Here is a 115,343-nt window from a genome sequence, read left to right as displayed (position 1 = left end):
GTCATGTCGGCGCCATTGCCGTTGGTGGTGATCGACGAGCCGGTGAATTCGGCTCCGACCACCGGGGATTCGGGGTGGTCGAAATCACTGCGGAGGTTGCCCGCGCAATGCTCGTGCTTGTCGCCGGTCAGGACGACGAGATTGCCGACGTGCCGCTCGGCGGCCGCGCCGAGCACGGTGTTGCGGTCGGCGACGTAGCCGTCCCAGGCGTCGGTGGAGACCCGGACCTCGGGGCCGGGATCGGTGTCGACCTCGCTCATGGCCACCTGATTCCCCAAAATCTGCCAGCGTGCGGGCGATTCGGTGAATCCGTCGATCAGCCACTCGCGCTGCGCCGCCCCGAGAATGGTGCGGTCGGTATCGAAACGCTCATCGCAGCCGATGACCGGGTTCTGGCTGCAGGGGATCTGGGAGCGGTACTGGCGGGTGTCGAGCATGGTGACGTCGGCGAGGTCGCCGAAACGGTAGCGGCGGTGCAGGCGCATATCCGGGCCCGATGGGATCTGTGCCAGGCGCAGCGGCTGATGCTCGTACATGGCCTGGAAAGCGTCCGCCCGGCGACGCTGGAAAAGCGTTGGGAGCAAAGCGATGTCGAAGCCGAGGCCGGGATTGTCGCCCGCCCAGTTGTTGTCGATCTCGTGATCGTCCATGGTGACCAGCCAGGGAAATGCGGCATGCGCGGCTTGTAGCGGCAGCTCGGCCTTGGCCTGGGCGTAGCGCAAGCGGTAGCCGCGCAGGTCGACGGCTTCCCCGCGCGAAAACGTCTGCGGTGCGGCGCCTTCCCGCCGGTGATTCCACGCGCGCTCGTAGATGTAGTCGCCCAGATGCAGCACCAGGTCGACGTCCTCGCGACTCAGATGCTCATAGGCGGTGTAGTACCCCGACGCCCAGGACTGGCAGGACGCGACCGCCAAACGTATTCGCGCCGTGGCGGTTCCGGCGGCCGGAGCGGTGCGGGTGCGCCCGATCGGCGAGATCGCCGAGCCCGCTCGAAAGCGATAGAAGTACCAGCGATCCGGTTCCAGCCCGCGGACTTCCGGATGCACGCTGTGCCCGAGGTCACGGGTCGCGACCGCGGCGCCGCGGGTGACGACCTGCCGGAAGTCCTCGTCGTGCGCGACCTCGTACTCCACGGTCACCGGATGTCGCGGCATCCCGCCGAGCCCGTCCGGCGCGAGCGGATCCGGGGCCAGCCGCGTCCACAGCACCACCCCGTCGGGCAGCGGATCCCCGGAGGCCACGCCGAGTGCGAACGGATACGTTCCGCGCCAGCGCGGCGCCGGGAACAGCCCACTACTGGCGGTCGCCGCACCGGCCAGACCGGCGATGCCGAACGCCAGCAGTGCGCGCCGTGACAAGGACATACATCAGGGTACGTTCGGCAGCCCTGGGTAAGCTGACGGCTCACTATCAACCTCGGGAAAGAGATCATGGCGCAGTTCGAGAACGTCAGTGTGGCCAAGAAGGCCAATGTGTACTTCGACGGAAAGTGCGTCAGCCACGCCCTGACCCTGGCCGACGGCACCAGCAAGTCGGTCGGCGTCATCCTGCCCGCCACCCTGACCTTCACCACCGGCGCGCCGGAGATCATGGAGCTCATCGAGGGCGAGTGCAAGGTGACCCTGGCGGGCGAAACCGAGCCGGTCACCTACCGCGGCGGCGAGTCCTTCAAGGTGCCGGGCGACAGCTCCTTCCAGATCGAGGTCCTCGACACCGTCCACTACGTCTGCCACTTCGGCTAGGCCGCACACCGGCCCGGGCAGGTTTAACCTCCGCCGATCGCGGCATGCTCGAAGAGTCTTCTCCGCAATCGGAAGGGAGCTGCTCATGTCGGGTCGGCTGGAGGGCGTCCGGGTACTGATCGTCACCTCGAACACCGGGGTGGAACGCGATGAGCTGGTGGTGCCGCTCGGGCAGCTGCGGGCGCTGGGCGCTCAGGTGATCCACGCGGCGCCGAAGAACGAGGGCGTGCAGACGTTCCGGCACGATGTGCACCCCGATGACGTGTTGCAGCCCGATACCTCCCTCGATGACGTGCGGGCCGAGAATTTCGAGGTGCTGCTGGTGCCCGGCGGGACCGTGAACGCGGACAAGCTGCGGCTCGAGGACCGGGCGGTGGCGCTGGCCAAGGGCTTCGCCGAAGCGGGCAAGCCGATCGCGGCGATCTGCCACGGGCCCTGGCTGCTGGTGGAGGCGGGACTGGTGGCGGGGAAGACGTTGACCTCGTATCAGTCCGTGCGCACCGACATCACCAATGCCGGGGGCAAGTGGGTGGACGAGTCGGTGGTGCGTTCGCCGGAGGACGGTTGGACGCTCATCACCTCCCGCAACCCCGGTGACCTGGGTGATTTCCTGGAGGGGATCTCCGAAGAAGCGGAGTCGAAGAAGTAGGGTTCGAGGCCCGGTCCGGAATCCGGGCCTCTCTCCTGGCGGTCAGCCGACTTTCGTGGAGAGCGTCACGGCCTTGCCGACCAGCTCCGCGTTGTCGACAGCATGGGCGTTGAACCGGCCGACGCTGGCGCGAGACACCGTGTGCAGCACCGGCTTCGCGGCATCCGACGGCATACCGTCGTGCGGTTCATCGGTGAGATTGACCGGTCGCACCAGCACCCAGTCCAGTCCGCTCGACCGCACCAGCGCTTCCTGGCGCTCGGTGTCGTCGATCTGCGGCGCCAGAATCAACTTGTAGAACAGGCGATTGGTGCGGGTCAGCCCGGGCTTGGACTCGCCGACGCCGAATGCGGTCTGCACCACCAGTTTCCGCACGCCATGGTTGCGCATGGCCTCGATGACGTTGCCGGTGCCCTGCGACCGCACGTCCTTCGGGGTGTGACTCGGCCCGAGAAGCCGTACCCGCATGGGATTTTCGCTGATGCCGAGGATCACGACCACCGCGTCGTGATCGGCGACGGCGCGATCGAGATCGGCCGGTTTCATGGCATCGCCGATCGCGTAGCTCAGTCGCGGCTGTTTCGTGCCGCCCGGGCTACGGGTGAACGCGGTGACCTCATGGCCGGCGGACAGCAGATGGTCGACGGTGGCGCGGCCGGATCCACCGGTCGCACCGACTACCAAAACCTTCATCAGGGAGCTCCTCGGAGTTGAGAGTGATTGCCTGACATCCAGTGTTGGTCCTGAAAACTGGACGCACCATGGCTGTTCGTCGGCATTTCATGCCCGATCGTCCGGGCTCATGGACGTTCGCTATCCCCGGCTCACATACTGGGAGCATGCAAGTCGAACCGGTATGGCGGTCTGCGGATTCGCTGGGGCAAGCCCTGCACCTGCTGCGGATGAGCGGTGTCTTCTACGGGCGCTCGGATTTCACCGAGCCCTGGGGAGTGGCCCTGCCGGTCTGGCCGGAATGCGTGATGTTCCATTTCGTGGCCGAGGGCACCTGCTGGCTGGAGGTGGAACCCGCTGGCGGCCAATGGCTTTCCGCCGGTGACCTGGCTCTGGTCCCGCACGGCGCGGGCCACCTGCTGGCCAGCGCACCGGGCGTGCACGGGACCGCATTGGACGCGTTGCCAAGGGAATTGGTGAGTGAGCGCTACGAGATCCTGCGCCACGGCGGTGGTGGCACACCCGCGACGGTGATCTGCGGTGCGGTGCGTTTCGACGATCCGGCCGCCCGGCATCTGCTCGAGCTGCTACCCGAGGTGATCCGCGTCCGCCGCACCGACTCACCGCAGGGCGCGTGGATCGACGCGACCCTGAGATTCATTGCGGCAGAGGCGAAACAGCTTCGCCCCGGCGGCGAGACGGTGATCACCCGGCTTGCCGACATCCTGGTCATCCAGGCCATCCGCTCCTGGATCGAGGAGGATCCGGCCGCCCGAACCGGCTGGCTCGGCGCGCTACAGGATCCGCGCATCGGCCCGGCCATCGCGATGATCCACCGCGACCCGGCCCGCGCCTGGACGCTGTCGGCGCTGGCATCGGAGGCGGCGATGTCCCGCTCGGCCTTCGCCGCCCGCTTCACCGAACTCGTCGGCGAACCCGCCATGCAGTACCTGACCCGCTGGCGCATGCACGTCGCGCAAACCAGCCTGGAACGCGAGGACATCGGGCTCGGCGAACTCGCACACCGCCTCGGCTACCAGTCCGAGGCGGCCTTCAGCCGCGCCTTCAAACGGGTGGTCGGATGCTCCCCGGGCGCGGTGCGCCGCAACCCTATCGGGTCCCGTGCTGCAGCCCCAATAGCGCGTTGAGCACCTGCGATCCGCTGTCGAGCATGGCGGCGAAGATGTCCTGCGGCAGGATTTTTCCGTTGCACCACAGCACGTTGCAGTTCGACGGCGCGTACGGTCCGGCACCGAACAGGATCGACAGCAGGTGCTCCGGGTCGGTCCAGAACGCCAGATCGTCCAGGCTGCCGAGCACCGGGCCGAAGCTGTCGGGATAGTTGTAGGGCGAGTCGAAGGGTGCGGCCGGAACATCGGTGACGGCCGCGGCGACCCGGCGGATGAATTCCTTGTTGTCCGGGTTGGATTCGGCCGCCAGCGAGGTCTGCACATTGTTCAGATCGATACCGCCGGGCACGCCTAGCCGCACGATCACGAGATCCCGGCTCGGAATCACCACGGTGAACTGACCGAGTGCGCCGACGAAGGCGTACAGGTCGCGAGGCGCGCCGGGGAACATCGGATGCTGGAAGGTCTTCGCGGTGGGCACCGTCGCCGTCTTGTACGAGTCACCGGCGTTGAGCCAGAACAGGAATCCGTAGCCGCCGTTGGCCTCGGTCGGCCGCACCGCCTGCTGGATATAACCGGGGTCGACCAATTGCCGCTCACCCCAACGGCCTTCGCGCAACATCAGCAGCCCGAAGCGGGCCAGATCGTCGGCGCGCATGGCCAAGCCGCCGTTGACGGCGGTGTGGCCGCTGCGATCCCGCAGCCAGACCCACTGGTCCCGGGCAATACCCAAGGGGGCCATGACTTCCCGCTGCACGAAGTCCTGGAAGTCCAGTCCGGTGGTGAGTTCGATGATGCGTGGCAGCAGCACCAGCACCGCCTGGCCGTACTGGAAGGTGCTGCCGGGTTCGAAGGCGAACGGTGTGTTCAGGGTCTGGGAGATCTCGTCGGTGGCGATGCCGGCGATATCTGCGGCCCAGCTGAACCGCAGTCCGGTGGTTTGATTCAGCACCTGCCGCACGGTCAGCGCCGCGTGCGCGGCGTCGGCCTGCGGGAAGAACTTGCCCAGCGGATCGTCGAGCCCGAAGTGGCCCAGGGTGATCGCGCGCCCGACCGCGACCGAGGTCACGCCCTTGGTCGCGCTGGCCAGCGGCACCGGCAGGTTGCCCGTACCGGTCCGGTCGCCGACCAAGCACCCGTGCCGGTACACCTGGATCGCGTAGGCGCCCTTGCTCGCACCGAACCCGATCGCGTCGTCCAGGGCGGCCGGATCGAAACCGGCGGACGCCGGATCCAGGCGCGAAACCGGCTGATCCGCAGCCGGAACGGCGCACGCCGCGGGGTCGGCGGCGCTGGGTACGGCGATCCCGGCAGTGATCAGCACCGCGCCGAGCGCAGCCGCCCCCGCGTGACGGAACTTCATCAGGGAGAACCCTTTTCGTCGTAGTCGATCAGGACAGCGCGTCGGCCTGGGCATTGCGGTGTACAGAGAAGTACGTCTTGTCGTGGGGCAGTAGCCAATTCGGACCCACGAAGAACTGTTCGGCGGTCTCCTCACCGAAGGCGAGGTAACGCAGATAGGCCACCGCGGTACCGCTGGACAGATAGGCGTCGAGCCCGTCGACCGGCGAGAAGTGACTGACCCCACGGGCATTCGCGATCCAGGCCGGTGCGGCGAAGGTCAGGTTGTACTGCCACCAACGCACCCAGGCGAAGTCGGGGACTACGAAATCGTTGTAGCCGGTGAGGAACAGCGTCGGTACGCCTATCAGCGAACCGACCGCCAGCGGTCCGGGTTCGATGGCCAGCACGCCCGCCACCCGGAGCGCCGGATCGATGGCCGCGGCGACGCGTGGAAACAGCGTCCCGGCTTGCAGCGCCGCCTGGCCGCCGGCGGAATGTCCGCCGAACACGGTGCGACCCAGGTCGATCTTGTTGTACAGCGGGGATTTCGGATCCTGGTTGGCGACCATCGCTGTCGCGACGCCGAGTGCGGGCACGTAAGCGAGCGAGTTGATGTAGTCGTAGGGGAGCGTCACGACGAAACCGTGGCTGACCCACTGGCGCGCCAGCGCGTCGTACATACCCGGATTGGAATTGATCCCGCCGGTGAACACCAGCAGCGGTGCGTTCGTCAGGTCGGCGATGTCGGCCGGGTAGTAGGTGTTCACCCCGATCGGCGACTCCAGCCCGTTCGGGAACGCCTGGGTACAGGTCAGGTCGTCGCGATTGCCGAACAGGTGCACCACGACGTGCTGCACCATCCCGAACACCGATTCCTGGCAGGGGTTGGTCCGCACGGTGGTCGCGACCGGATGCGGTCCGGTGTTGTTGAACAGGCTCTGGGCGGTGGTGCCGGGGGCGATGTCCTCGGCGTCGGCGGTTCCGGCCGAGGCGCAGACCGCCACCGCGGTCAACGCGACCGCCGTCGCTGTGCGCAGACGTGCGCGAAAGCTCATACCCAGGACCACCTTGTCCATTGCGCCCGGCCGGGCTCCTCGTATTGTGAAACCATTCGGTCTCGAATTATGGAAGATACCTGGGAGTGGCCTGCGACACAATGTGTGCGCGCCCAAACCGGTTCGGCGACACGCCACAAGAATGGTTAGCCGTGAATTTGCTTCTGACTCACGGGTATTCGGCACCGGGGCCGATGCGGGGACGAAGCTGGGGTGGTTGCGGGGGCACCGCCGAGGCCCCTGCCGGACATTCGTCCAGTTCAATGCCGGTTCCGGCTCGGCGACGCGGCACGCGGGCGAACGCTACCTGTCGGTCCGTGTTGATAGCATGGCCTTTCTAGCCGACCGGATGCGGGCAGCGAACCGGAATGCCACCGCGAGAGAGTCCTTTCCATGCAGTTTGAAATCGTCGAGCGGGACGAGACGTGGGTCGCCGGTCTGCCGGTCCGCAGCCCCAAGCGCGCGCTCGGAGAACTGCGCGACCATGATCTCGAAGCGGCCTGGGCAGCGGTGCTGCACCAGGATCTCGGCGGTCCGCTCGCCAGTGCCTTCACCGACTACACCGGTGAGCTCGGCACCTACAACACCCAGATCGTCGGGTATCAGTGCAGCTCCTTCGACGAGGTCACCCGCGGTCACCTGGTGGCCCGGCTGCCGCGCGGCACCTACGCCCGCTTCTCCTCGGTCGGCAACTTCCCCCAGGTGATGACCGACCTGTGGACCCAGATCGCCTACGCCGAGGAACACAAGCGAATCAGGCGCACCTACACCGGCGATTTCGAGTGCTACCCGCACGCGTACAAGATCGAGCTCTACCTCGCGGTCGAGGCATCATGACGTACACCATCGCGGTGCGGAACGCGGCGATCTACGGCGGCCTGGTGGTGCCCCGGGTGCGCCCCAGCTTCAAGGTCAGCAACAGCGACCTGATCGAGTTCCTCAAGGACCGGCTGCGCGAACGTTCCGGCGACAAGCAGCCGATGTACACGGTGTACGTGCCGGATCCGGCAGGCAACTACAACGCCATCGTGAGCTTCGAATACCGTGCGCCGGAAGAGATTCCGGTCGGCGACCTGCTCGTGCAGGTGCCCAAGGGCGTCTACGCGCGGTTCGAGCCGAACGGCGATTACCACGATCCGGTGGAAGACGTCTGGGCCCAGGTCGACGACGCGACGGCGTCCGCCGAGATCACCCGCGCCTACCGGGAAGAGATCGAGATCTGGCGCGGCCCGCAGTCGGTCGAGCTTTTCATCTCGATCCTGATCTAGTTGCGGAAAGTTAACCCAATCGGAACCGACTGGTCGCTAAATTCCGCACTTTGCTCCTTCATCATCGTCTGACCTGCGGGAATTTCCGATCACCCGATTAGTTTTCGGAAGATTAGCCAGACGCCTGGTCAATTCCTGTTGTATGACGGATACTGCCCTAGGCAAACTTGTGCTGACCTCGGCAGCCATGGATCGGAGGACGTGCGCACGCATGAACGGTGACCCTGGTCCCGGTGTGGACTATCGGCCGCTGACCCTCGACGAGTCGGCACCCCACGATGCACCGATGCTCGCGCAGCTGCGCAAGTCGCCCCGGATCCGCATTCTCGATCTGCGTGATGTGCTGCGCGTGGAACTCGGCAAGATCACGAACCCGGTCGCCGAGGAGCCCTCGGACCGCTGGGTGTACTACCCGTGGCGGCGCACGGTGGTCGGCCTGCTCGACGAGGTGTCCTACCGCGCCATCCGCCTCGACCGCAACCGCAACAAGCTCACCCGCGAGGAACAGCAGCGGCTGAGCGAGCAGCGGATCGGCGTCGTCGGGCAGAGCGTCGGCCATGCCTGCGCCTACACCATCGCCCTCGAAGGCGCCTGCGGCATGCTGCGACTGGCCGATTTCGACGAGATCGAACTGTCCAACCTGAATCGGGTGCCGGGCAACATCTTCGACATCGGCGTCAACAAATCGATCGTGACCGCGCGCCGCATCGCCGAACTCGATCCGTACCTGCCGGTGGAGGTCCGCACCTCCGGCGTCACCGAGGACTCGGTGGACGAATTCCTCACCGGGCTGTCCATCGTCATCGAGGAATGCGATTCCCTCGACATCAAATTCGCGGTCCGCGAAGGCGCGCGCCGGCACCGCATCCCGTTGCTCATGGAGACCAGCGACCGCGGCCTCTTCGATGTCGAGCGCTACGACCTGGAACCCGGACGGCTCCCGTTCCACGGCCTGCTCGGGGCGACCACCGGCGCGGATCTGCGCGGCCTGACCACCAAGGACAAGGCGCCGCACGTCATGCGGATCCTCGATCCCGGCGAGTTGTCCGCGCGGATGGCGGCGAGCCTGGTCGAGATCGACGAAACCGTCACCACCTGGCCGCAGCTCGGCAGCGAAGTGCAGTTGGGCGCGGCCATCGTGGCGGCGGCGGTACGGCGAATCGGGTTGGGGCTCAAGCTTTCCTCCGGCCGCGTGCGCGTCGATCTGGAGCACGGGCTGGACGCGCTGGCCGAGCCGGAACCGGTCGAGGAGACGGCGCTCGACGGCGGCGGGCCGGTCCCGGACGCCACGGCGGCCACGCCGGTCGCGCGGGTGCTGGAATGCGCGCAACGCGCCCCGTCCGGCGGCAATACCCAGCCGTGGGTGCTGCGTGACGACGACGCCGGACTCCGGATGGATCTGGTGCGAACCCGCTCGTCGGCCCTGGATATCGGCTATCGCGGCAGCGCCGTCGCGATCGGCGCCGCCCTGCACAATGCTCGCGCCGCGGCCGCCGCGCACGGCATGCTGGGACCGCACCGAATCCTCGAAGACGATGCCAGCGCACTTACGGCACTGCTCGAGTTCGGCTCCGGCGACGATGCCCTGCTGGCCCGCGACTACCCAGCCGCCCTCTCCCGGGCGACGAACCGGCGCCTGGGCAACGGTGCGGCAATCTCCGATCAGGTGCTTGCGAGCCTGGCCGCGGCTGCCGCCGCCGAGGGCGGGACCGTCCGCCACGTCACCGGCCGCGCCGATATCGACCTGGCCGCCGATCTGCTCGGCAACTCCGACCGCATCCGCTATCTCACCCCGCGCCTGCACGAGGAACTGTTCGCCGAACTGCGCTGGCCGGGCGAAGATCCGCTTACCGGCATAGACGTCCGCAGCCTCGAACTCACCCCCGTCGAACAGGCCAAGATGCGGATGGCCCGGCGCTCGGACGTGATGGCGCGACTGCGCGAATGGTCGGCGGGCACCGCCCTCGGCGAATACACCCGGGACCGGGTGGTCTCCAGCTCCGCGGTGCTCGCGGTGACCCTGCCCTGCCCCGAGCACACACCCGGCCTCACCGACTACGCACGGGCCGGTGCGGCCGCCCAGCGGGTCTGGTTCGAGGCCGAACGCCGGGGCCTCGCCGTGCAACCTGTCTCGCCGGTGTTCCTCTACGCACGGCAGCATGCGGAGTTGATCGCGATTTCCCCCGATTTCGCGGATACACTGACTTCACTTCAGGGCCGTTTCCTGGACCTGCTGGGAGTGCCTGAGCATGAGATCATGGCATTGGTGCTTCGCCTGAGCTACGCGGCAGCAGCCACGGTCCGCAGCAGGCGGCTCCCCTTCGGGGCGGGCCTCCGGCGGGGACCGGAAGCCTCGGGCGCGGGCGACCGCAGCTAGCACGATCGGAGACAGGGTGCCTCGCCGAACGCTCGACTCGTTGGTGACCGAAGTCGCCGCCGAGTTGATGGGCGTCGACGCCACGACCATGGTGGCGGCGAGCGAACGCGTGCTGGCCAAACTGGTCGAGCATTTCGACGTCGACTTCAGCTATCTGCGTCATACCGAACGGCAGCGCCGGGCCACCGTGCTGATCGCGGAATGGCCGCACCGCGCCGAGGTTCCCGACCCCGACCCGCTGAAGGTCGTCTTCTTCGAGAACGCCGACTCGGTGTTCCGCGAACTCGAGCACGCCGTCGAGCCGATCATCGTGCGCCCCGACGTGCACAGCGCCGACTATCAGGAGACGATCCGGCGCTCCTCCGGAATTCCGACCGTCGCGATGGCCGCCGTGCCGCTGATCTCGCGCGGTGAATCCACCGGCGTGCTCGGCTTCATCAAACAGGGCGACCGGGACTGGAGCACGCGAGAACTCAACGTGCTCAAGGCGATTGCCGCGCTGTTCGCGCAGGTGCAGGCGCGGGTGGTGGCCGAGGAACGGTTGCGCTACATCGCGCTGCACGACGATCTGACCGGGCTGGCGAACCGGCGGGCGCTGCTCGAGCACATGGAGGAGCGCCTGCGGTCCGGCGCGCCCGGGCCGGTGGCGGCGCTGTTCCTGGACCTGGACCGGTTGAAGGCGTTGAACGACTTCCTCGGCCACACCGCCGGGGACAATTTCATTCGCACCCTGTCCTCGCGGCTGCGCGAGAACCTCGACGGGCAGGACATGATCGCCCGGCTGGGCGGCGACGAGTTCGTCATCGTGCCCGCGAAACCGATGGACGCCGTCGCCGCCGAGCTGGAGGCGACGCGGATTCAGCAGTTGATCGGGCGGCGGGTGACCGTCGGCGGCGAGTCCGTCAGCCGCGGCGCGAGCGTCGGTGTGGCCGTGGGGATTCCCGGCGAGACCACCGTCGCGGATGTGCTGCGCCGTGCCGACCATGCCCTCCTGTCCGCGAAATCCGGTGGGGGCAACGGGGTCGCGGTGTTCACCGACGCCATGCGCGCCCAGTTCGAACTGCAGGACGACGTGGAGTTGAACCTGCGGGGCGCGGTCTCCGACGGGTCCCTGCTGCTGCACTACCAGCCCGAGGTCGACCTGCGGACCGGGCGGATCGTGGCGCTGGAAGCGCTGGTCCGATGGATGCACCCGACCCGCGGCCTGCTTCCGCCCGCCGCCTTCGTCACCGTCGCCGAAGCCACGAATCTCGCTGGGGAACTGGGCCGCTGGGTGATTCGCTCGGCGTGCGCGCAGTTCGCGGAATGGCGCAGACGCGGTCTCGCCTCCAATGTCGTCATGCGCATCAACGTTTCTCCGGTCCAGCTGGTCAGCCTGGATTTCGTCGAGCGCATCGAAGACATCCTGCGCCTGTTCGGCATCGACGGCAGTTCGGTCTGCCTGGAAATCACCGAACACGTTGTGGTGCAAGACCTCGCCCGCACCCAGGTCACGCTGCGCGGCCTCAAGCGCATGGGCGTGCAGATCGCGATCGACGACTTCGGCACCGGGTACAGCTCGCTGTCGCACCTGAAAGCGCTGCCGGTGGACGCGGTGAAGATCGACCGCGGCTTCGTCCAGCGCCTCGGCGCCAGCACCGACGATCTCGCCATCGTGAAATCGATTATCGGCCTGGCCGGTTCCTTCGGTCTCGGCGTCGTCGGCGAGGGCGTGGAAACCGCCGTTGCCGCCCGAACACTGGTCGGCCTGGGTTGCTATCGCGCGCAAGGCTTCCTGATCGCCCGTCCCATGCCTGCCGACGAAGTCGAAGAGCATCTCGCGATCGGCCGGATCCCGCTGGACCTGGAACTCCCGCGGGCCGGGCGCGGCACCGTCCGCTGACCCCAGCTCGGCAGCTTCAACCACCGAGCCCGGACCATTGCGAACGGCTCTTTTTCTCCTGTTCACTCTCCGTTGCGCGGTACAGCCCCCGCGAACCCCACATCCGTTGAACGATCGTGGAGTGCGCATAGTGCAGCTGGCGAACTTCTACGGACCACGCTCGGGCGGACTGCGCACCGCACTGCATCATCTCGGCGAGGGCTATACCGCGGCTGGTCACGAGGTGGTGCTGATCGTCCCCGGCTCGCGTCGCACCGAGGAGATCCTGCCGAGCGGGGTTCTGCGGATTACCTTGCCCGCCTTGCCGATTCCCTGGACCGGGGGCTATCGCGCCGCTGATCCACGCCGGGTCGCGGACGTGCTGTCCGGGCTCCGGCCGGACGTCCTGGAAGTCTCGGACCGCCTGACGCTGCGTGGCTTCGGCCGCTGGGCACGCAAGCGTGACGTGACCGGCGTGATGATCTCGCATGAGCGCCTCGACCGCCTGCTCGGTCAGATCATGCCCCGCTCCGCCGCCCGCCGTCTCGCCGACCTGGCCAACCGCCGGACCGCCGACGACTACGAAATCGTGGTGTGCACAACCGATTTCGCCCGCGCCGAATTCGAACGTATCGGCGCGCCCAACGTCGAACTGGTCCCGCTCGGGGTGGACCTGGAGCTGTTCAACCCGCACCGCCGCGACCGCCGACTACGCGCCGACCTCGGCGTCCCCGGGCACCCCCTGCTGGTGCACTGCGGCCGCCTCTCAGTGGAGAAACGGGTGGACCGCAGCATCGAGGCCATCAGCGAACTCCGCAGGTCCGGCTCCGAGGCCCGCCTGATCATTGCCGGCGACGGCCCCCGCCGCGAAGCCCTGGAGCGCCGCGCCCGCTCGATCCCCACCCTCACCTGCGGCCTCCCCGCCATCCACTTCACCGGCTTCATCACCGACCGCTCCATGGTCGCGAAACTCCTCGCCACCGCCGACATCTCCCTCGCCCCCGGCCCCCACGAAACCTTCGGCCTCGCCGCCCTCGAAGCCCTCGCCGCCGGCACCCCGGTCATAGCCAGCCGCTCCTCCGCCCTCGCCGACATCGTCACCCCCGCCTGCGGCGCCGTCGCCGCCGACGACCCCTCAGCTTTCGCCCACGCCGTCACCGAAGTCCTGGCCCTCCCACCCGCCCAACGCCGAAAAGCCGCCCGCACCAGAGCAGAACAATTCACCTGGCCCCGCGCCGTCAACGGCATGCTCGCGGTCCTGGGGCGGTAGCGACCCCAATATTGGGGGGTGTGGCTGGTGGGGAATTCGGCGTTGGGGGAGGTGTGGGGCAGTAGCCTCCGGGGAAAGTGAAACGGCTATGAGAATGGAGTCGCGGTGCGCGGGTTGGGGCAGCGGCGGGGTGGGCGGACCGGGGTGCGGGGGGCGAAGACTTTGGTGACCGGGGCGGCGAGTGGGATCGGGCGGGCGACCGCGGTGGCCGCTGCTGAGGCGGGGGCCGAGTTGGTGCTCACCGATATCAATGGGGTGGGGCTGGAGGAGACCGTTGCGTTGATTCGGGGTGCGGGTGGGGTGGTATTGGCCAGTCGCGCAATGGATATCACCGATTACGAGGCTGTGAAAGCGTTTGCCGACGAGGTGCATTCCGGGCCGGGCAGTCTCGATATCGTCATGAATGTCGCCGGTCATTCCATTTGGGGGACTGTGGAGAATCTGGAGCATCAGCATTGGCGGCGGATGGTCGAGGTGAATCTGATGGGGCCGATTCACGTGATCGAGAGCTTCATTCCGGAGATGGTGCGGGCGGGTAAGGGTGGCGCGCTGGTGAACGTGTCGTCGGCGGCGGGGTTGATCGCGTTGCCGTGGCACGCGGCCTACAGCGCAGGCAAGTTCGGGATCCGCGGTGTTTCCGAGGTGCTCCGATTCGACCTGGAGCCGCACGGGATTTCGGTGCACCTGGTGGCGCCGGGGGCCGTGAACACGCCGCTGGTGCGCACCTTCGAACTGGTCGGCATCGACAAGGACGAGCCCCGAGTCGCCCGGCTCACAAAGGAATTCACCAAGCACGCGGTGGAACCGGAGCGGGTGGCGCAGGCGATTCTCAAAGGCATCGAACGCAATCGGTTCATCGTCTACACCTCGCCGGATATCCGCTTCGGCTACTGGTGGGCCCGGAAATTCGCGCTCCCATACGAATTCGTGATCCGCCGGATGAGCGCGCGGTTCAGCCGGTTGCTGGCTGCGTCCCGGGCTGGCAGTTGACGGCGGGTTTCCCGGGCGGGCAATTGATGTGGGTGTCGAGGACGACGGCGCCCGGTCCCTGCGCGCCGAGCTGATCGCGTTCGTTCACCAGTTTGCAGCTGCCCAGCGACAAGCAACCGCAGCCGATGCAGCCGGTCAGGTTGTCGCGCAAGCGAGTCAGCTGCGTGATGCGGTCGTCGAGGTCGCTGCGCCAAGTGGTGGACAGCGTCTCCCAGTCGCGGCGGGTGGGGGTGCGGCCTTCGGGGAGTTTGTCCAGGGCTGCGCGAATTTCGCTGAGCGGTATGCCGACTCGCTGCGAGATGCGGATGAAGGCAACGCGCCGCAACGTTTCTCGCGCGTAGCGGCGCTGGTTGCCGCTGGTCCGGCGGCTGGTGATCAGGCCCTCGCGTTCATAGAAGTGCAACGCGGATACCGCGACTCCGCTACGCTCGGACAGCTGCCCGGGGGTCAGCTCCTTTGTTCGCCAATCGGCTGTCGTCATGCACGCTCCTCCATTCACCTAAACAATACTTCAGGTTAGGGTGGGCTGGGGCCGGAATCGGCGGAGCCGCCGTGAACCGCACGACATCCGCGCGAATTCCGTGCTCAGCGGCCTCCGGCGAACTACGGTCGGACCATGGGAGCAGACGCACAACCCCGCGGAGCCGAATCTCGGCTCGGCGTGACCTCCGAGGTCGGAACCTTGCGCACGGTGCTGCTGCATCGGCCGGGCGACGAACTGCGGCGGTTGACACCACGCAACAACGACCAACTGCTGTTCGACGGCATCCCCTGGGTGGAGCGCGCGCAGCAGGAACACGACACGTTCGCTGGAGTGTTGCGTGACCGTGGGGTCGAGGTGTTGCTGCTGTCGGATCTGCTCGCCGAAACCCTCGAGGTCAGCGGCGCGGCGCGGATCCAGGGCATCTCCTCGGCCGTAGACGCCCGCAAGCTCGGCCACCAGCTCGCCGACGAGCTCGCGGCCTACCTGCGCGGAGTCCCGGCCAAGGATCTGGCCGACCTGCTGATGGCGGGCATGACCTTCGACGAGCTACCCTTCGGCCCGGACGCCGCCTCGCTGGTCCGCCGGATGCACCACGGCGGCGACTTCGTCATCAGCCCGCTCCCGAACCTGCTGTTCACCCGGGACTCCTCGTTCTGGGTCGGGCCGCGAGTGGCGATCACCTCGCTCGCGCTGCCCGCCCGGATGCGCGAAACCTCGCTCACCGACCTCATCTACGCCTTCCACCCCCGCTTCCTGGGTGTGCGCCGGGCCTACGAATCGCACACCGCCCCCATCGAAGGCGGTGACGTGCTGCTGCTCGCCCCGGGCGTGGTGGCCGTCGGCGTCGGCGAACGCACCTCGCCGGCGGGCGCGGAAGCGTTGGCGCGCAGCCTGTTCGACGACGATCTCGCGCACACCGTGCTGGTGGTGCCGATCGAGCAGAACCGCGCCACCATGCACCTGGACACCGTCTGCACCATGGTCGACACCGATGCCGTGGTGATGTATCCGGCGGTGCGGGACACCTTGCAGGCCTTCACCATTCATCGCGAAGACGACGGCGCGGTGAGTATGCGCGGGCCTGACCCGTTCCTGCCCGCGGCCGCGGAGGCGATGGGCATCGGGAAGCTGCGGGTCATCGACACCGGGCTCGACGGCGTCACCGCCGAACGCGAGCAATGGGACGACGGCAACAACACCCTCGCCGTCGCGCCGGGCGTCGTCATCGCCTACGAACGCAACGAAATGACCAATGTGCGGCTCGCCGACGCCGGGATCGAGGTGCTCCAGATCCCCGGATCGGAGCTCGGGTCCGGGCGGGGCGGTCCCCGCTGTATGTCCTGTCCATTATCTAGAGATGCCGTGTGAGCGTGCCATGTCCACTCTTTCGATCGACCACGATTCTTCGGTTCCCCCGTACGAGCAGCTGCGACTCGGGGTCTTGGCCCAGGTCCGTTCGGGGGAGTTGACCGCGGGCACCAAGATCCCGACGGTGCGGGCGCTGGCGGCGCAGCTCGGCCTGGCGCCGAACACGGTGGCCCGCGCGTACCGCGAACTCGAAGCGGACGGGGTGCTGGAAACCCGGGGCAGGCAGGGCTCGTTCATCGCCTCCTCGGGCGATCCGACCCGCGACGCCGCCGGACGTGCGGCGACCGATTACGTGGCGGCTATCCGCCGGCTCGGCGTCGATGACGAAACCGCTTTGCGCTACATCAAATCCGCGCTCGAGGCCTGATCTCAGCGCCAGCTGGGCAGCCACAAGTGGTCGTGCCAGTTGGTCGTGGTGATCGGCAGCGCCGTCAGGATCGGCCACAGCCAAATGAAGTTCGCGATCACCACGCCCAGATACAAACAGATCGTGAGCAGCCCGAGACTGCGCCGCTCGTTCGGCAGGAACGTGCCCGCCGGGGAACGCGGAATCGCCGACCGCGATCTGGGCAGGACGAAATCGCGGGCCGGACCGAGGATGTCGCCGAGAACCAGCGCCACGCCCATCATCAGGAACGGCGCCAGCGCGACCGCGTAGAAGTAGTACATCTGCCGGTCGAGGGTGAGGAACCAGGGCAGCAGCGCCGCACCGTAACCGGTGAGCACCGCGGCGTAGCGCCAGTCCCGCTTCACGAGGGTGCGCCACGCCATCCAGCCGAGCACCGGGAACGCGATCCACCAGATGGCGGGCGTGCCGATCAGCATCACGGCCTTCACGCACTGCGATGCCCCGCAGCCGGTGACGTTGGTGTCGGCGTAGTAGTAGAGCATCGGCCGCAACCCCATCGGCCAGGTCCACGGCTTGGATTCCCACGGGTGATGGTTGCCTGCCGAATTGGTCAGTCCGTCATGGAAATTCAGCGATTCACCGCTGTAGAACCACAGCGAGCGCAGCGCGTCGGGCAGGAACGACCAGGGCCCGCCGGTGCCGATCTGGTTGCCGACCGCGTACCGGTACACCCCGTCCTCGCTGGCGAACCAGCCCCAGTAGGTGGCGAGATACACGCCGATCGGGATCAGCACGATCGCGTAGAGCGCGGGCCCGACATCGCGCACGATCGTGCCGATCCAGGGCCGCCGCACCCCGTAGGCCCGCCGCGCCGCCACATCGAAGAACACAGTCAACAGGCCGAACGCGACGATGAAGTAGATGCCCGACCACTTGGTGCCGCAAGCCAATCCGAGCAGCACGCCCGCACCGAAACGCCACCAGCGCACACCTAGTCGCGGACCCCATTCGGTCGCGGAGATGCGACCCTGCATGTCCACCAGCGCCATGCGTCTGCGCACGTCGTCGCGGTCGACTATCAGGCAGCCGAACGCCGCGGTCACGAACAGCGCCATGAAGATGTCGAGCATGCCGATCCGCGAGGACACGAACAACAGTCCGTCGGCGATCGCCAGAATGCCCGCGATCGCGCCGATCAGCGTGGACCGGGCCATCCTGCGCACGATCCGAATCAGCAACAGCACCAGGATCGTTCCCGCCAGCGCCGCGGTGAACCGCCAGCCCCACCCGTTGTACCCGAACATCCACTCGCCGATGGCGATCATCTGTTTGCCGACCGGCGGATGCACCACCAGCCCGTACCCGGGGTTGTCCTCCACCCCGCCCCCGGTCAGCATCTGCCACGCCTGCGGCGCGTAATGCTTCTCGTCGAAGACCGGCGTCCCCGCATCGGTCGGATAGTTCAGCATGGTGAACCGCGTAACCGCGGCGATCACCGTCAAGAACGCCGTAACCAGCCAGCCCCGCACGGTATCGGTCGGCCCGAAATCCGGAGACGGTCGCAGCGGCGCGGGACTCGACCACGAAGGCACGATCCCGAACGGTGCGGTCGCGCGGGAGGTCACCTGGGTCACGCTCCGATGTTATGCGGTCCGGCGGACAAGGTCGCGCACCGGCAACCGCGCCGCCGCCCACAATCCCCACCACCTGGCAGTTCCGCAACCCCACCCCAACCCCACCAAGATCAACAGGACTCCACGGCGGATGCCTCTCACGAAATGCCGCCCGCAATCCCTGATGATCTTGGCAACGCGCCGCCCTACCGAATTGCCCCCAGCCTCAAGATCATCAGGCCCTGGTGGCGGGCAGCACTCGCGAAACGCCGCCACAGAAGCCTGGTGATCTTGATCGGAGGCAGGGTGCTGGGTTCGGGGCGTTGGGGTGTGGGGGTGGGCAACTAGGCTCGGGGCTGGTTCGGTGTGTGCCGGAGGTGATGGTTCAGACGGGAGAGTGGTGGCGGAGGACTCGGTTGCGGTGGGTCGGCTGGTGCTGGCGGCGACGCCGATGGGGGACGTCGGGGATGCGTCGCAGCGGCTGAAGGATGCGCTGGGGGCGGCTGATGTTGTCGCGGCTGAGGACACTCGGCGGACCAAGTCGCTGGCGAAGGCGCTCGCGGTGGAGATCACCGGGCGGGTGGTGAGCTTCTATGACCATGTGGAGGCGGCGCGGATTCCGGCGCTGCTCGCCGATATCGAGGCCGGGCGCACGGTGTTGCTGGTGACCGATGCGGGGATGCCGTCGGTGAGTGATCCCGGGTATCGGCTGGTCGCGGCTTGTGTGGAGTTGGATCTGCCGGTGACCTGTCTGCCCGGGCCGTCGGCGGTGACCACCGCGCTGGCGCTGTCCGGTCTGCCGGTGGAGCGGTTCTGCTTCGACGGATTCTCGCCCCGCAAGGGTGGGCAGCGCCGGGAGTGGTTGCGCACCTTGGCCACCGAGTCCCGTGCCTGTGTCTTCTTCGAGGCTCCGCACCGCCTCGCCGACTGTCTTGCCGATGCGGTCGAGGTGCTCGGTCCCGATCGTCGCGCCGCCGTATGCCGCGAACTCACCAAAACCTATGAAGAGGTCAAACGCGGCACCCTCGCCGAACTCGCCGCCTGGGCTGTCGACGGTGTGCGCGGCGAAATCACCGTCGTTCTCGAAGGCGCCCAGCCGAAATCGGCCGACCCCGCGGATCTTGTCGAAGCGGTGGAATCGCTGAGTGCGAAAGGCCTTCGGCTCAAGGACGCCTGCGCCCAGATCGCCGGCGAGCACAACGTCTCCCGCCGCGAACTGTACGACGCGGTGCTGGCGGCTCGCCGCGACAACGAGGACTGATCCCGGCTTCCAGATCTGTTGTCCGGCACCGGTGCAGCGGTCACGGCGTCGGGTGTTGGTCGCTCGTTCGCGGCCTGGTCCGGCTCCAGATTTGCCAGATCGGCTCCGTCTGCCGGGGCGCCTCCGGGCTGGACCGGCCCGCCCGGACCATGATCACAACACCTTCGGCGATCTTGCCCAGGATCATGCCGAGCAGCACTGTCACGACGGTCACCCACACTCCGTCGAGACCGAGCCCGAACGTCAGGAGCGCGGCGACCGCCAGCACAAATGGGAGCGCGTACCCGATATCGATGACAATCCGGCGGAGTGCCCGCATTGATCCCCCTAATTGCTGATCTCACTCCAGGGTAGCGGCCCGGTGCGGTGCCCCTCGGTCATTCGACATGGCACTGGCGGCGACCCGTTGCGGCCATGGATGATCGGGGGATGACTTCTCTCGAGAGCAAGGCCAAGGCATTTCTCGCGCTGCATCGTCCCGGTGATCCGGCGGTGCTGCCGACCGTGTGGGATGCGTGGTCGGCGGAACTCGCTGTCGCCGCCGGGTTTTCGGCGTTGACGATCGGTAGTCATCCGCTGGCGGAGTCGATCGGCCGCAAGGACGCCGAGGATATGACTTTCGCGGAGTCGCTCACTCGGGTCCGGCAGATCACCGAGGCGGTGGACGTCCCGATCTCGCTCGACATCGAATCTGGTTACGGCCTCGAGCCCGCGCAACTCATCGAAGGGCTGCTCGGAGCGGGCGCGATCGGGCTGAACATCGAGGACACGGTGCACAGCGAGGGTGGCCGCCTGCGCGGCGCCGAGGAGCACGCGACCTTCGTCAACGAGCTGCGCCGCTACGCCGACGCCGCGAGCGTGCACGTGGTCGTCAACGCCCGCACGGATCTGTTCGTTCGCCAGGACGGCGACGAAACCGACCGAGTCGACCGCGCCATCGCCCGCCTGAAGCTCGCCGCCGAGGCCGGCGCCGACGTCCTCTACCCGGTCGGCCGCCACTCCAGCGAAGACCTCCGCCGCCTCACCACCGAACTCCCGTTGCCCGTCAACGCAATCGGCATCCCCGGCAAGCCTGCGAAAGAATACTTCGCCGAACACGGTGTAGCTCGCGTCAGCTTCGGTCCCTACCTCCAGTCCGCGCTCGCGGAGGAAGCCAACCGACTCCTCGACGCCTGGAAGTAGCAGTCAACTGCTGCCTGCGGTTGTCCCAGATGCGATAGCCACCTGGGACACCGCGGGCTACGTAGTGTCGTCTGGCGATGATCCCCCCAAGTGCCGCTTACTCTTTCGGCTCCACGTATCGCGGGTAGACCGGCTCCGGGGTGGGCAGCGGGACGCCGGCGACCAGCGGGGTGCTGATGTCGGCGAAGGTGCGGCCTTGCTGCGCGAGCAGGTCGAGGATCTTGGCGGAGGAGCCGGGCAGCACCGGCTGCACCAGGATCGCGGCGATGCGGACCACCTCGATCGTCACATACAGCACGGTGGCCATGCGCGCGAGGTCCTCGTCGGTGCCGGACTTCTTCAGCGCCCAGGGGGCATGTGCGGAGAAGTACCGGTTGGTCTCGGCGAGCACCTTCCAGATGGTGTCCAGCGCCAGATGCATTTGCTGGGCGTCGAATTCGGCGCGCACCTTGTCCAGGAGGGCACCGGCCTGGTCCAGCAAAGCGCGATCCTCGGCGGTGAATTCATCCGGGGTCGGCACCACAGCCCCGCAGTACCTGTTCACCATGGTGAGGCTGCGCTGCACCAGATTGCCGAATTCGTTGGCGAGGTCGGCGTTGATGCGCGAGACGATGGCCTCGTGGCTGTAGCTGCCGTCCTGGCCGTAGGAGATTTCCCGCAGCAGGAAGTAGCGCACCGCGTCGAGGCCGTACTCGGCGACCAGCTCGAGCGGGTCGACGACATTGCCGACCGACTTCGACATCTTCTCGCCCTTGTTGTACAGAAACCCGTGCACGAACACGCGTTTCGGCAGTTCGATGCCCGCCGACATCAGGAACGCCGGCCAGTACACGGTGTGAAAGCGGGTGATGTCCTTGCCGATGATGTGCAGGTCGGCGGGCCAGAACCGCTGGAACGCAGCCGAATCCGTGTCGGGGAAGCCGACGCCGGTGATGTAGTTGGTGAGTGCGTCCACCCACACGTACATCACGTGATCGGGGTGCCCGGGCACCGGCACACCCCAGTCGAAGGTGGTGCGCGAGATCGACAGATCCTTCAGGCCCGCCTTCACATAGCTCGTCATTTCGTTGCGAGCCGTTGCGGGCGCGATGAATTCGGGATGCTCCTCGTAGAGCGCGAGCAGCTTGTCCTGGTAGGCCGAGAGCCGGAAGAAGAAGTTCGACTCCTCGGTCCATTCGACCGGCGTCTTGGTTTCGGTGGAGACGCGGCTGCCGTCTTCGAGCAGCGTGGTCTCCTCGTCGGTGTAGAACGCTTCGTCGCGCACCGAATACCAGCCGGAGTAATTGCCCAGGTAGATATCGCCGTTGGCGAGCATCCGATTCCAGATTTCCACCGACGCGACCTGGTGGTCCTCGTCTGTCGTCCGGATGAATCGGTCCAGGGAGACGTCGAGCGTCTTGTCCATCGCTTCGAACACGTCGGAGTTGCGCGTCGCCAGTTCTTCGACGGGCACGCCCTCGGCGACCGCGGCCTGCTGCATTTTCTGGCCGTGCTCGTCGGTACCCGTCATGAAGAAGACGTCGTACCCGTCGAGCCGCTTGAATCGGGCGATGGCGTCCGCGGAGATGTACTCGTAGGCGTGCCCGATATGCGGCGCACCGTTCGGGTAGGCGATGGCCGTAGTGACATAGAAGGCGGGGCGGTCAGCTGGACTCATGGTGTGTCTACTGTAATGCGCGTGCTATTCGACCTTCACGTGAATATCCCCGTAGCCGAGGTGCAGGCATGAGTAGCAAACGGCCCGCACCGGATTTGCCGGAACCGCTCGCGCCGCTCGTCGACGCGCACACCCACCTCGACGCGTGCGGCGCGACCGACGCCGAGTCGACGAAAGTGATCGTCGACCGTGCCGCGTCGGTGGGCGTCGGCACCATCGTGACCGTCGCCGACGACCTGAAGGCCGCGCAGTGGGCGGTGCAGGCCGCGAACTGGGATCATCGCGTCTACGCCGCTGTCGCGTTGCACCCGACGCGCGCCAACGCGCTCGACGATGCCGCGAAAGCGGAACTGGAACGCCTGGCCGCCGACCCGCGCGTGGTCGCCGTCGGTGAAACCGGCCTGGACTACTACTGGCCGGGCAAGCTCGACGGTTGCGCCGATATCGAAACCCAGGTCGAGGGTTTCCGCTGGCACATCGATCTCGCCAAGCGCCTGCGCAAGCCTTTGATGATCCACAATCGTGAGGCCGATCATGATTTGCTGGCAGTCCTGCTGGACGAGGGTGCGCCGGAAAAGGTGATCTTCCACTGCTTCTCGTCCGACACCAATATGGCGCTGTCCTGTGTGGCCGAGGGCTACGTGCTGAGCTTCTCGGGCACGGTCAGTTTCAAGAATGCTCATGAATTGCGGGAAGCCGCCAAGGTGGTGCCGGACGAGGCGATCCTGGTGGAAACCGATGCCCCGTATCTGACGCCGCATCCGTTCCGCGGGGCGCCGAACGAGTCCTACTGCCTGCCCTACACCGTGCGCGCCCTCGCCGAACTGCGCGAACAGGATCCGATGGAGCTGGCGAAGATCAGCACGGCCAACGCCCGGCGGATTTACGGGATCTAGACCATCGGCGGAATGCCGAATGGTGTTCCCCCGTAAGGGGACTTGATTCGCGGATTGTGGTATAGATCACTATCCTGGCCATGTTTCGTGATTTACCTGCGGCTGCGAGATTTGATCGTGATATCAAAAGCCGCAGTTACACGCCCTGCGGTTGTCCACCCCCACTCCCCTCGTTATCGTCCTGTGACCATGTATCACTTAACGCGGATCAACCAGTCACGCTCGCCGCTGCTCTACGCAGCGGTCGCAGCGTTGCTGATGACGTTGATCGTCGGTTCCGCGATGGCGATCATGAACCGGAAGCACGTCACGGTCATCGTCGACGGCGCCCAGTCCACTCAGGCGACCATGTCCCGCAATGTCGCGGGCGTGCTGCGCGCCGCCGGGTTCGACGTCACCGACCGCGACCTGGTCCGCCCCGGGCTGGCCGCCACCGTCGCCGACGGCGCCACCATCGTGTTCAACCGGGCCCGCGAGATCACGCTGACCATCGACGGCAAGCCGCAGAAGGTGTGGACCACCGGCCTCACCGCGGGCGAAGCGCTGGAGCAGCTGCAGATCCCGGGCGACCGCTTCGTGGCGCCGGCCCGCACCGCGCCGCTGCCGCTGGCGGGCGCGACGCTGCAGGTTGCCAGCCCGCGTCCGGTGTCGCTGCTGGACGGCATCGGCAATTTCGTAGACGTCCGGATCGCCGGGCGCACCATCGGGGAAGCGCTTGCCACGGCGGGTGTTCCGCTGATCGAGCAGGACAGCGTCGAACCCGCCGCCGACACTCCGCTCAGCGACGGCCTGCGCATCACGGTCACCCGCAAGCGGGTGGAGAACCTGACCGAGACGCTGCCGCTGGATCCGCCGGAGAACGTCATCGAAGACGTCACCATGAACATGAGCCGCACCGTCGTGGAGAACAAGGGCGTCGCCGGCGTGCACGACGTCACCTTCGCGGTCACCAAGGTCAACGGCCAGGAGGTCGATCGGAAGCCGATCGCCTCCAATGTCACCGTGCCCGCGCAGCCGAAGACGGTGCGCAAGGGTGCCAAGCCGGGCACCGAGGTGCCGCCGGTGAAGGACGGTTCGGTCTGGGACGCGCTGGCGCGCTGTGAGGCGACCGGTAACTGGTCGATCAACACCGGCAACGGGTACTACGGCGGGTTGCAGTTCGATCAGAGCACCTGGGAGCGCCAGGGCGGATTGAAGTACGCGCCGCGCGCCGACCTCGCCACGCGTGAAGAGCAGATCGCGATCGGCGAAGTCACCCGAGCGCGTCAGGGCTGGGGCGCTTGGCCCGCCTGCACCAGTCGCCTGGGTATGTAGGGGCTCCTCGAATAACGCTGCGGCAGTGGGCTTTCGCCCGATTTGCCCGAGCTTGTCCATAGCGGCTTGCTCTTGGGGACGCTTCGCAATTGTGTAGGCGCATAGGAAACCCTGTGGGTTCTCTAAATAGCCGCGGAATAACCGAATCTCAACTGTACGCTCGTCCAGGTTTGTTGATTGGTCGTGTGTAGAGAGGTTTCGGATGCGAAGAGTTGCCGGTTGGAAGCGTGTCATCGCGGTTGCCGCCATGTCTGCCAGCACCGCACTGCTGGTGAATGTGGCTCCCGCGCATGCGGATACGCCCGGCTCGGTGATCTCTGTGACAGCCAAGCCCAGCGGCTGGCGCGGTATGCCCCAGGGTGCGGTCGGTGAGGTGTTCGACTACTGGATGACCGGATCCGACGGCACTCCGCAACCCGCCAGCGGGGCGGTCATCATCCCGGCGGGCACGCCGCCGCCGGGCGGCTGGCCGATCATGGCCTACGACCACGGCACCAGCGGTCTCGGACCGGGCTGCGGCGGCCAGTCCAACCCGCGCAGTACCCGCGAGGACGCGATCATCCAGCGCATGGTGAACCAGGGCTTCGCCGTGGTGGCACCCGACTACCTCGGCCTCGGCAACTTCAACACCGGCGCACACCCCTACCTGGAGCAGCGCACCGAAGCCACCGCCACCCTCGACCTGGTGCGCGCCGCCCGCGCCACCCACCCGGAACTGTCCGCGACCTGGGGCGTGATCGGCTTCTCCCAGGGCGGCCAGGCCGCGCTCGGCACCGGCCACCTGCAAGCCACCTACGCCCCCGAGCTGGACTTCCGCGGCACCATCGCGGTCGACCCGGAATCGGACGTGGAGAAGGTGCTGCCGCTCGCCGGCCCCGCGATCCCGCGCGTCGAGGGCACCGACGGGGCCCTGAGCTTCTATGTCGCCATCCTCGCCGGTTTGCGGCAGGCCCGCCCCGACGTGGACGTCGACAGTTACCTGACCCCGCTGGGCAAGTCCGTCCTCGACGACGTCAGCACCAAATGTTTCGGTGACGTCTACGCCCGCGTGCAGGGCCTCAGCATCGGCGAGCTCATGGCCAAGCCGCTCTCCGACGACCGCATCCGCACCGCGCTCAACGACTACCTGACCGTGCCCACCAGCGGCTACGACGCCCCGATCCTGCTGCTGATCAACGTCACCGACAAGACCGTGCCCTCCCCGCTGCACGCCGCGCTGGTCGCCCAGCTCGCCGCCAACGGCGAGAACTTCCAGACGATCACCGGCACGGGTGAGCACTGCGAGCTGAACCCGGCCATGCTCGCCGGAATCGATGGCTTCCTCGCCGGGATCAAAGCCACGCCGGCACACGCGTAAAGCCGAGTAACAGCCCCCGAACCCGCCACGGACGAGACTCCCCGTCATCCGCGGCGCGCTTTGGCCGGGGCCCGTGCGCACCGCCGGGTCCCGGCCAAAAGTTTCCGCGACGACGGGAGGGTGCCCGATGCGCGCAGGCTTGCTTCGCAGCGCGGGTGGCGGCCTGTTGTGACGGCGGTCAGATGACTTGCTGAGCGGTAACGAGGGCATCCTGATCTGCGATTTCGCAGGTAGCGGGGTAGTGGAAGGACACGGCGATGAACTTCGTCAACGGGATCTCGAATGCGGCGTACCAGTTCATGATCGGGGCGCCGGAGCACGTGTGGATGGGCTGGTTGCTATACGCGTTCGGCCTGTAAGCGCTGCGGGCGGTGTCTTGCTGTCGGGAGTGGGTGCCCGGGCGGTTGCGCGGGGCCGGTGGCCGGGGTTGGTAGGTTCTACTGGTGTCCGAATCTGATGTTTCCGCTCGTGGGAGCGCCGCGCTGCTGGGTCCCGCCGAGGTGCGCACGCTGGCCGAGCGGTTCGGCGTCCGGCCGACCAAGCAGCTCGGGCAGAACTTCGTGCACGACGCGAACACGGTGCGCCGGATTGTCTCGGCCGCCGGAGTCGGGCGCAGCGACGTCGTTCTCGAGGTCGGTCCCGGGCTCGGTTCGCTGACGCTGGCGCTGCTCGACGTGGTCGATTCGGTGGTCGCGGTCGAGATCGACCCGGTGCTCGCCAAGCATCTTCCGGTGACGGTCGCCGATCGCGCGCCGGAGCTCGTGGACCGGTTGCAGGTGGTGGAAGCCGACGCGTTGCGGGTGACCGCCGCCGAACTTCCCGCGATGCCGACCGCACTGGTCGCGAATCTGCCCTACAACGTCGCCGTTCCGGTCCTGTTGCACCTCCTGGCCGAATTGCCCAGCATCACAACCTCATTGGTGATGGTGCAAGCCGAGGTCGCCGACCGTCTGGCCGCCGAACCGGGTGGCCGCATCTACGGCATCCCCAGCGTGAAGGCAGGTTTCTTCGGCGAGGTGCGCCGCGCGGGCCACGTCGGCACCCAGGTCTTCTGGCCGGTCCCACGCGTCGAATCCGGGCTGGTCCGTGTCGAGCGCTACGCCGAACCCCCGTGGCCGACCGACGAAACACACCGCCGCCGCGTCTTCGAAGTCGTCGACGCCGCATTCGCCCAACGCCGCAAAACCCTTCGCGCCGCCCTCGCCTCCTGGGCCGGTTCCCCGGCCGAAGCCGAACGCCGCCTCGTCGCCGCAGGCATCGACCCCACCGCCCGCGGCGAAACCCTCGACACGGCCGCCTACGTCCGCCTGGCAGCTCAGGCCTGACGGAGATCGAAACTGGTCTGCGCTATCGGGCTGGAATCTTGGTGCGGGTGAATGTAATTGGCTGACTGCGGAGACCACGCAGGACCGGACTGGTGATGCGAGTTGGCGTCCCCGCTGGTGCCATGTCCGGTAGCCGGCGGGCGATTTCCTCCAGTGCCGCAGTGGCTTCGATGCGGGCCAGTGCATTGCCGATGCAGTAGTGGATTCCAGAGCCGAATGCCAAGTGCTCGCCGAGGTTTGGGCGGTGCAACAGGAATTCGTCGGGGTCGGCCCATCGATCCGGGTCGCGATTGGCCGAACCGATCAGCGGAATGACATATGCGCCTGCGGGAATCGTGATGTCGCTCAGCGTCACCTCGGTCCGCGTCACTCGCATCAGGCCTTGAGCGGGATTGTCGAAACGGAGGGTTTCCGCGACAACTGCCGCGGCCAGTTCGGGATTCGCGCACAGCTGCTGCCGCAGCACTGGCCGGTCGAAGATGGCGAGCATGGCGTTGGCGATGAGGTTGGTGGTGGTCTCGAGGCCGGCGGCGAGCAGCAGGATGCAGAAGGTGATGAGCTCCCACTGGGACAGCGCCTCGTCACCCTCGCCGGTGATCAGGAGACTGATCAGGTCCTCGCCCGGGTCGCGCCGCCGGCGGCGGATAGTGCGCAGGAAGAACCACGAGATCGCGATCGCGCTGCGGACCATAGGGATTCGCGGCCCGCCGGTGAGCAGCCCGTTGATCAGATTGTCCGACCAGCGTTTGAAATCGTCGTTGCGCTCGGTCGGGACGCCGAGCAGTTCGGCGATGACCGTGGTCGGCAACGGCGCGGCCAGATCGTGTACCAGGTCGGCGGGATGGTCGGCGGCCAGCATGTCGTCCACCAGTCGCGTGGTGACCTCACGAATCCGCGGTTCCCAGGCCGCCATCCGGCGTGGGGTGAACGCGCGGCTCACTTTGCGCCGCAGGATCGTATGGTCCGGGGGATCACTGGTGAGCAGCACTCGCACCGCCGAGATCCGAGACAGCAGGCCCGTCAACCACCTCGGCATTTCCAGGCCAGGATTGAAGGGATCGGATTCGAGACCGCCGACATCGGAGGAGAAGCGGTCCGGGTCGCGCAGTACGGCGCGCACGTCGTCGTAGCGGCTGATGATCCACAGGTCGGGATCGGCCGAGTGGTAGATCGGTGCCTCCGTGCGTAACCGGGCATAGCTCGGGTACGGATCGGCGATGTTCTCCGGACTGTTCAAATCGAAGTCGTGCGACATGGTTTCGCCCCCAGTGCAGTTCGCAACAGTTCAGTCTGCGCTGAGAGTGCGTCGCGGGAGCGGGATTTCGAAGACTCGCGGTCAGTTGTGGTGGCCGGAGTGGCCGCCGGGGGAGGTGGAATCGGTTGCCGTGACGGTGAACTCGGCGGTGTGTACTGAATTGTTGTGGGCGAAATCCAGGTACAGGCGGTAGTCCCCGGCGCTCGGGGCTGTGGTGTGGAAGACGACCTCCGGGCCGGGTGGTGTCTTGCCGACCGCGCCCTGGGGATGGGTGTGCAGATATGCGAGGTCGTTGGCGCGCAGCGCGACCAAGTGGGCGTAGGCGCCCAGGTAGGGCTGGAGATCGGTGACGGGCCGGCCGTCGCGGGTGATGGTGAAGCGCAGTTCGCTGCCCGCGGTGCTCTGTTCGCCGTTCAGCGTCACCTCGTAGCCGTCCACGGTGGCGGTGCGGGAGGGCGGCGGAAGTGGTTGCAGCTCTGGGTTTCCGGTCACGGTCAGTGATTTGCCGAGGACCAGATCACGCCCGGAAGCCTCGGGGACGAAATCGGCGAACACGCGGTACGTGCCGGGCTTTGTCCAGGTCCAGTCGATCGACCAGGTGCCCGCGGCATCCATGACCGGATGGGCGTGCCGGTATTGGGTGCGGTCGGAGCGAACGACGATGAGATGCAGTTGCTTCTCGTGCTGGGTGGTGAATCGGGTGACTGGCGCGCCGTCCGGCCCGGTGATCCGGAAGCGCAGCGCCCCAGGCTGATTCGGCCCGGCGGGGGCGGTCAGGTCGGCCATGGTGTAACCGGACTCGGTCTCGCTGAGTCCGGTCGCATCCTGCTGACTGTTGACGGAGTCACCGCCGGGATCGCCCACCAGGGCGCCGATGCCGAGCGCCACCCCGAACAGGACGACGAGCGCACCACCGACCGCAGCCAGTTTCAGCCGATCCCGCATCAGGCGACCTCGTAGCCCGCCTCGTCGACGGCGGCGGCGATCTCGGAGTCGGCGACGGGCGCGCTGCTGTCGACCCGCACGGCCCCGCTGGCCAGGTCGACGTCGACACTGGTCACGCCGTCGATCTTGCCGATCTCCGATTTGACCGAGCTGACGCAGTGTCCGCAGGTCATGCCTTTGACGGTGTAGGTGGTGGTAGCCATCGTCCGACTCCTTCGCTCGTCCTCGATCGTACGGTCCAGGGGTATCCCCTGACCAAAACCAAACATACCCACAGGGGGTATATGACGCAAGGGCCGCCTCAGCGCGATGCCGACCAGGACGGCCAACTCGCCATGGCCATTTCGGCGACCGTCGCCAACTCGGCCTCTGTTGCCCCGTCACGCGAGGCCTGTGACATGCCTTGCAGGACGGTCCCGACGTAGCGCGCCAAGGTCTTGGCGTCGGCATCGGCCGGCAGCAGGCCCGCGTCGATATCGGCCTGGATGTGCTCGGTGAACACCTCGATATTCCGATTGCGCAGGCCGCGCAGCATATCCGCGATCTCCACACTGGTGGTGTTCATCCCCGCGCTCATCACCAAACAGCCGTGCGGGCAACCCGGCCGGGTGTACTCCGTGGCGGCTTCGCGCAGCATGCGCCGCACCGCCGCGGTCGCGGTCGGTTCCTCCTCGAGGGCGCGCGGCAGGAATCCGCCGTAGCGCGCACCGAATGTCTGCACCACCTCGGCGAAGAGCTTGGCCTTGTCGCCGAACGCGGCATAGAGGCTTGGCGCGCCGATGCCGAGCGCGGCGGTCAGGTCGCCGATCGAGGTGGCTTCGTAGCCGCGGGACCAGAACAGTCGAACGGCCTTGTCCAGGGCTTCTTCTCGATCGAAGGAGCGGGGTCGTCCCCGGGTCGGTGTGGCCATGTCAACCATTTTATAGCGCTCACTAGATAATGTGCTACCGTCCTTTCTGTAGTGATCGTTAGAGAAAGGAACCCGGCATGGGTGCACTGACAGGCAAGACGGCTCTGGTCACCGGCGGCAGCCGCGGAATCGGGCGCGCCATCGCGGAACGGCTGGGGCGCGACGGTGCGCGAGTTGCCGTGCATTACAACGGTAATGAGGAAGCGGCCAAGGAAACCGTTGCCGCGATCGAAAAAGCGGGCGGATCTGCTTTCGCCATCAGCGCCGAGCTCGGCGTGCCCGGCGATGCCGCCGCGCTGTGGACCGCGTTCGACGCGCACGCCGACGGGCTGGACATCCTGGTGAACAACGCCGGCATCGACGGCGTCCGGGAGCCGCTGAGCGACACCGAGGAGGCCGACTTCGATCGTGTCTTCGCGGTCAACACCAAGGCGCCGTTCTTCGTCACCAAGCTCGGCCTGGACCGGCTGCGCGACGGCGGCCGCATCGTCAATATCTCCACCGGCCTCACCCAGGGCGCGCGGATGCCGGAGCTGATCGCCTACACCATGACCAAGGGCGCGATCGATTCGTTCACCCAGATCCTGGCCAAGGAGGCCGGCGCACGCGGCATCACCGTGAATGCGGTCGCGCCCGGCGTGATCGATACCGACATGAACGCCGGCTGGCTGCGCAATCCGGAAGCCGAGGCGCAGGTGTCGGGCTTGTCGCCGCTCAATCGGGTCGGGCAGCCCGCCGATGTCGCCGATATCGTCGGCTTCCTGGCCTCCGACGACTCGCGCTGGGTTACGGGACAGTGGATCGACGCCACCGGCGGCGCCTTGCTGTAGCTCACCCGCCTCTCCGCGGCGAGTTACCCGTGTGCTCGCGAAATCAGTTGTCGCTTGTGCATCTCAGAGGCGTGGACATTTCATATCGTGGCCGACTGCGTGTGGATCCACCCATTAGAGTTGGGCACCGTGTTGTCAGTAGTGCCCAGCCCCGTCACCGTGCGCGCCCCCTCGAAGGTGAACCTGCACCTCGGAGTCGGTGACCTGCGCGCGGATGGGTATCACGACCTGACGACGGTGTTCCAGGCGCTCTCGCTCAGCGACGACCTGCACATCTCGCCCGCCGCCGCGCTCACCGTGAAGGTGAGTGGCGAGGGCGCGGCCGACGTCCCGACCGACCGCACCAATCTGGTGTGGAAGGCGGCGGTCCGGCTGGCGCACCTGGCCGGCCGGGTGCCGCTGGTGGAAATCGCCATCACCAAGGGCATTCCGGTGGCGGGCGGGATGGCCGGCGGAAGCGCCGACGGCGCCGCCGCCCTGGTCGGACTGAACGAGCTCTGGGATATCGGGCTCACCCGCGACGAATTGCTGGCGATGGCAGCGGAATTGGGCAGTGACGTGCCGTTCTCGCTGCACGGCGGGACAGCGCTCGGCACGGGGCGCGGAGAGCGCCTGCTTCCGGTGTTGTCCCGCAACACCTTTCACTGGGTATTGGCCTTCGCCAAGGGCGGGCTCTCCACGCCGTCGGTCTTCGCCGAACTGGACCGCTTGCGGGAGATCGGTGACCCGCCGCGCCTCGGCCCGCCCGAGCAGTTGATGCAGGCGCTGGCGTCCGGTGACGCGAAACAGCTTGCGCCCCTGCTGGGTAACGACCTGCAGGCGGCGGCGGTCTCGTTGAAGCCGGAGTTGCGGCGGACCCTGCGGGCAGGGGTTTCCGCGGGGGCGCTGGCCGGGTTGGTGTCAGGGTCCGGGCCCACCTGCGCGTTCCTGTGTGAGAGTGAAGCCGCGGCCGTGGCGGTGGCGGCGGAGCTGGCGGGAGAGGGTGTCGCGCGCAGTGTGCGCACGGCCAGCGGGCCGGTTCCGGGTGCGCGGATTCTGCCGCCGGATGCCCAGGTCAAGCGCTGACGTCGGCGAGGCGGTCGACCTGATCGGGGTCGCTGCCGTAGCAGTAGAAGATGATCTCGTCGGCCCCTAGTTCTTCGAATTGCATGCTGGCCGTGCGTATTTCCTCGGGTGTGGTGCGAATACCGGCGACCATATTGTCGGCGCGGCCGGTGAATTGGTAGTAGTCGCCCATGGACGCGCGGGCTTCCTCGACCAGGGCGGGGGAGCCGAGTGCGACGTTGATCTGGGCGACGATGCGAGGTTCGCCGTTGCGGCCGTGGTCTTTCCACGAGCGGCGGACGGTGTCGAACAGCCCGCCCGCCCACGAAGGTGCGGCGGCGGCGAGGAAGCCGCCACCCCAGCGGCCGACGCGGTCGAGAGCCGCGGGCTGGAAACCGCCGAAGAGCAGTTCGGGGCCTTCGGGACGCAGTGGCGCGGGGCCGATCGGACCGCAGTCGGCGCTGTGCGCTGCGCCGGACCACAGGCGGCGCATGGTGTCGAGCTGTTCGTCCATGCGGCGGCCCCGGGTGCGTAGCTCGGTGCCCGAGGCGACGTGGTCGTCCGCGCGGCCGCCGACGCCGAGACCGAGCACGAAGCGCCCACCGGACATCCGGTCCAGCGTGGCAGCCTGCTTGGCCAGCAGCGACGGTTCGCGCAGCGGAGCGATCAGGACCTCGGTCTGGAGTTTGATGCGGGAGGTGGCGCCCGCGAGGACGCTGAGCGCGATCATCGGTTCGGGGTTGTCGTAGGCGAGCCGGTCGAGCAGGCCGAGGGTGCTGAACCCGGCCGCCTCGGCCCGCGTCGCCCAGTCGAGCAGTAGGACGGGGTCGGAAATGGGCAGGCCGAGGCCGTACTTCACAGAAAACCTCCAGGGTGGGGAATGAATGCGAGTGCTAGCTGATCGCCGAACAGCGTCTGTGACGAACGCTGTTCGTGAATTGCAATCTAAACGAACACCGTTCGTCGCGCAACCCCTGCGCGGATCTCCGCCGCTCGGCCACTCTCGGTACCCTTGCCGGGGGCAACTATCTGCCCGATGCCCTCGGCGTAACCCCGGAAGGATCTATGTCCAACCTGATCAACCTGGAGCAGGTCTCCAAGAGCTTCGGTATCAAGCCGCTCTTGGACAACGTTTCGCTCGGCGTGCACGCGGGCGAACGGATCGGTGTCGTCGGCCTCAACGGCGGTGGCAAGACGACCCTGCTCGAGGTGCTCACCGGTATCGAGGCCCCGGACAGCGGCCGGGTGAGCCGGGTCGGTGGGCTGCGGATCGCCGTGGTCACCCAGCGCGGTGTGCTGCCGCCGGGGTCCACCGTGGGAGCCATCGTGCTCGCGGGGCTCGCCGATGACCAGATGACCGACGGCGTCGCCGAGCACGAGTGGGCTTCGAACCCGCGGATCCGCACGGTGATCGAGGGCATCGGTATCGAAGGCCTGGGCATGGACGCCTTGATCGACAATCTTTCCGGCGGTGAGCGTCGCCGCGTCGCGCTGGCCGCCGCGCTGGTCCGCGATCTGGATCTGCTGGTCCTCGACGAGCCCACCAACCATCTCGACGTCGAAGGTGTGCAGTGGCTGGCGCAGCATTTGCTGAACCGCCGGAGCGCGCTCGTCGTCGTCACCCACGATCGCTGGTTCCTCGACACTGTCGCCACCAACACCTGGGAGGTCGTCGGCGGCAAGGTGGAGAGCTACGAGGGCGGCTACGGCGACTGGATCTTCGCGCGCGCCGAAAGGGCGCGGCAGGCCGACGCTTCCGAGGCGCGGCGACAGAACCTGGCGCGCAAGGAACTGGCCTGGCTGCGTCGTGGCGCGAAGGCGCGCACCTCGAAGCCGCGCTACCGGGTCGAAGCCGCCGAAGCGCTGATCGCCGACGTGCCGCCGCCGCGCGACAGCGTCTCGCTGGCCGCGTTCGCGCGCAAACGCCTCGGACGCGTGGTCATCGAACTCGAGGACGTCACCCTGACCACCCCGGACGGCCGGGAGCTGGTGCAGGACTTGACCTGGCGGCTCGCGCCGGGTGAGCGCGTCGGCCTGGTCGGCGTCAACGGCTCCGGCAAGACCACCCTGCTGCGCGCCCTCGCGGGTGGCGCGGAACCGGCCACCGGCAAGCGGATTCAAGGCCAGACGGTCCAAATCGGCTGGCTGAAACAGGAACTCGACGACCTGCCCGTCAATATGCGCGTGCTGGAAGCGGTACAGCAGGTCGCGCAGCGAATCATGCTGGGCGACAAGGAGATCTCCGCCGGGCAACTCGCCGAGCGGCTCGGCTTCACCCCGGCCCGGCAGCGCACTCCCGTCGGTGACCTCTCCGGTGGTGAACGCCGCCGCCTGCAGCTGACCCGCATCCTGATGGCCGAGCCGAACGTGCTGCTGCTCGACGAGCCCACCAACGACCTCGACATCGACACCCTGCAACAGCTCGAGGACCTGCTCGACAACTGGGCCGGCACCCTGGTCGTGATCAGCCACGACCGCTACCTGATCGAGCGCATCGCCGACTCCACCTGGGCCCTGTTCGGCGACGGCAAACTCACCAACCTGCCCGGCGGCATCGACGAATACCTGAAGAAGCGTGCCGCCCAGAACACGCCCCTGTTGGCCCGTGCGGGCTCGGCCGAATCCGCCGCGTCGGCAACGGATTCCGCCGTCTACCGCGCCGCCCGTAAGGAACTCGGCAAGCTGGAACGCCTCATCGGCAAGCTCGACGAGCGCGAAAAGAAACTGCACGCCGCCCTGGCCGAAGCCGCCACCGATTCGGACAAACTCATGTCCCTGGGTGCCGAGCTCAAGCAGGTCCGCGTCGAAAAGGAAGCGGCCGAGGAGCGTTGGATGGAATTGGCCGAGGACGCGGAGTGATCGCTACACCGGTTCGGTAGCGGCCCGGACGATTTCGGGCAGCGGGTCCGCGAACTGCCAGCCCTCGGCCAGCAGTTCGTCGACCGCCGCCACAGCCGTGGCCAGCCGGGCCGCCCGGTCGCCACGCATGATCCGGAACCGTTTGCCGGTGCGCGCGAGCTCCTCCCGGAAGCGGCGGGTCATCCACGGCCGGAGGTGCTCGCCGTCCCGGAGGCCGTCGTCTTCGAACGGAACTCCGGCGTCGTCGGTCAGCAGGTAGAGGTCGCGCCGGGTGCGGGCGGCGATCCGCTCGACCTCCGCGTTGCGTCCGCCCAGGTACCGCTCGTGCCAGATCCCGCTCGCGAAAGAGTCGGTGTCGCAGATCAATACCGGCGCGCCGTGCCGGGCCGCGCTGTCTTCCAACGCATCCTGAGTGCGGGCGATCACGGGGAACTCCTCGGAGCTGAAAGACACTGCGGCCCAAGTTGCCGCCGGGTCCACGGCCCGCGCGGCCGCCAGCTTCTCCTCGCTGTACCGACGCCCGTACTCGGCGACCCAGCCGGTGTCGGCCCAGATGCCGCCGCGCCGCCGGTAATGGGCGGCCAGGTCCATCGAGAGCGTGGTCGTCCCCGTGGACTCGGCGCCGAGGACCACGACCCGTCGGGTCAGTGCGGCCCGGACGGCCGGGCCGAGGAATTCCCAGGAGCCCACCGGGTCCTTCCGCACAGCCGTCCCCGATACCGGGAACTCCGTCCGGTCCACGTCCACACAGATGTTCTCGGCACCGAACCGCCGCGCGAGCTCGGCCCCATATTCCTCCGAGGTGAAAACGGCGTCGACCGGATCCGCCACGGCCGCACGGAAAATCGCCATGTGCGCGTCCCAGATCGCCGGGTCGTGCAAGTCGACGGGAATGTCGTCGACCGCGCCGACGACCTCGGCATCCGGATGAGCCTCGCGCATCCACGCGACCCGGTCGGTCAGTGAGATCGATTCCACGGCGGACGCGCACACCAGGACGGTGAGTCGCGCACACCGGGCCTCGGCGGTGCGCACCAGATGGTGGTGCCCGGCGTGCGGCGGGTAGAACTTGCCCAGCACCAAACCGTGGCCGAAGCGGATCATGCTGTTGCGCCCAGCGTTTCGCGGCCCGGGGCGGGGCTGGACATCGAGCGCCGCCAGCGCAGCAGCCCGGCCACGCACAACGCGAGGAAGCCGGTATACAGCAGGGCCGTGAGGTACAGGTTCTTGTGGATGTACAGCGGGATATAGACGAGATCCGCCGCGATCCACAGGTACCACGACTCCAGCCGCTTGCGGCACTGCCCGTAGGTGGCCATCAGCGAAAGCCCGGTGGTGAGGGCATCCCAGAAGGGAACGCTGGAATCAGTAGCACTGCTGAGCAGGACGGTGAGCGCGCACACCCCCGTCACCCCGGCCACGCCGAGCACCGCCCATTCGGTAGTCGTGGTCCGGCGCACCGGCAGCACCTCGGCGGACCCCGGCCCACCGCCGTGCATCCAGCACCACCACCCGTACCCCGCCAGCGCGATGAAGACGACCTGCAACCCAGCGTCGGCGTAAAGCCCGGCCTGGGCGAAGAGCACGATGAAGAAGATATTGTTGGCAATCCCAATGGGCCAGTTGGCGATATGCTGCCGCCCCACCAGCCATACGCACAGCGCACCCGTCGCGAACCCGAGGATCTCGGTCCAGCTCGTCGCCCAGCCCACGAAGGCCCCCTCCTGTCGCGTGCCCGCAGGCCACTGTTACTCCGTGCCGGCGGCCCGATCCCCGTCGACGACGATCGGCAGGCAGGTCTGGATGAAGTCCGCGCCGAAGGCGGTGAGGAGGATGCTGCGGTGGAACACCTTGGTCCCGAAACCGGAGCGCTTCAAGACATTCCGGGCGGCCGTCTGGGCTTCGAGAAGCTGGTAGCGATTCGGATTGCCGACCGGTTCTGAGACGAACTCGATCAGGCCGAGCCGGGTCAGGTTGGGCAGGTACTGCTGGATCCGGTTCGGGAAGCGCAGCCCGGCGTGCTCACCGAGCAGGGTGAGTCCCGAGACCCGGCGTTCCGAGCCGAGCGCTCGCGGCCGTCCGGCGCGGATATCGATGGCGGGCTGCGGACCGTCGGTGTGCAGGAAGCGCAGAATGCGCGCTTCATCGGGCGTCAGATCGGCGAGCATTCGCGCGAAAGCCGGGTGGATGTCCTGGTTTTCGGCGTGCGTGCTGGCCGACAGCCGCAACAGCGCGGCGCCTTGTTCGCGCAGTGCGGGCACCTCGGTGGCCTCCGTGCCGGCGCCGGGAATGCCGAGCGCGCGGCGCACCGCGCCTTTGAATTCGGATTCGGCTTCGGCGAGTACCTCGGCGGCCGGTGCGCCGGCGATGCTGCCGCGCACCACCGTCTTGCCGACATCGGCCGCGGTGCCCACGCCCCAGGCGGTGGCCTTGGAGGCCGCCGAAATGGCAACGCGCGCAACGCCGACACCGGCGCGGACGGTTTCGCGCGCCGACGGGCGGGTGCGCGCGGGGGGCTCGGGAACTGGCAGGGGAGTTACCGGCCGCCGGGCGATCTCCGTCGACGGGCGTGCGTCAGCGGATCGCTCGACGGCCGAAAGATGGTCGCCGCCGTCAGATTCCGTCATAGCCATGTTGTCGCTACTCCCGTTCCGAAGATCAGGATATGAGCGTATCCGGCAAACAGGCCCAGCACACCGCCATGCAGAAAAAGCAGCCATTCGTCCTGCTTGATGGCCGAGCGCAGCATGTCGACGAAGTCCGGCGGCGAGAGTTGCGACATCTGCTTGGCGATGTAGTCGTTGATCTGGCGGCCCTGGCGGATGTTGAAGTCCGGGTCGGCGAAGGCCATCGGGGCGATGGCCTTGGCCTCGTGCGTCAAAGTGTCCTGCAGCGAATCGTATTCGCGGCTGCCCAGCATGAACTTGACCGCGGGCCGGGCCGGGCCGAGCGCGCGGTCGGCGGCCGGGCGCAGGGTGTCCTCCAGCATCTGCATGGTGCGGTCCGAGCGCGGACCGTTGAGCAGCTCGTCGCCGATATTGGCGACGGTCACCACTTGACTGGACACCAATTCGGCGTAGCCGTCGGTGATTTCGGACTGGCGCTTGATCAGCAGGCCCTGCCGCCACGGGCACCACCACTTCGGGTAGGCGGGCGCGAAGATCATGTTCAGGCCGACGTAGTTGACCACCCAGCCGATGATCACGCCGCCGACCGGCAGCACCACCAGCGAGGACCAGCCGGTCACATGCAGGACCGCGACCAGCACCAGACCCATCGGGGCGCCGAAGTAGAAACCGAAGTTCTGCATGAACCGCAGCTCTTTCGCGCCCAGCACCTGGAACAGCGTATTCAGCAGATGCGGTCGCGCCTGGAAGTAGCGGATCACCATTTGTTTGACGTCGAGCAGCTGATCGATATTGGCGCCGAATTCCTCGGTGAGTTCGCGCAGAATGTCGGGCAGCTGCTGGCGCACCCGGGCGTGCACCATGTCGCGCACCTGGGTGGGCAGGTTGTACCAGAGCTGAGGATGCTCGCGGCGCAGGATTTCCTCGACGATGTTCTCGATCTGCGCGTCGGCGACGCTGATGAATTGCTCGGCCAGCTTGTCCGGTTCGAGCTCACGGTAGAAGTCCGCGACGCTACCGAGTTTGGCCAGGCCTTTGTCCACGGCGATGCTGGCCATTTTGTCCGCACGCGAGGGCACGATGCCCTGCCAGCCGATGCGGCCGTCATAGCTCAGCAGCGGCAGCACCTGAATTCGCTTGGGCAGGAACGGGAACACCGCGCGCAGGCCGGGTAGGTGGAAGCCGTGGAACGCGATCGGCTTGAACAGCATGAGAATGCCGGTCCAGTTGGTGATATAGCCGATGACGCCGGTGAACAGCGGGATCGTCAATAACTCCAGGAGGATCGTCGGGTGTACCCCGAAAATGCTCTCTAACACGACACCCTCCTGCCGACACACCCGGTCACCGCCGCCTCGCCGGGCCCTCAAACTAGCACCACGGTGTCCGATTTGTGGAGCCAGCCGTCGGTGCCGTACCAGACAGCCCGAGACCTCAGTCACAATCGGCGGCCGGAATGTCGCATCGGACAGCCCCGGCGGCGAGAATGATCGCGACCACATTCCGGTGCAGGGGTCACCCGGTTGTGACCCGCGCGGCTCTCGGTTCGGCATACCCCGGGCGTCGGCGGGCAATAATCTGTGGGCAGATTCGTTCATCGGGCAATACATCGGAGAAGACGTGGCAGACGACAGGACCGGACAGGACATCACCCGAGCCGGTTCCCGCTCTATGGAGCGCAGCTCGGATGTCGAACAGCGCCAGATCAGCAATGAGGCACGGCTGATCCGCGGTGTGTTCCGGGCGGCCGGGCTGGCCGCGGGTTCCGCCGTGCGCGGCGGTACCTGGGCCGTCAACACCTCCTACGAGGTGACCAAGGAGATTGCGCAGGCCGCCCTGGACGGCGAATCCTCCGCCGATATCGCCGAGCGCACCGGCAACGCCCTGCGCTCGATCGCGCGCAGCGCGCTCGGCGTCACCGAGGGATCGGTGCGCGAAATCGTCAGCTACGTACCGACTCCCGGCAACAACAACGGCCCGAGCCAGCAGCCGGCCCTGACCATGGGTTCCCAGGTGCGCTCGGCAAGCACCGAGGAGCTGCGCCGGCGCGGGGACGCGCTGCTCGCCCGGTCCGCGGATGTCTACTTCACCGAGGACGTGCACCCGGCCTACGACCGGATCCTGGACCAGTTGGCCCCCGACGAAGCCCGCATCCTGCGCTTCATGGCGCTCAACGGCCCGCAGCCCGCGGTCGATGTGCGCACCAACCGGCCGCTGGGCATCGGCTCGGAGCTGGTGCGCGGCGATCTGACCTCGGTGCCGGAGCAGGCGGGCGTGCGCTACCCGGACCGGTCGCGCTCCTATCTGATCAACCTGAGCCGGCTCGGCCTGACCCTGACCTCGGACGATCCGGTGGTGCTGAGCCGCTACATGGTGCTCGAGGTGCAGCCGGTGGTCGAGGCGGCGCTCAAGCAGGCCGGGCGGGCGCCGAAGATCGTGCGCAAGAGCCTCCGGCTGACCGAATTCGGCGAGGACTTCTGCCGAACCTGCTTCAGTATCGGTAATTGATCCCGGCGTTCGCCGGGATGACGGAGATTTCTGATCTTCGGCGGAGATTGATAGCGAGATGATACAAATCTCCTGAAGCATCGCGGCTTCAGATGGGATTGTTGAGTTATGGGATCGGCCGAGCAGCACCTAGGTAACCGGGGGACCGATGATGTCTCGGCCATCAGCCGCCTGAAATACCGGTATCTGCGCACGCTCGACACCAAGTCTTGGGATGAGTTTTCCGAGACCATGATTCCCGAGGCGACCGCCACCTACAGCGAGTACCTGCAGTTCGAATCGCGCGACGCCTTCCTGGCTTTCATGCGCAACACCCTCGGCCCGCACGTCATCACCGAGCACCGCTGCGACCATCCCGAGATCGACGTGGACGGCGATACCGCAACGGGCACTTGGTATCTCGCCGACACCGTGCTGATCCCCGCGCACAACATGCTGCTGCGCGGGGCGGCTTTCTACACCGACAAGTACGTGCGCTGCGAGGACGGGCGCTGGCGGATCGCGCACACCGGATACGAGCGCACCTACGAGGTCGTGCTCTCGCTCAGCGACTTGCCGAGCCTGCGTTTGACTTCCAGCCGGTGGGGGCTGATCGCCCGCGAAGACGGGATCGCCTCGGTGGAGAAGGATCCCGGCAAGCCCCAGGCCTAATCGGCCGCTGCCACAAGCGGTTCCAGCGTCATCTTCGGCATTTCCTTCTCGATGTACTGCAACCGCCACTTGTCGCTGAACAGCGCCAGCAGCACACCGTCGCTGCGGGTGAAGACCTCGACGCCGCGCTGGCGGCCCAGCTCGTCGGCCGAGGCGGCGTCGGTACGCCGGGCGATCGTGTACGGCAGGAAATCCAGATGCGTTTCGACGTTGTATTCGCCCAGCATGCGGGCGCTGACGACCTCGAACTGCATGGGGCCGACCGCCGCCAGCACCGGTGAGGCGTCGCCGCGTGCGTCGTTGCGCAGCACCTGGACGACACCCTCGGAGTCGAGCTGGTCGATGGCCTTGCGGAACTGCTTGTACTTGCCCGCGGACTGCGCGCGCAGCATCGCGAAGTGCTCCGGCGCGAAGGACGGGATCGGCGGGAACTCCACCTTCTTGTCCACGAACAGTGTGTGACCCGGAGCCAGGGCGGTGGCGTTGACCAGGCCGACCACGTCACCCGGGTAGGCGGTGTCGACGGTGGTGCGGTCCCGGCCGAACACCGTCAGCGCGTATTTGGTCGCGAACGGGCGACCGGTCTGCGCGTGCGTGACGACCATGCCGCGCTCGAATTCGCCGGAGACGATCCGCATGAAGGCCAGCCGGTCCCGGTGCGCGGTGTCCATACCGGCCTGCACCTTGAAGATGACCGCGCTGAACGGATCGGTGGTTTCGCGTGCGGTGCCGTTGACGTCGGCGCGCGAGCCGGGCGCGGGCGCGAGCGCGACCAGCGTTTCCAGCAGCTGGCGCACGCCGAAGTTCAGCATCGCGGAGGCGTAGATGACCGGGGAGGTCTGCCCGGCGAGGAACATCTCCTGGTCGTGGTCCTGACCGGTGGCCGAGAGCAGTTCGCTTTCCTCGGCGGCGGTGGTCCAGGCCTCGCCCTCGCGGGTCTGGGCTTCTTCCGGAGTCAGGTACTCCTCGGGAGCGATGGTCGCGCCGCCCGCGGTACGGGTGAAGTGGATGTACTCCTCGGCGTCGCCCTCGTTTCCGCGGCGCAGCAGGCCACGGAAATCGCCCGCGATACCGACCGGCAGGAACAGGGGAGTCGGCGTCAGGCCGATCCGCTCGCTGATCTCGTCGAGCAGTTCCAGCGGTGCCTGACCCGGGCGGTCCCACTTGTTGATGACGGTGATGACCGGGATGCCGCGGTGGCGGCACACCTGGAACAGCTTCAAGGTCTGGGGTTCGAGGCCTTTGGCGGCGTCGATGAGCATGACCGCGGCGTCGACGGCGGTGAGCACGCGGTAGGTGTCCTCGGAGAAGTCCGAGTGACCCGGGGTGTCGACCAGGTTGATGACGTTGTCGATATCCGACCCGGCGGCGCGGTAATTGAACTGCAATGCGGTGGAGCTGACCGAGATACCGCGGGCCTTCTCCATCTCCATCCAGTCCGAGACCGTGGACTTGCGCCCGGCCTTGCCGTGGATCGCGCCCGCCTCGGAAATCATCCGGGCATGCAGCGCCAGCGCTTCGGTGAGCGTGGACTTGCCCGCGTCCGGATGCGAGATCACCGCGAAGGTGCGGCGCCGGGCGACCTCGGCGGGCAGACCCTTGGGGGCGACCTGCGAGCTGTCGCCGGCGGCTTCGCGCGAAGTCGAACCGTCAGCGAGTTCCTCAGAGGAGGTCAACGGATGAGCCTTTCAGGGTGACGGACAACCGTTCCAGCTTAGGCGGTGTGCCGTTCCCTGCTCCGACCCGGGGTTTCGGCCGAAATGTACAGTCGCTGACCTCCCGATTAATTCCGGGCCATCCGCTTGCGGTACAGTGTTCGGGTTGTCTCGGCGAGGGTGTTTTACAGCACCGTGATCGACGCGGCGCGGCTCCATGGCCGTCGTCCTCGTTGTCTTCGCCCGACGAGTAGACCAACTTGCCAGGATGCGTGTTCTTCAATGCGACACCGTCCTGGCCCACAGCTGACAGCCACCGTAGAGCCGTAGGAGTAGATCTAGTCATGTCTGACGCCAACCTTCTGGAAGCCGCCGTTCGCACCGAGTTCGGCAAGGGCGCCGCCCGCCGCACCCGTCGTGCCGGCAACGTTCCCGCCGTTCTCTACGGCCACGCCACCGATCCCCAGCACCTGTCGCTGGACGCCAAGGCGTTCGCCGCCATCCTGCGCCAGCACGGCACCAACGCGGTGCTGAGCCTGGTCATCGACGGCAAGAAGCACCTGGCGCTGACCAAGTCGGTCGTCGTGCACCCGATCCGCCGCTACATCGAGCACGCCGACCTGCTGGTCATCAAGAAGGGCGAGCGGGTCACCGCCGACGTGCACGTCAGCCTGGTCGGCGAAGCCGCCCACTCCACTCTGGTCCAGCAGGACTCCACCACCCTGTCCATCGAGGCCGACGCGATGAAGCTGCCCGAGGCCATCGAGGTCTCGATCGAGGGCCTCGCGGCCGGCACCCAGATCAACGCCGGTGACATCACCCTGCCCGCCGGTGTCACCCTGGCCGCCGACGCCGAGACGCTGGTTGTCAACATCATCGCCGCCCCGTCCGCCGAGTCGCTCGAGGAGACCACCGAGACCGAGGGCGAGACCGCCGCGGCCGAGAGCGAGTCCGAGGCCGCCGAGAGCGCCGAGTAAGAATCTCCTGGTCTTCGATGACCGACTCCGTGCCCGCGCTCGTGGTCGGACTGGGTAACCCCGGTACCGAATACGAGCGCACCCGGCACAACATCGGCTTTCTGGTCGCCGACGTGCTCGCTGAGCGCGTCGGCGGCCGTTTTGCCGTGCACAAGAAGTCCGGCGCGGACCTGCTGCAGGCGCGCCTGGACGGCCGTCAGGTGCTGATCGCCAAGCCGCGGTCGTACATGAACGTCTCCGGCCGCCCCGTCGCGGCGCTGGCCAAATTCTTCTCCGTGCCGCCCACCGAGGTGATCGTCGTGCACGACGAACTCGACCTGCCGTTCGGAGCGATCAAGCTCAAGCGCGGTGGCGGCGAGGGCGGGCACAACGGATTGCGTTCTGTCTCCAGCGCTTTGACCACCAAGGACTACCTGCGCACCCGCATCGGCATCGGCCGTCCGCCGGGTCGCCAAGACCCGGCGGACTACGTGCTCAAGCAGTTCGCGACGCCGGAACGCAAGGAAGTCCCGGTGATCGTGGAGCAGGCCGCCGATGCTGTCGAGCTGCTGCTGCGCGTGGGCTTGGAGACCGCGCAGAACCAGCTGCATTAGACCGGCAGCAGCACCGTCGCCTCCTAAGTGCGGGTCGCCAGCACCAACGCGAAACGGTTGTCGGGGTCGGTCCAGACGTGCTCGGTGCTGAAACCCGCTGTGTTCAATTCGGTTTCGAGTCCATCCAAGCGGAACTTGGCGGAGATCTCGGTCCGGAGTTCCTCGCCCTGCGCGAATCGCACCGTGAGATCGAGGTCGCGCACCGTGACGGTCATGTCTTCGGTTGCCGCCAAACGCATTTCGATCCACTCCTGCTCGGCGTCCCAGAGTGCGACATGGGTGAACTTCTCCGGTTCGAAGTCCGCGCCGAGCCGATTGTTCAAGACGTGCAACACATTCCGGTTGAACTCGGCAGTGACGCCGGCCGCGTCGTCGTAGGCGGGGACGAGGATCGCCGGATCGATGACCAGGCCCGCGCCGAGCAGTAGGTGCTCACCCGGCTCCAGCACCTCATGGATGCCTTTCAGGAATTCCGCGCGCTCGTCCGGCACCAGATTGCCGATGGTGCCGCCGAGGAACGCGATCATCCGCCGGCCACCGCCGGGCAGGTTGTGCAGGGTGTCGGTGAAATCGCTGACCACGCCGTGCACCGCGAGGCCCGGGAACTCGGTGGCGACCTCGTCTGCCGCCGCGCGCAATGCCGAGGCGGAAACATCCTGGGGGACATAGGTCTTCAGTGGACCCTCGGTGCTGAGCGCGGTGAGCAGCAGCCGGGTCTTGGCGGCCGACCCCGCGCCGAGCTCCACCAGCACCTCGGCCTGCGCGGCCCGGGCGATCTCGCCGACCACCCGTTCCAGCAACGCCCGCTCGGTGCGGGTGGGGTAGTACTCCGGCAGCTCGGTGATCCGCTCGAACAGCTCGCTGCCCCGCGCGTCATAGAACCACTTGGGTGGCAACGACTTCGGAGTCGAGGTCAAGCCGAGCCGGGCATCGCTCCGCAACGCGGTGGTGAGGTCGTCGTCGGATAGGTAGATCTCCAGCGTCGGTGCGATCATAGTGGTACGCCTTTCGGTGATACTCGAAGGTGCTGCCAGGGAAGAAGATTCGTGCGGCCGGTTCACGGCGCGGCCGCCTGGGAGTCGGCCCGCGCCAGCGGCTCCACCGAGAGGAAGCCGGGACGGGCCGTGACCAAGCTTCGGTCCGGAATCGGCTGCCAGCGTGGATCGCCGTCGTACGGTTCGGAGGACAGGATCGCGAAGTCATCGGTGACCAACGCCGACAGCGCATGGTGAACCGTTGTGGCCCAAAGCTGTTCGCCGTCGCCAAGCAGAAAGTTCAGCCGCGCGTCCGACGCATGAGTGAGCACAGCGGTAGCCAGCAGCGCCAGCGCCGCACCGGGGGACTCCACGAACCCTTCGGGCCCCGCCGAATCCAGCAGCTCACCCAGCAGCACCCACAGCGCCGCCGAATCGGTAGCCGCCTCCGCCTCCAGCAACCGCGCCGTCTCGAACAACCGCGTCGCCCCCCACTGCGTCGCAGCGGTATCCAAATCCGACGAAACAGCGGTAACCACCCGCCGCCACTGCGGCACAACACCGTTGTGACTGAACGCCCACCGCCCACCCAGGAACGGAGCACAAGCCGCCCGCTCCACCGGCATCCCCACAGTGGCCGACCGAATCGACGCCAGCACCGACCCCGACTTCAACTGCGGCAGAACCTCTTCCACCGCCGGATCGGTCCAGATCGGATCCGGATTCCGATACCTGCTGACGACCAGCCCTGCCCCGACCCCGATCCCGGAGTCCGGCACACCACCCCGCCCGGAGATATCCCCGCGCCCCGCCGTGAGCACCTGGCCCCCCTCGCTCTCCGATGAAGGCGCCGGCTCGGCCACCCGCCACCACGCGACCCCGAACCCATCCGCGTTGATAGTCCCGCCACCCCGCATCTCACGCGGAGCCCACGCCTGCGTCCGCAGGGAATGCGATCCCCGAGTGAGCAATTCGCCGACAGCAGTCTCGGGCCCTACATATCCAAGATGTCTACACATCAGCGACCACCTCCGCAGTGCCGCTGGGGGTGACGACTTGATTTGCGGCGCATCAGAGTTCCTCCGGTCGCAGGTCGCGGGCCAGGCGGAAACCCGCGAAGATTTGGCGGCGGATGGGGTGGTCCCAGTTGCGGAAGGTGCTGCGGCAGGCGACCGGGTCGGTGCCGAAGGAGCCGCCGCGGAGGACGCGGTAGTCGCCGCCGAAGAAGACGTCCGAGTACTCCTTGTAGGGGAAGGCGTTGAAGCCGGGGTAGGGGTCGAAACCTGAAGCGGTCCATTCCCAGACGTCGCCGATGAGCTGGTGTACGCCTGCCGGGGTAGCGCCCGCTGGGTAGGCGCCGACTTCCGCTGGTTCCAGGAGACGCTGGCCGAGGTTGGCTGTGCGGGAGTCGGGTTCGCTGTCGCCCCACGGGTAGCGGCGGGAGGCGCCGGTGGCGGGGTCGTAGCGTGCGGCTTTTTCCCATTCGGCTTCGGTGGGTAGTCGCTTGCCGGACCAGTTCGCGTAGGCCTCGGCTTCGAACCAGCAGACGTGCAGGACAGGCTGATTCGGGTGCAGCGGGGTCGGCACCCCGAATACGCGCCGCCACCACTGACCGGCGGGGTCGCGTTCCCAGAACTGTGGTGCGACCAGACCGGCCTCCTGGCGGTGTGCCCAGCCGCGTTCGGACCACAGTTCTGGTCGTTCGTAGCCGCCGTCGTCGATGAAAGCCAGGTACTGCTCGTTGGTTACAGGCACCGCATCGATGGCGAAGCCGGGCAGGTGTTTGCGATGGGCGGGGCGTTCGTTGTCCAGCGCCCACGGCTCGGTCGAGGTGCCCATCGTGAATTCACCGGCGGGAATAACGATTTCGCGGCCGACGAGATTCGGCACGGTGCCAGCTGGTGCGGGCGCTGCGCTGAGCACTGCGGCGCCGGTACGCAACTGGTGGGTGGCGAGCATGGTTTCGTCATGCTGCTGCTCGTGCTGGGCGATCATGCCGAACGCGAACCCGTCGTCGACCAGGGCGTCACCACGTAAGGCGCTGGCGTCCAGCACATCCCACACCTTCTCGCGGACCGTGCCGACGTAGCCCCGGGCCTGGGTCGGATCCAGGAGCGGCAGGGCCGGACGGTTGGCGCGAGCGTGTTTGAACGCGTCGTACAGTTCGTCGATGTCGGAGCGCACCGCTTCGCGCCCACCGACATCGCGCACCAGCCACAGCTCTTCCTGGTTGCCGATGTGCGCGAGATCCCACACCAGAGGGCTCATCAGCCGCGAATGCTGTGCCACCAGTTCGTCTTCGTCGAGTACATCGGTCAGCGCCAGCGACCGCTGACGTGCCCGCGTGAGCACTTCGGCGATCTGGCTCCGCAGCTGCTCGGTGCCGTTGTTGTCGGTCGCGGGTAGGTGATCAGTAGTCACGAGAACTCTCCAGAGTCGATGAATCCGCGCTGGAATGGGGGATTCGCACCCATCCGGCGTCCCAGCGCAATGCGGGACGCGCGCCTGTGGATGACTGTGCATAGTCGAGCAGGGGCCATCATGATCAGGCCCCTTTGCCGCTGCCGGCTGTCGGAATGCGGGCAGATCGGAGATCACCGGTGGGGGTCTCCCCCCGGCGACATCGGCGCGACGCGTTGTCGAGTTCCGTTGCCGTGGCCGCATTTCCCGCATGCGCGGCGGCCAAGGCGAGCAGATCCGCCGCGATGGCCCGGATCTCGGGATCGGCGAGTCCGCAGCGGGCCGCGTCGAGCCAGCATCCGGCCAGCGGTTCGGCGAGCGCCGTCGCCTCGGCAACCACCGCCGGGCTGGACATGAGGGCTTCGACCGCGTGGATCGGGGTGGCCCAGCTGTCCTCGGGTTGTGCGTCCAGATAACGGATTTCGAGGTGGCCGGATGCCCGTACCGGCGGAAACAGGGTGGTCAGGTGGTAGTCGAGGTCGGGAAGGTCGGGGCGACGGCCGATTTCGTCGTCCAGAGCGCCGGAGAGCCAGTCGGCGAAGGTGGCCCCCGGTGGCGCGGCCCAGCTGTCACCGTCGGGTTGGCGGACGCACAGCAGTGGCACATCGAGGGCCCAGCGGCTGTAGGAGACGATCGGGTCGGACCAGTCCTCGGCGGGCGGGCGGGTGCGCGCATAGTCCAGGCGCAGCCAGGTGCGCATGCGCTGGGAGGCCCAGGCGCCCGCGGGGGCGCCGCGCAGAAAAGGGGAGCAGGCGAAGGCGGCGAGCAGGGCCGGGCCCAGGACGTACAGGGCTTTCCAGCGGGCGGCCACTTCCGCGCGGTCGGCGCCCGCGTCCACGCTGACCTGGGTGGCGGCGGTGTTGCACATCATCAGCTTGCCGAAGGGGCCGATGCCGCCGAAGGATTGCTCCATGGCGTGATAGCGGGGGAGTCGCAGCAACCGTTTGGGGCGCCGGTCGGCGTCGGCGGCAAGGGAGACGGTGCGGATGGCGCGGGATTCGAGGAGTTCGCGCAGCAGGCGGGCATCACGGGCCAATTGCTCGCACAGGCGTGCGGCGGTGGCGAACGGAGCGCTGGAGAGTTCGATCTGACCGCCGGGTTCGATGGTGACCCGGCTGCCCCCGGGCAATGCGTGTGCCGGTGAATCGGGGGCGATGGACCGCGGTGCGTAGGGTCCGAGAGCGGCGGCGAGTGCAGTGAGCTGCGGGCGGGGCGCTGCGGCTGGTCCGGATGCCGAACACTCACCCTGCACGGTGAGCCACTCGAGTTCGGCACCGATCAGCGTGGGTGGGCCCAGCTTGAAGCAGACACCGCCGACGTAGGCTTCCGCCGCGGCCCGCGTGGACAATTCCCCCGATGTGGTGACGCGACCGGTCGAAACCGAATTCGCGAGCGTGACCGCCATCCCAACCTCCACCATGTTTCGTGCGGGCTGGGCTGGGGCCCAGCGCCGTAGGTTCGTGTTGCTTGTGCGAGCCCACTCGAGCCGGGCCGACCCAAACCAGCCTAGCGAGGGGTACCGACAAGAAACCGACAAGCAAACAAACTTCACGGCTGACCAGGAGCGCCGTGCGGTACCTCGGATCGGTGTATCGATGCGGGACAACGCGGGGACCGAGCCGCAGCGCGAGTGCCTCGGGAAGCGCTAGGGTCGTTGACATGCTGGACGAGAGTCGCGTGCGGGCCGATACACCGGGGTGCAGGTCCGATTCGGGGCTGGTTTTCCTGGACAGTGCCGGTTCTTCGCTGCCGCCGCAGGTCGTGCTCGACACTGTCATCGGGCACTTGCAGCGCGAAGCCGAGGTGGGTGGCTACCGGGCGGCGAACGAGCGCCTCGACGCTCTTGCCGCCGTGAAAACCGATATCGGGACACTGATCAACGCCGATCCGAGCTGTATCGCGCTGAGCGACAGCGCCACCCGGGCCTGGGCTGATTTCTTTTACTCCGTGCCACTGGGCCCGGGAGACCGGATCCTGATCTCCGGCTCCGACTACGCCTCCAACGGCATCGCCGCACTGCAACGTGCGCGCGTCACGGGTGCTCAGGTCGAACAGATCCCGACCGATCCCAGCGGGCAGCTCGACCTGGACGCCATGGCCGACATGGTCGACGAACGCGTGAAACTGGTCTCGGTCCTGCACGTTCCGACCAACGGCGGCCTGGTCAACCCGGCCGCCGAGGCCACCCGGATCGCGCATTCGGCAGGTGCGCTGGTGTTGCTCGACGCCTGCCAGTCCGCCGGCCAGATTCCCCTGGACACCAAAGAACTCGACGTCGACGCCCTGTCGGTCACCGGCCGCAAATGGCTGCGCGGCCCGCGCGGCACCGGATTCCTGTATGTCCGCCCAGAATTGGCCGCCACGCTGGAACCGCAGCGGCTCGACCTGCACAGCGCACAGTGGACCAGCCCCGACAGCTACCAGCTGGCAGCCGACGCCGGCCGCTTCGAATTCTGGGAATGCGATGTGGCCGGGCGGCTGGGCCTCGGCGCCGCCGTGCGCTACCTGCTCGACCTCGGCCCCGCCGACGTGTACGCCGCCATCGCCGCCCGAGCCGAACACCTGCGCAAGACGCTGCCGGAAATCCCCGGCGTCACCGTCCGCGATCTCGGCCTGCGGCACAGCGGCATCGTCTCGTTCACCGTCGACGGCATCGCCGCCACCGACGTGCGCGATCGCCTGGCGGCACAGGACATCACCGTCACCGTCAGCCACGCGAGCTCCACGCTGCTGGACATGACCGCCCGCGGCCTGGACGCCGTGGTGCGTGCCTCCCCGCACTGCTTCGTGAGCTTCGACGAACTCGACCGCTTCGTCGCGGCCGTCGCCGGGCTGTAGGGCCAGATGTCGCAGCGTGAACTCGTCGTCCTCGGCACCGCGAGCCAAGTTCCCACCAAAGTCCGCAACCACAACGGCTATCTGCTGCGCTGGGGTCCGGAAGGTGTGCTGTTCGATCCGGGCGAGGGCACCCAGCGGCAGATGACCTATGCCGGAGTGTCGGTCACCGATATCACCCGCATCGCCATCACCCACTTCCACGGCGACCACAGCCTGGGCCTGCCCGGCATCGTGCAGCGCATCAACCTGGACAAGGTGCCGCACCCGGTGCACGCCTACTACCCGGCGTCGGGCGAGATGTACTTCGAAAGGCTGTGCAACGCCACGGCTTTCCGCCGGAATGTGGAATTGCATCCGCACCCGATCGCCGCCGCCGGCCCATTGGACGCGCCGGACGCGCCGTTCGCCATGGCGGCGGTGCAGCTCTCCCATCCGGTCGACACCTTCGGCTACCGCCTCACCGAACCCGGCAGCCGGCGCCTGCTCCCCGAACGCCTGCGCGCATTGGGCGTGCACGGTCCGGACATCGGTCGCCTCCAGGAGCGGGGCGCCCTCGAAATCGACGGCCGCACTGTCACGCTCGCGGAGGTCAGCACGCCGCGCCCGGGTCAGAGTTTCGCCTTCGTCATGGACACGCGCCTCTGCGACGGCGTCTATGAATTGGCCGCGGGGGCCGACATGCTCGTCATCGAAGCCACCTTCCTGGATGCCGACGCGCACCTCGCCGAGGAGTACGGCCACCTCACCGCCGCGCAAGCCGCCCGCGTCGCCGCCGAAGCCGGCGTCCGCAAACTCGTGCTGACACACTTCTCTCAGCGCTACCAGTCCCTGGACCCGCATCTCGAAGAAGCCGAGAAGCATTTCTCCGGCGAGATCGTCGTCGCGAAAGACCTCGATCGAATCCCGTTGCCGCCCCGCCGTAGTGGCTCAGGCGAGGTGTAGTTCGAGGACCTGGGTGACGAGGGCGCCAGGGTCGGCGGTGGGCGCGATCAGCGCGAGGCTGCGGTTGGCCTGCAGGGTGGCGATGCCGTGCAGGTTGGTCCAGAGGACCAACGCGCGCGCGGCGGGGTCCGGGGCGCCCGTGACTTCCGCGACCAGGGCGGTGAGCTGGTCGAAGATCGGCAGTGTGGTGGCGCGGAGGTTTTCGCCGGAGCCCTCCAGCAGGTCGTGCCGGAACATCAGGGTGAACATTTCCGGCCGGCCGCAGGCGAAATCGACGTAGGCGATCGCCATGGCGCGCAGCCGGTCTCGTGGCGCATTGGCGGGGTCGATCCGGCCGAACTGGTCGATGAGGTCGGCGAAACCGCGGGCGGCGATGGCCCCGAGCAGCGCTTGGTGGGTGGGGAAGTGGCGGCGGGGCGCGCCGTGCGAGACACCCGCTGCGCGCGTGATGGTGCGCAGGCCGAGCTGCCCGGCCCCGACTTCTTCCAGCAGATCGACGCCGACGCCGATCAATCGCTCACGCAGGGTTTCGGTCTCGGGCATGGCGCTGAGTGTAGACAGTGTCTACTCTGGTCCTGTAGACACTGTCTACAAGAACTTGTTCGGGAGGAATATCCATGTGGTACTGGCTTTTCAAACACGTCCTGCTCGGGCCGCTGCTGCGGCTGCTGGGTAGGCCGAAGGTGGAAGGCCTGCACCATGTTCCGGCGGATGGCCCGGTCATCATCGCGGCCAACCATCTCGCGGTGATCGATTCGATGTATCTGGCGCTGATCCTCCCACGCCGCGTCACCTTCCTGGCCAAGCAGGAATACTTCACCGGGACCGGCCTGAAGGGCCGCTTCCAGCGCTGGTTCTACACCGTCGTCGGCCAGGTCCCGGTCGACCGCACCGGCGGCACCGCGGCCGCCGACGCCTTGGCCGCGGCCACCAATATCCTGGAGGCGGGCGGAATCTGGGCCATTCATCCGGAGGGCACCCGCTCGCCGGACGGGCGGATCTACCGGGGCCGCACCGGCACGCTGCGCGTCGCCATGGTCACCGGCGCCCCGGTCGTCCCGGTTGTCCTGTCCGGCACCGACCGCATGAACCCGCGCGGCAGCAAGATGTTGCGACCCGCCAAGATTCGCATCAGCATCGGCGCGCCCCGCTACTACTTCGCCGCCGACCAGCAGACCACCCCGCGCACCGCCACAGACGAACTGATGCGCGAACTCGCCGCCCGCTCCGGCCGCCCCTACGTCGACCGCTACGCCGCCCACTTCGCCCCGCGCTGACTCGTTGCGGCGAAACGGGTTAACGCCGGTCGGGTGGCGCGGGATAGTTGGAGAGGAACAGCCCGGCACGGCGATGAGGGAGTCGGACGTTGAGCAGGTTCACCGACGAGATGTACGCGACGGCACAGTCTTCCCGGCGAGGGCTGGTGACCGGCGAGCCGAACGCGCCGAAACGCCAGACCTGGGGTGAGATCCACCGGCTCGCCCGGCGCATGGCCGGCGGGCTGGCCGAGGCGGGGATCGGGCACGGTGACGCGGTCGGCGTGCTCGCGGGCATGCCGGTCGATATCGCCCCGGTCTGCCAGGCCATCTGGATGCGCGGCGCCTCGATCACCATGCTGCACCAGCCGACACCGCGCACCGATCTGGTGGTGTGGGCGCGCGACACCGAGACCGTGCTGCACATGATCGAGGCGCGGGCCGTCGTGCTCGGCGCTCCGTTCGAAGCCGCCGAACCGATCCTGCGGGAACGCGGGATCACGGTGGTCCGCATCGATCAGCTACCCGACGGCCCCGACACCGACCCGCTGCCGACCGGTGAAGCCGATATCGCCCTACAGCAGTTGACTTCCGGGTCGACCGGCGTGCCGAAGGCCGTGCAGATCACGCACGGCAACTTCTTCGTCAACGCCTACGACATGTTCAACCGCGTCAAATACCAGCTCGATCAGGATGTGATGGTCAGCTGGCTGCCGCTGTTCCATGACATGGGCATGGTCGGATTCCTCAGTGTGCCCATGCAATTCGGCGCAGAGGTGGTGTGTGTGACGCCGATCGACTTCCTGATGCGGCCACTGCTGTGGGCCGAGCTGATCCACAAGTACCGCGGAACGGTCACGGCGGCACCGAATTTCGCCTACTCACTGCTGGCCCGTCGCCTGAAGCAGGCCGCGGAGGGTTCCCTGGACCTGAGCTGTGTCCGGTACATGTGGAACGGCGCGGAGCCGGTGGATCCCGACACCATGGACGCGCTCGCCGCCTCGGGCAAGCGCTTCGGGCTGAACCCGATGGCGCTCACCCCCGTCTACGGGATGGCGGAAACGACTCTGGCCGTGTCTATTCCGGATCCAGGGAAGGGTCAGGTGGTCGATCTCATCGACGCCGATCTGCTGGAAGCGCTCGGCAAAGCGGTACCGGTCTCCGACGACCACGCCCACCACGGCAATGTCCGCAGACTCCCGACCCTCGGGTACCTGGTCGACGGACTCGAGGGCCGCATCGTCGACTCCGAACGTCAGCCGCTGCCCACCCGCTCGGTCGGCGTCATCGAATTACGCGGTCCCGCGGTAACTTCCGGCTATGTGACGGTCGAGGGCTTCCGCCCGGCCCGGGACGCCGACGGCTGGCTCGACACCGGTGACATCGGCTACTTCACCGAAGAGGGCCTGACGGTGGTGTGCGGCCGGATCAAGGACGTCATCATCATGGGCGGGCGCAACATCTACCCGACCGACATCGAGCGCGCTGCCATGCGGGTACCCGGCGTGCGCCCGGGCAACGCGGTCGCGGTGCGTTTGGACGCGGGACAGAAGCGCGAAAGCTTCGCTGTCGTAGTCGAATCCAACGATCACCAGAACACCGACGAGGTCAAGCGGATGGAACGCGAGATCGTGCACGAGGTGGTGTCGGAGGTCGGCGTGCGGCCGCGCACCGTCGCGGTCCTCGGGCCCGGCGCACTACCGAAGACGTCCTCCGGAAAGCTGCGGCGCGCCGCTACCGCCATCCATCTGCACTAGCCGGCGACGGCGGTGAGCCATTCGACCAAGGGGCGCATCGTTTCCCAGGACTTGCGGATCTCCTTGCCCGCGCGCGGGGTATTCAGCCAGTCGGGCGCGCCGAACTCCTTGCTGCAAGTGATCGCCTTGTGCCGGAGCAGGTCGATACGCGGGTGGTCGGCCTCGTAGCCCTTGGGTTTGGTTTTCAGTTTCTCGCCGCCGAGGGGGAAACCCGCCTTGCTGAGCTCGGCCAGAATCGCTTCCAGTTCGGCACCGCGCACCTCGTCGTCGATGGTGGCGCGCAGCTGGGCGAGCTGGGTGGGCGTGCCGGTCCAGAGGCCACCGGCGACGAACAGCCCGGCCGCGCCGATCTGCACGTACCAGCCGACACCGGGCGCGGGGCTCACGACCGCGCCCTGATGGTCTTTGTAAGGCACCTTGTCTTTGGAAAACCGCACGTCACGGTATGGGCGAAAGATCTTCGCGGTCCCGAAGTCCGCTTCCAGGTCGGCGGCCAAGGCGAGCATCGGCGCGCGCACCGACTCGTCGTAGACGTGCTTGTGCGCAGTCCAGAACGTCTTGGAGTTGTCGGCTTCCAAATCTTCGTAGAAGTCCAGTCCCGCCAGGGGAAACCCACTGAAGCTCATGCCTCGAACCTAAGGCATGAGCCTGTCAGTAGGTGTCGCGGTCGTTGTAGTAGTCGTTGTCGATCACGCCGCCCCAGACGAAGAAGGCGAAGAGCAGGCCCAGGACCAGGCACACCGCCGAGGCGATGGCCGCCCACTTGCCCAGCGACTCGCCCTTGTTGCGGCCGACCAAGCCCAGGATGATGCCCGCGGGGCCGAACAGGATCGGGCAGAAGAACAGCGCGAGCGCGGCGCAGACGAAGCCGATGATCGAAAACAGCTGCGTGCCGGACTGCTGCTGCGGGGCACCGTAGGCACCCTGCGGGTACTGGCCTGACTGGTAGGGGTACGGCTGGCCCGGCTGCTGCGGCTGGCCCGGATACTGCGGGTAGCCACCGGTTTGCGAACCGGGCGGATAGGGCTGCCCCTGCTGGTAGGGCTGACTCTGCTGGTACGGCTGCCCTTGTTGCGGCTGACCCTGCTGATACGCCTGCCCTTGCTGATACGGCTGACCCTCGTATGGCTGACCCTGGTACGGCTGGTTCTGCGAGTAAGCCTGCTGCCCCTGCTGCCAGGACTGCTCCGGATACGGGGGATAACCTCCGGCTTGCGGCGCGGACCCGGGTGTCTGCGGGTAACTCTCGCCGCCCGGGTAGGCCGACCCGCTGCCGGTGTACCTCGGCTGACCCGGTGTCGAGGACTCGCCGGAGGTCGACTCCGGCGACCACTGCTCCGACGACGCGGGCGCGGCCCACTCCGTCCCGGCGGGCAGGATCATCGTCTCTTCGGCCGGATTCGGCTTGGATTCGGCCGGATCCGGCTTCGATAGCGAGGGAGTCGGGTCGGATTCCTGCCCCGACTGCGGAGCACTGCCGGTCAGCGGTTCCGGCGACTCATCCGGGTTCTGCGGGTTGGTCATAGCGCTCCTCGTGTGAAGTACGGGTCAGCTGCCGAGTGCCACTTCAGAACAAAGTCACTATGCGCAATCGCTATCGGGGGAAATCTTTACAGATCCGCGTCATCGATGATGTCTACCGCCGCCACCTCGGCGGGTCGTTCGTCCTCGCGCCGGGCTTCGGTGGCCCGGTCGCCGCGATTCCACTCCTGCTGGAGCTCCTCGCCGATCCCGAGCCTGCCGTCGGCTTCGTTCTCGCGGTCGCGGATCCGCAGATGCTCGGGCGGATCCTCGATATTGCGCTGATACGCGCGAATCTCGTCCGCCTGGTCGTCGTCACCCATGTCTTGATCGAGCCGTTCGCTGTTCATGCGCGCGTCCTTCTCTGGGGTTCAGTACACCTTCCGAGCCTAGTCGCGCCGGACGACGGTTACGAGGAGGACGCGTTCAGTACGTAGTCGAGGATTCGAGGCCGTTCAGGAAGGCGACGCCGAGCAGCAGCAGGATCACGCCGAGGACGATGGTGACGCCGTTCAGGAGGGCCGCCCACTTGCCCAGCTCCTCGCCCTTGACATGGCCCGCGATGCCGAGGCCGACGCCCAGCGGCGCGGAGATCAGCGACGGCAGACCGCAGAACGCGAGCCCGAGGAAGGTGCAGGCCACGCAGGCGAAGCTGATGATCGACCAGATCGGTGTCTGGGAAGGCTGCGCGTAAGGCGGCGGATAGGGCGCGCCGTACGGCTGCTGCGGGTACCCCGGCTGCTGGTACTGCTGCTGACCGTAGGCCGGATAGGCGGGCGGCGCGGCGGGCGGCGGAAAGCCCGGGTAGGACGGGGGATTCACCGGCTGCGCGACGGGCGGGGTGTACGCGCCCGGGGCGGGCTGCTCCGGCTGCCACACCTGCGTCGGGTCCGCCTGGCTCGGCTGCCACACCTGGGTCGGGTCCGCCTGGGACGAATCCTGCGGTTGCTGCGACTTCCACAGATCAATCGGCTGCTGCGGATCCTGCGGTGTGCTCATGTGAGTTCCCCTCCCGAATCGAATCGCCACCATACTCACATGTCGGCACCGGGTGGGCAAACGACAAACGGCCCGGACATCGAGTCCGGGCCGTTGCCAAGCTATTTCAGGCGTTGCCGTTGAAAAGCCCCGTCACCGAACCGTTTTCGAAGACCTCGCGGATGGTGCGAGCCAGCAGCGGCGCGATGGACAGCACCGTCAGCTGCGGGAACTTCTTGTCCTCGGTGATCGGCAGGGTGTTGGTGACCACGACTTCCTTGGCGCCGCAGGTCGAGAGCCGCTCGGCGGCCGGGGCGCTGAGCACACCGTGGGTGGCGGCGATGACGACGTCGAGCGCGCCCGCCTCCTTGAGCACCTTGACCGCGCCGGCGATGGTGCCACCGGTGTCGATCATGTCGTCGATCAGGATGCAGGTGCGGCCTTCGACCTCACCGACCACGCGGTTGGCCACGACCTGGTTCGGCACCAGCGGGTCACGCGTCTTGTGGATGAACGCCATCGGGGCGTCGGCCAGATTGTTGGCCCACTTCTCGGCGACCTTGACGCGGCCCGCGTCGGGGGAGACGACGGTGACGTTCTCCAGCGGGTAGTTGTTGCGGATGTACTCCACCAGCTGGATCTGCGCGTGCATGTGATCGACGGGGCCGTCGAAGAAGCCCTGGATCTGGTCGGTGTGCAGGTCGACGGTGATGATGCGGTCCGCGCCGGCGGTCTTGAGCAGGTCGGCGACCAGGCGGGCCGAGATGGGCTCGCGGCCGCGGTGCTTCTTGTCCTGGCGGGCGTAGGGGTAGAACGGCAGCACCGCGGTGATGCGCTTGGCCGATCCGCGCTTGAGCGCGTCGATCATGATCAGCTGTTCCATCAGCCACTGGTTCAGCGGCGCCGGGAAGCTCTGCAGCACAAAGGCATCCGAGCCGCGCACGGATTCCTCGAAGCGGACGAAGATCTCCCCGTTGGCGAAATCGCGGGCGGTCTGCGGGGTTACGTGGACGTCGAGTTCCTTGGCGACCTGCTCGGCCAGCTCAGGATGAGCGCGTCCCGAGAAGAGCATGAGGTTCTTCTGGTTGTCGATCCATGACGCGGTCACTGCTGTTTGCCATCCTTTTGCTCATTGCCCGACTCGTCATCTGGTTGGCCGCCGTTGTTCGCAGCCGCCGCCGCCCGTGCCGCATCCGTCCCAGGACGGTGTCGCTGGACCCAGCCCTCGATATTTTTCTGCGCCCCACCGGACACCGCGAGAGCCCCCGGAGGAACGCTTCTGCGCAGTACAGTACCTGCCCCCGTATAGGCGCCGTCACCCACCGTCACCGGCGCGATGAACATGGTGTCGCTGCCCGTACGAACGTGCGAGCCCACCACGGTGTGGTGTTTTTTCACGCCGTCGTAGTTGACGAACACGCTCGAGGCGCCGATGTTGCTGTACTCGCCGATGGTGGCGTCGCCGACGTAGGTCAGGTGCGGCACCTTGGAGTGGGCGCCGATGGTGGCGTTCTTGGTCTCGACGAAGGCGCCGAGTTTGCCGGAATCGCCGACCACGGTGCCCGGACGTAGATAACTGAACGGCCCGATGGTGGCGCCGGGCCCGATCGAGGCCCCCTCGCCGTGTGTGCGAATCACTTTCGCGCCGTCGCCGACCATCACGTCGGTCAGCGTGGAGTCCGGTCCGACCTCGGCGTCCTCGCCGACGACGGTTGTGCCGAGCAGCTGCACGCCCGGCTTGAGCACCGCGTCGCGGCCGATCCGCACGGCCGCGTCCACCCAGGTGGAGGACGGATCCATGATGGTGACCCCGGCGCGCATGTGGCGTTCCAGGATGTAGCGATTCAGGGTGCGCGCCGCCTCGGACAGCTGCACCCGATCGTTGACGCCGGTGACCTTGGCCGCGTCGACCAGGCGGGCGCCGTGCACCGGATTGCCGGCCTCGCGGGCCAGCTTCAGGACATCGGTGAGGTAGAGCTCGTGCTGGGCATTGGCGGTGGACAACCGGCCCACCATGGTGCGCAGCACGGCCGCGTCGAAGACATACACGCCCGAGTTGACCTCGGTGATCGCCGCCTGTTCGGGGCTGGCGTCGGCGTGCTCGACGATCTCGGTGACATGGCCCTCGGTGTCCCGGACGATGCGGCCGTAGCCGTTCGGGTCGTCCGGTACGAAGGTCAGCACGGTGACGGCGGAGCGTTCGGGGTAGCTGCGGTGCTCGTCGAGCAGCGCGGACAGGGTGTGCCCATCCAGCAGCGGCACGTCGGCCGAGGTGACCAGCAGGTCGCCGTCGAAGCCTTCGGGCAGCGCCGTGAGCGCGCACTGCACCGCGTGCCCGGTGCCCAATTGTTGTTCCTGCAGAACCGGAGTGATCTCGCGGCCCATGATGTCGGCTTCCACTGCTACCGCGGCGCCGACTCGTTCGCGGTCATGGCCCACCACGGTGATGAGGAAAGCGGGGTCGATCTCGTTCGCCGCATGCAGCGCGTGCGCGAGCATGCTCCGACCGGCCAGCGAATGCAGCACCTTAGGGGTCTTCGACCGCATTCGCGTCCCGGCTCCAGCTGCGAGAACGACGACGGCGGTCTGCTGTGGCATGAATCTCCCTCGGCTGCCTGTCATCGGGCATGGCGGCGATAGGCCATCGTGCCGCCGATGTGCTCCGCCGCCAGGACTCGAACCTGAACTATCTGAACCAAAATCAGAGGTGCTGCCATTACACTACGGCGGATTGCCACACCGGCGGATCAACACAGAACCCACCGCTGTGCCAGCGGCACGGGAAAGATCCTCGCATACTAGTCCGCCTCCCGGCCAATCTTGACAGCGCCGCGTCGGGCATCGGAGCCCGGGCCGGGCGGCGGCGCGTTGAAGCTGTCTGAAACAGTTGTCGCGATAGCGATGGTCGTAGCCGAGGGAGGCGCGCAAGGTGTCGTCGAGTGAGCCGCATCGGGTGGCCCGTCCGCGGATGACGGGGACCCAAAGACGGCAGCAGTTGATCGAGATCGGGCGCGCGCTGTTCGCCGAGCGCGGGTACGAGGCGACCTCGATCGAGGAGATCGCGCAACGCGCACAGGTGTCCAAACCTGTGGTGTACGAACACTTCGGCGGTAAGGAAGGCCTCTACGCGGTGGTGGTGGACCGCGAGATGTCGATGTTGCTGGACATGATCACCTCCTCGCTCACCCACCATCGTTCGAGGGTGCGGCTGGAGCGGGTTGCGCTGGCGCTGCTGACCTATATCGAGGAACGCACCGACGGCTTCCGAATCCTGGTGCGGGACCAGCCCGTAGCGACAGACGACGGCCGGTACTCCAGTCTGCTCAACGAGGCGACCAACCAGGTGGCGCATATCCTGGCCGGAGATTTCGAGCGCCGCGAGTTCGACACCAGCCTCGCAACGCTTTACGCACAGGGCCTGGTCGGCATGGTTTCGACCGCCGCGACCTGGTGGCTGGATGTGCGCACACCCTCGAAAGAGGTTGTGGCGGCACATCTGGTGAACCTGTGCTGGAACGGATTGAGTCACCTCGAGGCGGCGCCGAAGCTGAGTTCGCAGGCGCAGGTGGCGATCAGCGGAGTGGAGCTAACCGGCTCGGCTGAGTGACCCGGTATGTTAACCAGCGAATTGCGCTGCGCCCCCTGGGGAATGCTCGAATTCGCTGTCGCACGCCCACCCAGTGGTACGGTTCACCCATCCTCTGGGTGCTGTTCGAGCGGTATGTCGGTCTAATTCGGGATGTCGGTCTACTTCAGGATGGCTGGTTTTAGGGATGACAGGCGGATCTGATGGCTAGGCAAGCGCGCGCGGAGATCACCCGCGACTCCGTCCTTGCGGGCGCTGCCGATGTCTTTCTGCGCTTGGGCTACGCCAACGCGAGCCTCAGCGAGATCATCGCGCAGTCCAATGTGACCAAGGGCGCCTTGTACTTTCACTTCGGCTCGAAGGAAGAGCTAGCGCGCGCCGTAGTGGATCAGGGCAACGAGCGACTGGTCAGCTCGTGCCAGGGTTTCTTCGATCCCCGGGTACCGGCGCTGGAAGCGTGCATCGGCATCACCTACGTGGTGGCGGACCTATCGATGAACGATCCGATGGTCGGCGCCATGCTCAAGCTGACCCATCAGATCGGCGACTACCGCGGCGCCCAGGGCGACAATATCGCCAAGACCTGGGGCGATACCTACCGGTTGCTGTCGGAGCGAGCCATCGCACAGGGCGATCTCGAGCCGGAGCTGGACCCGGAGGTGGTGGGCTTGCTGCTGCAGGAGGTCACTGCGGGCGTGCACATCGTGGCGGTCGGCACCGAGTCGATCGATCAGATGGCCACGCGGATGGAGCGGGCTTGGTATTTCCTGCTGCCGAGCATCGTGCCGAGTGAAAAGCTCTCGTACTTCAGGGAATTCGCGGCGCGGCGCCTACGCCGCTACGTCCCTTGATCACCAGGATGTAATCGGCAGGACGACACCTCGCTGACGCTCGGCTTTCGTCCTGCCGATTTGGTTCGGATGGGCACCGGGGCGCGTCGCTTCCCCGGTGCCGCACTGCTTCGGGCTTGCCTCGCTGCGCTCGGCGTTCGCCCTGAGGTGACCGAAGGCTGCACCGCGGACGAAGGTGTCGCCGGCATCGCAGACGTAGGTGTCGCCGCACCGCAGAAGTAGGTGTCGCCGTCGGTGACTAGACTCGTCTGGCCGCTTGAAGTGCCCGCCTGAGCTCAGGAGTTGTTGATGTCCACGCACCGCCCACCTCTTGCCGGACTGGCCGCGGTGGCCGGGGCCGACACTGCCCTGCGGACCGTTGCCGAGCTGGTTGGCAAGTCGACCGTGGAGCTGGTCGCGCCGAGTGCGGTGCGGCCGTTCGTTGCCACCACCGTCGCGGCGAAGAGGCCGCTGGTGGTGGTCACGGCGACGGGTCGTGAGGCTGATGATCTGACGGTTGAGCTGGTGGAGATCCTCGGCGGGAGTGTGGCGCAGTTTCCGTCCTGGGAGACGCTGCCGCATGAGCGGCTGTCGCCCGGTGCCGACACAGTGGGGCGTCGGCTGGAGGTGCTGCGGCGGCTCGCGCATCCTGAGGACACGATGTTCCCGGAGCCGCTGCGCGTGATCGTGACTACCGTGCGCTCGCTGATGCAGCCGATGGCGGCGGGGCTCGGTGATATCGAGCCGGTGGTGCTGCGGGTTGGTGCGGAGCTCGACTTCGACGAATTGCTTACGCGCCTGGTCGAATTCGCGTACACGCGGGTGGACATGGTGGGTAAGCGTGGTGAGTTCGCGGTGCGTGGCGGCATTCTCGATGTGTTTCCGCCGACCGCGGATCATCCGGTGCGCGTGGAGTTCTGGGGTGACGAGATCACCGAGTTGCGTGCGTTCTCGGTGGCCGATCAGCGGTCGCTGTCGGATGTGGACATGCCCGTTGTGGTCGCGACGCCGTGCCGGGAGCTGTTGCTGACCGAGGCCGTGCGGGACCGGGCGGCCGAGGTCGCCAAGCTCAATGCGGCCGATGCCGCGCTGGTGGAGATGCTGGACAAGCTCTCCGAGGGTATTCCGGTCGAGGGTATGGAGGCGTTGCTGCCGGTGTTGCAGCCCGGCGAACTGCGGTTGCTGACCGAGGTGCTGCCCGAGGGGACGCATTTGCTGCTGTGCGATCCGGAGAAGGTTCGTACGCGTGCCGCCGACCTGGTGCGCACCGGTGAGGAGTTTCTCGAAGCCTCTTGGACCGCAGCGTCTTTCGGTGGTGCGGCGCCGCTGGGTGGGCACGGGCTCGATCTCGCCGCCTCCGGGTATCGGGCGCTGCCGGAGATCCACGAGAGCGCCGATCAGCACGGTCTGCCCTGGTGGACGCTGAGCCCGCTGGAATCCGGGGACCCCGCCGAGGTGGTGCTGCCGGTCGCCGGCGGAACCTCCGCCCGTGGCTCCGCCGAGCTCGTCGCGACCATCTTCGCGTCGCTGCGCGCGCATGTGGCGACCGGTGGCCGCGCGGTGGTCGTTGTCGCGGGACACGGTACGGCGCAACGCATTCTGGAACGGCTGGCCGATGCCGACGTGCCCGCTGGGGCTTTGCGGCCCGGCGCCGAACCTGCCGTCGGAGTGGTCGGCGTGCTGTGCGGTTCACTGCACGACGGCCTGGTGTTCACCGATGCCGGTCTGGTGGTTGTCGCCGAATCCGATCTCACCGGTAATCGGGTCACCGCGCCCGGTGACGGCAAGCGGATGCCTGCCAAACGGCGCAACCAGGTCGACCCGCTCGCGCTCAGCGCGGGTGACATGGTGGTGCACGATCAGCACGGCATCGGCCGCTTCGTGGAGATGATCGAACGCACCGTCGGCGGGGCGCGTCGCGAATACCTGGTTATCGAATACGCGCCCAGTAAGCGCGGCCAGCCGGGGGACCGGCTGTTCGTGCCGATGGAATCGCTGGATCAGCTCTCCCGGTATGTGGGCGGCGAGCTGCCGAGCCTGTCCAAGCTCGGCGGCTCGGACTGGGCGAACACGAAACGTAAGGCGCGCAAGGCGGTTCGCGAGATCGCGGGCGAGCTGGTGCAGCTCTACGCGGCCCGGCAGGCCGCGCCCGGGCATGCCTTCGGCCCGGATACGCCGTGGCAACAGGAGATGGAAGACGCGTTCGTCTTCACCGAGACCGTCGACCAGATGACCGCCATCGCCGAGGTGAAATCGGATATGGAGAAGGCGGTCCCGATGGACCGCGTGGTGTGTGGTGACGTCGGATACGGCAAGACCGAGATCGCGGTGCGCGCCGCGTTCAAGGCGGTGCAGGACGGCAAGCAGGTCGTGGTCCTGGTGCCGACAACCCTGCTGGCGCAACAGCATCTGCAGACCTTCACCGATCGCGTCGCCGGGTTCCCGGTCACCGTGAAGGGCCTGTCCCGCTTCACCGATCCCGCCGACGCGCGCGAGGTGATGGCGGGTATGGCCGACGGTTCGGTCGACATCGTGGTCGGCACGCACCGGCTGCTGCAGACCGGTATCCGCTGGAAGGATCTCGGCCTGGTCGTGGTCGACGAGGAGCAGCGCTTCGGTGTCGAGCACAAAGAGCACATCAAGGCGCTGCGGACGCACGTGGACGTGCTGACCATGTCCGCCACGCCGATTCCGCGCACCCTGGAGATGAGCCTGGCCGGCATCCGCGAGATGTCGACCATCCTCACTCCGCCCGAGGAGCGCCATCCGGTGCTCACCTACGTCGGCGCCTACAACGACAAGCAGGTCACCGCCGCCATTCGCCGCGAACTGCTGCGCGACGGCCAGGTGTTCTACGTGCACAACCGGGTGTCCTCGATCGACAAGGCCGCCAAGCGGATTCGCGAGCTGGTGCCCGAGGCGCGGGTGGCGATCGCGCACGGTCAGATGAACGAGGACACCCTCGAGCAGACCGTGCAGGGCTTCTGGGAGCGCGAATTCGACGTGCTGGTGTGTACCACCATCATCGAGACCGGCTTGGACATCTCCAACGCGAACACGCTGATCGTGGAACGCGCTGACGCGCTGGGTCTTTCGCAGCTGCACCAGCTGCGTGGCCGGGTCGGGCGCAGCCGGGAGCGCGGTTACGCCTACTTCCTGTACCCGCCGGAGAAGCCGCTCACCGAAACCGCCTACGACCGCCTTGCCACCATCTCGCAGAACTCCGATCTCGGCGCGGGCATGGCGGTCGCGATGAAGGACCTCGAAATTCGCGGCGCCGGAAACGTGCTCGGCGCCGAACAGTCCGGTCACGTCGCCGGCGTCGGCTTCGACCTCTATGTGCGGCTGGTCGGTGAGGCGGTGGAGGCCTACCGCGCCGCCGCCGACGGCAAGCCGATCACCACCAGCGAGGAAGTCAAGGAGGTCCGCATCGATCTGCCGGTCGACGCGCACATCCCGCCCGACTACATCGCCAGCGACCGCCTGCGCCTGGAGGCTTACCGCAAACTCGCCTCCGCCCAAGACGATTCGGCCCTGGCCGCTGTCATCGAGGAACTCATCGACCGCTACGGCCCGCTGCCCGTGGAGGTCGGCCGCCTGGTGTCGGTGGCGAAGCTGCGCCTGCTGGCCCGCGAATACAGCGTCACCGAAATTGCGGTCACCGGAACCACCTTGAAGATCTCGCCATTGCTGAACATGCCCGACTCCAAGCAGTTGCGGTTGAAGCGGCTCTACCCGAGCGCGAACTACAAGGCGGCCAGCGGTGTCGTCTCGCTGCCGTTGCCGCGAACCGAGGACAGCGTCGGCGCGGACCGGGTGCGCGACATCCAGCTGATGCAATTCGTCGCCGATCTGCTGCTGGCGCTGGACGGAAAAGCCCAGGGCGCAGTCGATCTCACCGTCGCCACCGAAGCCACGGCGGCCCGATGAGCACCGACCGCGACGAATCCGTCCTGCGCGCCGCCCGCAACGCGGCCGCCGGCACCGACACCGCCGTAGTCGCCCGCGGCCTCGCCGGCGCCGTCGAGGTGATGGACCGGCTGTGGAACTTCGGCGGCTGGGAAGTCACCCAAACCCACGACTCCCTGCGCCCCTACCTGCTCGAGGAAACCTACGAACTCCTCGACGCCATCCAGCACAACGACGCAGACACCATCAAGGAAGAACTCGGCGACCTGCTGTTGCAGGTGCTGTTCCACTCCAGAATCGCCCAGGCCGCAGGCGAATTCACCGTCGACGACGTAGCCGCCGTCCTGGTCGCCAAACTCGTCAACCGCAGCCCCCAACTGTCGGGCACCCCGATAGACCCGGACGCCCCCCTGGAAGTGAAGATCGCCGCCCAGGAAGCAGCCTGGGAGGAACGCAAATCCACGGAGAAGTCCCGCCGCTCCTGCCTCGACGGCATCGCCATGGCCCAACCGGCACTCGCCCTGGCAGAGAAAATCATCGCCCGCAGCACTAAAGCGGGTTTACCCGAAGATCTGATCCCCAAGGCCCTGCGGGTAGTCCACCTGGGCGGCCCCGACAGCGCCGAGGAACGCCTCCGCAAAGCAACCCTCGCCTTCGCAACCACCATCCGCATCGCCGAAGACACCGCCGAATCCGCCCGCGGCACCCGCGAAGCACTCGCACCCGCCGATTGGCGCCAGTACTGGCCCAGCTGACGCACTCCGGAAATCAGATGCCGCTGCGCTGCCACGGCTGCTACCTTCGCGCGGTCGTATTCGATCTACCGAGGAGGGCATCATGCGCCCCGACGATTTCCAGGTGCCGTTTCGAGCGGACCAGCAAGCGGCGTAGGGGGTTCCCTTAGCGAGACGCGGGTCAAACGCGGGTCGCGCACGGTCGGCGTCGATAAAGAGCTCATCGAGAAGCTCGGTGGCAAAGATCCCTGCCCGTGCGGTTCCGGGCGGCGGTTTCAGCAAGTGTTGTCGGCCCGGTGGGCGCTACGACGACACCCTCGGCCACTACTACTACCGCGACTGATCACCCGTCGTCTGGCATGCACAAAGCGGGACCCAGGCGTCCGCTCCGGAAGTTAGTGCACGACGATCTCGTCGCCGAGAGTGATTGTGCCGGGGGCGTTTACGGCCACTTTGATGCCGAAGGTGACGCCCCCGCCGGGGTCGCGGCGGTAGCCGGCGAGCGTGCGGAGGGGTTCGGGGCCCGCCCGCTTGCCGGTGGGCTGGTCGACGACGGTGACCTGGCAGCGGACGTCCGGTTTCACCCAGCGCAGGTGGGTGTCGCCGAGGGTGAAGTCGCGGATGGTGTCTTCGAAGTAGGGGTCGGGCCAGCCGGTCATCACGATGTTGGGGCGGAAACGTTCCATCGGGACCGGGGTGCCGCCGTTCTCCAGGATGCGGGTGTTCAGGTCGGCCAGTGACGAGTCCGAGGTCAGGTGGAGTGGGGTGGAGTCGGTGAAGGTGATGTCGCCGTGCCAGTCGTCGACGGCGCGGTGGTGGTCCGGCGGGATGCGGACCAGGCGGACATCTTCTTCGAGGAGGTCGCTCGCCCATGCGGCTACCTCGTCGCCCTGGTCGACGCTCTCGCCTTCCCAGGTGTTGTGCACGTTGACGGTCAGGCGCGGACCGTCCGGGCGGACGTCCAGGGTGTGGGTTTCGTGGTCCAGGGCGGAAAGCGTGAGTTTCGCGCCGTCGCAAGCCAATTCGGGGCGGATCACCGAGAGTTTCGGGGTGCCGCGCTGGCTGCGGAACAGGCCGTCGGGGCGGACGAACATGAACGCGCGGTCGTGCGCCACACCGGTCGGCAGGATCTCTGCGTGCGTCAGCGGGCTGCCCGCGCAGCCTTTGATCGGGTAGAGCCAGAGCTCGGAGACGGTAGCCACCGGATCAGCGTAACCGCGCGCGACTTCTCGAGCCCGGCGCGTAGCGTGGTCGTGGAACGGAATCGGCCGCCGCGTAACCGCTGATGTCTGGATTCGGTGGTTGGTGCCCGAGGATCGGGAGGTGCCAGATGCTGAGTGTGTTTTCCGCGCCGGGGCATTACGTGCAGGGCCGCGACGCGACGGCGGCGCTCGGCAGCGAGCTGGAACGACTCGGGATCTCGGGGCCGCTGCTGATCGTGGCGGGTAAGAGCGCGTTCCGGCTGCTGGCGGAGAAGTGGGATCAGTCACTGACCGGCGCGAAGATCGCCTACACCGTGCATCGGCTCGACGGTGAATGCAGCCGTAGCGAGATCGCGCGGATCACCGCCGTCGCCCAAGAGCATGGCAGCGCGGCAATCCTAGGTGCGGGCGGCGGAAAAGTGATCGATGCCGCACGAGCCGCCGCCGCGGATCTGGAACTGCCGATGATCAGCTGCCCCACCACGGCCTCCAGCGACGCGCCGTGCAGCGCGCTGTCGGTGATCTACACCGACGCGGGCGAATTCGAGCAGTACAAGCTGGTGCCGCGCAATCCCGCGCTGGTCCTGGTGGATACCTCGGCGGTCGTCGAAGCGCCCGCGCGTCTGCTCACCTCGGGCATGGGTGACGCGCTGGCCACCTGGTTCGAAGCCCGCACCTGCATCGCCGGGCACGTGCGCAACATGCGTGGCGGCGCCTCCACCCGCAGCGCCGGCGCACTCGCCGAACTCTGCTATCGAACGTTGCTCGAAGACGGCGTCGATGCGCTCACGGCGGTCGAAACCCACACCGTCACACCGGCATTGGAACGCATCGTGGAGGCCAATACGCTGCTTTCCGGCCTCGGCTTCGAATCATCCGGATTAGCGGCCGCCCACGCCGTGCACAACGGGCTCACCGCGGCCCCGGAAACCCGCCCCTTCCTGCACGGCGAGAAGGTGGCCTTCGGTGTCCTCACGCAATTGGTCCTGGAGGGCGCCCCGGCCGCGGAAGTCTCCACCGTGCTCGCCTTCTGCACCTCGGTGGGACTACCTGTCACCCTCGCCGACCTGGGCCTGGGCCACGCGGATCGAGAAACCCTCGCCGCCATCGCAACCCGCGCCACGGCACCCGGCGAAACCATCCACAACGAGCCTTTCGAAGTAACCCCGCCGCTGCTCCTCGATGCCCTGCGCGCCGCCGACGCCCTCGGCCGCGCCTGAGCGCCGACACCGAACTCTCACCGTCCCGCAAGCTTGCCGTCACCGTGTGTCGGGAACCCTGTAAATGGGCCTTCGCTATTCTGGCGGTGGAACCCGAAGCCAATGGCGGGCAAATCCGCCGGGAGGGACCTCGGTCCGGTGCACATCAGCAGAGTCGCGGAGCACCCGCGACCGAATCATGTGTTGTTCCACTTCAGCGACACCCATCTGATCGCCGGTGACGGCGATCTATACGGTGCCGTCGACGCGGAACAGCGCCTGCGCGAAGTCCTCGAGCAGGCGGCCGCCACGCATATCCGGCCGACCGCCATCGTGTTCACCGGCGATCTCACCGACAAGGGTGAGCCCGCCGCCTACGACAAGCTGCGGGCGATCGTGGAACCGTTCGCGCGGCACGTCGGAGCCCCGATCGTGTGGGTGCAGGGCAACCACGACGATCGCGGGACGCTGCGCCGCAAGCTGCTGCACGAGCGCCCCTCGGCGGCCCCGCTGGACCGGGTGCACATGATCGACGGGCTGCGCATCATCGCGCTGGACACCTCGGTGCCGGGGCACCACTATGGCGAGATTTCCGACGAGCAGCTCGCTTGGCTGCGATCGGTGCTCGCCGAACCCGCCCCGTTCGGCACCATCCTGGCCATGCACCACCCGCCGGTCCCGTGCGTGATGGACCTCGCGGTAACCGTCGAATTACGCGAGCAGCGCCGCCTCGCCGATGTGCTGGACGGTAGCGACGTGCGCACGATCCTCGCCGGTCACCTGCATTACTCCACCTCCGCCACCTTCGCGGGCATCCCCGTCTCGGTCGCGTCGGCCACCTGCTACACCCAGGATCTCGGCGTCGCCGACGGCGGTCAGCGCGGCCGCGACGGTGCGCAGGCGTTCAACCTGGTGCACGTCTATCCGGAAACCGTGGTGCATTCGGTCGTCCCGATCGACAAAGGCGTCACCGTCGGCGCTCCCGCCACGCCCGAGCAGACGGCGGCGCGGCTGGCCGAGGCAGGCATCGTCATCCCGCCCGCGGCCCGTATCCCACTGTTTATGCGGCGCCGGCAGTCGACTGTGCCCGACCCAGCCCATGAGCTTCCCCGGTTGCCCTCAGGGGAACCGGATGACGAGCCGGTGCACTGATCACGCGGCGTTCCCACGGCGCCGGATCCGGGAAGTAACCTGCCAGGAAATCCGAAACCCGTTGCGTCCGTAGCGCTTCGGAAATCTCAGGGAAGCTGCCGTCGTTGAGGCAGAAGAAGTCGACGTCGCGGTCGCGGGCCAGACCGTCGAGCAGTTCCAGCCCGGCCTGGCTGGTGGTGTCGACGTAGCGCATCCGCGCCAGCTCCTGCGGCACCGCGCGCCCGGTGAGCAGCGCGTAGTAGTGATACAGCGAGTTGGTGACCGAGATGTCGGTGGCGGCGCGGAAGCGGCTGGTCCGGGTGCGGGCGAAGTCGGCGTCGAACGTCTGCTCCATCTCGTGTAGCACGCTGCGGCGCAACGGAACCGGGGTGTGTTCCAGGTGTCGCGTGATGACGTGACCGAACCGGTCCGCCAGCAGCGCGCGATTCACCCGGGCCGCGTTCTCGAAACCGCTGCGGCGCTCATGGTTCCGGCCCGGGCCGATGCGGGTGTCCGCCTCGATGAACCGGCTGATCCCCGCCGGGGTGAAGAACATCGACGGACGCACCGGCCGGGCGAAGAACATGTCGTCGTTGGAATACAGGAAGTGCTCGGACAAGCTGTCGATGTGCTGCAGCTGGCATTCCACCGCATGGGAATTGAAGATCGGCAGGCCGCTGGTGTCACTGAAGTGGTCCAGCGCTCGCACCACCGTGACTTTCGGGTGATCCGAAAGCCATTCCGGGACAGCGGAATCCGTGGCGATGAAGATGCGCCGGATCCAGGGCGCGTTCTTGTGCACCGACCGCAGCGCGAACTTCAGCTCATCGATCTGGCGAATGCGGGCGTCGGCGTCGTCGCCCTCACCGACCACCACCTGGGCCAGCATGCCCGCGCGCCGCGCCCGGAACTCCGGGTCGGAGCCGTCCACCCAGGAGAACACGATGTCGACATCGAAACCGACATCGCTCGGCTGCGGTGCGAACATGCCGTCCAAGGTCGGCCAGACCCGGTCGAACAACCGCACCTGCGTGTAGTCCACGTCGGCGAGGTCGAAAACGTTGCGGGTCAGCGCGTTCGGACGGGGGCACTCGACGGTGTCGCCGTGGTACTCCCACAGCTCCAGCTCCACATGATGGGCCGGGTCGTGATCGCGGCCGATGCGGAAAACATTGTGTGCCAGTTCGATACAGGAGAATCCGGCGGCCACGGCGTTCGCGGTCACCCGCCGCACCATGGCGTGATGCGCGGCGTCGGTGGCCAGGCCGAGCCGGTGCCCGCTGTCCCGGATCAGCAGGAACGGCACCTCGGCCGCCGCCAGTTCCGACCGCAGGTAGGCCAAGTCCTCGATCATCGCCTCCGAGGCCGTCAGGTTCCCGGCCGTCAGCGCGGCTCCGGCCAGCATTCCCGGGTTCACTGCTCCCATATCCATCATTGGTTTCTCCGCTCGTTCATATGTCGATTGCCATCTCCCCGGGGCACCGCGCCAGAATCAGACGACGGCCCTGCCGACACCTGTGGCGTCGGTTCGCGGGCGGCCGTGTCCGGCGCGGTTGAAGTCAGGGATGCGGAACAGTGCCGTAAGGCAGGAACGCATCGTTGGGCCGATATTTGGACGGCAGGTTGACCATGTCGTTCTCACCTCACTCGAGCACTGGACGCCGAGGCGTCATGGGCGTGTACTGCTGCAGCGCACGGCAGGCGGCCGAGCGTGGCGACAGCGCACGCAGGGCCGGACAATCATCGGCCGGCAAAAAAGAAGAATTCCTGGTGAACACAGGGTTGATACAAATGATGCCCTTAGTTTGCCTGTCCGTCAATGTGCTGTCCCGGACAGGACGGCCGTTGCCGAAATAGGCAAGGCTTGCCTGGTCAGAGCACCTCGCCGAAAGATCAGGCACACCAGCGAGCAAGGGCCACAGCGCTTTAGACTGGCTGCAGTACGACCCGGAGCAACGATTTCGTGAGGTGACGAAGATGGCAGCAGGAGCGACTCCCGCGCAACGTCAAGACCACTCGACTGATGGGTCGGCCATGGAACACCCCGAGCTCGACGTCTTACCGGAGTGGCCGCGCGACACCATCGCGGTGCTCGTGACCACCGATCCCGCTCCGCACGCGATCCCGGTCTCCTGGCCGGTCCGAGCCGGCGACCGGCGCATTCTGCTCAGCCTCAAGTTCGACCGCGGTTCGCTGTCGCGGCTGCGTAAGGCCCCCGATATCGCGCTGCTGATCCTGGGCGGCGGCAACGTCGCGTTGTGCGCGCGCGGCAAGGCGAAGGTGATCGCCGAGGAGATGCCGGGAGCGCCGGACTACGTGGTCGTCCAACTCGACGTCGAGGTGATCGACGATCATCGGCAATCGGCTTTCGCTGTGGCCCAAGGGATTCAGCGCAACGTGCTGGACGACACCGAATTGGTGGCGCTGCAGGGCCGGGTGGCGACCTTGCGTCAATGGGCAGACACCCGGAACTGAGCCGACAAACTCCGGGACAGCGGTAATAATCAGGATGGAAGGCGGCGCGGATGCGCCGAATGGAAGGGGATCATGTCCGTCACACTCGCCAAAGGCGGCAATGTTTCACTGTCGAAGCAGGCGCCGAACCTCACCGACGTCGCGGTTGGGCTCGGCTGGGATGTGCGCACCACCACCGGGGCCGACTACGACCTCGATGCCAGCGCCCTCGCGACCGGTGCGAACCTGAAAGTGCTGTCCGATCAACACTTCATCTTCTACAACAACTTGAAGTCGCCGGACGGCAGCATCGAGCACACCGGTGACAACCTCACCGGCGAGGGTGAAGGCGACGACGAGGTGATCAACGTCAACCTCGCCGCGGTACCGCCGACGATCACCAACATCTTCTTCCCGGTCTCCATCCATGACGCGGACGCGCGCGGCCAGTCCTTCGGCCAGATCCGCAACGCGTTCATCCGGGTCGTCGACCGCAGCAACGGCGCCGAACTCGCCCGCTACGACCTCTCCGAAGACGCGTCCACCGAAACCGCCATGGTCTTCGGCGAGCTCTACCGGCACGGCGGGGAGTGGAAATTCCGCGCCATCGGCCAGGGCTACGCCTCCGGCCTCGGCGGCATCGCCCGCGACTACGGCGTGAGCGTGTAGCCGGCGCCGATAAGTGGGACATGAGCGGGGATTCCTCTCGGGAATTGCCTCGGCCATGTCCCGCTTTGGTTAGTCCTCGTAGATCGGCGGGCGGCGATCCTTGCGGGCGCGCATGGCTTCGTCGAAGTTGTCGGTGGTGAGGCGGACGTAGAGCTGGGCCATGCCTTCGTGTTGCATGTGGGATTCGAAGCTGCCTGCTTCCATGCCGCTCCAGAGCATGCGCTTTGTCAGTTCGGTGCCGACGCGGCTGTAGCGCAGGATTTGATCGGCCAGGTCGTAGCTGGTTTCCAGGAGCTTGTCGGCGGGGACTACGCGGGAGACCAGGCCGATGCGCTCGGCTTCGGCGGCGTCGACATCGCGTCCGGAGAGCATGATCTCGAAGGCGCGCGAGGAGCCGATGGCGCGGGGGAGCAGGTAGCTGAAGCCGAGTTCGGCCGAGGTCAGGCCGTTGTTGATGCCGGCGGCGCGGAAGTAGGCGCCCTCGGCGGCAATTCGGATGTCCGTGCCGACGCTGAGGCAGAAACCGCCGCCGATCGCCGCGCCGTTGATGGCGGCGATGACCGGCTGATGCATGCGTCGCAGGGCGAGCATGACGTCGTTGAACAGGTCCATGGAACGGCGCGCGATGCTGGTGCGGGTCAGCCCGGACACGCCTGGGATGGCCCCGGAATGCTGGAGATCCGCGCCGGAGCAGAAGCCCTCGCCCGCGCCGGTGAGCACAACCGCGCGCACGTCGTTGTCGGCGGCGACCGCCTGCAGCGTCTCGCGCAGCGGCACCATCACGTCGAATGCCATGGCGTTCATGCGTTCCGGGCGATTCAGGGTGATCAGCGCGATCCCCGGACGCGGCTTCTCGACGATCACGAACGACATGCGAACTCCTCCAGAAATGAAACCTGTTCTAGAACCTACGCGAGAAGGCGCCCGCCGCGCGACGATTCGCGAACGGTTCGGGAATTCCGCGGACGGGCAGCCGGTTTCGCCCTGGGGACAGGCGGCTGCCGCCGCAGGACTTGAATCAGCTCGGGCTGGGCAAGGTTTCGCGAATCAGTTCCGGCTGGACAGGTTCCTTCGCCTCGAGCAGCGCGAAGTAGCGGCGGAGCATCAGGACGGCCGTGGTGGCCAGACCCGCCGTAAGACCCCACCAGACGCCCGCCGCTCCGAGGCCCAGCGGGAACGCGAACAGCAGCGCACTCGGCAGGCCCACCATCCAGTAGCCGACCAGCGAGAGCCGGAACCCGGCGTTGGTCGCCCCGAGACCGCGGAGCAGGCCGGTGCCGATGTTCTGCGCGGCGTCGAAGAACTGCAGGACGATGCCGATCAACAGCAGGGCGCGGGCGATATCGAGGGTGTGGGTGTCGCCGGGCTCCAGGAACGGGCGCAGTACCAGGTTCGGGATCAGGATGTAGGCCGCACCGGTGACCGCCGCGACGACCGCCGCATGCCGCAGTGCCAGCCAGGCAATCGCTTTCGCGTGCGGGTATTCGTCGCGGGCCACGGCCGTGCTCACCAGGATCGACGCACCGTGGGACAGGCCGATCGCGACCTGGAAGACGATGTAGATGATCTGGTAGACGACGTTGTGCGCGGCCAGCGCGGCCGGGCCGATACTGCCCATGACCAGCGCGAGCACCGAGAACATGCCTGCTTCGGAACCGTAGGTCAGCGCGATCGGGGTGCCGAGCTTCAACTCGTCGCGGACCGCGGGCCACCGCACCGGCCAGGGGCGGACCGCGAGGGTCGCGCCGAGCTCGTCGTCGTAGCGCACCATCGCCCAGAAGACGGCGAAGGTGATCAGGTAGACCAGCGAGGTGGCGACACCGACACCGGTGAGGCCGAGCGCGGGCAGCCCGGCCCAGCCATGCATGAACGCGAGCGCGAGCACGAGATTCAGCGCGACCGATCCGAGCGTCACCATCAGCAGCGCTTGCGGGCGCTGCATGCCGACGGTGTACTGCCGCAGCACCTGGAACCACAGGCACGGCAGCAGGCCCGGTGCGAGCGCCACCATCAGCGGGCGCGCGTCGGCGAGCACGCCGGCATCCTGCCCGAGCCAGTGCAGCGACCAGCCGAGGCCGATGAGGAGTACGCCGCCGAGAATGCCGGCGATGGTGGCGATCAGGAAGCTGGATCGCACCACATCGCGCACCGCGCGGTCGGCCGTGCCGCCGTTCTTACCCGCCGCACTGACCTCGGCGGCGATCCGGTTGCCGGTGCCCGTGATCAACCCGACGCACATGGTGCGGATCTGGTTGAACAACACCAGCGCCAGCCCGCCCGCCGCGACCTGACGCACACCGAGCGTGCCCATCAGAGCGATGTTGGTGGTCGACACCGCGATCTGCGCCAGCTGAGTCAGCGCGATCGGCGTCGCCAGCGCGGTCAGGCGCTTGGAGTCCGCGCGGTACTGCGACAGGATCATCGAGCACGCCCCGAGTACCTGGCCGCGTGCAGTGCGTGCACGGCCCCCGCTCCAGCGGCTGTGCGGGGAGCGCAGAGGGGGCTGGTCCGATTGATCATCGCGCATCCACCAACTGGTCGGCGTGGGTGGCGGGGGCGTAGCGGTCCAGCAGTTCCAGCACCTCGCGCTCGGTGGTGGCGTCGAGCAGGTCGCGGTCGTTCATCCAGTCGTCGTCGAAGACGGTGTCCAGATACTTCTCGCCGCCGTCGCAGACGATGGTGACCACGGTCGAGCCGGGCGGGAACTCCGCCAGGCGGGTGAGCCCGGCGTGCACCGAACCGCCCGCGGAGCCGCCGATCATCAGACCGAGTTTCGAAGCGACGGCCCGGGCGGTGGCGAAGGCCGCCACGTCCGAGACCTTCACGCCCTCGTCGAGCAGCGAATAGTCGACGGCGGTCCCGATGGTAGCGCCCGGCGGCGTGCCGGTGCCCGACTGCCAGTACCGCCCGCCCGGCCCGCCGAACGCGATGGAGCCGACCGGTTCGACGCCGATCACGTGCGGAGTACAGCCGAGCTCGCGCAGCCGCGTAGCGGTGCCGAACAGCGAACCCCCGGTACCCACCGCGGAGAGCAGGATGTCGACCCGCTCCACGTCCGCCAGCAATTCCTCGGCCACGGGGTAGTACCCGACCGCGTTGGCGTCGTTGTTGTGCTGCTCGGTGAAAAAGGCGTCGGGCAGCCCGGCCGCCATCGCCTCGGCCAGGTCTTCCCGGGCCGAGGTGGCCAGGTTGTCGTCGTCCTCGTCGGCGACGAAGACCAGTTCCGCACCCATCGCTCGCATCGCTCGCAACTTGTCCTTACAGGCGTGATGATCGACCACTGCAGTAAAGCGATACCCACGTTCGGCAGCAACTACCGCAAGGCCGAGCCCGGTGTTACCGGACGTCGACTCGATGATATGCCCGCCAACCGACAGCAAACCGCGCCGCTCGGCATCGTCCACCATGGCCCGGGCCATCCGGATCTTCGCCGCACCCGTCGGATTGAACTGCTCCAGTTTCAGCAGCAGCCGGGTGCCGGTGTCGGTTCTGGCCAGTTCGAACAGTGGGGTGCGGCCGATCAGATCCGTCACGCGCGTGACGAGCGGCATGGGTGTCTCCTCATCAAGGGTCTGCGGTTGGTGCGGTGGAACGGGGTCGCTCAGGAATCGAGCGTCCAGCGGAAGCGGTCCCCGGGTGCGTCGTGCAGCACGACCTTCGGCGGAATCGGCAGGTCGTGGAAGGCGGACTCGTTCGAATCCATTTGGTAGCCCGCGGTATTCGGGTAGATGAGCAGATCGCCCACCTCCGCCCGGCGCGGCAGCGGGATACGCCGCCAGCTGAGCATGTCCGACTCCAGACAGGTGGCCGCGCCGACGGCAGCCGGTGCCGGCTCACCCGGGCGGTGCGGCCACAGCACCGGATCCGGCAGGAACTCGCTGTCGAACCACTGCTCGGACAAGCTCAGGCTGGTGCCGTCCACGGTCAGCAGCTGATACGGCTGCCCGTCCGCTTGCCGGGATTTGCCGCCCTGCACGCGGAACACGGTGCTGCCCGCGCCGTCCAGCAGCGCCCGGCCGGGTTCGATGGCCAGCCGGATGTCGTTGTCGCGCAGCCGTTCACCGAGGCCGCCGTGCTCCAGAATCGCGGACAGCATGGCGGGTCCGGGAGCCGGGAAGTGATACGGATAGAACGACTCGAAGCTCTTGCCGGAGTGGAACCAGTCGCGGTTCACGCCCTCGGTGAACTCGGTCCAGGCCTGCTCCGGCACATAGTCCACGCCGAAACCGCCACCGATGGAGATGGTGGAGACGGGGTGACCGAGTTCCCGCGCGGCCAAGCAGTGATCGATGAGCGCCTCGGCTTGCTCGGCCCGAGCCACCGCGTCATAGCCCGTGAGGTGAAAACTGAAGCCCTCCAACTGGATCGGCTCCAACCCGACCGGCCCCGCAGCGCCGATCACCGACATCGCCGCACTGATCTCCTTGTCGGACAGACCGAATCGGCTGGTCGACCCGGACGGCAGCACCCGCAACAACACCCGCGCGGGCGCCGCGGCGGACGCAATCCGTCCCAGCCGCTCCAGCTCATCGAGCGCGTCGAGCGCGATCAGCGCCCCGTGCCGCACCGCCAGCCACAGCAGATCATCCGACTTGGCCGGCCCGGTCACCATCAACTCGTTGCCACGCACACCCTGCGCCAGCGCGGCAGCCAACTCGCCAACACTGGAAACATCGATACCCGTGCCGTTTTCAGCACAGGCGCGCGCCACACAGCCCGCCTTGTTCGCCTTCTTGCCGTAGTAGATCGCACCATCCACACCCGCATCCACGAACACATCCCGGAAACCCTGGATATTGCGCGCGATCCGCTGCGGATACATGAGATGGAACGGACCACCCACCGCAAACGCGATGTCGTCGAGCAGGTGCTGGTCATCGAGGACCCGCTGCTCCCACGCATCGCGGTGTGCGGGCAGGGGCAACGCGGTGATGCTCGGCGAATGCCGCTCCGCCACCGCCGATTCCGGGGGGACCGATTCGACGGTCGACTCGACGAGGGCGGCGCTCTCCAGACGAGGCTCTTCACCAGAAGCAGCCGAGAGGCCATCGCCGGAGAAACTCGAGCCCACGAGGGCCTTGGTCTGCTCGGCGTGGACCCGTCGTTCCCACCTGGCGCCGCGCTGAGCGGGTGGCTCCGCGGACGCACGCATCGGCGAGCCAGTCTCTCGCACAGCCACTTCGGGGTTGGCTAATGCCACGGACGCATCCCCGTCGTCCGCATCCACCCCGCCGACATCTTCGCCCTTGTCCGCACGGCCGACGGCTTCTAGGAACGGGGTGGCCCGCAGCGCAGTCACCGATGAGGATTCGGCCGCAGCAGCATTAGCAGTTTGCTTGCCATCGCCATCGCCATCGGCGCCGGTGTCGGTGTCGGCGAGCTCAGCCCCAGCCTCGGGCCTGACGAGCTGAGCCTCGGCCTCGGTGATCGCTGCTGCAGAAGGCGTTTCCGGCGAGTCTTCGCCTACACCACGGCTTTCCGGCGCGTAGCTGGTCAGAGCGATGTCGACCGGCGCGCCGATCGTCGCCAGGCCTTCCTCTCGCTCGGCGGCCGTCACGGGACCATCGTTCGCCTGCCCCAGCACCGCTGCTCGCGACCCGTGTTCGTGCGCCTCAGCAGGGGGCTCCGAATCGACTCCGCCGCTGAAGACATTCAGCGGTTCGTTGATCGCAGTAATGCCGACCGGCTCATCGATGGTCGCTGTGGCACCCTCCTCCGCGGCCCTTGTTGTGGTGTCATCGCCCGCATCGCCCAGAACTGCTGCCTGCGAATCTGATTCATAGGCAGCCGCCGTAGCTGCCAATTCGTCCAGCGCGGCGTCGTCAAGGCCGACCTCGTACACATTGGCGCTGATCGAATCGGCATGCAGCTCGCGCGCGACTCGGCCAGCGCTGAATTCATTCAGCACTTCGTCGGTCGCAGCGATACCGACCGGCTCTGCGGCGGTCGCCTCGACGTCCTCCGGTGAACGCTCAATAGCACTGGGCTCGTCGGTGTCACCCAGAACCGCTATCTGAGAATCTGATTCGTAGGCAGCCGCCGTAGCTGCCAATTCATCCAGCGCGGCGTCGTCGAGGCCGACCTTGTCCCCGTTGGCGCTGAACGCATCAGCAGCCAACTCCTGCGCGACTCGGCCGGTGCTGAATTCGTTCAGCGGTTCGTCGGTCGCAGCGATGTCGACGGGTACTTCGGCGGTCGCCTCGACGGCCTCCGGTGAATCCTCGATAGCACCGGGCTCGTCGGTGTCTTTCAGAACCGCTATCTGCGAATCTGATTCGTAGGCCGCGGCGGGCTCGGCAGCTCCGTCGAGGCATGCCCTATTCACGTCTGCAGTCGCGGAGCCATTGCCTGTGCCATCCAGAAGCGTTGCCTGCGAATCTGACTCGTCTGAGGCTGCAGCTGCCAGCGCGGCGGCGTCGACGCTGACCTCATCCATGTCGTCGGTAATTGCATCAGCGAGGGGTTCCGAGGCGAGTTTGCTTGCGCTGAATTCGTTCAGCGGATTGTCGGTCGCAGCGGCGTCGAGCGGCTCCCCGGTGGTCGCCTCGAAGTCGTTCGCCGCCAGGACGCGATCAGCGCCGCTGGGAATCGCCGCCTGCGAAGCTGTTTCGTCGGTTACCGCGTCAGCCGTCAGGTCGTTGTTCGCTGCCGCATCGTCCAAGCCGCACTCGTCCGCCTCGTCGGCCACCGCATCGGTCGTGAGCTTCGGCGTAATTTCGTCAGCGCAGAATTCGTTCAGCGGATCGTCGACCGGTGCGAGGTCGGCCGACACGGCAAGAGGTGCAACGCCATCGTTCAGTGCTGCGCCGACAGTCGCTGTGTTGGCGGGAACTGTCTCCGTGGAGCCGGTCTCGACCGACTCGGAAACTGTGGCGGCCACGTCGCCCGGCTTCGTGTCGGCGGCCGTGGATTCGGCGGAAACCGGTTCGGGGGCCGCTGTTTCGGCTGGTGCGGGCGGCGAGGGACGTTTGCGGGGCTTGCGCTTCTTGCGGTCGGGGCGAGCACCATCGGCGTCCGAAAGGTCATCGACTTGCGCTCCGCTGGTCGGCACATCCGGAGCAGTTGCCTCGGATGTGGAGACGCGGGGGTCTGGTTCGGGGTTGGGGACGTGTGGGTCCGGGGGATCGGGGATGCGGGGGTTCGGGTCGGCTGGGGACGGGTCGCGGGGGTCGGGGTCCGGCGGCCGGGGGGTGGGGTCGGCGGGGCCGTCGGGGGCTGGGGTGGGGATTCGGGGGTCGTGGGCGGCCGGGGTGGGGGCAGGGGCGGATCCCATGTCGAACAGCGCCAGGTCGTCGGTGTCGAACAGGCCTTCGGTGAGTTCGGCGGTGGAGTCTAATCCCACAGGGGCACCTCCGTGCCTCGTCCTTCGGCGATCGCACGCTCGGCGAGGGCGTGCGCGACAGCGATATCGGTGAGCACGAGTCCAGAGTTGTAGACGAAGATCTTCTCTTCGTCGCTGCGGCGCGCCATGGCACGGCGGGACAATATTTGGGGCAGTTCCGCGTCCACCGTCCGCAGCCTGCCGTCCGGGCCCGCCATGTCGGTGCCGGTCAGCTGCATTTGCTCGGCGCTGGTGGCGACGACACGGTCGGCTTCGATCAAGGTGGAGGGGGCCAGGCCGTAGCCCACGAGGACCACGGTGCTGCCCGGTGCGAGGTCGGCGGATTCGAGTGCGACCTCGGTGCCGGGGCCCGCGGTCGCGAGCACCACGTCGGCTTGCGCGGCGGCCGCGCGCGCATCGGTGACCGTTTCCAGCAGTGCGTGCGGATGGTGTTCGGCCAGCTGCCGGTGCACCGCGTCGATGCCCTCCGGATGGGTGCCGAAGAGCATCAACTTGCGCAGGCCGGGATTGGCGGCGAGCAAGTGCGGCAGGGCGTTGCGGCCCTGGGTGCCGGTGCCGATGAGCAGCACGCTCTCCGCGCCGCGGCGCATGGTCTCGCGCACCAGCAGCGCGGACACGGCCGGGGTACGCAGGGCGCCCACGCGGGCACAGTCCATCATCGCGATCGGCGCACCGGTGGTGTCGTCGTAGAGGGTGATGGTCGTGTAGTAGCGCTTGGTGCTGCGGTCGTGGCCGGGGTCGAACTTGTAGGACGTCTTCATGGCCACGACCCGCCGGCGGCCGTCCCGGCCGAGCATCGCGTAGGCCACCGACCAGCCGTCCGGATTCGCCACGCTCAGTTTGCGAGGATTGTCCGAAAGTCCTTCGGCGAAGGCCAGATACGCGTCCTCCACCGCCCGCACCACGTCGGCGGGCGTGATGGGTACGTCGGCCAGATCGGTACGGCTCAGCACGCGCAATGGCGTCGCACGATCACGAGTGTTCAACGGTTCCTCGATCATCTCGGTCCCAACCTGATCCCGCCACCACGTCCGTTCGCGCAGCGAATGGGGCGACAATCCGCTGGCCGTACCCATTCTCGTCGGCTTCGGCGGCCCGGCGCCGCCGTTCCGGCAGGCGGATGTTGACCCGCTTGAGCCAGCGGTCGGTGCCGTCGTAACGCGCGGTGAAGGGTACGCGGCCGTGCACGGCGACATCGTTGTCCACCAGCAGCAGTTCGCCGGGGCGCAGGGCGGCGGTGACGCAGACGCGTTCCAGCTCGGCGGTCAGCCGCGCGTAGGCCTGGCGGAAGTCCGGGCCGGCGTCGTCGAGCGGGGTGTAGGCGGGGTCGTAGCGCAGCGTGAGATCGGCTGTGCTGCCCGGTGTTTCGGACCAGACGGTGGGCAGCGGCGACGCGGTGTGGCGTTCGTGATCGCTGCCGTAGGACACATCCGGCAGGATCGGCAGCGTCGGCGCTTCGAGCAGCCGGTACTCGTCGGCGCTGAGCTCGACCCGCCGTACCGAGGAGACGGTGGTCCCGACCATGTCGGGGTTGCGCAGGCACCCCAGCATCAGCAGGTTCGCGCGCTGCGGGTGGAAGGCGTCCTCGGTGTGCGGGCACAGCAGCGTCTTGCTGCTCGCGCCGGACTGTTCGTCCTCGTGGCCCGGCGTCGGCAGAATGTTGTTGACCAGGCGCCCGTCCTGCTGGCCGGCCCAGCCGAAAGGCTCACCCGCACAACGGGCCAGCAGCAACATCACGATGTCGAGTTCGCTCCAGCGCACCGCGTCCCGCCAGCTGTGCGGGGTCGGCCCGAGCTCGTCGTCGGACAGCGGCAGGCCGCTGACGATGGTGGCGCCGGCGGTGGTGGCCGGCGCGCGCATGGTTTCGCGTACGGCGCCGGGCAATTCGGTGGCTCGGCGGTCGATGTGCTCGGCCAGCGCCGGATTGGTCAGCGCCCGGCCGACTCCGCCCGGTTGCGCGGCCAATGTGGTGCAGATCTCACGTGCGAGCGCACGCACCGCGTGCCCGGCCTCGGGCGGGAGCTCGCGTCGTTCGATGTCCTGCGGGTGAAGCGTCTTACGTTCGGAGAGAACGCTTTTCACCTAGAGGTCCCTTCTTCGCATCAGTCGAAAGGCGGGTTAAGACGTGTCGCACTGCGAAGCTAGTACCTCGCGCCGCCTTAAGCAAGGCTTACCTAAGCGAGTCGGGAAAAATAGCGAATACGCATGAGAGAGTAGAACGCACCGGGGCTGTCAGTCCAGCGCGGCACGTGAGCAGCGGAAACTCTGGCTGGTGTCAGCCCAGCAGGTCGCGTGTGGCGGCGTGTGCGGGTGCGTCGAGAATCACTGTGGCCGAGCCGGATTCGACGATCGCACCGTGGTCGAGAACGACGATATGGGCGCAATGTCCGGCGACGAGGCGCATGTCGTGGGTGATCACCAGCAGGGCTGTGCCGCGGTCGGAGCGAATTCGGTCGAGTAGGTTCATGATCGAAGTCGCGGTCGCGTGATCGAGCGCGGAGGTGATCTCGTCGCAGACGAGCACGGCGGGGTCGGCCGCGAGGGCGCGGGCCAGGGCCACGCGCTGGCGTTGGCCGCCCGAAAGCTGGTGCGGATAGCGGTCGGCCAGCTCCGGTGCCAGTTCCACCGAGTCGAGCAGCTCGGTGATGCGCTGGCGCAGTGCGTGTTCCGGGGTATGGCTGATCCGGCGCAGCGGACGTCCGAGGGTCTGCGCGACCGTGCGGCGCGGGTTCAGTGCGGACAATGGGTTCTGCGTGACCAGCTGAATACCATTCCCGCCGTATCGGATTCGCCGCCCGGGCCCGACGCGCAGCCGCCTGTCGCCGAGTTCCAGGAAACCCGTCGCGTGCTGGTGCAACCCTGCGATCACCCGCGCCAGCGTGGTCTTCCCGGCACCGGAGGCGCCGACGACCGCCAGCGCCGACCCGGCGGGCAACTCGAGGTCGATCGCCGACAGCACCGGTCTCCCGCCGGCCTGCGCATCGATGCCGCTGGCGCGTAAAGCGATCGCTTGTCGGTCCGCATCGCTAGCATCTGCCGAATGAAAGCCATCGGTACCTTCTCCGTCACCGCGTTCGTCCCCACCGACGTCGCGCCCGATCCGCCGATCGAGACCGCCCTCCCGGTCGGTATCGCCACCATGGAAAAGGAGTTCGCCGGGGAGATCACCGGCCGCTCGGCCACCCTGTTCACCTCCGCCTTCGACATGGCCTCCGGCGCGGGCACCTACCTCGCGATGGAATCCTTCGAAGGCACCCTCGGCGGCCGCACCGGCGCCTTCAACTTCGCCCACTCGGCGACCACCGGCGGCACGGACCGCTCGGACGAGTTCTTCCTCATCGTCCCCAACAGCGGCACCGGCGAACTCGCGGGCATCACCGGCACCGGCGGGCTGAACGTCGATGCCGAAGGCGGGCATCACATCTGGTTCGACTACGAGCTCCCCGGCTCCTGACTCGGTGTGCCACGGCACGCCCAGCTCGATGAGGTTGTCGGCGACGGCGTGAATGGTGGCGGTGTCGTGGCCGGACAGCAGGATCGCGACACCGCGCTCGGCCGCGATGCGGCGCAGCAGCTGAGCGATATCGGTGCGCAGGGTGCCGTGCAGACCGGCTAAGGGCTCGTCTAGGACGAGCACTTTCGTACGTCGCACCAGCGCCCGTGCCAGCGCGACTCGGCGCTGCTGACCGCCGGACAGCTCGCCCGGATGCCTGCGCAGATGTTCAGCGGAAAGCCCGACCAGTGCCAATGTTTCGAGCAGGGCTGTTTCCGACGAGTCGCACGCGACCTCGGCCAGCAACTTGCGCACGCGCATCAGCGGGTTGAGCACGGAGCCGGGATCCTGGCCGACATAGGCGATGTGCTCACGGCGGAACCGTTGCAGGGCAGCGGGGTCCAGGGCGAACACGTCATGCCCGCCGACAGCTACCGAGCCTGCCGACCGCGTCGCGCCGGTCGGAATATGGCCGAGCAGCGCGCGCATCAGCGTGGTCTTGCCTGAGCCGGAGGGGCCGGTCAGGGCAGTGACGGTGCCTGGATCCATCCGAAACGTAATGGGCCCGAACAACTTCTGGCCGTTGCGCCCACGTACCGCCAACGCATCGACCACCACGGCGTCGCCACTCGCTGGGAATCCACCACTCGACGGGAGCCCGCCACTCGACGGGAGCCCGCCACTCGACGGGAGCCCGCCACTCGACGGGAGCCCGCCACTCGACGGGAGCCCGCCATCCGACGGGAGCCCGCCACTCGACGGGAGCCCGTCACTCGCCGGGAATCCGTCACTCTGACGGCCCTGCGCCATCCTCCAGCTACGTCGCCGAGTCGCCCCGGCATACGGTTGGCCGAGAGTCAAAGCGTTGCCCTCGGAGTCGGCGGCTGACTCCACTGCTGGTGTCCGGGTCTCCGCCACTGGCGCGCCGGCAGTGCTGGCGGTTTCCGCCTCAAAGTGCTCGTCGGTCGAGTCTGTCGAACTCTCCGGCTCGGTGGTCTGTACCGAGCTGAATCGCGCGGTCAGCGCCGCGGCGTCGGGTGATTCCACGCTGGAACCGAGTGGCCGCTCCGTGCGGCCGAATCCGTCGACCGCGAGGTTCACACTGACGGCGACAATCGCGATCGCGAGGCTGGGCGCGAGCACAGACCAGGGGTTCAGCAGTAACCCAGAGGTGTTCTCACGCACCATGACCGCCCAGTTCGCCGCGCCCAGACTGGTCGGCAACTGGAGGAAAGAAGCGGTGCTGACCATGTAGATGCCGACGACGAAGCGCAGCCCGAGCTGCGTGGTGAGCACGTCCCTCAGGTTCGGGATGACTTCGCGAAAGATGAGGTGTGGCAGTCGTTCTCCGCTGGCTTTCGCGCTTTCGACGTAGCCGCTGGCCGCGATCCCCGCTGCGGCGGCAGCGAAAACCCGTGCGCAATAGGGCACCCCGAACAGCAGCGCCACCACGATGAGCCCGTAGGTGCCCGCATCCGGCCAGGACGTCAGCACCAGCAGGATGCCGAGCACGGCGGGCATCAGCATCGCGAAATCGGTCGCGCTCTCGATGATCGAGCCGACGCGCGGTCGCAGCGCGGCGGTCGCACCGAGCACACAGGCGACACCCGTCACCAGAATCGCGATCGCCGCCGCCACGATCAGCAGGCCCCAACCGCCGTAGAGCAATTGGCTGAATACGTCCCGGCCGAGGCGGTCCGTCCCGAGCCAGGCTTCGGCGCTCGGCCGGCCGAACGGAATGCCGAGCGCTTCCTCCGCAGGGTGCGATGCCAGGCTGGGTCCCAGCGCGGCTACAGCGATAACGAGCAGCGCGGGCAGAATGGCCAGGAGCGGTGATACGCGTGCCCGCCAATGCGAGAGTCTCATCCGCGACCCCGCAGCGACCAGGCGCGGATGCCGTCGGCGACCGCGAGCATCAGCATGATGACCACACCGGACAGCGCGACGACGGCGGCGACGACCGAGGTGTCCCGGTCGGCGACCGACCCGGCCAGCACCGCGCCGAGCCCCGGGTAGTTGAAGATGGTTTCGACCACGAGTGATCCGCCGAGCACCATGCCGACGGTGGTGGCGAAGCTGGCCACGATGGTCGGCGCCGCGAACGGAAGAACGTGGCGATGCAGCACCACGCGAGTCGAAAGGCCCTCCAGTACGGCGCTTTCGACATGGGGTGCCTGTGCGGCGTCGGTGAGAGCGGCGCGCACGACCCGCGTGTTCCAGCCGATCTGCGGGATTGCCAAGGCGAGTACCGGCAGCACCAGCATGTCGGCGCTGACAGGGAACCCCGATCGATCGGTGATGGTGACAGCTGGCAGCCACCCGGTGGCCAAGGCGAACACCATGATCAAAAGGGTCGCGAGTACGAATTCAGGTATCGCTGCCGCCACTGTGGTCGCAGGTTGCAACGTTCGGGTCAGCGCTGCGGCAGACGCGGTGCGGAACCTCCGGTCGTCTCGGCGTACTCGTGGCTGGGTCCCAGACGTCGGCCTTCGGAACGGCCAGCCGCTCCGATGCTCATGTTCTGGAGCTCGGCCAGAACCATGCGGGGATGACGAGGACGGTAGGCGCTCGGATGGCGGGTGCTCGATTGCCGAGCTCGGCCTGCGCAGGCTGAGTGGCCGGGAAGCGGCCGCCCACCAAGCGCCGAGCAGCATCGAAATCACGACGGTGACGACGAGTGCCAACCCGCCGAGCAACAACGTGGGCGGAAACTTTTCCGCCAGTAGCTCATTGATGGATCGCCCACGCGCTGTACGCCCGAAATCGCCGGTCAGAACCCCGGACATCCAGTCGAGAAACCGCACCGCCAGCGGCCGATCCAACCCGAGTTCGTGCTCCTTGCGCGCGACCTGCTCCGCCGACGCCTCCCGGCCGAGGACCGCGCGGCCGGTACTGCCCGGCAGCAGGTCCACGGCCACGAAAACCGTTGCCAGCAGCGCGATCAGGAGACCGATGCGCCGGAACAGCAGTCGCGTGAAGGATTTCACTCCAGCCAGGCCCGTTCCAGCTGCACGCGGGCGTAGCCGCCGAGGGCCGGGAGGTCGCGCACCTTGGCGGAGGCGATGTCGATGCCGTCGGCCATGCCCCAGACCAGGTAGCCGCCGCGGTCGTATTGGATGCGCTGCAGCGTTTTACAGGCGGCCGTGTATTCGGCGTCGTCACGGGCGGCGAGCGCCTTCGAGGTGGCCGCGTCGAATTCGGCGTCCTTGAACGCGGTTTCGTTGCGGTTGGAGCGGCTCGCCAGCAGCTTGTCGGCGTAGAACAGCGTCGAATCGTTGGTGCCCCAGGACACCGTGTAGAACGGCGCGTTCAGCCAGGTCTGGTCGTAGAAGGCGTTGGACTCCTGCACGACGACCTCGAGTTTCACCCCGATCTCGGCGAGCTGGGTGGCGAGCACCCGGGCCGACTCCACCTCGCCCGGCGCTTCGGCCTTGGTGACCAGCGGATAGGTCTTGCCGGTGTCGAAATTCGCTTCGCGCAGCAGGGTTTTCGCGCGGTCGATCTCGCGGGAACGCTGCGGAATGGTGGTGTCGTAGTTCGGGTCGGCGGTGCCGAGGATGTCGTTGGCGACGGTGCCGTAACCCGAGTGCACCTGATTCACCAGGGCTTTCCGGTCCACGCCGAGCCGGATGGCGGTGCGCACCCGCGGATCGGCGAACGGTCCGTCCGCGGCGCGCATGGCCACGCCGAGCATGGTGTCGTTGGACCGCCGCACCACCTGCAGGTCACCGCGACCCTCGGCCGTGCGCCCGGCGATCGCGCCCACGTTCGAGGCCAGATCGATCTGGCCACCGAGCACCGCGTTCCCCAGCGCCGTGGCGCTTTCGAACATGGTCACCTCGATGGCGTCCAGCAGCGGCGCCGGCCCGTGCCAGCGCTCGTTGCGCACCAGCCGCGCGTTGCCGCCCTGATAGGACTCCAACCGGAACGGACCGGTGCCGATCGCCTTGGTGAAATCGGTGGTGCCGGTCTTGACGACGAAGGTCATCAGCCGGACCAGCAGCGGCAGCTGACTGTTCGGCTCGGGCACGGTGAGTATCACCCGGGTCGGGCCGTCGGCGTTGATGTCCGCCTCGGCGACAGGCATTTTCGAGGCCCCGCCGACAGATCGCAGACGGCGCAGTGACCACACCACATCCTCGGAGGTGACCGGCGTCCCGTCGTGGAAGGTCGCACCTTCGGCGAGGGTGAAGGTCCAGCGCTTGCGTTCGGCGTCGGATTCCCACTTGCTCGCCAGGCGCGGCGCCACATTGGGATTCCCGCCCGGCACGGTCAGCGCGTCGTAAACCAGTGCGGTGATGAGGAAGTCGCTGTCATTGCTGAGGTTGGCGTGCGGATCCCGCTCGATCCGCGCCGCGGTGCCGACCGCGCCGACCCGCAGTGTTCCGCCGCGCGCTGGCCCGCTTGCCTTGTCCCCGTCCGAGCACGCGGCCAGCAGCAGTAGCGCTCCGACTCCTACGCCACCGCGCAGAACCTGACGCCGGTTCCAAGCCATTACTGTCTCCCTCGAGTACTACCGGAGGCCGCCGGAACGCGCATACCTCAGCGCAGGCCAGGCTAGCCTAATTCGGTCGCGGTACGCCGAATAACCCTGGCAGCTTGTCGATCCGGGTGCGGCCTCGTCATCGTGAGCGCAGCGCGGGATCTTCCCGCCGCCACCAAAAGAGCGCTGCCGCACGTATTTCCACTGCGCGGCTCGGACCTGCGACGACGCGCCGGAGGGCCGCCCTCACCGGCCCCGGTTTGCGTTGTTTGTCGCAATCCGGGGGAGCACTCCGAAACACCTGGATGATGGAGGGGTGCTCCTGAAAACGACCGGCGTTGCGGCCGCTGCGATAGTGACCCTGGTACTCGCCGGATGTGGGGGTACGGGCACGCTGACACCGATCCCCGAGGGGATACCGCCGGGTCCGGGTGTGCCCGTGCCCGCGATCGACCTCGATGCACCCGGTCGCACCGCCGCGCAGCTGGCCGAATGGGCCGACGGGCAGAGCGGTCTCGGGATACCGAACGTCGCGCTGGAAGCCTATGGCTACGCGGCCGCGGTGCTGGCCAGATCCAGACCGGATTGCGGCATCGCCTGGACGACGATCGCCGGGATCGCGAGCGTGGAGAGCAAACACGGCACCCACGGCCGCTCGGAGCCCGGCGGCGACGGCGCCGTGCGCCCGCCGATCATCGGCATCCCGCTCGACGGCGCCCCGGGCGTCGCCGAGATCAGAGACTCCGACGGCGGCAAGCTCGACGGTGACATGGTGTACGACCGTGCCGTCGGCCCACTGCAATTCATCCCGGAAACCTGGAAGCGCTGGGGCGTGGACGCCAACGGCGACGGCTTCGCCGATCCGCAGAGCATCGACGACGCGGCGCTCACCGCGGCCAGATACCTCTGCGCCAGCGGTGGCGACCTCACCTCCGAAGTCGGGTGGCATCGGGCGCTGCTGACCTATAACCAGTCCAATCAATACATGCGCACCGTCCGGGACCGCGCCGCCGCGTACAGCGTCGGCCGCAGGGTCTGAGACCGGGCTCCAGCCTCATCCGGCAAGGTTTGGGCATCTTTTTGAACGTGTGCCAGGGGTTGGGTGCCGCAGCACTGCGCTAGGCTCGGCACCGCACGGCGCCATCCGTCATCTGCCGTGCCACCGCTGTAGCGATTGCTTGCAGATCGCTCGAAATGATCAGCCGAAGGAGTGTCGTTTTCGTGGCAATCATCGAACAGGTCGGAGCTCGCGAGATCCTGGATTCGCGCGGAAACCCCACTGTCGAGGTGGAAATCGCCCTCGACGACGGCACCCTGACCCGCGCGGCGGTGCCCTCCGGCGCCTCCACCGGTGAGCACGAAGCCGTCGAACTGCGTGACGGTGGCGACCGCTACCAGGGCAAGGGTGTCCAGAAGGCCGTGGAGGGCGTGCTCGACGAGATCGCCCCCGCCATCATCGGCCTGGACGCGGTCGAGCAGCGCACCGTCGACCAGGTCCTGCTGGATCTGGACGGCACCCCGGACAAGTCCCGCCTCGGCGCGAACGCGCTGCTCGGCGCCTCGCTGGCCGTGGCCCGCGCCGCCGCCGAGTCCTCGGGCCTGGAGCTGTTCCGCTACCTCGGTGGCCCGAACGCCCACGTGCTGCCCGTCCCGATGATGAACATCGTCAACGGTGGCGCGCACGCCGACACCGGCGTGGACGTGCAGGAATTCATGATCGCCCCGATCGGCGCCCCGACCTTCAAGGAGGCGCTGCGCTGGGGTGCGGAGATCTACCACTCGCTCAAGTCGGTGCTCAAGGCGCAGGGCCTGTCCACCGGTCTCGGTGACGAGGGCGGTTTCGCGCCGGACGTCGCGGGCACCCGCGCCGCGCTGGACCTCATCTCCGTCGCCATCGACAAGGCGGGCTACAAGCTCGGCACCGACGTCGCGCTCGCGCTGGACGTCGCGGCCACCGAGTTCTACACCGCCGGTAGCGGTTACAAGTTCGAGGGCAGCGTCCGCAGCGCCGAGGAGATGAACGCGTTCTACGCGGAGCTGCTCGCCGCGTACCCGATCGTGTCCATCGAGGACCCGCTGTCGGAGGACGACTGGGACGGCTGGGTCGCGCTGACCGATCTGATCGGCGACAAGGTGCAGCTGGTCGGCGACGACCTGTTCGTCACCAACCCGGAGCGCCTCGAAGAGGGCATCGCCAAGGGTGCGGCCAACGCGCTGCTGGTGAAGGTCAACCAGATCGGTACTCTCACCGAAACTCTGGACGCCGTAGAGCTGGCGCACCGCAACGGCTACAAAACCATGATGTCGCACCGCTCCGGTGAGACCGAGGACACCACCATCGCCGACCTCGCGGTCGCCGTAGGCTCGGGTCAGATCAAGACCGGCGCCCCGGCTCGCTCCGAGCGCGTCGCGAAGTACAACCAGTTGCTGCGTATCGAGGACGCGCTGGGCGATTCGGCCCGTTACGCCGGGGATGTCGCCTTCCCGCGGTTCGCGTTCGAGGGTTAATCACTAGGAGAAGATCATGGCGGAGCGACGTGCGCGCGGCACCCGGGCAGGCCGGCCTTCAGCGGCTCCGGACCGCCGCGCGTCGCGTGCTGCCAGGTCACGGCCGCGGGCGGATACCGATACCGCCGCGCGGCCCACGGCCGCCAAACGCGCACGCCGGCGGGCGGATTCGCCGCCGAAGGTGCGAAAGACCGAGCCGCGGAAGACATCCCGCGCGGACCGGCACGAACGCACCATCCTCGGGCTGCCCACCGGTAAAGCGGTCATCCTGGCGGTGGTGGTGTGCGCGCTCGCGTTGACCCTCGCGGTCCCGATGCGCACCTATTTCTCCCAGCGCGCCGAGGCCGCGGAACTGGCGCAGCAGCGCCGGAACCTGGAAGCCGACCTGGACCGGCTGCGCAATCGCCGTGCCCAGCAACAGGATCAGCGCTACATCATCTCCGAGGCGCGCAACCGGCTGCGCCTGGTGATGCCGGGGGAGACGCCCTACATCGTGCAGGTGCCGGGCATCGAGGCGCCCGCGCCGCCGCCCGCGCCGACCCAATCCAAGACGCCGGACCCCTGGTACACCGAACTCTGGGAGACCATCTCCCAGCCCCAGACACCCGCGACGGAGCCGGTACCCACACCGGCGCCCGCCGCCCCGCCCCCAGCCGATTCGGAAGGACCCCGGTGACAGAGCGAAGCGAGGGAACAGCCCACACTGTCCCGACCGAGCGCGATCTCGAGATCATCGAAGGCCAGCTGGGCCGCGAACCCCGCGGCGTGCTCGCCGTCGCCTACCGCACGCCCGACGGGCTGCCCGCGGTCGTGAAGACCGCGCCCCGGCTGCCGGACGGCACTCCCTTCCCGACGCTGTACTACCTGACCGATCCGCGGCTGACCGCCGAGGCGAGCCGGCAGGAATCCGCGGGTGTCATGCGCGAGATGACCGAACGGCTGGCGCACGACCCGGAGCTGGCCGCGGCCTATCAGCGGGCGCACGAGAGCTACCTGGCCGAGCGGAACGAAATCGAGTCGCTGGGCACGGATTTCACCGGTGGCGGTATGCCGGAGCGGGTGAAGTGCCTGCATGTGCTGATCGCGCACTCCTTGGCGAAGGGTCCGGGGGTGAACCCGTTCGGCGACGAATCGGTCGCGCTGGCGGCCGACAATGGGCTGCGCGGCACCGCGATTCCCGCCGACTGGCCGAAATATGAAGTAGGACAGGATCTATGACTCGGGTAGCGGCTGTCGACTGCGGCACCAACTCCATCCGGCTGCTGATCGCCGACGTCCTCGCGGACGGCAAGCTGGCGGACGTGCACCGCGAGATGCGGATCGTGCGGCTCGGCCAGGGTGTCGACGCGACCGGTGCGCTGAATCCCGAAGCGATCGAACGTACCCGGGTCGCGCTCGCTGATTACGCGAAGCTGATGCGCGAGGCCGGTGTCACCCGGCTGCGCATGGTGGCCACCTCCGCCACGCGCGATGCCGCCAACCGCGAGGACTTCTTCGCGATGACTCGCGCGGAACTCGGCACCGTCGTGGCGGGCGCGGAAGCCGAAGTGATCACCGGCGACGAAGAAGCGCGCTTGTCTTTCTCCGGCGCGATCGGCGAATTGTCCTCTAGTGAGGGGCCTTTCGTCGTCGTGGATCTCGGTGGCGGTTCCACCGAACTGGTCTTCGGTGACAGCGACTCCGGCGTCCAGGCGGCGTTCTCGGCGGACATCGGCTGCGTCCGGATCACCGAGCGCTGTCTGCCCGGCAATCCGCCCACTCCGGAACAGGTCTCGGCAGCACGGGAGTTCGCGGCCGAGCGGCTCGCTGAGGCCTTCGAGCGGGTGCCTGTGGACGGCGCTCGGACCTGGGTCGGCGTCGCGGGCACGATGACCACGATCGCCGCCATCGCCCTGAACCTTCCCGAGTACGACTCGGAGAAGGTGCATCTGACCCGCCTGAGCCTCGACGAGGTTCGTGCGGTCTGCGATCGGCTGATCGGCATGGACCACGACCAGCGCGCCGCCCTGGGCCCCATGCATCCCGGCCGGGTCGATGTCATCGGTGGCGGCGGGGTCATCACCGAGGTGCTCGCCGAGCAACTGGCGACTCGCGCGGGCATCACCGAACTCGTCGTGAGCGAACACGACATCCTGGACGGCATCGCGCTCTCTGTCTCTATTGCCTGACGGCGCGATTATTTTCTGAGGCTGCCCAGCTGCTGCCACGGCACCCGTCGTCCCGGCATGCTTCGGCCGCGCCGCGGGAATCTTTCTCCGGTGCCGACGCCGCCGCGGTTTCATCCGGCGTCCCCGGGCCCGACGCGACCAGGCAGCGTGTCGAACGGGTTATAGCTTCTCTCTATGGAGATAATCTCCAGCAAATTTCGCACCGGTAATCAGCTCGGGATGTGAGCGTGGCGAAGGTCGCGTACCGCTGCTGATTGCCCACTTGCGGTCCGTTTACCAGCGCAAACTGCCCGATCTCGGCTCAGAATTTCGCGCTCGGTGCACAGCTGTTATGCCAATCCGGACATACCCCATCGAGCATTCAGATCCGCGGCACGCCGAGGGTGATTTGCTGCACAGTTGCGATTTATGCCAATCTCTCGGGTATGTCCCAAAGTGTGGTACCCGATCAGGATGTGGCTGGTCGGACTCTGTTCGGTCATCCGATCGGGTTGACCAACCTGTTCGGCGTGGAGATGTGGGAGCGTTTCTCGTTCTACGGGATGCTCACCATCCTCGGGTACTACCTGTACTACTCGGCCACCGACGGCGGCCTCGGGCTCGATAAGGCCACCGGTGTCGGCATCGTCGGCGCCTACGGCGGTCTGGTCTATCTGTCCACGGTGCTCGGCGGCTGGATCGCCGACCGCGTCCTGGGCATGGAGCGCACCGTCTTCTACGGCGGCATCATCGTCGTGTGCGGCCACCTCGCGCTCGCCGTGATCCCGGGACTGACCGGAGTCGGGATCGCCCTCCCGCTGATCGCGCTCGGCTCGGGCGCGCTGAAGGCCAATGCTTCCTCGCTGCTCGGCACCCTCTATCCGAAGGGTGACGCTCGCGTCGACGGCGGTTTCACGCTGTTCTACCTCGGTATCAATATCGGCGCCTTCGTCGGCCCGCTGCTCACCGGCTTGCTGCAGTCGCGCGTCGGGTTCCATTACGGCTTCGGCGCCGCCGCGATCGGCATGGCGCTGGGCCTGACCCAGTACGCGGTCTTCCGCCGCAACCTCGGCACACACGGCCGTGACGTGCCGAACCCGCTGCCGCGCACCGCGATCCCCAAGGTGGTCGGCCTCGCCGCCATTGCCGGCGTGTTGATCGCGGTCGCCTGGGCGCTCGAGCTGGTCACCTTGGACAACCTGGCCGACGTCACCACCGTGGTCATTGCCGTCGCCGCGCTGATCTACTTCGCGGTCATGCTGACCAGCAAGAAGGTCGACGCGGTCGAGCGCACTCGGGTGCGCGCGTTCATCCCGCTGTTCATCGCCAACGCGGTGTTCTGGTCGCTGTTCCAGCAGATCTTCACCGTGCTCGCGGTCTACTCCGACGAGCGGATGAACTGGAGCATCTTCGGCTGGGAAGCCCCCTCGAACTGGATCGGCTCGGCCGAACCGGTGTGGATCATCGCGCTCTCGCCGCTGTTCGCGGTGATGTGGACCAAGCTGGGCAGCCGCGCCCCGAGCACCCCGCGCAAGTTCGCGTTCGGCGTGATCGGCATGGGCGCGGCGTTCCTGCTGTTCGTCCCGCTGGCCGGCTACTCCGGCAAGAGCGTGCCGGCGCTGTTCGTGCTGCTGATCATGGGCGGGTTCGCCGTCTCCGAGCTGTTGCTCTCGCCGATCGGCCTGGCGGTTACCACGCAACTCGCCCCCAAAGCCTTCCGTGCGCAGATGATGGCTCTGTACTTCTTCTCCGTCGGAATCGGAACTTCCATGGCCGGCGTGCTGGCCCGTTTCTACTCCGATGAACACGAGACCGCATATTTCGGCCTCATCGGCGCGGCAGCGATCGCCGCGGGTCTGGTTGTCCTCGGGCTGACCCCGTGGATCAGCCGGCGTATGGAAGGCGTCCACTAGCCACCGCGGCCAGTGCGCTTGAAGCTCAACCCCTTGTTGAAGGAGAAAACAGTGGCGATCCAGGAAACACCGGACAAGGTGCCGGTGCCACGCCGCACGGGACTGTTCCGGACCAAATCGGTCGAGCAGTCCATCCGTGACACCGACGAGCCCGACTCGAAGCTGCGCAAGGACCTGACCGCCTGGGATCTCACGATCTTCGGTGTCGCGGTCGTGATCGGCGCGGGCATCTTCACCCTGACCGCGCGCACCGCGGCCAACGTCGCGGGACCGTCGGTGTCGCTCGCGTTCGTGCTCGCGGCCATCGCCTGTGGTTTCGCCGCGATGTGTTACGCGGAGTTCGCCTCGACCGTCCCGGTCGCCGGCAGTGCGTACACCTTCTCCTACGCGACCTTCGGTGAGCTCGCGGCCTGGATCATCGGCTGGGACCTGATCCTGGAGTTCGCGCTGGCCGCCTCGGTGGTCGCCAAGGGCTGGTCGCAGTACCTGGGCACGGTGATCTCGAGCGAGACGACCGTGAAGCTCGGGCCGCTCTCCTTCGACTGGGGCGCGGTGCTGCTGATCGCGATCCTCGGTGTGCTGCTGGCCGTGGGCACCAAGGTGTCCTCGCGGGTGTCGGCCATCGCGGTCGCCATCAAGCTGGCCGTGATCGCGCTGGTGATCGTCGTCGGCATCACCTACTTCAACTCCGACAACCTGTCGCCGTACATCCCGCCGGCCGAGCCGGCCGGTGATGGCGACAGTGGTATCCATCAGTCGCTGTTCTCCCTGCTCACCGGCGCGGGCAGCAGCAACTTCGGCTGGTTCGGCCTGCTCTCGGCGGCCAGCCTGGTGTTCTTCGCGTTCATCGGCTTCGACGTCGTCGCCACCGCCGCGGAAGAGACCAAGAACCCGCAGAAGGCGCTGCCGCGCGGCATCCTCGGCTCGCTGGCCATCGTCACCGTGCTGTACGTGGCGGTCTCGGTAGTGCTCACCGGCATGGTGTCCTACAAGGACCTGCCCGACGACGCCACGCTCGCAACGGCATTCGCTATCCACGGCGACACCTGGGCGAAGAACCTGATCTCCATCGGCGCACTGGCCGGCCTGACCACCGTGGTCATGGTGATGTACCTGGGTCAGACCCGCGTGCTGTTCGCCATGTCCCGCGACGGCCTGCTGCCGCGCAAGCTGGCGCACACCGGCAAGCACGGCACCCCGGTCCGGCTGACCGTCATCGTCGGCGTGATCTGCGCGGTGCTGGCCGGTTTCGTCGACTTCGGCACGCTCGAGGAAATGGTCAACATCGGCACCCTGTTCGCCTTCGTGCTGGTCTCGATCGGTGTGCTGATCCTGCGCAAGTCCCGCCCCGACCTGCCGCGCGGCTTCCGCGTGCCGTGGGTCCCGCTGATCCCGATCCTGGCCGTGGGGTCGTGCCTGTGGCTGATGCTCAACCTGTCGGTGGAGACCTGGCTGCGGTTCGTCATCTGGATGGCGATCGGCATCGTGCTCTACTTCGTCTACGGCCGCCGGCATTCGCTGCTGGGTAAGGCCGAGGCCGAGCAGAAACAGAAGTAGCCCGGAGTAGAAGCGAAGGGCGCCCACGAATCATGGTGGGCGCCTTTTGTTCTGCGCGGGCCGGGTGGCCACGCCAATGCGACAGTGTTGTTCGCCACCCCGCGCTCCGGTCGACCCCGGTGAGATGCCCCGCGCGACACCCGGGTGATCGGAGGTTGCACTCTGGTAGCGGTGGCCTTGTGGGAGTTGCCAAACGCTGGATATCCGGCCCGGGTTTCCCACCTGCGAGCGGATCGACCGCGCATCCGGTCGAGTGTCCAATTATGGTGCGGCGGACGCGATCCCGGCAGTCCCCACCGCTGCCGCGACCGTGGCCAGCACCATGCCAACCAGTGACTTCCGTGCCATCCGCAAGTAACTCACCGATCGCCGTACAGTCAGACCATAGCGGACCGCTATGGAAATACCGCCCACCCGAGCGAAGTGTTTGCCAGCCCGTCGCCAGGGAACACTCCAAGGTATGGCCGCCGGAATTCCGGTACAGCCGTACGAGTCGGTAGTCTGAACCTCCACGCCCCCATAGCCCAATTGGCAGAGGCAGCGGACTTAAAATCCGCCAAGTGTCGGTTCGAGTCCGACTGGGGGCACTACGAAGATGCTGGCTGGGGCCCATGCAACTGCTCATCGTGGCTGGTCGAGCCCTGTTCAGTCCGCAATAAGTCCGCAGCAGCTCCGGCAGCCCGGTTCAGCGCGTCGGCCACCGGGTCCAAGTCGTCATCGAACAAATGCCCATACAGATCCAGGGTCAACGTGGCCGTCTTATGGCCCAACATCCGCTGCACCACCTTCACATTCGCGCCCGCACTGATCGCCAGCGACGCCGCTGTATGACGCAGGGCATGCGGTACGACACCTTCGAGACCCACTGCCTCGGTCGCCTGGTCGAACACCCACCGGAACTCACCCAGCGGCAGGTGTTCTCCGTGGCGGCCCGGGAACAGCAGTTGCGAACCCGCACGGTCCTCGCACACCGGACCCAGCTCATCCACCAGGAACGCGGGCACCGGCACCACCCGATTCGAATGGTTCTTGGTGTCGGTCTCCACGATGCTTTCACCGGCGACGTGGGTTGCCGAGCGCGACACCGTGATTCGCCGCTTCTCCAGATCCACATCTGCCACCCGCAGGGCACACGATTCTCCGTATCGGATTCCGGTGTAGGCCAGCAGCATCACGAGCACGCCGAACCGGTCGGCCGCCAAAGCTAGTTGCAGAACCTGGCGATGAGTGAGGTACCGACGTTCGGCCGGCGACTTGCGCGGCAGGTCGACTTCTTCGGCCGGATTCACCGCCAGACGACGGCTCTTCATCGCGAACCGCAGCACTTGGTCGAGGAAGACCTTCCCCAAGAACTCGGCTTCGGCTCCGGGATGACGTGTTGGCGCAGGTTACGAGTTTGTAGATCAGGTTCAGCAGCCGCCGCCGCATCCTCCGCCCGTGCCGCCCGAGCCACTCCAGGAGCTCGGGCCGCTACGGCGTGTGGACTTATCGGCGGCTGGTTCGGGGAGGGCGACGGTGAGGGCCGCGCGCCAGGGGTTCCCTTGGCGGCGGGCCCTGTGCAGAAGGTATACGCGGTACGGGATTTGCACGATTCCGACCAGGAGCATGAGGCCGAAACCTGCCAGTACGAATGCCCCGATGAAGACAACCCGGCTCAATACGAAATCTAGGACTGTCGACCAGAAACCAGACATCGGTCCCCCCGCTGAAGTACGTCTTCTTTTTATACCCGCGCGGCGACGAAAATTCGATGAATGTCAAGTCTGGTTAGCCGAGTTCGACATTGAACCGCCTATGCCCGGACCCAAGCTTGCGCAACGTCACCCAGGTTCCACCATGAAACATGCTGTGCATCAACAGATTTCAGTGTCCATGCGGCGTCGAGACGATCGAAGAGCGCATCGTCGCCAGTCCTGCCACCCTTAGGTTCTCCGACGTAGATGAGGCGACCGCCGCCTGCTTCTTCGAACGCCCGCAACGCATTCGACGCCATCGGATCACCCCATCCCGGAGGCCAGCACAAGAACAGGACCGCCTCCGCCAAGGGCTCCTCCTTGAACCGGGCAAGGTCCCAGACCGGGAACCACTCATCCCGTATAGGCGCTCGCGAGAATGACGTGTTTCCAGTACCTGGCGGATTCGAGTCGAAGGCTGCGATATGGACGACCGCGTGGAACAGTCGGCTGCTCCAGTAGCCGCGCCCAGCGCCCAGCTCCAGCACCTTGCGCCCGTCGGCGAATTGTCGAATCCACTCGATGGTTTCCGGTGACGGCACCGCGTAGGCGAAGATATCTTGCAAGATCGTCTCCGCGTAGGCCAGACGTGCACTTCCACTCAGCTGCCCGCCGTTGACCACGCGTCGGCCGTTGACCTCGCTCACCGACGGGGCCACGACATCCCAGTACGGATTGCGCGTCACCGAATCCGCACCTGTCGTGTAATGCACGACCCGCAGATCGAACGCCGCGTCCGCGTCCGGATCATCCGTCCCGCGCAGCTGCGGGGCCATGTCCAGATACTCCGCAAGCTTCGGATACATGCGGCGCAGACGCTGCGGATTACCCAGCAGCTCCGCCAGTTCTGTCCGCCGTTCCGCTGTCAGCTCGAGACCAGTCATGGCGGCAATTCTCCCGGCAGCGCGCGACTTTCGCGGGGCACTGCCGAATTCAGCCATACAGGATCAAGAGGCGGCGCTTCACGCCGCCGTGCGGGCCCGCCACGCGGCACCGCACCTCCCGCCCGCTTCCGCTGCGCTCCAGCGCGCGGGGAGCGTTGGGCGCGTCGGCCCGCCCTGGCAACGTGGAAGCATCGCCCACTGTTCCTGTCTGGCCACTTCTTTCAACGACCGGGAAGTGTGGGCGCTTCGTCTGCCCTACCGGACTTACCTCCCGCAGCCGTCCACGAATCGGCCGGCGCCCAGCCCGGTCATCTGGCTGTGGTCCCGTCCCAGGAATCCGAGCATCCGAGCAGGTCACCGCGGGCATGTCGGCGCGGCGATGGTTCCTCTCCGCTCGGTCCGGTCTGTCGAATCGAGGACTATCACGCCTGAGCCAGGAATCCAGGGCGCTACGCGTCACAGCGTGATGGACATACGTCCACCCTGGACACCCGCCACATCCGTGATCGAGCCGTCCTCCGCCAGACCAACCGAGCGGAAAGGAACCCCTCATCATGGCCACCAACCTCATCACCCCCACCCGATGCGGCTACTGCCGAGAGTTCGTGATCAAGACCTGGCCGGTCAACGCACCCCACGACAAGATCGACCTCATCTGCAATGCCTGCTTCGCCGAGTACCTGGCCCACCTCGAAGGCGACGCCGACGACTACACCTACTGACCTCGGGAGCTCTCGGGCAACCGGCAACGACGCCGGACAGCGGGACCGTCAACGGCGACGGTTCCCAGGCCCGGGACACGACGATGCCCGCAGCGAAATCCTCTCCCGCTGCGGGCATCTCGGTGGTTATCGCTCAGGAAACATCCAGTATTGTCAGTGGTGTTCGATGATATGGGGGTCCAACATGGCCGAAACGAAGACTCGCTGGCTGGACAAATGGCTCAACTGGTCAGATTCATCGGGGTGCCTATTCCCGCTGGTCTTCTGGATCGGCGGCAGTTCCCTCATCGGCGTTCTCTGGGCTTGGGACCATGGCCAGTGGCCCTTGTTCGCGTTGCTAGTGGCTGTAACCACCACGTGCCTACTTGCCATTACGCCTCCGCTACTCGCAAGTGCTCTCGCTTGGTTGTTCCTCGCACTCGCGTTGCTGATGCTGCCCCTGCGATTGTTTCCCAAGACCCGTCCCTGGTGGGAGCGGACCTGGGGTGACGCGTTCAGAGGCGGTTCGAAGTAGCCAACCGACCGCGCCGAACTGGGTTAGTCAGAGTCCCGCCTCCTCCAATGGCCCGAGTATCTGACTTCAGTACGGGCAAGTAAAGGGCGCTGCGCGTCGCTACGCGATGGCCGTGGCCACCCTTGACTGACCCTTCCCTCAGCACAGGATGGCCAGTATGAGGAAGCGGGGAAAGTAGGTGCCGGGCGGTACGCAGACCGTACGCAGCGGCCACACTCGGAGCCCTTTCCTGCCAACGCTGCAAGTGACAATCGCCAGGTCAGCCCATTGACCCAATGCCTACCCGCTCCCGCAAACGCCCCAGGACGATGTTCATCATCAACATGGCAATCAGTCCGAATCCGGTCCGCAGTAGCTCCTGATGTCACCAACGGCTCCAACGCTATAAACGGGCGTTTCCGCAGGTCGTCCAACTCAGCCAACGATCACCAACGATGCCGTGACCAGCAGTTTTTCAAGTAGGCGATCTTAAAATCCGCCAAGTGTCGGTTCGAGTCCGACTGGGGGCACGAAGGACTTCTGGACAGTCGCAGCTAGGAGTGGGTTTCTGCGGTGTGGTCGAGCATAGGTTTGTGAGCTGTAAAGCTTGAAACAGCCGGTCGCGACGGTGTCGGTTCGAGTCGCCCATGGGTCGGGGGTTGATCAAGCAGGACGGATTGGCCGAGCGCAACCGGGTTGTAGGGGTCTGAAGCTCGCTCGGGGTGTGGCAGGTACGAAACTGCTCGGTCGGCGCGACGTGGCTGGTGGACTACCTCGTCGTCGTCGAATCGTCGTCGTTGTTCCCGGTCTCTGGATTGGTGAGGCTCGGGTGAGCCCAGAGTAGGAGTTCATTTATGACGCTGGATAGTTCGTGCCGGACTGTTCGCCTTCTGGCCCTTCGATGTATCTCACGTCGTTCGTGAAGTTCCATTCTCGGCTTGAACCTCTGCTGGGTTGATGCTGGTTTTGTGAATGCATGCGCTCATGTTGCCGGGTGGGCCGCTAGTGGTGCTGCCGACAGGGCCTTTGGTTCAGTGAGTGTGACCGCGACGGTCTTCACCAGCGGTTCCGCGCACCCGCCCGCCTTCGGTGTGATCGCATCTCGCCCTCTGGCGCCATCCTGGTGCTGCTGCGCGTTCCTGGGAGCGCTCAGCCCTCGCCGTCGAGGGTCAGCACGAGCGGCCGGCGCGGGTCCGTGGAAGACCAACCGGCAGAGATCATCTCAGCGTCAGCAACGCGCCAGCCCGCACCGATTACAGGATGCCTAGCAGGAGTCGATCGTTCTAAGGTGCGGACATGTCGTTTTCACCGCTGTCCGCGTTGGCCCCGTCTACCTATCTGGCAGGCGGCCCGATCATCGAGGTCGACCACCCGGAGGTTCGCGCGTTGGGAGCGGAGCTTCGGTCTGGATCGGACGGTGAGACCGATTGCGCTCGAAAGGCATTCGAGTGGGTACGAGACAACGTCGCACACTCCTACGACGCGCGCGACCCTCGCGTGACGCTGCGCGCTTCGGAAGTTCTCGACCAGCGAGTGGGCCTCTGCTACGCGAAATCTCATCTGCTCGCCGCCATTCTGCGAGGCAACGGAATCCCCACCGCGCTGTGCTACCAGCGATTGACTCATGGGGACGGCCACGTTCTCCACGGTCTGGTTGCCGTGCACCTCGAAGGCGCCTGGCATCGGCAAGACCCCCGCGGCAACCGTGCCGATGTCTCGGCGGAATTCTCGCTGGGCGAGGAACGGCTCGCATTCCCCGTCGACCCCGCACTCGGCGAAGTCGACTATCCAGAGCTTCACCACAGCCCGGCAGCAGCCGTCATCAACGCACTGTCGAACGCAACCGACATACTCGCGATCTACGACCGGGGTCTTCCGTCGCAGCTCGCCTGATCTGGTGCGTTCCATGAGGGGAACCGTCCGCTATTGCCGCGTGGTGCGCGGTTCGACTGGCCATACGGCAGCGCCTGGAGATCAACGGACACAGACGATCTCGATCATCCGCAACGCACGATCACAAGTTCCGAACACAGAGACTTCCGACGAGCCGATCCTCAATCGCTTCGACACGGCAATCAGATGGTCGACACCGACAAAGCCGAAAAGCTCATCCGCACAGCAGATCCGCGGTGTGGCGGACGTTGCCAGTCCCAATTCGGTGGGATTTCGTACGTTTCGGCCGTGGTAACGACATCCCGACCCGAAACCACGCCACTTTCTCGGCCAGCGAACACCCGGCGGCATGCACTGCCGGGTGCGCGCCTTTCGGATCAGCCGATACCCGGGATGCTCGGGAGACCTGCGCTACCGGTCGACGGCTTGCCGCAGGTGGGGTTCTGATCGACGTTGACTATCTGGGTGAAGGTGGCATCGGCAGTCGGTGACTCCTGCGCGTAGATCTTGTGCTGTCCCTTCGTGCCCGGCTTCCATGTTGTGGTCGCCTTCCCGGAGGCGTCGACTGCAGGGGTATCCGGCTGGAATGTGTCGCGGGTGCCGAAACCCTTGTCATCGGTGTCGAAGAACGACACCGCGGTACCCGGCTGCGCGGTCGCGGTGATGGTGTAGGAGCAGTCCGCGGCGTTCGGCACGATCTCGAGGTTGGTTACCGCGGCACTGGCCTGTGGCGCGCCGAGCACCACCGCGCACGTCACGGCGCCGAGTGCCGCGAGCACGAAACCCGGCCGGTTGGTGACAGTCACAGTAAAAACCTTCTTCCGCAATGCTTTTCGCAACAATTGACCGTGCAAGCATGCCACACAGGAACGGCGGCCCGAGCCCATGACTTCGAGTGTTCGACACGATCGGGGAGCCGCTGACCGCATCCACTGTGGTGGCGCGGCCACTCGCACGCGGTCTGTCCGGCGCCCGCACCGCTGATCGTGCGTTCGCGAACGCACGCTTTTGCCGACGAGCGCGTATGTCGTGCGCCAGATCCACAGGTTCAGTAGTCGGTTCGGCAGAACGCCGAGCTATGAATTGACTCTAGCTATAACGTGTTTCACTTCTGTGTCGTGAGAGTGTGAGGGGAATCGACTAGATGGTGAGCTTCTTCAGCTGGGACGGGGACCGGCTCGCGGGCCGAGCGGCTGGCGGTCAGCCCGTGGGCTCCGAGCAGATTGAGCGGGACCGGAATCTGTGGGCTGCTGGCCCGCGAACTCGAAACGCGCTGCCCTGATGGTTTCACCCCTGCCCGGCTCACGGTCGACCTGTATCAGCCCGTATCGAACGCCGCTTTCGATCTGTCCAGCACCGTAGTTCGTCAGGGATCGCGAATCGCTGTGGTCGATGCCTCGCTGACACAGGAAGGCCACGAGCGAGCGCGGGCATCGGCGGCGTTCCTGACGGCCGCGGACCAGCCACCGGGCGAAGTATGGAGCCCGGAGACGGACCTGCCCGTTCCCCCGCAAGGGTGTACGTCCCCACAGGGTTCGCCACCGCTGATCAAAAGTGGCGACAGCGGCTGGACCTCCGATTTCGCCGCGAACCAGAACTCCGAGCGTAAGGCGACCTGGCAGAGCCTGCCGCCCCTGGTGGCCGGCGAGTCGATCACCACATTCCAGCGCGCCGCCATCATGGGCGATGTCACCAACCTCGTCTGCCATTGGGGCTCCGAAGGTGCTGGCTATATCAACACCGATGTGACAGTGACACTCTCGGAGTGAAGCGGACACGAGGCGGTGACGGCCGGCCAGAGTCGAGTGTTCAGAACATCCGCCTCTGCCGATGTCAGCGCAGGTTCCCGCAAGTAGGTCACGGATCTGTTGTTCGGTGGGCTGGGGTTGGGGGAGCGGCCTTGTTCCCGATGGCTGTTCGGCCGTCCATTCGTCGAGCGGGAAGACGCTCACCGCGACTCGGCCGCGATAACCGAGCCTGCGCTCGCGCCTGGCATGATCGGTATCGGACTGGTACCGGTCAGCACGTAAGTCGCGAACTGCTGAAACCGAACCCCGGGTCCTGGCCAGCGGCATTGGAATTAGCTGCTCAGGCCCGGAATGCCCGCAACGTGATGTCGACCAGGGAATCGGCGTACTCGGCGGTGAGCGGCCCGGAGCGATGCAGCCACCGTTGAAACAGCGGGGCGTAGAGCACTTCCAGGACCAGGTCGAGATCGGCGTCGGTAGCGAGTTGGCCTGCCAGTTGTGCGCTGCGCAAGCGGGCCTTCTTGGCTTCGTCCACCGGGCGCTCGAGCTTCTCGTGGAACTGGGCAGCGAGTTCGGGGTCGTTGATGATCTCGGTTTCGAGCGCGCGAATCGGACGTTCGAAGTTCGGGTCGGCGAACTCGGCGGCCGTGGCCCGCATGACCAGTTTGAGGTCGGCCTCGATGTCGCCGGTGTCGGGCAGCTCGATCTGCTGCCCGTCGCCTTCGGTGCTCAGCGCCAGGAACGAATCGAAGATGACGGCGCCCTTGGACGGCCACCACCGGTAGATCGTCTGTTTGCCCACCCCGGCGCGTGCCGCGATGGCCTCGATAGAGACCTTCGCGTAGCCGAGCTCGGAGATCAGTGCGCGGGTCGCCGCGAGGATGGCTTGGCGCGAGCGTTCGCTGCGCCGCGAGTTCTCCGGGTGCCGGGCATCGGTCATGAGTGCAGCATATCAGGTTGGCGAGACGAGACGGTTCGTTTGACAACGGACTATGGCTTCCGGCAAGGTAATCGAACCGATACGTTCCGTCTCACATAAAGGCAGGAGGCCGTATGAAAACCGGCAAAGTTTGGTTCATCACCGGTGCATCCCGGGGTCTGGGTCGCGCGTTCACCGAGGCGGCCTTGGGCGCGGGAGATCGCGTGGTCGCCGTCGCTCGCAACATCGACCCCCTCGACGATCTGGCCGCCCTGTATCCGCAAGCCCTGGTGCGGTTTTCGCTGGATGTCTCCGACCGCGCGGCGGTGTTCGATGGTGCGCGCCGGGCATTCGACGCTTTCGGACAGCTCGACGTGGTGGTCAACAACGCCGGCGGGTTGCTCTACGGCATGGTGGAGGAAGCCACCGAGGAGCAGATCAGGGCTCATCTCGACGTCAACTTTTTCGGTGCCGTCTGGGTGGCCCAAGCGGTGCTTCCGTATCTGCGCGCGCAGGGTTGCGGCCGAATCTTGCAGGTCACCTCGATGGGCAGCACCGGTGGCATGGCAACGGTCGGTTTCTATGGTGCCGGCAAGGTGGCGTTGGACTCGCTGAGCGAAGCGCTGGCCATGGAGGTCGATGGGCTCGGTATCAAGGTCACGATCGTCGAAATGGGCGGTTACGCAACGGGTTTGTTCACTGCGGGCATGACGATGACCGAACCCATTGCGGCCTATGGCGCCCTGCGCACCGAACTCGAAGAGATGTGGGGCGAGGAAACAGGCCCGGATCCGAGCACCGCCGCTCCTGTGATCCTGGAATTGGCCGCACTGCCGAACCCGCCCCGGCGTTTGATCATCGGTAGCCGCTCCTACGACCAGGTCCTGGAACTGGACCGGACCCGGGCCGGGTTGTATCAGGAATGGGAGCACCTGAGCCGGATGGCTCCGGGCTGATCGCGTGCAGAACGGCAGTGCTGCAGGGTTCGGGGGTTGCCGGTCCCACGGCAGAATCTCATTGTGGGAATGCATCCGTGCACAGCGCGCGCCCCGGAGCGGCAACAAAAGCCGCCTCGGTGTTCCGTCCCCAGTCGATGTCTTCGTCGATCGTCCACTCGACATGGTGTCCGCCGGGCTCAGCGGCCGGGTCGCCGCACCACGGAACCGTGATGTGACCGAAGGACGTCCCAGATGTCGGCGAGGTACGCCCCGTCAGGAACCTCGGTGACCCGCCGTAGTTCGATCAACACCGTTGAATTGTCCCGTATCCAGCCCCCGAGCCCGAGTAGTTCCCATGCGCCGCATAACAACCCATCAAGCGAGGAAGGTGGGATTCTCTCCACGCCAATCGATTTCGACCTGTCCGAACAGGGAGGACCAAGCTGTGGCTGCCTGGATGCGGTGATGGTGCGCGAACGCACGATAAAGCCGAGAAGCGGAGTTGGAATCGATCATTGCTGCCGCCGCTCGCGTGGATGGTTGTCCCAGTATTCGTTGGGCAGCGGGATGGCTTGGCCAGGCGGCCAGGCGATCACAGGACGAGGGTGAGCTTGCCGCCGGGCCGACGGGATTGGCTGAGTGCGGCAGCCTCGTGGATCTGGTCGAGGGTGTAGCTGCGGGCGACCGATACGGCCAGGACACCTTCGCCGGCCAGCCGGGCGAACTCGTCGAGCCGGTCGTAGCGCATCTCGATGTGGGTGATCCGGGCGCCCAGCTCGGCCGCGGCGGCGAAGTCGGAGACGGTGAGGACGCGGTCGGGGTCCCCGGTCAGCTCGATGAGGGTCGGCAGTGAGCCACCGGCCGGGCTGGCCTGGTCCGCGCGGTCGATCCGGCCGCCGGACGGGGCCGTGTCCAGGGCGCGGTCGACGGGGCCTGCGGCCAGAGCGGCGACGCGGTCGGCCATGCCGTCGCCGTAGCCGGTCACCTGGGCGCCGATTTCTTCCAGGGCGGCGGCTCGTGCGGGCCCGGCGGTGGCGATCACCCGAATACCCCGGTGTAGCGCGAAGCGCACCGCAGCCTCGCCGACGGTGGAGCCTGCGCCGTGGACGAGCAGCAACTCACCCGGCTGGATGCCGAGGTCGTCGAGCGCGTGCCACGCCGTCTCGGCCGCCATCGGCAGTGCGGCGGCCTGCTCGGTGGTGACGCCCTCGGGGATGCGTGCCCAGGCCGCCATCAGCGCGTATTCGGCGGCCCCGGCCGTCGGGCCGTCGAAGGTCGCCGGGCCGAACACGCCGTCGCCGATCTCGACGCCGGTGACGCCCTCGCCGATCGCGTCGACGGTGCCCGCGACCTCGAGCCCGAGGCCGCGCGGCAGCGGCGGCAACCGGTCGGCGAGGAGGCCGTCGACCATCGCCCAGTCGCCCGGGTTCAGCCCGCACGCCCGCACCGCGATCCGGATCTGCCCGGGTCCCGGCTCCGGCATCGGGACGTCACGGAGCACGATCACTTCCGGGGAACCGAATCGGTCGAACTGTAGAGCCTTCATGACGATCTCCAATTGATGACAGCATCTGTTGTCATTGACCCTAGCAGCACGACGACAGCCTCTGCTGTCATGCTTGGGGCTATGCCGAGATGGGAGTCCGACGCACAGGGCCGACTCGAGCGCGCGGCGCTCGAACTGTTCGAGACGCAGGGATTCGAACGCACCACGGTCGCGCAGATCGCGCGTACCGCCGGTCTGACCGAGCGCTCCTTCTATCGCTACTTCCCCGATAAGAGAGAAGTCCTTTTTGCCGACAACGAGCTCGAGACCCACCTCGTCGCCCGGGTCGAGGCGGCAGCCCCGGGCATCACGCCGTTCGAGGCACTGCTGACCGCGCTGGGGACCGCCGACGAGGTCTTTCGCTCACGCGAGTTCCTGCTGCGCCGCGTCGGAGTGATCGCCACCAGCCCAGCACTTGCCGAACGCGACCTGATCAAGCTTGCCGACATCGCCAGCGCACTGGTACCGGCGCTCGAGCGCCGCGGCGTCGAGCCTGGCGAGGCACGCTTCATCATCGACGTGGCGATCGCGATCGCCCGGCGCGCCACGTCGCGCTGGCTGGCCGCCCCGGACGCGACCTTGTCCGAGCTCATCGCCCAGGCCACCACTGAGCTGCGCGAGGCGGTCACGCCGCGAGCCCCGACGGTCCCCTGAGCAGGACCGGCTGGGCTCCCTTGGTCGGCAAGGCTGGGCCCGATCCTGGCCGGGATCAGGTCCTGGCACCAGTGTTAAGTAGCCGATGAGCGTGTCGACTGCGGGGTTGGTTGGAGATCGGCTGGCAGAGACCATCTCTGGCAGACTTCCGCGTATGGGTGCTGATGACGTAGATGTGGCATTCCTGCTCGACAACCTGTGCGTCGAACTGGGTTTCTGTCCGCCATTGGATGAAAAGAGCAGGTTGTGCGCGTCGCCGCCTAAGGACGTCGACTCGTTTACCGATGCTGTCTTCGTCGCCGAGGGCATGGATCCGAATGAGGACACGCGTCTTCGTAAGCTGGTCCGCCAGAAGGTGATGCGCGCGTTCCAACAAAGGTAGGGCGGGCTCACGATGCGCGAAGCACGAAACCGACCCAGATCGAACGCACTGATCTGCCGCAAGGCGCGCGTTGATTGTGGCTGAGTACAGATGACGTCTCCTTGCGGTTGAAGATCCCGAAGACGTTGACGGTCTGGGCGGGCAGGAGTCGTGGCCCGGACTTCTTGCGGATGGGTAGGCAGCCGACATGCCGACCACGCCATGGGTTCGGCGGCATTGGGTTGTGCCCCGACTGTGTCGCTATGTTCATAGGGTTGCTGTTCGTATGCCGGGGTAGATGTGGAGTGGAGTGCGATGCACTGGGATCAGATGGCTGCCACACCCGAGGACTTGCGCATTCGGACGACGCGGCTGCGCGGTGGTGCAGGCCAGACCGTCGTCTTGGAGTCGGTCCTCGAGGTAGCGGACGGACCATGGCTGGGCGATCTGGATGTCGACGGCCGTGGCACCGCCGAACTGCGTATGCACCTAGCGGGCTGCTGCCGGTTCGCCGTGGTGGTGACCAGTGCCGGCAAACTCAGCGAAGTCCGAATGACGGACGCAGGCGGCGAGCGCACCCTGTCCACCAAGCTCGCGAATCGCCGCGGCTGGGACACCGAAAAGATGCCCAAGCCCCCGCACTGGCTCGATTACGCCCTGAACTGGGTCAGCACTGCCAGTCTCTCTGTGGACCGCCGGGCTGTCATCGAATGGCGCCTCACCGGCGCGGACCGCAAGCTCGCTGGCATGGACGACATCATCGAGAGCATGCGCGCGAGCCTGCACGAACGAGAACATCTCCGCGCGCAGCTGGCCGCCGAGATCGCCGCTCTGCGCGCGGAAATGGACTCCCTACACCAACCCGCGCTGTAGTTCGGCCATCGTGGCTGTTCACTCGACGAGATTCGAATTCGCAACAACCGGTTAGGGGGTTCGAATCCCTTCGGGCGCACTCACTGCCAGCGGAAACGCTGAAATTCAAAGAGGCTCATCGGGCCGAGTGACACCAAAACGACACGGTTTAAGGGCGATGTCGAGCGCCAAGCTCGCCGACAGTATCGGGTTTGCGGCGGCGACAGCGTTGGGCAGCCGGGCACTTCTTTGTCTGTCCTCCCGATCCGAGCTACCGCCGGCGCGAACCAGCCTGCATGGTCGCTCGGAGGCATACGGCCACACCGCGCGCCGGCGGTAGGAGAGGCACTGCCGCTGGAGACGTCCGCATCTGCCGATTTCCGTGCACAGCGACGAAGCAACAGCGGCTTGCTCGGGCCACTGCTGGCGGAGAGCTTCGGATCCCCGCGTTCGCCCGATGTTGGGACTGGCGTTTTCGTGCACTTTCCGCCCAAACACCTTCCCGGCGGCCGGGTGGAGGGCGAAAAGTGCACGAAAACGCCCGGATTCGACTTCGAATCCCACGGGACGGGTGGCGGCCCAACGCGCGCTCGTGCCGCTGGGCCCGCGGTCGAAGTGGCCGACGAGGGAAGACGGCGGAAGATCAACGTATTAACCGCGTAGGCCGGTGTCAGCAGCCCCGGATGCTTGTGACCGAGCTCGCGCGGTCCGTAACGATCTGGACACGCGACCACATGCCGCGACGCCCGCAGTCGCCATAGGCAGCCCCGAAACACGCACGGCGTGAAACGCTTTCGAATTCCGGCTCGCTCCTCTGTGATCCGCGCCCCATCTCCCGGTATCGCGTGATCGGTGCCTCATTGGCTATTCCGGTGCGAGGGACCCATGCCAGCCTTAATCGGTAACTGAAAGTTTGCTGAATGTGTAGGAGATGGCGTGACCAGGACGCGACCAACACTCGTGACCAGTGCCGCTGCGCTGACCACCATGCTGCTGGCCGGTATGTGGACCGCCGGATCGGCGGGCGCCGATCCGATAGCTGACAAGTATCGCCAGACCGTCACCGATGACGGCTGGACCCTCGCGCTCACCAAGACCGGCGAGAATCTCGACCGCGTCCCCAACCTCGCCAGCTCACCGGTCAGCCGGGAAGGTTTCGTCAGCCTCAAAGCCCTCGCCGAGGTCACCGGCACCGGCAGCGCCCCGGTTGGGGCCGGCACCCTGACCCTGGGCTATCAGATCGGCTGCGCGGTCGACGTGTCCAGCGGTGTCACCCTCGGCATGGGATTGTCGATCGGCCCGAACGCCTCGGTCACCATCTCCCAATTCCCCGGCGCCACTATCGGCGGACAGGCCTCGGTCAACCCCAACATCTCCACCACCCTCAAACCCGGCACCATCGCCACGATCGCCTTCGGGTCCAAACCCCTTGCCGCATCCCGCGGTTCGATCACCGCCGAACAAGTCGAGATCAAAATCGACGCCTGCGCCGGACCGGTCACCATCCGCTCCTTCGCCACCGCCGCGATCTCGACCCCCACCGCCGACAACAACATCTCCGTCTACGGCGACCCCATCTGGCTGTAAAGCCACCGACCTCGAAACACCCAGCACCCCAACAGATTCCGCCCATCCCCGCGCTCACAAAGCCCCGGAAGGCAAACCACCCGATGACCGACACCACCCCGGCCCGCTCGACTACCGCAGCCCGCCACGGCACGCCCACGACCGATCCCTTCAATCCCGTAGCCGTCGCGACCGGCGGCCTCGCCCTGGGCCTGGTCTTGTTGATCGTGGCGTTCGCGTTCATGGACCGGATGCCCGGCTGGGCCGACGACTACGGCACGATCCTGGTCTATCTGGCGTTCTTCCTCTACATGTCCATCGCGGGACGACTCACCTGGTGGAGCATCGACACCCTGCGCGAGCAGGTTGGCGCCCGGAACCGCCGATGAGCAGCTTCGCACGCCACACCGCACTCGCGCTGGCCGCTGCCGCGGTGGGCCTCGGCGCCGGGTTCGCTACCGTGGCCGACCCGCCCGCAGCGTCCGCGCAGGGCTACATCCCGTGCGAGCAGTGGCAGGCCATGCACCCGGGCTGGCCGTGTATCGATACCCCACAACCACCACCGGGCGGCCCGCCGACAGCAACCACTCCCGCGCCACTGCCTTCACAAACCCCGGGTCTTCCCGCACAGCCCGGCAATGGCGGCGGGACCGGCGCGGGCGCGCTGACACCGCCTGCCATTCCACCTGGCAACGGAACCCCGATTGTCCCGGTCCCGGGCGCCGAAACCCCCGCCCCGGCCATCCCACCCAGCAATCAACCCGCCGCACCGGGCCCACAGCTACCCGCGCCGACGAATCCACCACAACTACCTCCACCATCAGCCGCTCCGACCGCACCCGAACCCGGGACATCGACATCTACAGCACCTCCCGCTGCACCGGTGACGCCCCCAGCTCCGGATCAGAGGTCGGGAGATAGCCCAGTCAGGACGGGCGGCAACTACGATCCACGGATTCCGTTGTTACTGATCTCCGGAGTTACTGCCTTCCTCGCAGGCGGCGCGCCGGGTGCGTTCCGCCGCTTCGCCCGTGGGCCGTTCAGCTATGGTTCCGAACGAGATCGCGCCGCAGCAGCGGCATTTCGTCGGGTTTTCGGCCGTGACCCGCAGAGCCCCACGGACTGGCAAACGGCGCATGCATTGAATCCGAAATCCTACGACCCGAAGAACAAGGATGTCGATGCGGAGATCAAAGTTGTCAAGATACGTCCGGTGCCAGGGAAGGGGTCGGCCCGGGTTGGCCAATATATTGAGCAACGAGACGTAACAGGAGGGCCGGATGGAAGCCGGGAAATGGGTGATAATCGGACTGCCGACCCGAATTTCGATCCCGAACAGACACGCGTAGCCACAGTCGTCGACTACGAGAATGGAATCGTTGTCATGCGTCAGAACCCATCGGTCCGGGAAAACTCCGACGGCAGTCCGGGTGAGGTCCGTGTCGATCCTCCTGAGGGCCGGGTATGGCAGGCCGACGACGGGGCGGTTCGCGTTCAATACGAAGCAGGTAACCCCTTTGCGCCGAGCGCTGCGCAGGATCCACCCGGCGGCCTCAGTGCGTGGACCGTGAATGGCGACCTGGTTTTCACTCCCGGGTCGAATGGTATAACCGTTGACGGCGTACGAACAGATTATCCGTCCATGGAGGTGTATCAGACTCTTCCCGAGGGATCCATCCGGACGGTTCTGGTCGATCCTGCGACCTCCGGCAGTTCGCTGGGGCCTGCGTTGAATTTGCCGAAACATCATGACATCGGCAGCGGATCCAAGGCTTTCCAGCAGTTCATGGATTGGAATCTCGAGTACGACGTTCCGAACGCGATCCCCAAACCGTCCACCGAGTTCGGTAACCCGGCCAATCCTCCGGGCGTTCCGCCCATCCCGGGGATGATATGAGCGACGAATCGGGAGCAGTGGGAATCCGATGGGGCGCGGCGACCGCGGGCGTAGCGCTGAGTTTCGCGCTCGAGGTCGTCGCGTTCGCACTCGTCATGAGGCGGATTGACCCGGACTACAACTCTGTGTCCTTAGTTGCGACGGGAGTGCCGGCAAGTATCGGCCTTCTAATTGCCCTGGCGACAGCGATCGGAGCAAGACCTCTTCGAAAAGGAGTTGCGATCGGTATCGCCACAGCCTCAGTTATGCTTCTATCGATCTCGGTTATTTCAACCCTGGTGAGTGCCCATTGATGAAGTCAACGGATCCGGCCTCGCCATGGAAGACCTCCTTCTCATCGGTCTGCATCGCAATATTCATCCATGCCACAGTTCTCTTGATCCTTCCGATGGCATGGGCCTTTGTGCTGGTTGCCGCCCCGATCGAGATGGCTGTATCAGCCCTACTGGCACTATTTCCCGGCCGTCCCCGCTATTTTGCGGGAGGGTGGGTGCTCGGCTGGATCAGTGCATACGGATCGTTTGCTGCCGCGATTGTGATATTGGGTTATTGACCAGGACACTTGGATTTCCCAGGTTCGTTCAGGCCGATCGGGGCGAGTAATCCGTTGATGACAGCACAGCGGAGCCGACGGTGAAGAACTCGATAGACAAGGCTGTGGATGTCGGAGACCTCGAGACCCGAAACCGAATCGCCTTCCCGCCGGTGGGCGGCTTGGTTGCTTGCGGCGGCCGGAGTGGTGAGCCTGTTGGCATCTTCTTCCACGCTGGCACAGACCTGGATGTACCCGATCGCTCGGTCTTGGCGACGCGGCGACCCGCTGGTTTTCGATCGGGCGCGGCGTACCCTCCCGAAGACCGATGTGACGGGATGGTGGGCGCCGGAAGGTTACCCGTATGGGCTCGATCACCTTGGCATCCCGATGGTCGTATTCGGTGCGCTGGCCCTGATCGCGCTGCCCCTCCTCGTGACGCCCGTTGTGGCCGCGCCGATTAGGCGAGTGCTGGGCCCGGTGGTGGCCGGAGCTCTTTTCCTCACCGCGGCGACATCCATCTATTTGATTCTCCGATTTCGCGAATTCTGGATCGATCGAATTGCCGACGGTGGCGGATTCCGGCTAGGTCCAGGATTTTGGATGATATCGGCAACCGCAGTTCTGACGGTCGTCGTATTGGGCCTCTATATTGGGCCCGTGACAGCCTTCATTCGACCTCGCGCACATCGTCACAAATGATCCAGATAGTTCGTTACTTATGATCGAAATTACTCGCACATCGCCGGTGTCGAATATTCGAGTGAAGTGCTCGAGATCGAGGGCGTCGGTGTCGCCGACCTGCGCACCCTGACCATCGACATTCGTGTCCGGTTCGGTCCCGATCCCGCGATCGTGGTGCTGCTCGGCAATGCCGCCGGTAATCCGGAGCCGCAGGCAGTGGGGATATGGATCGAGCCACAACACCTCGAACCGGTATCGGCCATCATCCACACGCCGCTCAATCCCCAGGTTCGTCACTGGCTCGGTAAGGCCGTGGACTGAGCGCCGCACCGGGCTGGGCGAAACATCCGCTCCTGCCGCTTACAAGGCTGTTCGGACCGGCCAGGCCGCGGTCGGCCGAACGCACTCATCTGCCGAATTGAGGATGTATCAGAGTCGGTGCGGTCGTGTCAGATACACAGACCGTTCCAGTCGACGACGCTTCGTTGGTAATCGAACGACCCGACAGTGATTGCGATGCGACCTTTCTCCTCCATGTCGAGCAGACACAGCGGGGCGCCGTGGTCGAGCGCCAGATCCGCGAACCACCTGCGGATCGAAGCCGAGCGGACGAACAACCGGCTCATATCGGTTGTCGCGGCCATGAAATCGAAGCACAGATGGTCAGGTAGAAATCTCGAGGCGTTCCGCGCGGAGAGGTAGATATAACCCACCGGGCACATCCGGTCACCATCCTGGCCGGTCGTCACCACGTAGTCTTCGTCCACCCATTTCAGCAGCTCATCGTCTGCGGGGAACAAAATCGACAAGTCCAGCTCGAGGAGAAGGCCGCCGTCTGCCGCAGTCGTGTCGAAGCGGAGAGTTGTATCGGACACGAAACGGGAGGTGCACGGCAGGATAACCCGGCCGTCGGGAAGGTCAACCGTCGTCGTTCTGCCGGGACTGGGATCACAGTTGGCTTTCACGGCTTCCAACAGCGGACGTGCGGAATCGCGGTGAACGTAGACCTCGTAGCTGTAGTCCAGTCCCATCCGGGCACCTCATCCCGCTGCTTGTGTCGGACGCATGAACCTACCAAGGACTTGACCGTGGACAGGGCACAGCAGTACGGCATCGCGGAACGTACGGTCATGCCGCTTACAAGGCTGTTCGGACCGACCAGGCCGCAGCCGCCCAAACGCATTGATCTGCCGAATTGAGGGCGAACAGCACCGGCAGAGGGTGCTTAGTGTCCGTGGACCGGCCATTCAAGACCCAGGGCGTCGAACCATGGCATGAATGGGGTGCCTACCCGGCCTAGCGACTGCGCCATTTCATCAAACCTCGATTCCACCGCAGTGGCCGCCGCGGGGTCGGCGTTCCAGAGAGAGGCCATCTCAACGGCAGCATCTGCGCCGACCCGATCGCTGGACGCCAACGTCGGATCGACACTGCCCCCGGGGGACGAAAGGTACTTGCGGTAAATGATCGTCGGTTCAGAGTTCTCGATCTTCCACGCTGTCCACACAACACCGAACTCATCCATATCGTCCGCGACCACCACACGAGCCGTCTCGGCTCCAGTGAACAGGCCAGTTCCGAGCATCTCCGCGACCGACATTCCGACGTATCCGCTTGCTCGCCACCACGACCCAATGGGCGTAACCGGATTGAGCGAATGCCGATCGACTGTCATCGCTGCCAGGGTCTTCAGATTCGTGACCATGGCCTGCGCCTCGGCTTCGGTCGCAGTGTCGGCGATCACCGCTGTCCCGTATGTGCTCATGGGCCGATTGTTTGGCACGACCGAGCCGACTCCGCCGTCGACACGCTGGCCGAGATGGGATGAATCTGCTGGTGCCGCGACAGGGCTGTTCGGGCCAGCCAGGCTGCGGCCGGTCCGAACACACTCTTCTGCCGCTACCCGCGCGGCCCGAGTCGGTCAGCGCGGGTCTGCGGACGGAACGACTCCCGACTCCCGGCAATGAGCGCTCATCCGAGTTGGGGTGTCGCTGACCGGAACCATGTCCAGCGGTCCACT

103 protein-coding genes, 2 tRNA genes and 2 pseudogenes (1 of these 107 running past the window's edge) are annotated in these 115,343 nt (G+C 66.8%); 58 read left to right on the top strand and 49 right to left on the bottom strand.

Annotated elements, in window-relative coordinates:
- Nucleotides 1-1,364, bottom strand: partial view of an alkaline phosphatase gene (locus IBX22_RS13275; protein ID WP_194815889.1) — the 5' portion only. It extends 205 nt beyond the left edge of the window; 1,364 of the gene's 1,569 nt are visible here — the first part of the coding sequence; the start codon lies at nt 1,362-1,364; the stop codon falls past the left edge of the window.
- Nucleotides 1,365-1,430: 66 nt separating this feature from the next.
- On the opposite strand from IBX22_RS13275, the gene IBX22_RS13270 reads away from it, so the two are divergent.
- Together IBX22_RS13270 and IBX22_RS13265 are read left to right on the top strand one after the other, a co-directional pair.
- Nucleotides 1,431-1,742 (top strand): pyrimidine/purine nucleoside phosphorylase, encoded by a 312-nt coding sequence (locus IBX22_RS13270; protein WP_194815888.1) that lies wholly within the window; start codon nt 1,431-1,433, stop codon nt 1,740-1,742.
- An 85-nt stretch (nt 1,743-1,827) separates the two neighbouring features.
- Entirely contained in the window at nt 1,828-2,391 is a 564-nt protein-coding gene (locus IBX22_RS13265; protein WP_194815887.1) for a type 1 glutamine amidotransferase domain-containing protein, read from the top strand.
- A 42-nt stretch (nt 2,392-2,433) separates the two neighbouring features.
- Here IBX22_RS13265 and IBX22_RS13260 read toward each other — a convergent pair whose 3' ends face one another.
- A complete protein-coding gene (locus IBX22_RS13260) occupies nt 2,434-3,084 on the bottom strand; it encodes an NAD(P)-dependent oxidoreductase (RefSeq protein WP_194815886.1) in 651 nt (216 codons plus the stop codon).
- A gap of 146 nt (nt 3,085-3,230) precedes the next feature.
- Between IBX22_RS13260 and IBX22_RS13255 the strand changes: the two genes are divergently transcribed.
- Nucleotides 3,231-4,211, top strand: coding sequence for an AraC family transcriptional regulator (locus IBX22_RS13255; protein WP_194815885.1), 981 nt, complete (start codon nt 3,231-3,233; stop codon nt 4,209-4,211).
- On the opposite strand, the gene IBX22_RS13250 is transcribed toward IBX22_RS13255, so the two are convergent.
- Both IBX22_RS13250 and IBX22_RS13245 read right to left on the bottom strand, forming a co-directional pair.
- Nucleotides 4,174-5,556 (bottom strand): serine hydrolase, encoded by a 1,383-nt coding sequence (locus tag IBX22_RS13250; RefSeq protein ID WP_194815884.1) that lies wholly within the window; start codon nt 5,554-5,556, stop codon nt 4,174-4,176. The genes IBX22_RS13255 and IBX22_RS13250 overlap by 38 nt on opposite strands.
- A 28-nt stretch (nt 5,557-5,584) precedes the next feature.
- The gene (locus tag IBX22_RS13245; RefSeq protein ID WP_194815883.1) at nt 5,585-6,592 is read right to left on the bottom strand and encodes an alpha/beta hydrolase; all 1,008 of its coding nucleotides are present in this window, start codon (nt 6,590-6,592) and stop codon (nt 5,585-5,587) included.
- Between the two features lie 393 nt (nt 6,593-6,985).
- On the opposite strand from IBX22_RS13245, the gene IBX22_RS13240 reads away from it, so the two are divergent.
- From IBX22_RS13240 to IBX22_RS13215, 6 genes are all read left to right on the top strand, one after another.
- Nucleotides 6,986-7,429: a GyrI-like domain-containing protein gene (locus IBX22_RS13240; protein WP_194815882.1), complete on the top strand. Its 444-nt coding sequence runs from the start codon at nt 6,986-6,988 to the stop codon at nt 7,427-7,429.
- Entirely contained in the window at nt 7,426-7,860 is a 435-nt protein-coding gene (locus IBX22_RS13235) for a GyrI-like domain-containing protein (RefSeq protein WP_194815881.1), read from the top strand. The genes IBX22_RS13240 and IBX22_RS13235 overlap by 4 nt, the downstream gene beginning before the upstream one ends.
- A gap of 211 nt (nt 7,861-8,071) precedes the next feature.
- Nucleotides 8,072-10,237 carry an Rv1355c family protein gene (locus IBX22_RS13230; RefSeq protein ID WP_194815880.1) on the top strand — a complete coding sequence of 722 codons (2,166 nt, stop codon included), beginning with the start codon at nt 8,072-8,074 and terminating at the stop codon, nt 10,235-10,237.
- Nucleotides 10,238-10,304: 67 nt separating this feature from the next.
- Nucleotides 10,305-12,119, top strand: coding sequence for a bifunctional diguanylate cyclase/phosphodiesterase (locus IBX22_RS13225; RefSeq protein WP_194817658.1), 1,815 nt, complete (start codon nt 10,305-10,307; stop codon nt 12,117-12,119).
- A 121-nt stretch (nt 12,120-12,240) separates the two neighbouring features.
- Entirely contained in the window at nt 12,241-13,368 is a 1,128-nt protein-coding gene (locus IBX22_RS13220; RefSeq protein WP_194815879.1) for a glycosyltransferase, read from the top strand.
- 105 nt (nt 13,369-13,473) lie between these two features.
- A complete protein-coding gene (locus tag IBX22_RS13215) occupies nt 13,474-14,358 on the top strand; it encodes an SDR family oxidoreductase (RefSeq protein WP_309234598.1) in 885 nt (294 codons plus the stop codon).
- Here the strand turns inward: IBX22_RS13215 and soxR are convergent.
- Nucleotides 14,321-14,839 carry a redox-sensitive transcriptional activator SoxR gene (gene soxR / locus IBX22_RS13210; RefSeq protein ID WP_194815878.1) on the bottom strand — a complete coding sequence of 173 codons (519 nt, stop codon included), beginning with the start codon at nt 14,837-14,839 and terminating at the stop codon, nt 14,321-14,323. The genes IBX22_RS13215 and soxR overlap by 38 nt on opposite strands.
- A 135-nt stretch (nt 14,840-14,974) precedes the next feature.
- Between soxR and arcA the strand changes: the two genes are divergently transcribed.
- The gene (arcA, locus tag IBX22_RS13205; protein WP_194815877.1) at nt 14,975-16,210 is read left to right on the top strand and encodes an arginine deiminase; all 1,236 of its coding nucleotides are present in this window, start codon (nt 14,975-14,977) and stop codon (nt 16,208-16,210) included.
- A 7-nt stretch (nt 16,211-16,217) separates the two neighbouring features.
- On the top strand, nt 16,218-16,577 hold the full coding sequence (locus IBX22_RS13200) for a GntR family transcriptional regulator (protein WP_194815876.1): 360 nt from the start codon (nt 16,218-16,220) through the stop codon (nt 16,575-16,577).
- A 2-nt stretch (nt 16,578-16,579) separates the two neighbouring features.
- Here the strand turns inward: IBX22_RS13200 and IBX22_RS13195 are convergent, their stop codons facing one another.
- On the bottom strand, nt 16,580-18,193 hold the full coding sequence (locus IBX22_RS13195; protein WP_194815875.1) for a phospholipid carrier-dependent glycosyltransferase: 1,614 nt from the start codon (nt 18,191-18,193) through the stop codon (nt 16,580-16,582).
- Nucleotides 18,194-18,569: 376 nt separating this feature from the next.
- Between IBX22_RS13195 and rsmI the strand changes: the two genes are divergently transcribed.
- Nucleotides 18,570-19,433 (top strand): 16S rRNA (cytidine(1402)-2'-O)-methyltransferase, encoded by an 864-nt coding sequence (rsmI, locus tag IBX22_RS13190; RefSeq protein WP_375540239.1) that lies wholly within the window; start codon nt 18,570-18,572, stop codon nt 19,431-19,433.
- Between the two features lie 40 nt (nt 19,434-19,473).
- On the opposite strand, the gene IBX22_RS13185 is transcribed toward rsmI, so the two are convergent.
- Nucleotides 19,474-19,752: a hypothetical protein gene (locus IBX22_RS13185; protein ID WP_194815873.1), complete on the bottom strand. Its 279-nt coding sequence runs from the start codon at nt 19,750-19,752 to the stop codon at nt 19,474-19,476.
- Between the two features lie 110 nt (nt 19,753-19,862).
- Here IBX22_RS13185 and IBX22_RS13180 point away from each other — a divergent pair, with 110 nt between their 5' ends.
- Nucleotides 19,863-20,615: an isocitrate lyase/phosphoenolpyruvate mutase family protein gene (locus tag IBX22_RS13180; protein WP_194815872.1), complete on the top strand. Its 753-nt coding sequence runs from the start codon at nt 19,863-19,865 to the stop codon at nt 20,613-20,615.
- 97 nt (nt 20,616-20,712) lie between these two features.
- Here the strand turns inward: IBX22_RS13180 and metG are convergent, their stop codons facing one another.
- Nucleotides 20,713-22,272, bottom strand: a complete 1,560-nt coding sequence (gene metG / locus IBX22_RS13175) for a methionine--tRNA ligase (RefSeq protein WP_194815871.1) — start codon at nt 22,270-22,272, stop codon at nt 20,713-20,715.
- A 68-nt stretch (nt 22,273-22,340) separates the two neighbouring features.
- Here metG and IBX22_RS13170 point away from each other — a divergent pair, with 68 nt between their 5' ends.
- The 4 genes from IBX22_RS13170 to rsmA all read left to right on the top strand — a co-directional run bounded on the left by IBX22_RS13170 (nt 22,341) and on the right by rsmA (nt 27,164).
- Entirely contained in the window at nt 22,341-23,168 is an 828-nt protein-coding gene (locus IBX22_RS13170) for a TatD family hydrolase (protein WP_194815870.1), read from the top strand.
- 189 nt (nt 23,169-23,357) lie between these two features.
- A complete protein-coding gene (locus IBX22_RS13165; protein ID WP_194815869.1) occupies nt 23,358-24,482 on the top strand; it encodes a resuscitation-promoting factor in 1,125 nt (374 codons plus the stop codon).
- Nucleotides 24,483-24,729: 247 nt separating this feature from the next.
- On the top strand, nt 24,730-25,839 hold the full coding sequence (locus tag IBX22_RS13160; protein WP_228538805.1) for a lipase family protein: 1,110 nt from the start codon (nt 24,730-24,732) through the stop codon (nt 25,837-25,839).
- A 443-nt stretch (nt 25,840-26,282) separates the two neighbouring features.
- On the top strand, nt 26,283-27,164 hold the full coding sequence (gene rsmA, locus IBX22_RS13155) for a 16S rRNA (adenine(1518)-N(6)/adenine(1519)-N(6))-dimethyltransferase RsmA (RefSeq protein ID WP_194815867.1): 882 nt from the start codon (nt 26,283-26,285) through the stop codon (nt 27,162-27,164).
- 22 nt (nt 27,165-27,186) lie between these two features.
- Here rsmA and IBX22_RS13150 read toward each other — a convergent pair whose 3' ends face one another.
- The 4 genes from IBX22_RS13150 to IBX22_RS13135 all read right to left on the bottom strand — a co-directional run bounded on the left by IBX22_RS13150 (nt 27,187) and on the right by IBX22_RS13135 (nt 30,274).
- Entirely contained in the window at nt 27,187-28,419 is a 1,233-nt protein-coding gene (locus IBX22_RS13150) for a cytochrome P450 (protein WP_194815866.1), read from the bottom strand.
- 81 nt (nt 28,420-28,500) lie between these two features.
- The gene (locus IBX22_RS13145) at nt 28,501-29,364 is read right to left on the bottom strand and encodes a hypothetical protein (RefSeq protein WP_194815865.1); all 864 of its coding nucleotides are present in this window, start codon (nt 29,362-29,364) and stop codon (nt 28,501-28,503) included.
- A complete protein-coding gene (locus IBX22_RS13140; protein WP_194815864.1) occupies nt 29,364-29,567 on the bottom strand; it encodes a heavy-metal-associated domain-containing protein in 204 nt (67 codons plus the stop codon). The genes IBX22_RS13145 and IBX22_RS13140 overlap by 1 nt, the downstream gene beginning before the upstream one ends.
- Nucleotides 29,568-29,665: 98 nt before the next feature.
- Nucleotides 29,666-30,274: a TetR/AcrR family transcriptional regulator gene (locus IBX22_RS13135; RefSeq protein ID WP_194815863.1), complete on the bottom strand. Its 609-nt coding sequence runs from the start codon at nt 30,272-30,274 to the stop codon at nt 29,666-29,668.
- 77 nt (nt 30,275-30,351) lie between these two features.
- Here IBX22_RS13135 and IBX22_RS13130 point away from each other — a divergent pair, with 77 nt between their 5' ends.
- On the top strand, nt 30,352-31,104 hold the full coding sequence (locus tag IBX22_RS13130) for an SDR family oxidoreductase (RefSeq protein ID WP_194815862.1): 753 nt from the start codon (nt 30,352-30,354) through the stop codon (nt 31,102-31,104).
- 129 nt (nt 31,105-31,233) lie between these two features.
- Nucleotides 31,234-32,169 carry a 4-(cytidine 5'-diphospho)-2-C-methyl-D-erythritol kinase gene (locus tag IBX22_RS13125; protein WP_194815861.1) on the top strand — a complete coding sequence of 312 codons (936 nt, stop codon included), beginning with the start codon at nt 31,234-31,236 and terminating at the stop codon, nt 32,167-32,169.
- Here IBX22_RS13125 and IBX22_RS13120 read toward each other — a convergent pair.
- On the bottom strand, nt 32,159-33,007 hold the full coding sequence (locus tag IBX22_RS13120; RefSeq protein ID WP_194815860.1) for an LLM class flavin-dependent oxidoreductase: 849 nt from the start codon (nt 33,005-33,007) through the stop codon (nt 32,159-32,161). The two genes, IBX22_RS13125 and IBX22_RS13120, sit on opposite strands and share 11 nt — an antisense overlap.
- Before the next feature lie 206 nt (nt 33,008-33,213).
- Between IBX22_RS13120 and IBX22_RS13115 the strand changes: the two genes are divergently transcribed.
- Nucleotides 33,214-35,007, top strand: a complete 1,794-nt coding sequence (locus IBX22_RS13115) for an ABC-F family ATP-binding cassette domain-containing protein (RefSeq protein WP_194815859.1) — start codon at nt 33,214-33,216, stop codon at nt 35,005-35,007.
- Nucleotides 35,008-35,010: 3 nt separating this feature from the next.
- On the opposite strand, the gene IBX22_RS13110 is transcribed toward IBX22_RS13115, so the two are convergent.
- Genes IBX22_RS13110 through IBX22_RS13095 form a run of 4 tightly spaced genes read right to left on the bottom strand, consistent with a single transcriptional unit; the run spans nt 35,011 to nt 38,953 of the window.
- Nucleotides 35,011-36,111 (bottom strand): AAA family ATPase, encoded by a 1,101-nt coding sequence (locus IBX22_RS13110; protein WP_194815858.1) that lies wholly within the window; start codon nt 36,109-36,111, stop codon nt 35,011-35,013.
- Complete coding sequence (pnuC, locus tag IBX22_RS13105; RefSeq protein ID WP_194815857.1) at nt 36,108-36,719, bottom strand: nicotinamide riboside transporter PnuC; 612 nt, start codon at nt 36,717-36,719, stop codon at nt 36,108-36,110. The genes IBX22_RS13110 and pnuC overlap by 4 nt, the downstream gene beginning before the upstream one ends.
- Nucleotides 36,720-36,755: 36 nt before the next feature.
- Nucleotides 36,756-37,634, bottom strand: coding sequence for an Abi-alpha family protein (locus IBX22_RS13100; RefSeq protein ID WP_228538804.1), 879 nt, complete (start codon nt 37,632-37,634; stop codon nt 36,756-36,758).
- On the bottom strand, nt 37,631-38,953 hold the full coding sequence (locus tag IBX22_RS13095; RefSeq protein ID WP_194815855.1) for a hypothetical protein: 1,323 nt from the start codon (nt 38,951-38,953) through the stop codon (nt 37,631-37,633). Before IBX22_RS13095 ends, IBX22_RS13100 begins: the two co-directional genes overlap by 4 nt.
- Before the next feature lie 301 nt (nt 38,954-39,254).
- Between IBX22_RS13095 and IBX22_RS37450 the strand changes: the two genes are divergently transcribed.
- Entirely contained in the window at nt 39,255-40,142 is an 888-nt protein-coding gene (locus IBX22_RS37450; protein ID WP_309234597.1) for a DUF4393 domain-containing protein, read from the top strand.
- Nucleotides 40,143-40,250: 108 nt separating this feature from the next.
- Complete coding sequence (locus IBX22_RS13085) at nt 40,251-40,793, top strand: nuclear transport factor 2 family protein (RefSeq protein ID WP_194815854.1); 543 nt, start codon at nt 40,251-40,253, stop codon at nt 40,791-40,793.
- Here the strand turns inward: IBX22_RS13085 and IBX22_RS13080 are convergent.
- Nucleotides 40,790-42,388: a peptide chain release factor 3 gene (locus IBX22_RS13080; RefSeq protein ID WP_375540263.1), complete on the bottom strand. Its 1,599-nt coding sequence runs from the start codon at nt 42,386-42,388 to the stop codon at nt 40,790-40,792. The two genes, IBX22_RS13085 and IBX22_RS13080, sit on opposite strands and share 4 nt — an antisense overlap.
- Nucleotides 42,389-42,792: 404 nt before the next feature.
- Between IBX22_RS13080 and IBX22_RS13075 the strand changes: the two genes are divergently transcribed.
- Both IBX22_RS13075 and pth read left to right on the top strand, forming a co-directional pair.
- Complete coding sequence (locus tag IBX22_RS13075) at nt 42,793-43,425, top strand: 50S ribosomal protein L25/general stress protein Ctc (protein ID WP_194815852.1); 633 nt, start codon at nt 42,793-42,795, stop codon at nt 43,423-43,425.
- A gap of 17 nt (nt 43,426-43,442) precedes the next feature.
- Nucleotides 43,443-44,018, top strand: coding sequence for an aminoacyl-tRNA hydrolase (gene pth / locus IBX22_RS13070; RefSeq protein WP_194815851.1), 576 nt, complete (start codon nt 43,443-43,445; stop codon nt 44,016-44,018).
- Nucleotides 44,019-44,041: 23 nt separating this feature from the next.
- Here the strand turns inward: pth and egtD are convergent, their stop codons facing one another.
- From egtD to egtA, 4 genes are all read right to left on the bottom strand, one after another.
- Nucleotides 44,042-45,013, bottom strand: coding sequence for an L-histidine N(alpha)-methyltransferase (gene egtD / locus IBX22_RS13065; protein ID WP_194815850.1), 972 nt, complete (start codon nt 45,011-45,013; stop codon nt 44,042-44,044).
- A 62-nt stretch (nt 45,014-45,075) separates the two neighbouring features.
- On the bottom strand, nt 45,076-46,011 hold the full coding sequence (locus IBX22_RS13060) for a class II glutamine amidotransferase (protein WP_228538803.1): 936 nt from the start codon (nt 46,009-46,011) through the stop codon (nt 45,076-45,078).
- Nucleotides 46,012-46,063: 52 nt separating this feature from the next.
- Nucleotides 46,064-47,413 (bottom strand): ergothioneine biosynthesis protein EgtB, encoded by a 1,350-nt coding sequence (gene egtB, locus IBX22_RS13055; protein WP_375540238.1) that lies wholly within the window; start codon nt 47,411-47,413, stop codon nt 46,064-46,066.
- A 124-nt stretch (nt 47,414-47,537) separates the two neighbouring features.
- Nucleotides 47,538-48,857: an ergothioneine biosynthesis glutamate--cysteine ligase EgtA gene (gene egtA / locus IBX22_RS13050; protein WP_194815848.1), complete on the bottom strand. Its 1,320-nt coding sequence runs from the start codon at nt 48,855-48,857 to the stop codon at nt 47,538-47,540.
- A 254-nt stretch (nt 48,858-49,111) separates the two neighbouring features.
- Here egtA and IBX22_RS13045 point away from each other — a divergent pair, with 254 nt between their 5' ends.
- Both IBX22_RS13045 and IBX22_RS13040 read left to right on the top strand, forming a co-directional pair.
- Nucleotides 49,112-50,290, top strand: coding sequence for an aminotransferase class V-fold PLP-dependent enzyme (locus tag IBX22_RS13045; protein WP_194815847.1), 1,179 nt, complete (start codon nt 49,112-49,114; stop codon nt 50,288-50,290).
- A 6-nt stretch (nt 50,291-50,296) separates the two neighbouring features.
- Nucleotides 50,297-51,232 carry a ribonuclease Z gene (locus IBX22_RS13040; RefSeq protein WP_194815846.1) on the top strand — a complete coding sequence of 312 codons (936 nt, stop codon included), beginning with the start codon at nt 50,297-50,299 and terminating at the stop codon, nt 51,230-51,232.
- Here IBX22_RS13040 and IBX22_RS13035 read toward each other — a convergent pair.
- Entirely contained in the window at nt 51,218-51,775 is a 558-nt protein-coding gene (locus IBX22_RS13035; protein ID WP_194815845.1) for a TetR/AcrR family transcriptional regulator, read from the bottom strand. The two genes, IBX22_RS13040 and IBX22_RS13035, sit on opposite strands and share 15 nt — an antisense overlap.
- A gap of 74 nt (nt 51,776-51,849) precedes the next feature.
- Between IBX22_RS13035 and IBX22_RS13030 the strand changes: the two genes are divergently transcribed.
- Nucleotides 51,850-52,509, top strand: coding sequence for a 1-acyl-sn-glycerol-3-phosphate acyltransferase (locus IBX22_RS13030; protein WP_194815844.1), 660 nt, complete (start codon nt 51,850-51,852; stop codon nt 52,507-52,509).
- 89 nt (nt 52,510-52,598) lie between these two features.
- Nucleotides 52,599-54,245: a fatty acyl-AMP ligase gene (locus tag IBX22_RS13025; RefSeq protein ID WP_194815843.1), complete on the top strand. Its 1,647-nt coding sequence runs from the start codon at nt 52,599-52,601 to the stop codon at nt 54,243-54,245.
- Here IBX22_RS13025 and IBX22_RS13020 read toward each other — a convergent pair.
- The 7 genes from IBX22_RS13020 to IBX22_RS12990 all read right to left on the bottom strand — a co-directional run bounded on the left by IBX22_RS13020 (nt 54,242) and on the right by IBX22_RS12990 (nt 59,475).
- Entirely contained in the window at nt 54,242-54,871 is a 630-nt protein-coding gene (locus tag IBX22_RS13020) for a DUF2461 domain-containing protein (RefSeq protein WP_194815842.1), read from the bottom strand. The two genes, IBX22_RS13025 and IBX22_RS13020, sit on opposite strands and share 4 nt — an antisense overlap.
- Nucleotides 54,872-54,896: 25 nt before the next feature.
- Nucleotides 54,897-55,769 carry a phage holin family protein gene (locus IBX22_RS13015; RefSeq protein ID WP_194815841.1) on the bottom strand — a complete coding sequence of 291 codons (873 nt, stop codon included), beginning with the start codon at nt 55,767-55,769 and terminating at the stop codon, nt 54,897-54,899.
- Between the two features lie 86 nt (nt 55,770-55,855).
- Nucleotides 55,856-56,116 carry a hypothetical protein gene (locus IBX22_RS13010; RefSeq protein WP_194815840.1) on the bottom strand — a complete coding sequence of 87 codons (261 nt, stop codon included), beginning with the start codon at nt 56,114-56,116 and terminating at the stop codon, nt 55,856-55,858.
- A 76-nt stretch (nt 56,117-56,192) separates the two neighbouring features.
- Nucleotides 56,193-56,765 (bottom strand): hypothetical protein, encoded by a 573-nt coding sequence (locus IBX22_RS13005; RefSeq protein ID WP_194815839.1) that lies wholly within the window; start codon nt 56,763-56,765, stop codon nt 56,193-56,195.
- A gap of 106 nt (nt 56,766-56,871) precedes the next feature.
- Nucleotides 56,872-57,852, bottom strand: coding sequence for a ribose-phosphate diphosphokinase (locus IBX22_RS13000; protein WP_194815838.1), 981 nt, complete (start codon nt 57,850-57,852; stop codon nt 56,872-56,874).
- A complete protein-coding gene (gene glmU, locus IBX22_RS12995) occupies nt 57,849-59,342 on the bottom strand; it encodes a bifunctional UDP-N-acetylglucosamine diphosphorylase/glucosamine-1-phosphate N-acetyltransferase GlmU (protein WP_194815837.1) in 1,494 nt (497 codons plus the stop codon). The genes IBX22_RS13000 and glmU overlap by 4 nt, the downstream gene beginning before the upstream one ends.
- Before the next feature lie 62 nt (nt 59,343-59,404).
- Nucleotides 59,405-59,475 (bottom strand) — tRNA-Gln (locus IBX22_RS12990).
- A gap of 237 nt (nt 59,476-59,712) precedes the next feature.
- Between IBX22_RS12990 and IBX22_RS12985 the strand changes: the two genes are divergently transcribed.
- The 5 genes from IBX22_RS12985 to IBX22_RS38535 all read left to right on the top strand — a co-directional run bounded on the left by IBX22_RS12985 (nt 59,713) and on the right by IBX22_RS38535 (nt 66,202).
- Entirely contained in the window at nt 59,713-60,351 is a 639-nt protein-coding gene (locus IBX22_RS12985) for a TetR/AcrR family transcriptional regulator (protein ID WP_194817654.1), read from the top strand.
- Nucleotides 60,352-60,533: 182 nt separating this feature from the next.
- Nucleotides 60,534-61,181 (top strand): TetR/AcrR family transcriptional regulator, encoded by a 648-nt coding sequence (locus IBX22_RS12980; protein WP_194815836.1) that lies wholly within the window; start codon nt 60,534-60,536, stop codon nt 61,179-61,181.
- Nucleotides 61,182-61,469: 288 nt separating this feature from the next.
- A complete protein-coding gene (gene mfd / locus IBX22_RS12975; protein ID WP_194815835.1) occupies nt 61,470-65,090 on the top strand; it encodes a transcription-repair coupling factor in 3,621 nt (1,206 codons plus the stop codon).
- A 101-nt stretch (nt 65,091-65,191) separates the two neighbouring features.
- Entirely contained in the window at nt 65,192-65,824 is a 633-nt protein-coding gene (locus tag IBX22_RS12970; RefSeq protein WP_228538939.1) for a MazG family protein, read from the top strand.
- A gap of 12 nt (nt 65,825-65,836) precedes the next feature.
- On the top strand, nt 65,837-66,202 hold the full coding sequence (locus tag IBX22_RS38535) for an SEC-C metal-binding domain-containing protein (RefSeq protein ID WP_375540262.1): 366 nt from the start codon (nt 65,837-65,839) through the stop codon (nt 66,200-66,202).
- On the opposite strand, the gene IBX22_RS38290 is transcribed toward IBX22_RS38535, so the two are convergent.
- Nucleotides 66,199-67,005: an MOSC N-terminal beta barrel domain-containing protein gene (locus IBX22_RS38290; RefSeq protein WP_194815833.1), complete on the bottom strand. Its 807-nt coding sequence runs from the start codon at nt 67,003-67,005 to the stop codon at nt 66,199-66,201. The two genes, IBX22_RS38535 and IBX22_RS38290, sit on opposite strands and share 4 nt — an antisense overlap.
- A 128-nt stretch (nt 67,006-67,133) precedes the next feature.
- On the opposite strand from IBX22_RS38290, the gene IBX22_RS12955 reads away from it, so the two are divergent.
- Together IBX22_RS12955 and IBX22_RS12950 are read left to right on the top strand one after the other, a co-directional pair.
- The gene (locus tag IBX22_RS12955; RefSeq protein WP_194815832.1) at nt 67,134-68,225 is read left to right on the top strand and encodes a glycerol dehydrogenase; all 1,092 of its coding nucleotides are present in this window, start codon (nt 67,134-67,136) and stop codon (nt 68,223-68,225) included.
- A 138-nt stretch (nt 68,226-68,363) separates the two neighbouring features.
- Nucleotides 68,364-69,356: a phosphodiesterase gene (locus IBX22_RS12950; RefSeq protein WP_194815831.1), complete on the top strand. Its 993-nt coding sequence runs from the start codon at nt 68,364-68,366 to the stop codon at nt 69,354-69,356.
- Here IBX22_RS12950 and IBX22_RS12945 read toward each other — a convergent pair.
- Nucleotides 69,265-70,770, bottom strand: a complete 1,506-nt coding sequence (locus IBX22_RS12945) for a stealth family protein (protein WP_194815830.1) — start codon at nt 70,768-70,770, stop codon at nt 69,265-69,267. The two genes, IBX22_RS12950 and IBX22_RS12945, sit on opposite strands and share 92 nt — an antisense overlap.
- A 542-nt stretch (nt 70,771-71,312) precedes the next feature.
- Between IBX22_RS12945 and IBX22_RS12940 the strand changes: the two genes are divergently transcribed.
- Entirely contained in the window at nt 71,313-71,810 is a 498-nt protein-coding gene (locus IBX22_RS12940; RefSeq protein WP_194815829.1) for a hypothetical protein, read from the top strand.
- 72 nt (nt 71,811-71,882) lie between these two features.
- Entirely contained in the window at nt 71,883-72,458 is a 576-nt protein-coding gene (locus IBX22_RS12935) for a TerD family protein (RefSeq protein ID WP_194815828.1), read from the top strand.
- A 69-nt stretch (nt 72,459-72,527) separates the two neighbouring features.
- Here the strand turns inward: IBX22_RS12935 and IBX22_RS12930 are convergent, their stop codons facing one another.
- The 7 genes and pseudogenes from IBX22_RS12930 to IBX22_RS12900 form a co-directional block, all read right to left on the bottom strand.
- Nucleotides 72,528-73,331, bottom strand: a complete 804-nt coding sequence (locus tag IBX22_RS12930) for an enoyl-CoA hydratase (protein WP_194815827.1) — start codon at nt 73,329-73,331, stop codon at nt 72,528-72,530.
- 145 nt (nt 73,332-73,476) lie between these two features.
- Nucleotides 73,477-74,880, bottom strand: a complete 1,404-nt coding sequence (locus IBX22_RS12925) for an MATE family efflux transporter (RefSeq protein ID WP_194815826.1) — start codon at nt 74,878-74,880, stop codon at nt 73,477-73,479.
- A 94-nt stretch (nt 74,881-74,974) separates the two neighbouring features.
- Nucleotides 74,975-76,009, bottom strand: coding sequence for a PLP-dependent cysteine synthase family protein (locus IBX22_RS12920; RefSeq protein WP_194815825.1), 1,035 nt, complete (start codon nt 76,007-76,009; stop codon nt 74,975-74,977).
- Between the two features lie 50 nt (nt 76,010-76,059).
- Nucleotides 76,060-79,800, bottom strand: a complete 3,741-nt coding sequence (locus IBX22_RS38285; RefSeq protein WP_309234595.1) for a hypothetical protein — start codon at nt 79,798-79,800, stop codon at nt 76,060-76,062.
- Nucleotides 79,791-80,801, bottom strand: coding sequence for an ornithine cyclodeaminase family protein (locus IBX22_RS12910; protein ID WP_194815824.1), 1,011 nt, complete (start codon nt 80,799-80,801; stop codon nt 79,791-79,793). Before IBX22_RS12910 ends, IBX22_RS38285 begins: the two co-directional genes overlap by 10 nt.
- Nucleotides 80,773-81,882, bottom strand: a complete 1,110-nt coding sequence (locus IBX22_RS12905) for a TauD/TfdA family dioxygenase (protein WP_194815823.1) — start codon at nt 81,880-81,882, stop codon at nt 80,773-80,775. Before IBX22_RS12905 ends, IBX22_RS12910 begins: the two co-directional genes overlap by 29 nt.
- Nucleotides 81,883-82,075: 193 nt before the next feature.
- Nucleotides 82,076-82,741, bottom strand: a pseudogene (locus tag IBX22_RS12900) (ATP-binding cassette domain-containing protein); the annotation flags it as partial.
- A 99-nt stretch (nt 82,742-82,840) separates the two neighbouring features.
- Between IBX22_RS12900 and IBX22_RS12895 the strand changes: the two are divergent.
- Nucleotides 82,841-83,254 (top strand): DUF3224 domain-containing protein, encoded by a 414-nt coding sequence (locus IBX22_RS12895; protein WP_194817651.1) that lies wholly within the window; start codon nt 82,841-82,843, stop codon nt 83,252-83,254.
- A gap of 168 nt (nt 83,255-83,422) precedes the next feature.
- Here IBX22_RS12895 and IBX22_RS37445 read toward each other — a convergent pair.
- The 3 genes and pseudogenes from IBX22_RS37445 to IBX22_RS12875 all read right to left on the bottom strand — a co-directional run.
- Nucleotides 83,423-85,159, bottom strand: a pseudogene (locus IBX22_RS37445) (ATP-binding cassette domain-containing protein); the annotation flags it as partial.
- A complete protein-coding gene (locus IBX22_RS12880) occupies nt 85,156-86,280 on the bottom strand; it encodes an ABC transporter permease (RefSeq protein ID WP_309234594.1) in 1,125 nt (374 codons plus the stop codon). The pseudogene IBX22_RS37445 and the gene IBX22_RS12880, both read right to left, overlap by 4 nt.
- Nucleotides 86,277-87,788, bottom strand: a complete 1,512-nt coding sequence (locus tag IBX22_RS12875) for an ABC transporter substrate-binding protein (protein WP_194815822.1) — start codon at nt 87,786-87,788, stop codon at nt 86,277-86,279. Before IBX22_RS12875 ends, IBX22_RS12880 begins: the two co-directional genes overlap by 4 nt.
- A gap of 304 nt (nt 87,789-88,092) precedes the next feature.
- On the opposite strand from IBX22_RS12875, the gene IBX22_RS12870 reads away from it, so the two are divergent.
- From IBX22_RS12870 to IBX22_RS12835, 8 genes are all read left to right on the top strand, one after another.
- Complete coding sequence (locus IBX22_RS12870; protein ID WP_194815821.1) at nt 88,093-88,815, top strand: lytic murein transglycosylase; 723 nt, start codon at nt 88,093-88,095, stop codon at nt 88,813-88,815.
- Between the two features lie 182 nt (nt 88,816-88,997).
- Entirely contained in the window at nt 88,998-90,284 is a 1,287-nt protein-coding gene (gene eno, locus IBX22_RS12865) for a phosphopyruvate hydratase (protein ID WP_194815820.1), read from the top strand.
- A gap of 16 nt (nt 90,285-90,300) precedes the next feature.
- Nucleotides 90,301-90,960 (top strand): septum formation initiator family protein, encoded by a 660-nt coding sequence (locus IBX22_RS12860; RefSeq protein WP_194815819.1) that lies wholly within the window; start codon nt 90,301-90,303, stop codon nt 90,958-90,960.
- 53 nt (nt 90,961-91,013) lie between these two features.
- Complete coding sequence (locus IBX22_RS12855) at nt 91,014-91,502, top strand: DUF501 domain-containing protein (RefSeq protein ID WP_194817649.1); 489 nt, start codon at nt 91,014-91,016, stop codon at nt 91,500-91,502.
- Entirely contained in the window at nt 91,499-92,452 is a 954-nt protein-coding gene (locus IBX22_RS12850) for a Ppx/GppA phosphatase family protein (RefSeq protein WP_194815818.1), read from the top strand. The genes IBX22_RS12855 and IBX22_RS12850 overlap by 4 nt, the downstream gene beginning before the upstream one ends.
- 515 nt (nt 92,453-92,967) lie before the next feature.
- Nucleotides 92,968-94,344, top strand: coding sequence for a peptide MFS transporter (locus tag IBX22_RS12845; RefSeq protein ID WP_375540261.1), 1,377 nt, complete (start codon nt 92,968-92,970; stop codon nt 94,342-94,344).
- 51 nt (nt 94,345-94,395) lie between these two features.
- Nucleotides 94,396-95,901, top strand: coding sequence for an amino acid permease (locus tag IBX22_RS12840; protein WP_309234592.1), 1,506 nt, complete (start codon nt 94,396-94,398; stop codon nt 95,899-95,901).
- 513 nt (nt 95,902-96,414) lie between these two features.
- A tRNA-Leu gene (locus tag IBX22_RS12835) sits at nt 96,415-96,488 on the top strand.
- Here the strand turns inward: IBX22_RS12835 and IBX22_RS12830 are convergent.
- Nucleotides 96,489-97,250 carry a site-specific integrase gene (locus tag IBX22_RS12830; RefSeq protein ID WP_228538801.1) on the bottom strand — a complete coding sequence of 254 codons (762 nt, stop codon included), beginning with the start codon at nt 97,248-97,250 and terminating at the stop codon, nt 96,489-96,491.
- Nucleotides 97,251-97,693: 443 nt separating this feature from the next.
- A complete protein-coding gene (locus IBX22_RS12825) occupies nt 97,694-98,518 on the bottom strand; it encodes a hypothetical protein (RefSeq protein WP_194815815.1) in 825 nt (274 codons plus the stop codon).
- Between the two features lie 554 nt (nt 98,519-99,072).
- Between IBX22_RS12825 and IBX22_RS12820 the strand changes: the two genes are divergently transcribed.
- Nucleotides 99,073-99,240 carry a hypothetical protein gene (locus IBX22_RS12820; RefSeq protein ID WP_194815814.1) on the top strand — a complete coding sequence of 56 codons (168 nt, stop codon included), beginning with the start codon at nt 99,073-99,075 and terminating at the stop codon, nt 99,238-99,240.
- Nucleotides 99,241-101,029: 1,789 nt separating this feature from the next.
- Nucleotides 101,030-101,626, top strand: a complete 597-nt coding sequence (locus IBX22_RS12815; RefSeq protein ID WP_194815813.1) for a transglutaminase family protein — start codon at nt 101,030-101,032, stop codon at nt 101,624-101,626.
- A 377-nt stretch (nt 101,627-102,003) separates the two neighbouring features.
- Here the strand turns inward: IBX22_RS12815 and IBX22_RS12810 are convergent, their stop codons facing one another.
- Nucleotides 102,004-102,432 (bottom strand): hypothetical protein, encoded by a 429-nt coding sequence (locus tag IBX22_RS12810; RefSeq protein WP_194815812.1) that lies wholly within the window; start codon nt 102,430-102,432, stop codon nt 102,004-102,006.
- 417 nt (nt 102,433-102,849) lie between these two features.
- Here IBX22_RS12810 and IBX22_RS12805 point away from each other — a divergent pair, with 417 nt between their 5' ends.
- Nucleotides 102,850-103,395: an acyl-CoA thioesterase domain-containing protein gene (locus tag IBX22_RS12805; protein ID WP_194815811.1), complete on the top strand. Its 546-nt coding sequence runs from the start codon at nt 102,850-102,852 to the stop codon at nt 103,393-103,395.
- Nucleotides 103,396-103,714: 319 nt separating this feature from the next.
- Here the strand turns inward: IBX22_RS12805 and IBX22_RS12800 are convergent, their stop codons facing one another.
- On the bottom strand, nt 103,715-104,314 hold the full coding sequence (locus IBX22_RS12800; RefSeq protein WP_194815810.1) for a TetR/AcrR family transcriptional regulator: 600 nt from the start codon (nt 104,312-104,314) through the stop codon (nt 103,715-103,717).
- A 113-nt stretch (nt 104,315-104,427) separates the two neighbouring features.
- On the opposite strand from IBX22_RS12800, the gene IBX22_RS12795 reads away from it, so the two are divergent.
- Complete coding sequence (locus IBX22_RS12795) at nt 104,428-105,249, top strand: SDR family NAD(P)-dependent oxidoreductase (protein ID WP_194815809.1); 822 nt, start codon at nt 104,428-104,430, stop codon at nt 105,247-105,249.
- 574 nt (nt 105,250-105,823) lie between these two features.
- On the opposite strand, the gene IBX22_RS12790 is transcribed toward IBX22_RS12795, so the two are convergent.
- Entirely contained in the window at nt 105,824-106,777 is a 954-nt protein-coding gene (locus IBX22_RS12790) for an NADP-dependent oxidoreductase (RefSeq protein WP_194815808.1), read from the bottom strand.
- An 81-nt stretch (nt 106,778-106,858) separates the two neighbouring features.
- Here IBX22_RS12790 and IBX22_RS12785 point away from each other — a divergent pair, with 81 nt between their 5' ends.
- The 8 genes from IBX22_RS12785 to IBX22_RS12750 all read left to right on the top strand — a co-directional run bounded on the left by IBX22_RS12785 (nt 106,859) and on the right by IBX22_RS12750 (nt 113,644).
- Nucleotides 106,859-107,431, top strand: coding sequence for a TetR/AcrR family transcriptional regulator (locus IBX22_RS12785; RefSeq protein ID WP_194815807.1), 573 nt, complete (start codon nt 106,859-106,861; stop codon nt 107,429-107,431).
- 154 nt (nt 107,432-107,585) lie between these two features.
- Nucleotides 107,586-107,813 (top strand): hypothetical protein, encoded by a 228-nt coding sequence (locus IBX22_RS12780; RefSeq protein WP_194815806.1) that lies wholly within the window; start codon nt 107,586-107,588, stop codon nt 107,811-107,813.
- Between the two features lie 309 nt (nt 107,814-108,122).
- Nucleotides 108,123-108,665, top strand: coding sequence for a hypothetical protein (locus IBX22_RS12775; RefSeq protein ID WP_194815805.1), 543 nt, complete (start codon nt 108,123-108,125; stop codon nt 108,663-108,665).
- Nucleotides 108,666-109,580: 915 nt separating this feature from the next.
- Nucleotides 109,581-110,231 carry an MspA family porin gene (locus tag IBX22_RS12770; RefSeq protein WP_309234591.1) on the top strand — a complete coding sequence of 217 codons (651 nt, stop codon included), beginning with the start codon at nt 109,581-109,583 and terminating at the stop codon, nt 110,229-110,231.
- Nucleotides 110,232-110,314: 83 nt separating this feature from the next.
- Complete coding sequence (locus IBX22_RS12765; protein ID WP_194815804.1) at nt 110,315-110,599, top strand: hypothetical protein; 285 nt, start codon at nt 110,315-110,317, stop codon at nt 110,597-110,599.
- 572 nt (nt 110,600-111,171) lie between these two features.
- A complete protein-coding gene (locus tag IBX22_RS12760) occupies nt 111,172-112,107 on the top strand; it encodes a hypothetical protein (protein WP_194815803.1) in 936 nt (311 codons plus the stop codon).
- A gap of 661 nt (nt 112,108-112,768) precedes the next feature.
- On the top strand, nt 112,769-113,341 hold the full coding sequence (locus IBX22_RS12755) for a hypothetical protein (protein WP_194815802.1): 573 nt from the start codon (nt 112,769-112,771) through the stop codon (nt 113,339-113,341).
- 66 nt (nt 113,342-113,407) lie between these two features.
- Nucleotides 113,408-113,644 carry a hypothetical protein gene (locus IBX22_RS12750; protein WP_194815801.1) on the top strand — a complete coding sequence of 79 codons (237 nt, stop codon included), beginning with the start codon at nt 113,408-113,410 and terminating at the stop codon, nt 113,642-113,644.
- Nucleotides 113,645-113,772: 128 nt separating this feature from the next.
- On the opposite strand, the gene IBX22_RS12745 is transcribed toward IBX22_RS12750, so the two are convergent.
- Nucleotides 113,773-114,354 (bottom strand): hypothetical protein, encoded by a 582-nt coding sequence (locus tag IBX22_RS12745; protein WP_194815800.1) that lies wholly within the window; start codon nt 114,352-114,354, stop codon nt 113,773-113,775.
- Nucleotides 114,355-114,548: 194 nt separating this feature from the next.
- Nucleotides 114,549-115,088, bottom strand: a complete 540-nt coding sequence (locus IBX22_RS12740) for a hypothetical protein (protein ID WP_194815799.1) — start codon at nt 115,086-115,088, stop codon at nt 114,549-114,551.
- Nucleotides 115,089-115,343 lie beyond the last annotated feature (255 nt).

The sequence above is a fragment of the Nocardia sp. XZ_19_385 genome, assembly GCF_015355755.1.
Classification (GTDB): domain Bacteria; phylum Actinomycetota; class Actinomycetes; order Mycobacteriales; family Mycobacteriaceae; genus Nocardia.
Note: the sequence above shows the minus strand (reverse complement) of the source record. Positions and strands in the feature narration are given on the sequence as shown.

Coding starts and splice junctions, on each gene's coding strand:
- IBX22_RS13270 (WP_194815888.1), top strand. CDS start 1,431: ATGGCGCAGTTCGAGAACGTCAGTGTGGCCAAGAAGGCCAATGTGTAC.
- IBX22_RS13265 (WP_194815887.1), top strand. CDS start 1,828: ATGTCGGGTCGGCTGGAGGGCGTCCGGGTACTGATCGTCACCTCGAAC.
- IBX22_RS13260 (WP_194815886.1), bottom strand. CDS start 3,084: ATGAAGGTTTTGGTAGTCGGTGCGACCGGTGGATCCGGCCGCGCCACC.
- IBX22_RS13255 (WP_194815885.1), top strand. CDS start 3,231: ATGCAAGTCGAACCGGTATGGCGGTCTGCGGATTCGCTGGGGCAAGCC.
- IBX22_RS13250 (WP_194815884.1), bottom strand. CDS start 5,556: ATGAAGTTCCGTCACGCGGGGGCGGCTGCGCTCGGCGCGGTGCTGATC.
- IBX22_RS13245 (WP_194815883.1), bottom strand. CDS start 6,592: ATGAGCTTTCGCGCACGTCTGCGCACAGCGACGGCGGTCGCGTTGACC.
- IBX22_RS13240 (WP_194815882.1), top strand. CDS start 6,986: ATGCAGTTTGAAATCGTCGAGCGGGACGAGACGTGGGTCGCCGGTCTG.
- IBX22_RS13235 (WP_194815881.1), top strand. CDS start 7,426: ATGACGTACACCATCGCGGTGCGGAACGCGGCGATCTACGGCGGCCTG.
- IBX22_RS13230 (WP_194815880.1), top strand. CDS start 8,072: ATGAACGGTGACCCTGGTCCCGGTGTGGACTATCGGCCGCTGACCCTC.
- IBX22_RS13225 (WP_194817658.1), top strand. CDS start 10,305: ATGGGCGTCGACGCCACGACCATGGTGGCGGCGAGCGAACGCGTGCTG.
- soxR (WP_194815878.1), bottom strand. CDS start 14,839: ATGACGACAGCCGATTGGCGAACAAAGGAGCTGACCCCCGGGCAGCTG.
- arcA (WP_194815877.1), top strand. CDS start 14,975: ATGGGAGCAGACGCACAACCCCGCGGAGCCGAATCTCGGCTCGGCGTG.
- IBX22_RS13200 (WP_194815876.1), top strand. CDS start 16,218: ATGTCCACTCTTTCGATCGACCACGATTCTTCGGTTCCCCCGTACGAG.
- IBX22_RS13185 (WP_194815873.1), bottom strand. CDS start 19,752: ATGCGGGCACTCCGCCGGATTGTCATCGATATCGGGTACGCGCTCCCA.
- IBX22_RS13180 (WP_194815872.1), top strand. CDS start 19,863: ATGACTTCTCTCGAGAGCAAGGCCAAGGCATTTCTCGCGCTGCATCGT.
- metG (WP_194815871.1), bottom strand. CDS start 22,272: ATGAGTCCAGCTGACCGCCCCGCCTTCTATGTCACTACGGCCATCGCC.
- IBX22_RS13170 (WP_194815870.1), top strand. CDS start 22,341: ATGAGTAGCAAACGGCCCGCACCGGATTTGCCGGAACCGCTCGCGCCG.
- IBX22_RS13165 (WP_194815869.1), top strand. CDS start 23,358: ATGTATCACTTAACGCGGATCAACCAGTCACGCTCGCCGCTGCTCTAC.
- IBX22_RS13160 (WP_228538805.1), top strand. CDS start 24,730: ATGTCTGCCAGCACCGCACTGCTGGTGAATGTGGCTCCCGCGCATGCG.
- IBX22_RS13150 (WP_194815866.1), bottom strand. CDS start 28,419: ATGTCGCACGACTTCGATTTGAACAGTCCGGAGAACATCGCCGATCCG.
- IBX22_RS13145 (WP_194815865.1), bottom strand. CDS start 29,364: ATGCGGGATCGGCTGAAACTGGCTGCGGTCGGTGGTGCGCTCGTCGTC.
- IBX22_RS13140 (WP_194815864.1), bottom strand. CDS start 29,567: ATGGCTACCACCACCTACACCGTCAAAGGCATGACCTGCGGACACTGC.
- IBX22_RS13135 (WP_194815863.1), bottom strand. CDS start 30,274: ATGGCCACACCGACCCGGGGACGACCCCGCTCCTTCGATCGAGAAGAA.
- IBX22_RS13130 (WP_194815862.1), top strand. CDS start 30,352: ATGGGTGCACTGACAGGCAAGACGGCTCTGGTCACCGGCGGCAGCCGC.
- IBX22_RS13115 (WP_194815859.1), top strand. CDS start 33,214: ATGTCCAACCTGATCAACCTGGAGCAGGTCTCCAAGAGCTTCGGTATC.
- IBX22_RS13110 (WP_194815858.1), bottom strand. CDS start 36,111: ATGATCCGCTTCGGCCACGGTTTGGTGCTGGGCAAGTTCTACCCGCCG.
- IBX22_RS13100 (WP_228538804.1), bottom strand. CDS start 37,634: ATGACGGAATCTGACGGCGGCGACCATCTTTCGGCCGTCGAGCGATCC.
- IBX22_RS13085 (WP_194815854.1), top strand. CDS start 40,251: ATGGGATCGGCCGAGCAGCACCTAGGTAACCGGGGGACCGATGATGTC.
- IBX22_RS13075 (WP_194815852.1), top strand. CDS start 42,793: ATGTCTGACGCCAACCTTCTGGAAGCCGCCGTTCGCACCGAGTTCGGC.
- pth (WP_194815851.1), top strand. CDS start 43,443: ATGACCGACTCCGTGCCCGCGCTCGTGGTCGGACTGGGTAACCCCGGT.
- egtD (WP_194815850.1), bottom strand. CDS start 45,013: ATGATCGCACCGACGCTGGAGATCTACCTATCCGACGACGACCTCACC.
- IBX22_RS13060 (WP_228538803.1), bottom strand. CDS start 46,011: ATGTGTAGACATCTTGGATATGTAGGGCCCGAGACTGCTGTCGGCGAA.
- egtA (WP_194815848.1), bottom strand. CDS start 48,857: ATGGCGGTCACGCTCGCGAATTCGGTTTCGACCGGTCGCGTCACCACA.
- IBX22_RS13045 (WP_194815847.1), top strand. CDS start 49,112: ATGCTGGACGAGAGTCGCGTGCGGGCCGATACACCGGGGTGCAGGTCC.
- IBX22_RS13040 (WP_194815846.1), top strand. CDS start 50,297: ATGTCGCAGCGTGAACTCGTCGTCCTCGGCACCGCGAGCCAAGTTCCC.
- IBX22_RS13035 (WP_194815845.1), bottom strand. CDS start 51,775: ATGCCCGAGACCGAAACCCTGCGTGAGCGATTGATCGGCGTCGGCGTC.
- IBX22_RS13030 (WP_194815844.1), top strand. CDS start 51,850: ATGTGGTACTGGCTTTTCAAACACGTCCTGCTCGGGCCGCTGCTGCGG.
- IBX22_RS13020 (WP_194815842.1), bottom strand. CDS start 54,871: ATGAGCTTCAGTGGGTTTCCCCTGGCGGGACTGGACTTCTACGAAGAT.
- IBX22_RS13015 (WP_194815841.1), bottom strand. CDS start 55,769: ATGACCAACCCGCAGAACCCGGATGAGTCGCCGGAACCGCTGACCGGC.
- IBX22_RS13010 (WP_194815840.1), bottom strand. CDS start 56,116: ATGAACAGCGAACGGCTCGATCAAGACATGGGTGACGACGACCAGGCG.
- IBX22_RS13005 (WP_194815839.1), bottom strand. CDS start 56,765: ATGAGCACACCGCAGGATCCGCAGCAGCCGATTGATCTGTGGAAGTCG.
- glmU (WP_194815837.1), bottom strand. CDS start 59,342: ATGCCACAGCAGACCGCCGTCGTCGTTCTCGCAGCTGGAGCCGGGACG.
- IBX22_RS12985 (WP_194817654.1), top strand. CDS start 59,713: ATGACGGGGACCCAAAGACGGCAGCAGTTGATCGAGATCGGGCGCGCG.
- IBX22_RS12980 (WP_194815836.1), top strand. CDS start 60,534: ATGGCTAGGCAAGCGCGCGCGGAGATCACCCGCGACTCCGTCCTTGCG.
- mfd (WP_194815835.1), top strand. CDS start 61,470: ATGTCCACGCACCGCCCACCTCTTGCCGGACTGGCCGCGGTGGCCGGG.
- IBX22_RS12970 (WP_228538939.1), top strand. CDS start 65,192: ATGGACCGGCTGTGGAACTTCGGCGGCTGGGAAGTCACCCAAACCCAC.
- IBX22_RS12955 (WP_194815832.1), top strand. CDS start 67,134: ATGCTGAGTGTGTTTTCCGCGCCGGGGCATTACGTGCAGGGCCGCGAC.
- IBX22_RS12945 (WP_194815830.1), bottom strand. CDS start 70,770: ATGATGGATATGGGAGCAGTGAACCCGGGAATGCTGGCCGGAGCCGCG.
- IBX22_RS12940 (WP_194815829.1), top strand. CDS start 71,313: ATGGCAGCAGGAGCGACTCCCGCGCAACGTCAAGACCACTCGACTGAT.
- IBX22_RS12935 (WP_194815828.1), top strand. CDS start 71,883: ATGTCCGTCACACTCGCCAAAGGCGGCAATGTTTCACTGTCGAAGCAG.
- IBX22_RS12930 (WP_194815827.1), bottom strand. CDS start 73,331: ATGTCGTTCGTGATCGTCGAGAAGCCGCGTCCGGGGATCGCGCTGATC.
- IBX22_RS12925 (WP_194815826.1), bottom strand. CDS start 74,880: ATGATCCTGTCGCAGTACCGCGCGGACTCCAAGCGCCTGACCGCGCTG.
- IBX22_RS12920 (WP_194815825.1), bottom strand. CDS start 76,009: ATGCCGCTCGTCACGCGCGTGACGGATCTGATCGGCCGCACCCCACTG.
- IBX22_RS12910 (WP_194815824.1), bottom strand. CDS start 80,801: ATGATCGAGGAACCGTTGAACACTCGTGATCGTGCGACGCCATTGCGC.
- IBX22_RS12895 (WP_194817651.1), top strand. CDS start 82,841: ATGAAAGCCATCGGTACCTTCTCCGTCACCGCGTTCGTCCCCACCGAC.
- IBX22_RS12875 (WP_194815822.1), bottom strand. CDS start 87,788: ATGGCTTGGAACCGGCGTCAGGTTCTGCGCGGTGGCGTAGGAGTCGGA.
- IBX22_RS12860 (WP_194815819.1), top strand. CDS start 90,301: ATGGCGGAGCGACGTGCGCGCGGCACCCGGGCAGGCCGGCCTTCAGCG.
- IBX22_RS12850 (WP_194815818.1), top strand. CDS start 91,499: ATGACTCGGGTAGCGGCTGTCGACTGCGGCACCAACTCCATCCGGCTG.
- IBX22_RS12845 (WP_375540261.1), top strand. CDS start 92,968: ATGTGGGAGCGTTTCTCGTTCTACGGGATGCTCACCATCCTCGGGTAC.
- IBX22_RS12825 (WP_194815815.1), bottom strand. CDS start 98,518: ATGACTGGTCTCGAGCTGACAGCGGAACGGCGGACAGAACTGGCGGAG.
- IBX22_RS12820 (WP_194815814.1), top strand. CDS start 99,073: ATGGCCACCAACCTCATCACCCCCACCCGATGCGGCTACTGCCGAGAG.
- IBX22_RS12815 (WP_194815813.1), top strand. CDS start 101,030: ATGTCGTTTTCACCGCTGTCCGCGTTGGCCCCGTCTACCTATCTGGCA.
- IBX22_RS12800 (WP_194815810.1), bottom strand. CDS start 104,314: ATGACCGATGCCCGGCACCCGGAGAACTCGCGGCGCAGCGAACGCTCG.
- IBX22_RS12795 (WP_194815809.1), top strand. CDS start 104,428: ATGAAAACCGGCAAAGTTTGGTTCATCACCGGTGCATCCCGGGGTCTG.
- IBX22_RS12790 (WP_194815808.1), bottom strand. CDS start 106,777: ATGAAGGCTCTACAGTTCGACCGATTCGGTTCCCCGGAAGTGATCGTG.
- IBX22_RS12785 (WP_194815807.1), top strand. CDS start 106,859: ATGCCGAGATGGGAGTCCGACGCACAGGGCCGACTCGAGCGCGCGGCG.
- IBX22_RS12780 (WP_194815806.1), top strand. CDS start 107,586: ATGGGTGCTGATGACGTAGATGTGGCATTCCTGCTCGACAACCTGTGC.
- IBX22_RS12775 (WP_194815805.1), top strand. CDS start 108,123: ATGGCTGCCACACCCGAGGACTTGCGCATTCGGACGACGCGGCTGCGC.
- IBX22_RS12765 (WP_194815804.1), top strand. CDS start 110,315: ATGACCGACACCACCCCGGCCCGCTCGACTACCGCAGCCCGCCACGGC.
- IBX22_RS12755 (WP_194815802.1), top strand. CDS start 112,769: ATGTCGGAGACCTCGAGACCCGAAACCGAATCGCCTTCCCGCCGGTGG.
- IBX22_RS12745 (WP_194815800.1), bottom strand. CDS start 114,354: ATGGGACTGGACTACAGCTACGAGGTCTACGTTCACCGCGATTCCGCA.
- IBX22_RS12740 (WP_194815799.1), bottom strand. CDS start 115,088: ATGAGCACATACGGGACAGCGGTGATCGCCGACACTGCGACCGAAGCC.